Raw genomic sequence first — 115,343 nt, 5'->3', positions numbered from 1 at the left:
CACTCCAACTCCTAGCAATTCAAACAACCTGCTTATTTCGAATGAAGGAGACGCTGCTTGGAGCGCACTTTTACTATTGATAAATCGTGGTAGCTGAACTGCAGCGATTGGATTTCTGTATTGCAACAAAAGTGAGGTAACTTCCCGATCTTCATCTGTCTCCGGAAATCCTGTAATACTCACATCAGCCTCAAATTTATCATGATCATGACCTTCATCATGGGAATACCAAACAGATTCGATGCTAGTCAAAATCAGTTTATCTAAAACATTTCCTTTTTCTGATAATACACCTGTAATTTTATAAGGATGCTCGTCATGTTCATGACTACTGCTTCCTATGCCATGCGAACCGATAAAAGTATCACCAAGTCCCAATCCTAGTTTCTTCGCTACTTCAAAGCCAAGAACAACATCAAAAGGTTTACGCCAAGCTTCTCCACTTTCAAATCCTGCATCATAGAGGGCAAGATAATCGTGATTCGTTCCTACTATCCTGTAGCCTTGATAATTATCTCCCATTCCTAGAGGAATAATATTTTTAACAAGACGATTTTTGGATAAAGCCATTGCATCCTTCATATCGATATTACCCGTTGGATAATCAATATGATAAACACTGGAGAGAATCAATTGCAGTGGACTTCCTTTGGCTCCTACTACAAGATCGACACCTTCTGCATCTTTGGTCATTTTGTTTTCAAATTGATCTTGGATCAAAATCAAAACAGTAATTATTGCCAATCCCAATGCTAAAAGTAGGATATTCAGTCCTGTGTTAAGGGGTTTAGCTATTAAATACTTCCAACTTAATTTGATCATATTCATACTAGACCTCCCATGATTATATGTTTTGAAATATGGTCCTTCACACGCTGATCGTGTGTGACAATGATCAAGGCTGCATTGAACTTTTTAGCTTGATCTTGAAGGAGCTTCACTACAATGGCTGCATTTTCATCATCTAAACTCGCTGTTGGTTCATCTGCTAAAATTAATTTTGGATGATTTGCTAAAGCTCTTGCTATAGAAACTCTTTGAGCCTCCCCTTCACTCAAGGTTGTTACTTTTGATTTCCGCTTATCAAATATCCCAAGCTCTTTGAGCAAATCAAGATTTTGAGCACCTTTTTCTCCAACAAAGAAATTAGCCAATTTGAGGTTTTCCACTACTGTCAGCGGTGAAAGGATATGTGGTTTTTGGAAAACTATTCCAATGTTTTTTCCTCGAAACTTATCCAGTTTAGCACCTGTAAGAGAGCTAAGTATTGTATCACCAAGTTTCACTTCTCCTTGCTGTGGTTTGAGTAATCCACCCAAAATATTGAGGACTGTAGTTTTTCCACTGCCAGATTTCCCTATAATTAAAAGCTCCTCTCCTGCATCTAAATGGATATCAGGGATTTCGAACTTGGTGGATGAATCGTATTGAAATTTTAAATTTTTTACTGATAGCATAATTACTTCTTTATCGGAATAGTCACATGAAAAGTTGTGCCTTTTCCTGCATCACTGTCATATTCAATTTGGCCTTTGAGAACATCGATACATTTTTTGACTATGGAAAGTCCAAGACCAGAACCTTCGATAATCCCTACATTTTTTGCTCTGAAGAACCTGTCAAATAGTTGACTTTGCTCTTTTTTTGGAATACCGATTCCGCGATCGACTATCTTGGATTTGATCAACCCATCTTCTTCCCAAATAGAAAAATCAACTTCCTGACCATCTTTAGAGTATTTCACTGCGTTAGAAAGTAGATTTTCAAATACTTGATAAAGCAAGTCAACATCTGACAAGATCGTTTTAGGGATTTTACCAATATTCAAATTGATTTTAACATCATTTTCAGCACCAGCTTTTACCACATCTACTACTTCATTGATAAACGCGGCAGTAAACATCTTCTTGGGATTATAGTCTATTTTGTTTGCATCTGCTTTTCCAAAGAACAATACAGATGTCAATAAGCTATTCAAACTCCTAACAGAATTCTCAATTTTAGAAGCATGCTTGATGATTTTTGGTTTGAAAGGATGCTCTTTGTCAGCATACATCTGAAGGAGTTGCGCCGAACTTAGAATTGAAGTCAGAGGTGTCTTGAATCCATGAGAAACGTTTAAAACAATTCTAGATTTCAATTCTCCGATTTCTCTTTCCTTTTCCAAGGCTCTCGTGAGTTCTTTATTCGCTTCATGAAGATCGGCAGTTCTTTGTCTCACTTTTTCTTCAAGCTCATTATTGAGTTTTTGAAGTTCCTTTTCTTTCCTGTCTTTGAATATAGCTAACTCGATCACCATATTCAATTCCCGTATATTGAATGGTTTGATTACATATGCACTTGGGTTTGTACCGACTACTTTGGTAAGTGTCTCTGCATCAGAACTCGCACTCAAGTACACTACAGGAATGTCATATTTTTCATTGATGATCTCCGTAGTCTTGATCCCATCGAGTTCTCCGGCCAAATTGATATCCATCATCACGATATCAGCTTTATGCTCGGCGAGTATTTCGAGGGCTTTCTCTCCAGAATCCGAAATCCCTATGATTTCATGATTGTTTTTCTCAAGCGCTTTCTTCAATAGTAAAGCGGAGACATGGTCATCTTCAGTAATTAAAATCCTTAATGGAAACATAGGCGGTGGTTATTGTATGCGCAAATTACAAGATTAAATCATTTACTAAAATCAATTTTTCCCTAAAGGCAAAATGACTTGTACTTTGGTCCCTTTTCCCTTGACACTTTCGATATGAATCTCCCCTCCTAGGAGATCTATAAGATTTTTCGTAATGGTTAATCCCAAGCCAGAACCTTCATATCTTCTACCATAGCCTTCACTTTCTTGTTCGAAAGGGCGAAAAAGTTTTTTCATGAATTCTTCACTCATTCCGATACCATTATCTGAGACTTCGAAATTTATCGCTCCACTTTCTTCTTTTACTTTGATAAAAATCATTCCTTCATCAGAATATTTGATTGCATTACCAACCAAATTATTAATAATCATCTCTAAATAGCGCTGATCTATCTTTCCTGTAAATGACTTGGTATCGTACTTGGTAGAGAGTAGCAATCCCTTTTTGATAGCCATATTTTTGAGTGGGAGCAATATTTTACTAATAAAATCATTGACCTCAGTGTCTTTATAAATTAATTCGAATTTATTGGCTTCGATTTTGGCAAGATCCAAAATACTATTGATCGTACTCAACAGCCTTTCTCCCGATTCATGGATGATTTCCAGTTGAGAGACTAGTTTCGAATCAAATTCCCAATTCTCCATGATATTCTCTGTACTCCCCAAAATCCCATTTAGTGGGGTTCTAATTTCATGGCTCATGTTAGAGAGAATATTAGATTTGAGTCTGTTAGCTTCCTCTGCCTTTTCCTTCGCTAATTGAAGCCCTAGTTCATACTTTTTCTTATCAGTCACATCTCTAAATACTGAAAGGATAATTGGCTTATTATCGTATTCTGTATTCAACCTAGCGACGTATAATTCAATGAATTTATTACCGCTTTTTAGAGGCATATCCATTTCGAAGACAGATCCAATTTCTTTTGAATCCCCGAGTTTTTCCAAAATACGTTTTCTTTGTGTCGCATAAAAATCAGGGTCCGAATAAAGATCCTTGATATTCAAAGACTTTAATCTTTCTTCGCCGATCCCAACAAGCTTCGAAAAACTAGGGTTTACAGTTAAAATCTTCCCTCCTTCTGCAGATAGCATTAAGCCATCTACTGAACTATTCCAAACATTCCTGAATTGATTTTCACTAATGAAAGCCTCCTTGGTCTTTTCATCTATGGTTTGCTTAAGAATACTTTGTTTCCTCCACTGATTCATCAAGGCATTGAGTAAAAACCCAATTCCTAGAAAAATTAAAAGCAGCAACAAAACAAACCAAGTTTGTAAATAAATCGGCTTAAGAATGACAAAAGGCTTGCTGGAGATAATCTCTTCATCAAAAACGCCCCCTAAACTTGCTTGCATCTTAAAAGTATATTCTCCAGGAGGTAGATTATTAAATGTAAGTACGTTAGTCCTAGGGTTAACCAGTTCTTGCCAGCTGCTATGAAGTCCTTCAAGTTGATATCTTACCACCAAATTAGAAGTCTGAAGAAAGCTTACAGCCCTATAGGTGACCTCAATGGAATTATTCTCAAACTCTATACGACCAGAACTCGGAAAATCTTCATTTGCATTGAGTAGTGAGATTCTCAATATCTGCGTAACTGGCTTACTCTTCCTTTGGTCATCTTCATCGGGATAAAAAACAGAAAGCCCTCTTTGAGAACCAATCATCACTTGACCATCTTCTCCATCGATAAGCGCTCCTCTATTGATTTCAGAACCAGACAAGCCACTTTTTTCATCAAATTTACTAATCTGCGCCTCTCTTATTAAATATACTCCTTGATCTGTTCCGACCCAGATATCTCCAAATTGATCCTGATGTAGCGCATAGATAGGCCTATCTATCGACTGTCCATTGACCCTGTAAGTATTTACTTTCCCTTCTTGGAAAACCTTAAGACCTGTTTCTGTTGCAAGAAGTAGCTTATCCTCCAATTGCAAAAAATCAAATCCAATAAAATTTATGTACTCTGGAGTTTCTATAAAAATCTCTTGAATGTAAGGATTGCCTCCTTGCATAAAAATCAGTCTTCCATCTTTCAACCTATCGACTTTTCTTAAAAATATTTCTTCTTGCCGTAAATCCTTCAAAATGATTTCTGTGATATCATTTGCAAAGTGATTGTTCTTCTTGAATATTGATGAAAGATAGACCTTATCTCGACTGACTATAATCAAACTATCACCTATTGCCTTCACGGATGTGACAAATTTATCTAGTGGACTTTCTTCAAAACTTACAGATGATGTTTTGATGTCATATCTTCCTACTCCAGCTAGATTTGAAGAAAACCAAACAATGTCATTTTTGTCCTTTGAAAAATTGGTAATCCTGTTTCGTGGTTGACCTTGGAGGGATTCATCTTGAATAATTGAACTCATTTCCCCGTTGTCAAGCAGTTGAAGCCCATTATTATAACCGATTAAATACTTATTTCTATCAATTCTGATCAAGGCAGTTACTTCATCATCTAGCAGAACACTAGAGTTGAAATTCAAAAACCTTAGCGAATTGATATTTACCAAACCTCTATGGGTACCAATCCAAATGATCCCTTCAGAATCAACAAATGCGGTATAAATATTATAAGACTTGACAGCTTCTTGGGCACTGATTTCTTGTTTTTGCTTTGTCTTCGGATTGTATTTGTATAATTGCGAGTTGTAAAAATAATACACCTTCCCATTCTCTACCTGGAGAAAACTATAATCGACAGCGCTATAAATATTTTTTAAAAATCCCTCGTGGATAATTTCATCCACTTCCATAAAATTACTTCCTGAGGCCAAAAAATCTTTCCCTAAATAGTAAAAGGTTTTTTCATTAGTACAGTACGAGACATGTAACACGCCTGATTTCAAATCAATCCCTCTTGGTTTTATTTCGATTAAACTATTTTCTTCTAATAGAAAGGCGTTTTGTTCAAAAAATAAATAATTTTTACCCTCATTTTGATAAGTTGATTTTAACCAACCTTCTTTGTTGAAATCATATTTCACTGTACTCCATTGGTTCCAGTTTTCTAAAGAAAAATGAGTCTCATCAGGAAAAATTACAAATACTTTTTTATCCTTACCCTTTCCCATGACGGCAATATCCAAATACGATAATGCCTTTCTTTCAGATACTTTTTTTGGAAAAACCATCTGAGACCATACTCCTTTCTTGTAATAAAAAGCTTTGGCTTCCTTCAATTGATTTGCAACCCAAACGAATCCATCGTTATCAATAAATAGTCTAACTTTATTTGTAAGCTGTTTTGATATCTCTTCAGGAATTGCATAAGTGGAAAATCCATCCGAATAAAAAATTCCGTCCGCAGTATTGAACCACATCAACCCTTCGCTATCTTGAAGGATTCCGTTGACATTATCTGTGGGTAATTCTACCCCTTTGATCTGTCTGTTAAACTGAAAAGACTGCGAAAACGCCAAATCATAAAGCGTAAAAAAGAAAATAAGGACTATAAATTTTTTCATAATGGGTCGATAGCGCCGTCTAAAATAGAAAAAGATATGCAGAGTGTAAATTAAATGGATATTGTTTCCGATTTCTTTTTATCTAAGGTCTTATTCCTTTATTTTTGTGCAAACTTTAAAAATCGCAACATGAGTGTTTTAGTTAATAAGAATTCAAAAGTGATCGTGCAAGGGTTTACAGGATCTGAAGGATCTTTCCATGCACAGCAAATGATCGAGTACGGAACCAATGTAGTCGGTGGGGTAACTCCAGGTAAAGGTGGGTCATCACATCTAGAAAAACCTGTTTTCAACTCAGTTGAAGAAGCAGTTTCTAAAACTGGTGCTGATACATCTATCATCTTTGTTCCACCTGCTTTTGCTGCAGATGCAATTATGGAAGCTGCAGACGCTGGTATCAAAGTTATTATTGCAATCACAGAAGGTATTCCTGTTGCTGACATGATGAGAGCAAAACCATACATCAAGGAAAGAGGTGCTACCCTAATCGGTCCTAACTGTCCAGGTGTAATCACTCCGGGAGAGGCGAAAGTAGGTATCATGCCTGGATTTGTATTCAAACAAGGGAGAATTGGTATTGTGTCTAAGTCTGGTACATTAACTTATGAAGCAGCAGATCAAATAGTAAAAGCTGGTATGGGTGTATCTACTGCTATCGGTATTGGTGGTGATCCAATCATCGGAACATCTACAAAAGATGCAGTACAACTTTTAATGGAAGATCCTGAAACTGATGCGATCGTTATGATCGGTGAAATCGGAGGAAACTATGAAGCGGATGCCGCAAGATGGATCAGAGAAACTGGAAACAAAAAACCTGTTGTAGGGTTTATCGCTGGACAAACAGCACCTCCAGGAAGAAGAATGGGACATGCAGGAGCTATCGTAGGTGGAGCAGATGATACTGCAGAAGCAAAAATGAGAATTATGAGAGAAAATGGCATCCATGTAGCTGAATCACCAGCTGAAATCGGAGCTGTTATGGCAAAAGCATTGGGCGTAGAAGCTTAATCTAAAGCTAGATAAATTAAAAAACCGGTTTGATTAAGTTCAAACCGGTTTTTTTTCTGCTAAGAAGTTTTATTTCTATTCTTCTTCAATTTTATCTAAGCCATGTTTTTGCTCAAATTGATTTCTCTTGATTTCGAAGCGCTCAACCTCTGCATCGATCAAATCGAGAGATTCATTGTATCTGCTAAAAAGATCGCCCATATTTTTTTCCATTTCTGAAAAGTTGAATTCCATGGCATCCATTTGAAGCTTAGAAGATTTTTCGACCATGGCAACTTGGCTATGTCTTAGATCTTGCATCAATCTCAAAGCCCTGTCCATCTTCTCTAATTTTTCTCTGTTATCCATTTTTTTAAAATTTGATTATCAATAAGATATAAAGCAAAGACCATTCCGAAGACCATCTTTTGGTTTTTTAATCGAGCATTCAAGTCTAGAAAGGTTAAAATAATAAGATCCGTATCAATCATTGAGGAATTTTCAAATCTTCCAATTTTTCAATCATCTATTCCTTACATTTGCATCTTCAAATTTGAGATTATGATTTCTGTAGATAACATAGCGGTATTGCATGGGGGCTCGGCATTGTTTAGTGACGTCTCTTTTTCCATCAATGAAAATGACAAAATAGCCCTAATGGGGAAAAATGGAGCTGGAAAATCCACGATGCTTAAGATTATCGCGGGAGCTACCAAGCCAACCAAAGGTGGAGTTTCTGCTCCAAAAGATGCGGTAATTGCTTATTTGCCACAACATTTACTTACTGCGGATGATTGCACTGTGATGGAAGAAACTTCCAAAGCCTTCGCTTCCTACCTCAATATGAAAACAGAAATCGATAGGCTTAATGAAGAGCTGACCGTGAGGACTGATTATGATTCGGAAGAATATTATAAAATCATCGAGCAAGTATCCGAACTCAGCGAAAAATTCTACGCCATCGAAGAAGTAAATTATGAGGCCGAGGTTGAAAAAGTTCTTTTAGGATTAGGTTTCGAAAGGGCTGATTTCACAAGATCAACCTCAGAATTCTCCGGTGGATGGAGAATGCGAATAGAGCTGGCAAAAATCTTATTACAAAAACCAGACTTGATACTTTTGGATGAACCTACCAACCATTTGGATATCGAGTCCATCCAATGGCTGGAAGAATTTTTAACAGAAAAAGCCAAAGCTGTGGTAGTGATTTCCCACGATAGGGCTTTTGTGGATAATGTCACCAATAGAACCATTGAAGTGACGATGGGCCGTATTTATGATTACAAAGCCAAATACTCCCATTATCTCGAGTTGAGAAAAGAGCGAAGAGAGCAGCAGCAGAAGCAATTCGACGAGCAACAGAAATTTATTGCTGAGACAACTCAATTCATAGAAAGGTTTAAAGGAACTTACTCCAAGACTTTGCAAGTGCAGTCTCGTGTGAAGATGTTGGAGAAGTTGGATATCGTAGAAGTGGATGAAGTTGACTCATCTGCTTTGAAATTGCGCTTCCCTCCATCCCCGAGGTCTGGAAAATACCCTGTCATCGTAGAAGAGCTCACAAAAACCTATGGCGATCATGTAGTCTTCAAAGATGCAAGTATGACCATCGAACAAGGTCAGAAAGTTTCTTTCGTAGGAAAAAATGGGGAAGGAAAATCTACTATGATCAAAGCGATCATGGGAGAAATAGACTTTGAAGGAAAATGTGAATTGGGCCACAATGCCATGATCGGTTACTTTGCCCAAAACCAAGCTTCTCTTTTGGATGAAAGTTTGACGATTTTCGACACGATCGATCAAATCGCAGTTGGTGAGATCAGAGGAAAAATCAAAGATCTCTTGGGTGCATTTATGTTCAAAGGCGATGACATCAACAAAAAAGTCAAAGTACTCTCTGGTGGTGAGAAAACCAGATTAGCCATGATCAAACTTTTGCTAGAACCTGTCAATCTCCTGATTCTCGATGAACCTACCAATCATTTGGATATGAAAACCAAGGACATCATCAAGGATGCGCTAAAAGCTTTTGATGGAACTTTGATCGTTGTTTCCCACGACAGGGATTTCTTAGATGGATTGGTGACTAAAGTTTTCGAATTTGGCAACAAGCGTGTAAAAGAACACTTCGAAGATATCAATGGATTCCTGAGAAATAAGAAATTAGAGAATTTGAGAGAGGTGGAGAGGAAGTAAAATTGAAGTTAGTGTAGCGAAATAAAGTAGAAATATACTTCGTGAAATAAATGGAAATAAAAAGTCTTTAAAAACAGAAATCCCAAGCTTGATTAAGCTTGGGATTTCTGTTTTTTGATAAATACGTTTTTTAATATTCCCCTTGCATCAAAATCAATAATAAAGCATTCTGAAGACCGAGATAGCCATCTTTGTTGAGGAACCATTCATCAAGACTGTGCCCGCCTCCGGCCTGCCCGCCTCTTCCGATTGTCACTGCTGGAATTCCTAATGAAAATGCCACATTACTATTCGTAGAGCTAGAACTTAATCTTGGCTGCTTTCCTGTAAGGTAATTCGCAACTGCCATCGATTGTTGGACCAAAGGGTGTTCTGATTCAAGCAATCCACTAGGTCTATCTCCTACATTTTCGATATCTATTGTCAAAGAATCTCCACTGCGAATAATGCTGTTTTCCTTTGCTAAACCTTCTTCAATTGATTCTAAAAATAATTTTTTGATTCCTTGAAGTCTTTCTTGACTTTCTGACCTCATATCGACGAGCATCCAAGATTCATAAGGAATGGAATTCACTGAAGTCCCTCCTCCTAGGACTGACACGCTGTATGTTGTTCTGATTCCTTCTTTGGTAAACTGATCGGCCTTCGGAACAAAACTAGAAATCGCATTGGCTAAGGCATTGTGCGGATTCCCTATTCCAAAAGCGCCATAGGAATGTCCTCCTGAACCTTTGAAAGTAACTCTGTACCGAAGAGAGCCGATTCCTCCATTGACAATACCATCTATCCCTGCACCATCAATAGCGATAAATGCATCAATTTTATGGCCTCCTTCTCTAAAAAGGTGTTTCATCCCTTTTAAATCTCCAAGCCCTTCTTCTCCAACAGAACCTACAAACCATAAGTCATGTGTTGTCCTTATATTTTGATGTACAAGCGTCTTCATCAAGGCAATCGACATGGCCAAAGAACGGTTGGCATCAGCTATTCCAGGCGCATATAATGTATCACCTCTTTGTTTTACAGTGACATCAGTTTCTATCGGAAAAACAGTATCCAAATGCGCATCGATCACAATCGTTTTATCCGACTTCTTACCTTTTCTCAATGCGATGACATTGCCCACCTCATCGATCCAAACTGAATCAGCTCCAGCATTCCGAAGCATTTCTGCGAAAACCAGGCCTTTTGCTGTTTCTTCAAAAGATGGTGCAGGAATCTCTGTCAAAGTGATCATATCAGCTATCGTTTGCTCATCAATCTCAAAGATGTAAGCAAAAGCATCCTGAACTTCTTTTTTATTTGCGAGTTTTTCTACCGCTGCCTTGTAAGTTGATTTGATATCCTGAGCAGAAACTTGGACAAACAGAAACAATAGAGCGAGTGATAGTAAGCTTTTGATTGATTTCATAAAGGAAGAATTAATAACTCCAAAAGTCACAATAAATCAAAAAGATGGCAATACCGCTTGTAAACAATTTGCATTAAACCTCTCGAGCCAATACAATTGGATCTTGCTTCAGCAAGTAGACCAAAGATTGATAGAGTCTTTGATTATAGCTTTTGAGTTCGACTGACCTTTCGAAAAATACTTCCAAGGCAACTGCAAAAAACTCATGTTGATTGTTTGCTGCAGAGGAGCGGAAAATAGTCTCTTCTCCATTTAGGATTTTCTCTATTTCCAGAGATGCATTTTCAGCGTATCGTCCCCAAAGCGTTGGATTGAAGAAATTACTCTCACTGTTGTAATGAATTTGATTTTCGAGCTTCATCGCATGGGCGATTTCATGAATTCCTAGATTTATCCCATCCTGCAAATCAATGAATCCTCTTACAAAATTCTCCCAAGACAATACAATGATTCCCAGCTTTGGATTGACTTCTCCTTGATGAAATTGCTGATTGATCGTCGAATAATAGGAATCAGGATAAATCAGTATTTTTTTGAAATGTTTTAAAGTCACTCCTGGAAATCCAAAAGTAACCATCACTGCTGTGGCTGAGATCAAAAGTTTCATCTCTTGGGTAACCATCATCAACTCTCCTCGTGGCAAAAAATTCTTCTCTGCTATAAACCACTCTACCTTTTCTATAAACTCCTGTTTGTGGCTTGCATTCAATTTTGCATAGTAGGGAAAGAGATTTTTCAAGATATTTTTATCTTGTTCAGACAACTTTTTCTTAGCTATTCGAACCTTTAGATTTTTGTAAGAAGAATAAAAAACCTCTCCTATGCTAAAGAATAAATGCGTCAGTACAAACATCAAAAAGATGGGTTAATGGAATTGGAGACTATAAAATTATCTCTAAAATAGGAAAAGAATCTCAACTAAAAAAGGTGTAGAATCTTTCCTACACCTTTTACAATTATTAAAATATTAATATTTATTATTTCGCGTAACTCACAGATCTCATTTCTCTGATTACAGTGATTTTGATCTGACCTGGATACTGCATTTCTTTTTCGATTTTCTGAGAGATATCGAATGAAAGCTGACTTGCTGTCTGATCGCTTACATTATCAGCATCTACGATGACCCGAAGTTCACGTCCTGCTTGCATCGCAAAACACTTGTTTACTCCATCAAAGCTCAATGCTAGATCCTCAAGATCTTTCAATCTCTTAATGTAGCTATCCATGATTTCTCTTCGTGCTCCCGGTCTAGAGCCTGAGATCGCATCAGATGCCTGTACAATTGGAGAAATCATAGAAGTCATCTCGATCTCGTCATGGTGAGCTCCTATAGCATTACATACTTCTGGATGTTCCTTGTATTTTTTGGCAAGCTCCATCCCCAAAATTGCGTGAGGTAACTCAGCTTCCTCAGGATAAACTTTACCAATATCATGCAGCAAACCTGCTCTTTTGGCCATCTTAGCATTCAAGCCCATTTCAGCTGCCATGGTAGCACAAAGCTTGGCTACTTCTTTGGAATGTTGAAGTAAGTTTTGACCATAAGAAGAACGGAATCTCATTCTTCCCACCATTCTGATCAACTCAGGATGAAGGCCGTGAATTCCAAGTTCTATACAAGTACGTTCTCCTATTTCAACGATTTCCTCGTCTATGTTTTTTTCTGTCTTTGCAACTACCTCCTCGATTCTTGCTGGGTGGATTCTACCATCCTGTACCAATCTATGAAGTGATAATCTGGCAACTTCTCTTCTTACCGGATCAAATCCTGAGATAATAATCGCCTCAGGCGTATCATCTACTACAATTTCAACTCCAGTAGCAGCTTCTAGTGCTCTGATATTTCTACCTTCTCTACCGATGATTTTACCTTTAATATCATCACTTTCGATATTGAATACAGACACACAATTTTCAATGGCATGCTCTGTAGCTGTTCTCTGAATGGTATCCAAGACGATTTTTTTGGCCTGCTTAGTTGCGGACAATTTTGCTTGATCTAGGATATCTTTGATGTGTGAAGAAGCTTTTGTATTAGCTTCGTCTTTCAGCATTTCTACCAATTGCTCTCTAGCTTCTTCTTTGGTTAGATTTGCGATTTTTTCTAAATCAGCAATTCTCTGATTGGTCACCCTGTCGAGCTCATCTTTCTTCACTTGAACCGAGTGCATCTGAGCACTTAGATTTTCCTTTTTGCTATCGAGTTCAGCTTCTTTGCGCTTGATTTGCTCTAGCTCCTTGGAAAGCACTTGTTCTTTCTGCTTTAGCTTATTTTCATTGGTGATGATAATCGCTTTTTTCTTATTAGCCTCTTCTTCAAATTCAGATTTCAGCTTCAAGTACTTCTCTTTGGCTTCAAGAATTCTGTCTTTTTTCAAAGACTCAGCATTCATCTCCGCTTCACGCAAGATGATTTTAGCTTTTTCCTTAGCTTCTTCTTCGATTTTCTTATTATTTCCTTTCAGAAAAAAGCCCACAATTAAGGCTCCAATCCCAAGTCCTACTAGACCTGAAATGATGATGTATAATGATTCTCCCATAGGTTATTTTATATAATAATACCTCCTAGGAAAGCAAAAAGTGCCTTTTTGAGTTTTGGGTTTTAATTATAAAAGATCTGTTAACTGACGGTTTACTTTGGCTATTGTTGCCTTTATCATTTCGCTGTCATCTGAGTTGACTTTGTCTTGTTCCATTGATTCCACCATGCAGTCAAATGCTGCCATAGCCAATAAATCCTGTTTGTCATCCAAGCCAAATTCTTCTCTATATCTTTTGATTTTATCATTAATCAATTTCCCTGCATGTCTGATTTTCGCCTCATCCTCCACTTTTACCTTCATCGGGTATTCGCGATCTCCGATTTTTATTTTCACAGAAAGTGTTTCCATATCATTCAGACAAATAGGCAATTATATTATCGATTTCCTGTATATAATTATTGATCCTTTCTCTCAACTCGGCAGACTCAATGTTTTCCACTGGTATGCTGTTTACAAGTTTAGTAATTTTAATTTGATTTTTAAAATCCTCCAACGCAGCATCTTTCTCTTTGATGCTGGATCTCAAGAAATCTACTTCATGCTTGAGCATTAGATTCTGCTCTTCTATCTGCTCTAGCTTTTTGCTAACCTGAGTAGCTAGCTTCTCTAATCGTTGGAGTTCTTCGTGAATCATTTTTTATTTTCGGATAAAAGCACCGGTCTCATTCTCAAAGCTTTGAATCAATCGGCTCATGGTTTTATCAATAATTTTATCTGTCAATGTGTTTTCCAAATCCTGCAAATAAAAACTCAAAGCATAAGCTTTTTTGCCTGCTTCAATCTTATCTCCTTGATAAACATCAAACACACCAATGCGCTGCAATAACTTTCCACCAACCTTTAAAGCTACTTTTTTTACTTCATCAAATGTAACTTTTTTATCTATCACCAAAGATAAATCTCTTCTTACCTCCGGAAATTTTGAAATCTCTTGATATTTCTTCAAGCCTTTTGACTTTTTGCAAAGCAAATCCCAATTGAGTTCCGCAAATAAAACTGCCTGTTTCACTTCCGCTAACTTGCTGATTGATGTATCCAACATCCCAACAGTTCCTAAGATTTTGGTTCCTAAATTAAGCTGCAAAGCGTAATCAAACGGGGCACTATGAACAATTTCAACAGTGACATTATCAATACTTAGCTTTTCCAATATCAGCTCTACCACAGCATATAGATCTGGGAATTGAACGTCTTTGGACGGCTCTAACCAGCTCTCTGCTGTTTTCTCACCTGTCAAGAAAAGTGAAAGTCTCTTTTCTTCTCTATACCCTTCTGCTTCTTTGAAGTAAACGGATCCAAATTCGAATAATTTCAAATCCTTTTGTCTTCTGTTGATATTGTGCGCCAACACTTCCAAACCTGTGAAAAGAAGACTTTGCCTCATCACACCAAGGTCCTCACTCAGCTTATTGAGAATGACAACATTGTCCTCTAATTTGAGATGGGTAGATTTCTCTACATAAATAGGCTTGGTCAATGAATTGGTGATGATCTCAAAGTAACCAAGACCAGAAAGTACTTCACTCAGTCTGTATTGCAACTTATTCAAGTCTTTGACTGGATGCTCTGCCAGATAATCTGCATTAAGATTTTCTGATAAGGCTACATTTTCGAAACCATAGATCCTCAATATCTCCTCGATCACATCAGCCTCTCTAGTCACATCAACTCTGTAAGGCTTCACAATCGCTGTAAATCCATCTTCCTTTTCGTTGATCACATCTATCTCCAGCCCTTTTAAGATCGATTTTACCTGATCTTTTGGGATATGCTTTCCAATCAATCTATCCACATGTTTGTACAACACATCTATCTCAAAGTCTGCGACTGGATTCGGATAAATGTCAATGATCTCAGATGAAATTTCTCCTCCAGCTAATTCCTGAATCAAAAGCGCTGCCCTTTTTAATGCATAAATCGGCATATTTGGATCAGTCCCTCTTTCAAATCTGAAGGAAGCATCTGTTTTGAGCCCGTGGAATTGACTTCCTTTTCTGATGATATCTGGTGAGAAATATGCACTTTCTAAGAAAATTTTTGTCGTAGTATCTGAGACACCAGAGCCTTTTCCTCCAAAAATACCTGCTATACAAAGCCCTCCATTTTCATCACAAATCATCAATTCTTCGCCAGAAAGTTTTCTTTCCTTATCGTCAAGCGTGATGAATTTTGAGTCTTTGGCTAATTTTTTCACATGAATCTTTCCTCCACCGATCTGCTCTGCATCGAAAGCATGAAGCGGCTGACCCAAATCATGAAGAATAAAATTAGTGATGTCTACGATATTATTGATCGGTTCCAAATCCAAGGCTTTCAGATAGTTTTGAAGCCAAGCTGGAGATGGGCCAACTTTGATATTAGAAATTGTCAATCCTGCGTATCTAGGGCAATCTTCTGCACTTTCGACTGAAACAGGGATGGTCAAATTCGTGTGATCAACTTTAAACTTGTCTACGGGTGGTAGACAGATTTCTTTGTTCAAAAGTGCTCTCAGGTCGCGCGCTACACCCAGATGTGAGGCAGCGTCAGCTCTATTTGGCGTTAACCCAATTTCCAAAACATCACTATTTTCAACCTTGAAGTAATCCGCGGCGGAAGATCCATTTGGTAAGTCTGTGTCCAAAACCATGATTCCTGCATGACTTTCTCCAAAACCAATTTCATCTTCGGCACAAATCATTCCTTGAGATACCTCACCTCTGATTTTTGCTTTTTTAATTTGAAAAGGTTCTCCAGAACTTGGATACAGCATACAACCTTCGGTGGCTACTACCACTTTTTGTCCAGCCGCCACATTTGGCGCTCCGCAGACGATAGGCACCACTTCAGTTCCGATGTCTACTGTAGTGACACTCAACTTATCAGCATTTGGATGTCTTTCGCAGGTAAGAACTTCTCCGATGACAATCCCTTCCAAGCCCCCTTTGATCGATTCAAAACGCTCTATCCCCTCCACTTCAAGACCAGAACCGGTCAGCAACGAAGCGATTTCTTCAGAAGATTGATCAAGCAGTATAAAATCTTTCAGTCTATTTATAGAAATTTTCATGAATTCAAGTTATTTCAGAATAAGGCACAAATTTAAGAGAATTGGGATAGGCAGGAAGGCAATAGAAGCTATTTTTTTACTTTTCTTTCCATTTATAGGAAGGTTTGTAAAACTTACTCCTTTTTATAATCTTTTTCACCTGCAAGAATTCCTAGTTCCATCAAATTCTCTCTGGGAGGAAGAGGACATGCAAAATCAGGGTTGTAAGCGCAATAAGGGTTATAAGCCAGGTTGAAATCTATGGAAACACTATTTTTTCCGTCTTGTCTCAGGTTGAGGTAGCGACCTCCACCATAAGTATCTAATCCACTTGTGGAATCAGCAAAAGCCAAAAAGAAGTTACGCTTGTCGATTTCATTCATTCCTTGGAGTAAAAGTAACCTTTGAGGAGCGCCTTTCAGATCAAATTCAGCATAGGAGTGTTTGATATATTTCTCCTCAGATCCGTCAGTCATTGGAATGGTGATCACCTTTCGGTCTTCGGCCGGAACTAACCTCGCTCTGACTTTGAAGGCTGGATCAATGGGATAAAAACTCAAAGCTCCTAAGTTGTTTTTTTGTTCTGCATCCAAAGGTGACTCGGGATTGAACCTTAGGAATTTGAATTGCTTTTCTCGCTCTTTCTCAATCTTTTCGATATAAACCTCAGGATCATCTGCTTTGGTCAATGTATAAATGACGGCTGCCAATGCAATTACCGTTACGATAGTCAATAAAATATTTTTAGTACTCATCCTTTATAATATTCCTTCATCTGCGAAGCTAAAATAGCCACAATCTGCGAATATTACATGATCCATGACTATAACGTCCAAACTTTCCCCTGCACCAACCAATTTTTGAGTCAGCCTTTTGTCTTGTTCTGAGGGTTTGAGATTCCCTGAAGGATGATTATGAACCAGAATTATGGAGTTTGCCATCACTTCTAGCGCATACTTAAATATCACTTTTGGATCGACCACTGTGGCATTGGTCCCTCCCTTGCTGATCAGTTGCTTTTTGATCAATTGGTTATTGCGATTTAGCAGGATGATATAAAACGATTCTACAGATTCATCCATCAGATCAGGTTTCATCAGATCATAAGCTTCCTTAGAAGAACTGATTTTTTGTCGTTTCTGAGGAACTTCGTTTTTCCGCCTTCTGCCCAATTCTAATGCACTCACAATGGTAATCGCTTTTGCTTCACCAATCCCTTTGAATTGTTGTAAATCTTTAACAGACATTCTAGCCAAAGAGGCTAAGTCATAATTGACAGATGCAAGGATGTGCTTTGATAGATCTACTGCACTGAGCGATTTCGTCCCTGATCCGATAAGTATAGCAATCAGCTCTGCATCAGATAATGCTGACCTACCCTTTAAAAGTAACTTCTCTCTTGGCCTGTCCTCTTCTGCTAAAGCAGATATTTTGATCGATTGATAATCATCCATAAAAGTTAAAATATTAAAAGTGAGTAAATTGGATGAACTAAAAATAGGGATTTTTAGGTAACAAAAAAAGCCCTGATCGGAAGATCAGGGCTCTTATATATTTTTACAGCTTAGATTTTAAGCTATAGCATTGACTAATCTAGTCAATTTTGATTTTTTGTTTGAAGCATTGTTCTTATGAATGATATTCTTCTTAGCCAATTTATCAATCATAGAAGTTACTTTTTTCAAAAGTTCTTGAGCTTCTACTTTATCAGTAGTCAATTTCAATCTTTTGATAAAAGTCCTAGTTGTTTTGGCCTGATATCTGTTTCTCAGACGTTTGGCTTCGTTTGCACGAATTCTTTTAAGTGCCGATTTGTGATTTGCCATATCTTAATTTACTTAATTTCTTTTAACAATCCCCTTATTCCTAAATGGAGTGCAAAGTTAATGGATTAATTTTTAAACGCAATAGAATTTCTAAACTTAACCTTGGAAAGCAAAGAAATGGCGGGAATTTTTATTCTTATACCGCTATAGAAGCACAAATGTAGCATTAATTTTTATTATCTGAATTGTGAATTTTTTATTATTTTTATTCATGCAAAGATTTTTAGCGTTTTCAGTTATCTTTTTATTCTTAAGCACAGATATCGTGGCTTGGGGATTTTTTGCACACAAGAGAATCAATCGCTTAGCGATCTTCTCACTTCCACCGGAAATGATTGGTTTTTTTAAATCTAACATCCAATTTATCACCGAAAACGCGGTCAATCCTGACAGAAGGCGTTATGCTGTAAAGGGTGAAGCTGAAAAGCATTTTCTAGATGCTGATGTATATGGCGATAGTGCCGTTTATATTTTGCCAAGATATTGGAATAAGGCTGTGGAGAAATTTGGAGAAGAGGAATTAAGAAAACACGGCATCGGCCCTTGGAATGCCTACAATACCAAAAATCAATTGACAGAAGCTTTCAAAAAAAAGGACCAAAAAGCTATCCTAAGACTTGCTGCTGATTTGGGTCATTATATCGGCGATATCAATGTTCCCTTGCACACCACCAAGAATTATAACGGACAACTCACCAATCAATATGGCATCCACGCCTTTTGGGAAAGTCGAGTTCCAGAATTGCTTTCAGATGATTTTGACTTTTTTGTAGGACAAGCCGAATACATTCCCAACACCCAACTTGAAGCATGGGATGCGATTATCGGAGCACATTTAGCTTTGGATTCTGTATTAAATTTTGAAAAAATTCTTAGTCAGCGATTTCCTGAGGACAAGAAATTCAGTTTTGAAGAAAGAGGCGGTATCAATACAAAAGTGTATTCGAAGGAGTTTACAAAAGCCTATAATGATATGCTTGCTGGACAAGTAGAAAGGCAGATGAAACGCTCTATCAAGATGATTGCTGACTTTTGGTACAGTGCATGGATTGATGCTGGGCAACCTGACCTCAACTCACTTCTCAAAAACCCCGTAGAGGATTTGGAAGAGAAATTCACCCCTCCTGCTACTTCAATCGATGTCCGCGAACACGAAGGCCTCGCCCAAAGAGAATCTCCTGAGGAACTCAGAAAATTATTTTACAGAGCAATGTGGAGAACGGGGAATTAAAAAGTGCAAGGATTTAGCTTGCTCGCAAAGAAAGCCAAGGTGCAGAGGGCGCAGAAAAATATTCAAAATCAAAAAATTCGGTTCATTAATTTAAAATTAATAACCACGAAGTGGTTAAACCATAATTAACCCCGGATGCAAATCCGGTGGAAGGCAGATATTGATTCGATAACCAACGACCCCAAAGGGGTCGAACTATTTTTAGTTTAGATAATTTATAATGAAGCTTGATAATACAACTAACTTTTTTAACCCTACAACCCCAAATAGACCTTAATAGCATCTGCTAGTCTAGTAAATGTATCTTTAAAAGTTGCTTCATCATCTTCTAACAAGGTCACTCTAAACCCTCTCAAATCGGAGCAAAAAGAAGATACTGGGACTACGCAGATTCCTGTAGAAGCCAATAAATAATACACAAATCTTTTGTCCATCGGCATATTTTCTTCCTTCAGCCAATACTCCATTAAAGCTTTGATTTCTTTATTTTCAATTGGTAAAAACTGATTTGGACTGAGATAGATTTCTTCAAAAACAATAGTATTGTAAAATGCCCCTTGCGTAGGATTAAATTTGATGCCGGGAATACCAGAAAGCAACTCTTCCATCAGCTTACTTCTCTGGCCAATTTTAAAGTTTTCCGCTTGACGATATTCTGCATAATCGGGATGCGACATGATTTTTGGAATAGAAAGTTGTGGCAAAATCGTAGAGCAAACTTCTATCATTTTAGCATTTTCTAGTGTTTGCACATACTTACTAAATTCCTTGGAAGCCCCTCGATTATAAAATTCCATCCATCCACAGCGAGAACCTGGCCAAGGAAATTCTTTGGATATTCCTTTCATGGAAATTGCAGGCAAGTCGCCAACCACCTCAGATAATGCTACAGCTAGAATTCCATTATACGTGATGTTTTGATAAATTTCATCCGCAATCAGAAGGAGCTTGAATTCTCTAGCGATCCTCACAAAATCCTCCAAAACTTCTTTGGGATAAACCATCCCTGTTGGATTATCTGGATTGATGATTAGAATCCCGACAATGCTGGGATTGTATTTAACTTTGTTGTAGAGGTCTTCCATATCAGGAAGCCACTGATTATCTGGATCTAGCTTGTAGGTAATTGGTGCTGTATTGGCATGCGCTGCCTCAGCGGAACTATGCGTACTGTAAGCAGGAGAAGGACCTATAATTCTAGCCGTTGGGATTAAAAATTGATACAACTTGGCGATAGCATCTCCAAGACCATTAAAGAAAAGCACATCGTCTGCAGTGATTTGGACGCCTTTTTTCTGATTGTTCAAATTTGCCAAAAACTTCCTAGTCTCTAACACTCCCTTGGAATCTGCATAGCCGTAAGTATGGTCTTGACTAACCAATTCAGAGACAATCTCCTTCATCCAGGTTGGAATCTTATTATTCTTTTGAATTGGATCTCCAATGTTTTCCCAAGTGATTGTTTGCCCCAAAGCTTCGATTTGCCTTGCCTTTTTGACAATACCCCTGATCTCATAATTCAACTCTTCAGCTCCTGGCCTTAGCAAAATAGTTCTCATATATTTCCTGCTTGGATTTTCAGAGTAAAGAAACAAAAAAGAACTTGGTGATTTAAAAAAGTTTATAAATGATTTTTAAAACTGAACTAATGAAAAATATTCCACAGGTAAAACATCAATAAAGCTTATAATTTTTGTTTGGACTTGATCTCTTTTTGCTTTTTCCACTCAATCCAAAACATATGGAGAAAATTTACCAGTAATAGAAAGATCATGGAAACCCAAATCGCCCCTCTTATACTCCCTAGGTATTCAATACCCAAATAATGCGGTGCTAAAATAGCTGCATGGATAGCAATGGCGATATTTAGTATTTTTTTGTTCATTTCGAGACTAATTAAATTTGGCTTTATCAATTTGGCATGATGCTGAAGTTAAACACATCAAAATTGAGAATATCTTCATTGTCTGACTGAAATTTTTCGATGTATATATTTCCATTGTTATAGAATAAAGATGGAAGAAAATAAGATTTATCAAGATGAACTTCGCTAATCAGTTCAAAATCTTTGTTTATAAATTGTAAAGTAGATTCTCCAAATGAGATCTTGGATAGATCACCAGAATTCAAGTCTTCTTCAGAAATTTCTTTATTGATTATCCGGATATAAATTTCTAATTCATTTATAAATCTTATGAAATAATAAGTTTTTTGGGATTTTATAATTTTCAACTCTGACAATAAATCAATGGAAATTTTTTCTTGTGATTTTGACAGTGGATTTATTAACAGAGGAATATCATTTTTTACCTTTTCTGATTTTAATAATTTATTTTCAAAATCATAGATGTAAATTTTATCATCAATTGGAAAGTTTAAAATAAGTTCATTGTTCATCGTATTAAAATCATGATAGACTTGATAAAGTTGAGTTCCCCAGATACCCTCAGTATACTTTTTAGGATAAGTTACATCGTATGAAAGCTTATTGTTTTCTAAATCTAAAAATGTCAATATACTATTTGGAAAATCGTGATTTTTATAATATTCTCTTTGGGAACCCCAGCTATTTAAGATCAAAATATTATCAACCTTATGTATCTTTCGAAGTGAATTAACTTGTGGATTGACCTCCCTTTCATCACTAATAATAGAATATCTATTTATTACTTCAAGATTTTTATTTAATAGACTTATTCTACGCCCATTATAAGAATAAACAAATATTGAATCTTCACTTTGAATTAGAAAACCCGTTACCTCATTTACTCCATTTGGACCAGTTTTCTCAAAATAAATTTTCTTCTCTAGTTCTTGATTTTTAAGATTGTAAAAGTAAACAGAGTTATTAGTCTTATTCAAAAAAGCCAAAAAAACATCCTCTTCCATCTCCACTAAATCATAATAACTGCTTTTACCTGAAGTTTCATCGTCAAGCTTTAAGGAAATGGTACCAATTTTCTTAAATTTTAATGGTACTAACCTCTTGTCTTCATTATTGGAACATGAAGAAAAAAACAAAAAACAAACTAAAACAGAAAGAGATTCAAATTTCATAAGTAGTTTGATTAGCGATTTTGAAGAGGTTTTTTGTCTACTAAATATTTACAAACATAAGAAATATATGTAAACCAAAAATTTAATCGATATCGATTTACGGATGGAAAAAAGTATTATCTTGATAAAAATTAACCATAATAGTTCAAATTAAAACAAAGACAACCTGTCCAAACTAAAATTTTATGGAGCGAATATGTGAATTTTTAATTTGTTACGTAATACTTTTTGGATGTAGTAAAAGTGAGGAAAGTAATGAATTTATGAATACCAAATTAATTGACTTCAAAAATGTCAAAAACTTTGATTCTTTAATCTCCCCCCGAGATTTAATGAAAGATGTTGAGTATATTAAATTTAATACGCCAGATGAATTCAAACTTACATCCGTTTCCAAAATTCAAGAAATGGAAAATAAACTTATTGTCCTTGACGGTAAAAACAACATACTGATAGCCTTTGATTCTAATGGGAACTATATTGCTCAAGTTGGAAAAATAGGAGAAGGACCTGAAGAATATAAAGAAGCCTCAGATTTTGATATTGATCAAAATTCTAATATCATAAATATATTTTCAAGAGCAGACCATGCAATCTTGCAATTTGACAGTGATTTGAAATTTCTTAAGAAGATTAAATTAAAAAATTGGGCTTCTCAGTTCGGTGTCCTCGAGTCTGGCAATTTAGCACTCTATTCTTATTTAGGTGAAGAGAGTAATAAATTTAATATAAGCATATATAATCAATCAGGAGAAGTAATAGATCAAAAAATGATGGTAAATCCTAGCAAAAATTTTATCCCTTTAAATTATTCAGGATTTATTAACAAAGAATTTTACACTTACCCATTATCTTCCAAAATCTATAAAATCAAAGAGAATCAAAAGGAAGATTCCTTAGTTTACTTGATTGACTTTCCCAATAAATTTGAAGAAAAAAATATTTTTGACCACGGTTCTTACATAAATCCCGCAGATAAAATCAAAAAAAATATTCTTAGCAAATTTGAAATTGGTGATGATGGAGAGTTCTTGTGTTATTATGAATTTAGAGAAGGGTTAAGCAATGGGTATACGCTTGGAGTTAGATTGTCAAGCGGTGAGACATTTGGACATCAGAATATGCACCATGCCGCCAAAGGTAAAGGTGATGTTTTTGTATGGATGTTTTTTACAGGTCCTTACAGTATACTTTCCTATTCCAAAGAAAGTGAATTCTATTATGCAGCTTCAAATATTGATGTTGTGGCAGTTTACCAAGATTACATTACCCAAAGAATTAAAGAAAAAAATGTAAAGGATATAAAATTATTAAATCTCTTGGAAGATATGGACCTTGAAGAACCCGTTTTAATGAAGTTTAAACTCAAAAAATATATAAGAACCCATTAATCATCGGTTGAATTTAATGGGTTCTTATATGATTTAATTATTACCTCAAAGGCTTATATTTGATCCTTTTCGGAGTCAAATCGCCAAGACGTTTTTTCTTGTTCTCTTCATAATCGGAGAAGTTTCCTTCAAACCAATATACCTGAGAATCTCCCTCGAATGCCAAGATATGGGTACAAATCCTATCCAAGAACCATCTATCGTGGGAAATGATCACTGCACATCCACCGAAGTTTTCCAAGGCCTCTTCTAAAGCTCTCAGTGTGTTGACATCGAGATCGTTGGTAGGTTCATCGAGTAAGAGTAAGTTTCCGCCTTCCTTAAGTGTCATCGCCAAGTGAACTCTATTCCGCTCTCCACCTGAAAGTACGCCCACTTTTTTCTCCTGATCCGAACCTGTGAAATTGAATTTTCCGACATAGGCTCGGGAGTTCATTTCTTTGTTCCCCAGTTTAATGATTTCATTGCCTCCAGAAATCGATTCATAAACCGATTTATTTGGATCCAAAGTATCATGCTCTTGATCCACATAAGCGAGCTTCACCGTCTCACCTACTTCAAAGTTACCGGCATCCGCTTTTTCTCTCCCAGTGATCAATTTGAAGAGTGTAGATTTACCAGCACCATTTGGACCGATGATTCCTACAATCCCTCCTTGAGGCAGATTGAAAGACAAATCTTCAAACAATAATTTATCTCCAAAAGCTTTAGAAACCCCATTGACTTCAATCACTTTAGCCCCTAGTCTCGGCCCAGGTGGGATATAAAGTTCTAGCTTAGCTTCTCTTTCTTTTCCTTCTTCACTGATCAGTTTGTCATAAGCACTTAGACGTGCTTTTCCTTTGGCCTGACGGGCTTTCGGAGTCATTCTGATCCATTCCAATTCTCTTTCGAGCGTTTTCTGCCTTTTGGATTCGGTTTTTTCTTCTTGTTTCAACCTGTTTTGCTTTTGATCTAGCCAAGAAGAGTAGTTTCCTTTCCAAGGTATCCCTTCTCCCCTATCCAATTCTAAAATCCATCCTGCGACATTATCTAAGAAATACCTATCGTGAGTCACTGCGATAACAGTTCCTTTGTATTGTTTGAGATGTTGCTCAAGCCAAAGAACTGACTCAGCATCGAGGTGGTTGGTAGGTTCATCAAGAAGCAAAACATCTGGCTCTTGAAGCAAAAGTCGACAAAGGGCTACTCTCCTTTTTTCACCACCAGAAAGATTGCCGACAATAGCATCACTTGGAGGCAGTCTAAGCGCATCCATAGCTTTCTCCAACATCGTCTCCAACTCCCAAGCATTGGCAGCGTCAAGCTTCTGCTGCACATCTCCTTGCTTCTCGATCAACTTATCCATCGCATCAGGATCTTCCATCAAGGCTGGATCCATAAATTGCTCATTGATAGCTTCAAATTCTTTCAGCAAAGCGACTGTCTCGGAAACTGCTTCTTCCACGATATCTTTCACCGTCTTGGTAGGGTCAAGCTGAGGCTCTTGCTCTAGCATCCCGACAGAATAGCCGGGGGACCAAACTACCTCTCCCAAAAACTCTTTATCTATTCCTGCAATGATCTTTAACAAGGAACTTTTCCCGGATCCGTTGAGACCCAAAACACCGATTTTTGCTCCGTAAAAAAATGATAGGTAAATATCTTTCAGAACTTTCTTCTGAGGAGGATAAATCTTAGACACCCCCGCCATTGAAAATATGATTTTTTCTCCGCTCATTGTATAGTTTTTTTATTAAAATGAATAAACTGAAAGACAAAGATGCAAAAAAAGGGCTTTCTTAGGATAAATGGTTTTGAATTAATTAATTTGCAGAAAGCAAGAAAAAATCTACAACCTATTAAATCAAAATGGAACATCCATACGGATACATTAAGGACAATAAGGTATTTTTAAAGGGATTTTTGAATCAAGCTGATCGTGTGATTGGTGAGGTGAAAGAAGACGAAGCGTCAACCCTTAAGTACTTTGAAGATCGATTTGCTACTATCAAAGAGAAAGTAGAGAATCTAAAAAAAGATATTGAAGAAAATCAGAACAAAGGATCCTTCCTGATGAAGTTGATTCATTTGAGAGATTCACTGATGCAATATGATGCATTGGGTGATTTTGTTCCTTTGATCGAAGAGCTCAACAAGCTGGAAATCTATCTTGAAGAAATCATCCAAAAAAACAGGGAACGAAATCTAGAAATCAAGAGAGGTTTGATTTTGGAAGCTGAGGCTTTGAAAGACAACACGGACTGGAAAGAGACTACCGAAGAATACAAAAATCTAAAACTCAGATGGATCAAAACCGGTCCTGTTGAGAAAGAATTTGAAGAACAAATTGAGAACGCTTTCAATCAAGCGGTAGATACTTTCTTTGACAATAGAAAAGTATTCTTCGAAGAAATGGCTGTTCAGGCTGAGGAAAATATTAAGATCTACGAAGATTTGGTCAGACAAGCTCAGGAAGCTTTTAATAATCCTGATGCCAAAAAGGCTTTCGAGATCAGTAAAAAAATTCAAAAAGAATGGAAGACTTCTGGCAAAGTCCCAGCAGAAAAAAGACAACCACTTTGGGATGAATTTTCTAAGTTGAACAATCGAATCTTTAGCAGGTTTAAGCGAGAGATGCAATCCGGACCAAGGTTGAATCCTAGAGAAATACTTTCCAAAATGGAATCCCTTGCTGAGGATATGAAGAAATTGGCATATTTGGACACTTCTCCAATGACAGTCTCTCAAGCTCGGAAATTACAGAATGAGTGGAAACCTTTGAGTCAGACAAGACCTAGAGATGCGAATTTGATCACCAGGAATTTTATTTACTATTCTGAGATTGTGTTTGAGAAATCCTTTCTAAACAAACTCGCAATCACGAAAAACTCTGAATTACGTGACCTTCCAGAATCAGAGCAAAGTAAGATCAAAGCTTCAATTTTAAGGGACTTGATTCATAGGGACGAAAGTGAATTGAAAACTGTGAAAGAAAATGCTGAGAACTTCAAAAGCAATGAACCCGATTTTGAGATCATGTTGAGAAGAAAAATAAGTGCCTTCCGAAGAAAAATAGATGTGAAAAATTTTATATTGAAGGAACTTTCAAACAAATATTGAGTTTAAGATTGAAAATTTAAAACAATTTCTATTTTTGCAACCCGTTAAGGCGGTAAACATTAAAACATTGACACTATGTACTGGACATTAGAACTTGCATCATACTTAGAGGATGCTCCATGGCCTGCAACCAAAGACGAATTAATTGATTATGCGATTCGCTCGGGTGCGCCTTTGGAAGTCGTAGAGAACCTTCAAGAATTGGAGGATGACGGTGAGCCTTACGAGAATATCGAAGAGATTTGGCCTGATTATCCAACAAAAGATGATTTCTTCTTTAATGAAGATGAATACTAAAAAAATTAAGAGCCCTTGAGGCTCTTTTTTTATATCCCTAAGACTGATTTTAACTTTGGATAGCCAGACTTACTTACAGGGATTTTCTCTCCTGATTTGAGGATAAGCAAGAAGCTGTCTTTTTCATATCCTTCTATTTTTGTGATTTCTGTGACTTTGACAATATAAGAACGGTGCACTCTCACGAAAGCCTTGTCATCTAAAACTTGTTCAAAATACTTCATTGTCTTGTTTTTCAAAAACTTCCCCTCGCTTGTGTAAATATTCACGTAGTCATCATTCGCTTCCAAATATTGGATCGTTGAAAAAGGGATGATTTTGATTTCATTTTTATCCTTAAGAACAATTCGCTCTGAAACTCCAGGAGCTTCCATTTTAGTAAAATTATATTTACCAAGCTCCTTAAGATTATCTCCCATTACTAGAAACTTCTCAATGGCTTTACCAAAACGCTCTTTTGAAAATGGCTTGAGTAAATAGTCTATAGCCTGAGCATCAAAAGCCTTCACAGCATATTCATCATAAGCGGTTGTAAAAATTACAGCAGGAGGGTTTTCTAATAATTCTAGCATTTCCAAACCAGTAATCTTTGGCATTTGTATGTCCAAGAAAATCAAATCAGGTTGGAGTTCTTTGATCGTCTTAAGCCCATCAAATCCATCATGACAGACAGCTAAAACGCATGTCTGCTCATAATCCGATAAGTACTCTAAAATCAACTCTGCTGCTAACGGTTCATCATCAATGACTACTATATTGATCATAGTTTTGTGGTATTTTAAGTTCTACAACAAAAAGATTTTTACCTTCCTTTACTTGAAGTAAATCATGCCTCCCAAAAAGCAAAAACAATCTTCGCTTCACTGCTTTTAGACCAAACCCTTCGCCAGTGGCTTGCCCAGCTTCTGGATCATATGGATTTGAAATACTTATTTTCAAATACTGATCTTCTACTTCAAATCCAACGCTGATCAAAACATCTCCAAGTACACCATAAAGTCCATGTTTGACTGCATTTTCCAAAAGTGGCTGAACCATCAATTGAGGTAGAACAAGTTTATCGGTTGCAGCATCACTTATAAAATCAACAGATAAACGATGGCCGAACCGTAATTTCTCGATTCCAATAAACAACCTCAAATATTCTAATTCTTCAGCAACCTTGATCCATTTATTGTTCTCCTTCCTAATCGTTTTTCTCAAGAAATCAGACAGCTGCAACACCATCTCTCTAGCTTCAACAGGTTTTCTTTTGACTAACGAACTGATAGAATTCAAACTATTGAACAAGAAATGGGGCTGAAGTTGTTGTCTTAATTGATAAAGTTCGGCTTCCCTAGCCAAGCGCTCCATTTGATCCGCACGTTCCATTGCTTTGATCTGACTATCTAACTTTGAATGAAACAATAACAAAAGTGCATACCCTAGTATAATTAGAAAAATAACAAAGGCGTACAACAGATTGATTTCCTTGAAAAAGCTTAAATACTCCTTATTTTGATTAAGAACGAGTTCTACAGTGAATTTTCCCAAGAAAAAAACAAGGGTTGAAAGCAATAAGGGAAATGCTAAGAAAATTAAAAAATGCTTTTCCTGTGGAGTATAGAATCGAAAGATATTCTCTAAAAAGAAAAAAGCAATCAATAGAAATAACGTATGAACCCCAACATCAATCAAAGCATTGACAAACCCAGGCTCGTATTGATGGATCAGGTATGCCACTCCAATCACCCAAAGGAAGATGATCAGAATGGCTTTATACCAAGTTTTATCTTTGAAACTGAGTGCTGAGCTTATCACAATTACAAGTTGGATTAGAAAGATTTAATCTCCAAACCTCCAAGGATAACCGAACCATAAATTTTCAAAATTTTCTTCGGATCTGGAGTCACATGCGCGTAAAGACGCTTATCTTCCACGCCAGCAAGCACATTGGAAACATTCACCTGCACGCTCCAGTGAGGAGGTACAATCAACTTTACCCCACCTAAAGCAACTTCTATATTAAGCATCGCAGGTTCGGTCATGTCTGCCTGAGAAAGGTCAATCTCTGAACCACCCAGAATGGCTGAAATTTTTCCTCCTTTGAAATTTTTAGAAAGAATCCTGCGCTGATCGCCTGATAAAAATGCTTGAGATGTAAGAATCTCAGGTTGGTCAAAGCCACTGTTTGTACTACTTTCGGAAGTTGTTGAATTTTCATCTCCAATAACTTCAGCTTCTTGTGCATTGTATCCAAAAGGTTCATTCTTCATAGACTGATTGTAGTCAGGGATCTTGATGGATTTTTGATTTAGAATAAAATAAAGCCCTACTGCGATCAAACCTCCTGCAAGAAAATATCCCTCAAATCCATCTGGCAAATCAACATGTTTTTTTAACATAAAATATGAACCAAACAATAAGAAAAAATATCCTGAGCCACTTTTAAATTGCTGACTTACTAAGATCACCAACCCGATTGCAATGAAGACCATTGGCCAGCTCAAAAGCCATAAGGGTAAGAAAAACCCTAATTTCTTCAATAAAATGATACCACCTACCACAACCAAGATAATCCCTAAGGTGTAATTATTACTTTGTGTTGAAAATTTCTGATTTGCCATGATTTAAAGTGTTTTGATTGTTAATAATGACCAAAACTAAACGAGAAAACAAAAATCAGGAAGTCAAAATAGGTAAGGTAAGGTAAATATTCGGTAAACGAGGGTAACCGATCGGTAAATACCTAGTGAAGCTACATATTGAAGAGATAAGCTGCATAAGCCATATCTTCTGGAGTAGTGATTTTGATATTTTCCAAATTACCTGCAATCAAAGTCACTTGCCAACCTTGGTGCTCATAAACTGTAGCATCGTCAGTAAATGTATGCAACTCCGTCACATCAAAAGCCTTTTTAATCTTTTGGATTTGAAAAGTCTGTGGAGTCTGAACCAAGCGAAAATATTGTCTTTCTTGATAAACAGATTTTCCATCATCCGTCAATCTCCTTATAGAATCCTTTAAAGCCACCACAGCAATGGCACTCCCCTTCCTATTGGCTACCTCAAAGCTTTCTTGGATTACGTCCACGTTCACAAAAGGACGAACACCATCATGTATGGCCACAAGTCCATCCAAATCAGTAAGTGTATCCAAACCATTTCTCACAGATTGGAATCTACTATTTCCTCCTGAAACCAATCTATGGGGGACAGTAAAACTAAATTGAAGGCATAGATCTTTCCAAAGTTGAAAATCCTTTTCAGGAATTACAAGAATCAATTGAATGTCAGGTTCGGCTTCAAAAAATCGAAATATAGTATGCATCAAAATAGGCTTACCACCAATCTCCAAATATTGCTTTGGCATGGGTGCTCCCATTCTTGTGCCACTACCTCCCGCAACGATAATTGCATACTTTTTCATAGACTTTTTTTGGTACTTTTTCCGAGCAGCAAGTTGGGGAATTTATAAAAATAAAAAAAGGCTCTTGAGGAGCCTTTCTGTTATTATAAGATTAACATTGCATCTCCATAGGAGAAGAAACGATATTTCTCTTTGATTGCTTCTTTGTAAGCTTTCATGATCAAGTCATATCCTCCAAATGCAGACGCTGTCATCAACAAAGTCGATTCAGGCAAGTGAAAGTTGGTGATCAATGTGTTAGCGATTTTTACATCATAAGGAGGAATGATGAACTTATCTGTCCATCCACTGCTCACTTTCAATCTATTGTTAGCCGTCACTGAAGACTCTATAGTCTTCAAAACAGTAGTTCCAACTGCCACAACTCTTTTCTTATTATCTAAAGAACGATTTACTAAATCCACAGTCTTCTGCGGAATATCATAATTCTCAGAATCCATTTTATGCTTGGTCAGGTCCTCTACGTCCACCTGACGGAATGTTCCAAGGCCAACATGAAGAGTAATTGGAGAAACCTCAACACCTTTCAATTCCAATCTACGCAACAAATGAGGTGTGAAATGCAAACCTGCTGTTGGCGCAGCTACAGCACCTACATGCTCTGCAAAGATCGTCTGATACCTTTCTCTGTCTTCAGGCTCAACTTTCCTGTCTATAAACTCTTTCAGGAGAGGTGTTTCGCCTAACGTATCGATAGTCTTGTAAAACTCTTCTTCCGAACCATCAAATAAAAATCTGATTGTTCTACCTCTTGATGTAGTATTATCAATAACTTCAGCTACCAAGTCGCTATCTCCAAAGTAAAGCTTATTGCCAACTCGGATTTTTCTAGCAGGGTCAACCAACACATCCCAAAGCTTCAATTCTTGATTCAATTCTCTCAAAAGGAATACTTCGATTTTCGCACCTGTTTTTTCTTTATTTCCGTAAAGTCTAGCAGGAAAAACTTTGGTGTTGTTCATCACAAAAACATCACCTTCTCCAAAATAATCAGTAATATCCTTGAAAAGTCGGTGTTCGATTTCACCTGTTTTTCTATGGACTACCATAAGACGAGACTCGTCTCTATTATCGGTTGGATGTAAGGCGATTAATTTTTTTGGGACTTCGAATTTAAAATCGGATAACTTCATATGGAATGAATGTAATATGCTTAAGGTTAATTTTACAATAGATTGTAAAAAGTGCAAAGATAACAAGAAAAATCACGAAATCTACCTATATTGTCAATTAGTTTTTAACCCTCAAGCAATACCGTGAAAGTACTCAAACTAATTTGGGAAAGTGTGAGATTCGCTTTTCAAGCATTACAAGCAAATTTAACAAGAACAATTTTATCTCTTCTAGGCGTGACAGTAGGCATATTTGCTATCATAGCTGTATTCACTTTAGTGGATTCTTTAGAGAAAAATATCAAGTCAAGTTTAAGCTTTTTAGGCAGCAATGTCATGACAATTGACAAATTTGATTATTCCGCTGGAGGAGGACCTGATTTTCCTTGGTGGGTTTATTTCAGAAGACCAAATAATTCTTACAGCGAATTCACATTTCTGAGAGACAATCTCAGAAATTCAGCTGCTACAGCTCTTTTTGCGGATGCAAACACAACTGTACAATTTGGCAACAATAGTTTCAGTGGAAGTAATGTAAAAGGCGTAACCTTTACTTATAAAGATGTCTACGATGTTCCGATTGGAGCAGGCAGATTTTTTACAGAAATAGAAATATCAGGAGCGAGAAATGTCGTCGTAATTGGAACAAAAATAGCAAATACACTTTTTCCAAATCAAGATCCCTTAGGGAAAGAAATGAAAATCCGGGGTCAAAAATTCTTTGTTGTTGGGGTTTTTGAGGAAGAAGGAGAAGCCTTATTTGATACGCCATCCAAAGATGAGGCTTGCATGATTCCCTTCGGTGCGTTTTCTAAAATTTACAATGTAGGGAGATATGGACTAGGTCCGAGCATTGCGATGAAAGGCCTGGATGACGACACGGGGATGATCGCTTTAGAAAATGAGGTAACGGGACTGCTAAGAGCCAAAAGAGGACTAAAACCAACTCAAGACAGCAACTTTTCACTCAACAAGTCAGAGTTCATCATGAATACCATAGGTTCGATTTTTGATGTCATCAGCGGTGCAGGTTGGGTTATAGGTGGTTTTTCTATTTTGGTTGGAGGCTTCGGAATTGCAAATATTATGTTTGTCTCAGTAAAAGAAAGAACCAACATCATCGGAATCCAAAAATCTCTTGGAGCAAAAAATTACTTTATCTTATATCAATTCCTGTTTGAGGCCATGTTCCTAAGTTTGATCGGTGGTATCACGGGGATTATATTAGTGTATCTAATCACATTTGTACAGCTAGGATCTTTAGAGCTGACACTTTCGATTAAGAATATCATTTTAGGACTTGGAGTATCTTCGGTAATAGGAATCGTTTCTGGTATTGTCCCTGCCACTTTAGCTGCTAGACTTGACCCAGTAGAAGCGATTCGATCAGCATAGAAATAAAAAATCTATTCATGCAAAAAAGGAGGTTATTTTAACCTCCTTTTTTGCATTATTTAATATTCAATTTTTTTTCAAAAAAATTATTCTTTCTCTACTTCAGCCTTCAAGGCTTCGCCGTTTAACCCTGCTCTATCTTTAATTTTCTTTTCTAATTCTTCCATCAATTCAGGATTGTCCAAAAGTAGCGTTTTAACGGCATCTCTACCTTGCCCTAATTTATTTCCTTCATAAGAGAACCAAGACCCAGCCTTTTTGATAATTTCAAATTCAACACCAAGGTCAATGATCTCTCCGACTTTGGAGATACCTAGGCCATACATGATGTCAAATTCAACTACTTTGAATGGAGGTGCCACCTTATTCTTTACCACCTTCACCTTTGTTCTATTTCCAAGGATGTTGTCAGCTGATTCTTTGATCTGACCGATTCTTCTGATATCCAACCTTACCGAAGCATAGAATTTCAAAGCATTACCACCTGTAGTTGTCTCAGGGCTTCCGAACATCACCCCAATCTTATCTCTTAACTGATTGATAAATACACAAGCACAGCCCGTTTTATTAATAGCTCCAGTAAGCTTTCTGAGTGCTTGCGACATCAATCTGGCTTGCAAACCCATCTTACTATCACCCATATCGCCTTCTAGTTCACCTTTAGGGACTAAAGCAGCTACGGAGTCAATCACAATAATATCAATTGCGCCAGAACGAATCAAATGCTCAGCAATTTCCAAAGCTTGCTCACCATTGTCTGGTTGCGAAATCAATAAATTTTCTGTGTCAATGCCTAGTTTTTCTGCGTAAGCTTTGTCAAAAGCATGTTCTGCATCAATAAATGCTGCCAATCCACCAGCTTTTTGAGCTTCAGCGATACAATGCAGTGTCAAAGTTGTCTTACCAGAAGATTCAGGACCATAGATTTCAGTCACTCTACCTCGTGGAATACCACCAATCCCAAGAGCCATATCCAAGCCCAATGAACCAGTAGATATCGCTGGAATATCTTGTACCTTATTATCACTAAGCTTCATCACCGTACCTTTGCCATAGGTCTTTTCCAGTTTATCGATGGTCAACTGAAGTGCTTTGAGTTTTTCTGTATTTGCGCTCATATTTTTTATTAACAATTATCTAATTTGAATTTGTGAAAATAATGATTGATACTTGGAGATTCAAATGAACGAACACCATTTGCCGGTATTCCGTAAGTATTTATTGTTTAGAAAATCAACTTATATATCATTCCACGTAAATATTGGAATAAGATTTGAAAAGATTCAATCTGAAACCTTAAGTTAATGAAAAAACAGCTATTAAAGTCAGTAATTGTCGCAATTTTTTCTTTCTCCGCAATGCTAAGCAGTTTTGCTCAGCAAAAAAACACAGCATTCAAAAATGGCGAAGAGCTTACTTTTAAAGTAAGCTATGGATTTCTTGATGCTGCAGAGGCTAAAATGAAAATCAATCCTTATGTAAATACAATTAAAAGTAGACCAGTGTATCGAATCGATGTGACAGGTGAAACTTTGGGTTTATTTAAACTTTTTAAAGTGAATGATAACTGGGGTAGCTATTTAGATACAGTAAAAATCATTCCACATCAATCCTACAGATTTATCGAAGAAGGTAAATACAGAAAAAACGAAAGGGTTGTATTCGATCATGATCGAGGTACGGCTATGATGCGCCTCTATGATCGGGAAAATAAAAAAGTTGTCAGTGCCAAAACTTATGATGTGCCAAAAAATGTTCAAGATATTGTTAGTGGTTTTTATCTACTAAGAACCATGGACTTGAATAAATATAATAAAGGTGACATCATTACCTTGACTGGATTTTTTGATAAAGAAATATATAACCTAAAATTAATATACGACGGTAAAGAAAGGCTTTCTACCCAAGTAGGGGACTTTGATACATTCATGTTGACTCCAATTATGCCATCCAATAAACTTTTTAGCGGAGAATATCCGGTGACAATATGGGTCTCTGATGATCAGAACAAAATCCCACTAAAGATAAAAGCTAAGCTTATGGTAGGCTCGCTCAATATGGACATCACAAAAGCAACCGGATTACGTAATAATTAATTTATCTAGACTTAACATTCGCTTAATATTTACCTAGATTACAAAAACTTTATGTTGCTTTTCTGTTTCGTTGCTAATAAAAAGTGAATAATTCTAAGGTCTTTTTTTAAATTAGCATCGCAATAGATTATTTAACCTGTTGTCACAGATGAGCGAAAAACAAAAAATCAAAGTTTTAGTAGTAGACGATGAACCCGATATTGTAGAGATTCTTACCTACAATCTCAATAAAGAAGGGTATGAAGTCGCTTCTGCTGAAGATGGAATCAAAGGCGTAAAGTTAGCTGCCAAATTCCAACCAGACGTCATTCTTCTAGATATCATGATGCCAAATCAAGACGGTGTTGAGACATGTAGACAAATCAGAGAAAATCCAGAATTAAAAAATACTTTTATAATTTTTTTAACAGCTCGTTCTGAGGAATATTCTGAAGTTGCGGCTTTTGATGTGGGAGCAGATGATTATATCACCAAACCTATCAAACCTAGAGCTTTGATGAGCAGAATTGCAGCACTTTTCAGAAGAGAATCCAAAAAAGAACAAGAGCTCACGCAAATTAAAATCAAGGATTTGACCATAGATCGAACAAGTTACACCATTGATAAAAGTGGTAGAACAATCATCCTTCCAAAAAAAGAATTTGAACTGTTGTATTTCCTAGCAAAAAACCCTAATATGGTTTTTAGTAGAGATGAACTTTTACAAAATATTTGGGGAGCGGATGTTTTTGTCTTGGCAAGAACCGTAGATGTTCACATTAGAAAAGTAAGAGAAAAGATCGGTGACGATTACATCACTACTGTAAAAGGAGTGGGTTACAAATTCGAACTGAACTGATAAAATTTCATGCTTACCACATCAAGGGGTATTTCTCTAATTTTGGCTGTAGCCATTTCTGCCCTGACTGTGGCTTTTTTGTTTTTGATGGATGATGCTACAGCTACGCTTTTGGTTGTAGCAGGAGGTATTTCTTTCTCTGTGTCATACATCCTTATGAACATAACTTTGGAGTTTCTGATTTTTAAAGAAATCAGTAATATTTATGCGGTTTTAGAGAAAATACAAAAAAAAGACCTCTCTACTATCGCCGATAAATCTACTAAAACCTCCATATCGCCTCTAAGAAAAATTAATAAAACCATCAATTCATATGCACTTTCAAAAAATAAGGAAATAGAAACCTTACAGAAAAATGCAGAATTCAGAAGGGAGTTTATTGCTGATATTTCACACGAATTAAAGACACCTATTTTCGCAGCTCAGGGATTTATCCATACCCTACTAGATGGTGCAGTGGATGACGATGAAGTTCGATATAAATTCCTAAAGAGAGCCGCTAAAAGCTTGAATTCATTAGATAAGTTGGTCCAGGACCTTTTGACTTTGAATCAAATGGAGAGCGGCGTGATCAAATTTCATTTTGAGCAATTCGATCTCAAAGATGTATTGCTCGAAGTGATCGATGAGTTGGAACATAAAGCGGAAAAAAGAGATGTTTTGATTAGGTTTTATTATGATAAAGAGAAGACTTTCTTAACTAGTGCTGATAGAGATAAAATCTTTCGTGTTTGCCAAAATCTTATCTCCAACGCCATCAAATACAACCATGATGGAGGTGAAGTGGAAGTCCGCCTCAACTCAAATAAAAACCAACAAATTGTTGATGTAAAAGACAATGGCAAAGGAATACCTCCAGAAGATTTAAAACGAATTTTTGAACGATTCTACCGAGTGGACAAAAGCCGATCGAGAGAGAAAGGGGGTACAGGCCTTGGACTTGCCATCGTAAAACACATCTTAGAAGCACATAAAAGCAAAATATCTGTGAGCAGCACTTTGGGCAAAGGCTCCGTATTTAGCTTTTCTCTCGCTGCTGATAAATAGTTCTTAAATGTAGGTCTGCTTAAAACTGCTGAAATCTTAACCTTACCAGGTGGTATCTTTCAACTTTGGAAAAGCTCGAATCACGTCAGATAAACTTAGCTGTCCCACAAGCTTGCCATCTTTCATCACTGGAAATCTCCTAATCTTCTTATCCAAAAACAATTGAGCTGCATCGAACAAGCTTAGATCAGGCTTCAAAGTGATCACATTCTTCGTCATGTGTTCCCCTACTGTGCCTGGAAACGTTGGTGTATTGGAATATTTTCCTTTAATGATTTCTTTCAAACAATCGACCTCTGAAATAATACCAACAAGATTCCCACTTTGATCTACGACTGGTGCTCCTGATATTTTTCTCTTCGTAAGAAGATCCAACACATGATCAATGGTGTCATCAGGAAAAAAGGTTACTAAATTCGTCGACATGTGATCTTGAACCAAGATTGGTGCTGCTGTTTTTTTTGGTTCTACTACGCGTACTCCTTGAAAACTTTTTACCATACTGATTTTGAGTTTATTGTGAAGTTCAAAGTAACTAAAAAAAACCGCTACTCAAAATATTAAATTACAAAAGAGAAAAAAATCAATTTATACTATATTAATATACTTATTTATCAGAATTATAAAGATCTATTTTACCATTAGCACTTTATTAAATTCCGCTACTATATTTTCATCCAAAGTCAAGACCGTATTGAAAGCTTGTGGATCTTTAGATAAGGTGACTTTCTTAGATTGGTATGTCGATTTTGTATTTCTATAACCTTTACAGCTTGCATGGACTTCTAAGAGTTGATTTGATGATTTCAGCCTTTCAATATGGGAGGGCTGTAAACCACCACCTGGCATAATGATAATCCGGTCCTTTGCCCGATCTAGCAAATCAAGAATTATTGACAACCCTTCTGAAACAGAATTTCTTGTGCCTGAGGTTAAAATTCGCTTAAAACCGCAAGCAATAATTTTCTCCAAAGCAATACTTGGATCAGAACAGACATCAAAGGCACGATGAAAAGTACAAGGCTTATCTCCTGCTTCTTTGACTAAAACTTCACAAGCTTTTTGATCAACATTCCCTGATTCATCCAAAACCCCAAAAACGAATCCATCAGCACCGTAAGAATTTAAAATCTGAATATCTCTGCGCATAACTTCCACCTCTTCTTCTGAATACACAAAATCACCACCTCTGGGTCTTACCATTACAAAAATTGGAATTTTGATCATTGCCTTTAAGTAAGCCAAGGCTCCAACACTCGGGGTTTCTCCACCTTCTCCAAAATCAGAGCACAACTCAATCCGATCTACACCAAATCGATCAGCTAAAAGCGCAGCCTCAATCGTAAATACAGGTGCTTCTAAAAGAATTTTCTTCATTTGATTACAACTTGAACTTAGAATCTATCAAATCTCTACTTTCGGCATGATGTCTTGCAAAATTGAACCCTTCCCGAACAGAATAAGCCCCATATTCTCCGTCTTTATTGATCGCCAAAAATCCCGCTTGAATATCATCAATGTTTTTGTTTTTGGCAATCAATCTTCTTACTGCTTCTTCACATGCTTCCTGAGGAGTTCTTCCCTGACGCATTAGTTCGACTATCAAAAAACTCCCACAAATTCGAATAATTGACTCACCCAAGCCAGTTGCCGTCGCTGCTCCTACTTCATCATCCACAAACAACCCTGCACCAATAATAGGACTATCACCTACTCGACCATGCATCTTATAAGCCAGTCCGGATGTGGTGCAAGAACCCGCTAATTTTCCATCAGCTCCTAAAGCGATCATTCCTATCGTATCATGATTTTCAATATTGATTATTGGCTTGTATTCTGATGATTTTTTCCACTCATTAAATAACTCTTCAGCTTTTGGGCTCAAAGCTTCCTCTTCAATCGGAAAACCTTGCTCCATCGCAAACTGTAGCGCCCCTTGACCTGCAAGCATCACATGTGGAGTATTTTCCATTACCTTTCTAGCAAGCGAAATAGGGTGTTTGACCTTCCTAACAAATGCTACAGTACCACAGGAACCATCTCCTTTCATGATGGAAGCATCCAAAGTGACAAAACCTTCTCGATCAGGCAAACCTTGAAGTCCAACCGAAAGGTTAGTCAAATCTAGTTCCGTAACCTTTACACCTTGTTCAACTGCTTCGACCAAATCTCCTGTTTGAGATAAAATATCCCAAGCCATATCATTTGCAGCCATCCCATGTTCCCAGGTAGAAAGGATTAAAGGTTTGAAATGCACCCCTAACTTTTTCTCTTCATTACAAGAACTCCCCAAAACACCAGGTAAAAATAAGGTTGAGGATAAAAGGGTTTTTTTGAGAAATGATCTTCTGTTTGACATGTAGGAAATGTTAAAACTTGAAAAGAGTTTCGATTTTAATATTTTCTCTCAATATTCTAAAAAAAAACAAAAAGTTAATCCCCACTCAGCACTTTTTTGACGAAATAAAAAAAGCCACCCTTTCGAGTAGCTTTACATTTTACTTTTTAAGTCCTATCTATATACTTCCAGAAACTCAGGCTCCGATCTGTATTTTTTGAAAATCAAGTCTGTCATCGATCTCTCTCGTAGAAATTCGCTTCTTTCTACGGCTTTAGAAAGATTTTCAAAAAGCGCTTGTTTATCATCAGCGATAGATGCCACCATTGCTAGACCGTAAAAACCGTAACCATATTCACGATTATACTGAATACTTTCTTCGAATGCTTCCAAGGCATTCTGATAATCCTCTGCTAAAAAATACGCGAGCCCTTTATTAAATAAATTGCTTTCGCTTTCGGGCGCTCTATTCAATCTGATCGTTGCGAGCTTATAATCTCCATTGATGATATCGATAGCTCCACGAAGTCCTTCATTGAATCTCAAAAACTCGTTGGTTTCATCCCTTTCAAGTGAAGATGCTTCAGAAATAGCGACGTAAGCTTCAAAATAATCCCCCCTCAATAAATAGGCTTGCCCAAGATTGTGAAATGAATAGGAATTTGGATTCATTTTGTTTGCTTCTCTAAAAAGAGCAATCGCTTTGCTAATTAATTGATTTTTTTCTCTCAGATTCAATTCCCTTTGTGCTTGATTGAGGTAGACAACACCAAGGTTGTTTAAAGACAATTCAGATTTATCCATTTCATTTAGAAGCAAATAAATCTGTTCTTTCTCTTTTAATCTTTTTGCAACTTGCCCTGCATAAACCAACTGTTCTTTAGAAAACCCATCTAATGAACTCCCATCATTCAATAATTTGTAGACACTTGCTGAAACTTCTGGGTCTGAAAAACCAGTGTTTTCATAAACTGCTGAGATTTTTGCAGCCCTAAGTTTTGGAAATAGGTCTTTTGAAACTTTCGAATAGGTATTCAATCGCTGAATTTCTTTTAGCTGCGTTTCAAATGCTTTATCACTTAATATGATATCGTAATAATCTTCCTTTTGCACAGCAGTAATCCCATCATATTCCCCAAGCAAAACCCTGAAATCAAACCAATCTTGTCTTCTAGTTGTAGATAAAATTGGGATATTAGGATTATTAAGCATGGTTCTGATTTTTTGACCCACTATTTCGCTTCTACGCAATGCGATTCCAGTATCATTAAGCTCTTGTCCTTCCAATGAATGAATACCAGTTACTGTGATTTTCTTTAAAACCTTACCAGGGCTTGCCAAAGATATCATAGGTGACCCATCAGGATTATCCAAAGCATTATTTTTTAATAAGTTACTTGCCAAGGGAAAAGTAACCTTATACTCTTGAGAGACTTCTCTTTGAATTTGTGAAAAATCAGATTCCATATATACCCCAATAAAAGGAATCGGTTCATCCGGCGTCAACTGCCCAATTCGCGCTAAAAGTGGGGTTGTATAAAGTCCATCTGCAATTTTTTTGGAGGTAATATTTCTCGCTCTCCCTTTTTGCATTACAAGACCTTTTAGAATCAACTCACCCGGTTCCATACCCGGCAAATACGGGAAAATAAAATTGGATTCTACTTTTGCCTCGTTATTAACTTTGGTGTACATTCCGTCAAAAGCAACTATTTCAGAGAGTCGCAAAGCACCTTCTCCATAGCTATATTCTGGATAAAGAAGAATTCTCACATCACTTTTGAGGTATTGTAAAGGAATCGCTCCTTCTAATTTAAACCTGACAGAATCTCTATGCATGGTCAATGCTTCAGGTTTTGCATTAATTCCATCCAACAAATTATCAAATTTGCTTAGCTTTGGTGTGCAGTTCCCAAAAAGAATAATTAAGAATGCGATAGTTAGTATTCTTTGTGTGATTTTAAACATTTGGCATTAAAATAGATTATCGACTTATTGCAATTTATTTGTTACATTTAATTCAAACTAATTGAAAACCAATTATTATGAACAAACTTAGACTCTTTTTTGAAGACCGCGCTTTTGGTGTTTGCTCTAGATTAGGTGAGAAACTAAATTTCCCAATCGATAGCATTCGGCTATTCTTCATTTACAGCTCCTTCATTACACTTGGTTCACCTGTGATTCTCTATGTCAGCATGGCGATGATGATGAAAATCAGAAAGTACTTTAGAAAGATGAACAATCCTGTATTATTTGATTAAAATTCAGAAAACAACTTTTTGTTTTTGATGTAATATTGCCAAAGAATTGAATCAATATTATTAACCGATTTTGATGGCAAGTTTAGTGCCATAGAATTTAAATTTGCTATTTTTTTAGCCCGGTGAAAATCACGGTGTGCTTCGTAAACTGCTTTGCTTTCAGCACTTTTTCCTCTTAGCAGAAACACGAAAGCTGCAAGCGAATCAAGAAGCATTCGAATGACATATTTCTTTTTAAACTCTTTCTGACTAAGGTTTTTGAATAACATGAGTAGATTGTTTCTGAAATTCAAAAACGTTTTCTTCGGACTAGTTCTTGATAATGTTCCTCCTCCGAGATGCTTAACTTCTACCGCACCGCAATAAGCAATTTTATACCCTCCTGCTCTGATTCTCCAGCATAAATCAATTTCTTCCATGTGTGCAAAAAAACTAGCATCAAAGCCATGAAATTCATGAAAAATATCAGCCTTGATAGCCATACATGCGCCCGATGTCCAATCCACTTCAATGGTATCATCGTACTGACCAATATCTTTTTCTATTGTATCAAATATTCGTCCCCTGCAGTATGGATATCCAAGTTGATCGAGAAACCCTCCTCCGGCACCTGCATAATCAAAATATCCCTTATTATCTACAGACAAGATCTTGGGCTGAACGGACACATAAAATGGATTTTGTTCTAAAAAACCAATCAATTTCATGTCCCAAAAAGGGGTTACCTCCACATCTGAATTAAGCAATATATAGTATTCAAAAAGCCCTTGCAGCTGCTGCAGCGCTTCATTGTATCCCCCTGCGTAGCCTGTGTTTTCTTTTAAGGCTATAATTTGAAGTTCGGGAAAAAATCGCTCTAAAAAATCAAGAGAATTATCCGTACTTGCATTGTCTGCAATAATCACGGGAGAGTCACTATGAGCCAAAACAGAAGGAAGAAAACGCTTGAGCATTTCCTCCCCATTGTAATTCAATATAACTATTGCAGCTTTCTGCATTTAAAACATACTTCCTAAGTCCATTCCTGGAATGTTTGGCATCATTCCGTCGGTTGCTGACTTCATTTCTTCTTTGATCTTAATTTCTATAGCTTCCATAGCTTTATTGATCGCAGCGACAGTTAAGTCGCTCAACATTTCTTTGTCAGCAGGATTGATAAGTGAATCGTCCATCTCTATAGAAACCACTTTTCTGTTGCCATTGACGGTCACCTTGACCATTCCTGCTCCAGACTCTCCTTCAGCAGTAAGGTGTACGAGCTTTGCCTGAGTCTCTTTGATTTTGGCTTGAGCCTCCTTCACCTTACTCATGATATTCATTAAATCAAACATATTCTTATCCGTTAATTTTGATTGCAAATATAATCTTTTTACCAACAGTTCAAGAATATGAGGTTTTAAAATAAAAGTTTGTTAAATAATATATTTTGAAATATTATTTTTCTTATAAAATAAAATCGATATTCTCAAAACCTATATAATCGATTTGCAGTATATATGACTGTGTTTAACTTTGAATATGAAACTGGAATGAAAACTATAGAGAGAATTGAGAAAGAAGACATCAAAAATTTGAAATTCAACAAAAAGGAAGTTTTACTGACCGATATAGAAATCAAAAAAAGATGGAATGAACTTTTTAGGGCACAGGCTCTCGGCAACCTTCTACAGAGTAAAGTGCAAATTACTTTCGAAACTGCTGATGAGAAAACATATGTTGTCAATACTACAATTTGGGCAGTAGGACAAGAATTCATCACGCTCAAGGGCGGTATTCATATCCCTGTCAATGCAGTGCTAGAAGTCGATTGACCTCTAGCTTACTTTTTAACTTCTTCTATCGCTTTCTCCAAAGGCATGCTTAATTGATTCCCTGTGATTAGATTTTTTAAAGTCACTTCTTTCTTTTCGATTTCTTCAGAACCAATCACGATCACAAAAGGGATTTGCTTTTTATCCCCATAGGTAAATTGCTTTTTTATTTTAACCACATCAGGATAGAGCTCGGCCGGAATATCATTAATCCTCAATTGATTCAAAACTTTCAAACCATATCTCCTCCCTTCTTCTTCAAAGTACGTGATCAAGACCTGCGTACCTTTCAATTGATCCTTTGGAAATAAATCTAACTCTTCTAAAACATCATAAATCCTATCCACGCCAAAGGAAAAACCAACTCCTGAAACTCCATCAAGCCCAAAAACACCTGTTAAATTATCATATCTTCCACCTCCACTTACTGAACCTATGGATACATGATTGACTTTAACTTCGAATATCGCACCCGTGTAATAAGACAAGCCTCTGGCTAAGACCACATCAAAATCAATAAATTCTTCTGTGTCTCCGTATTGCGTGAGCAAATCAAAAACTTCTCTTAACTCTTCTACTCCTTTTAATCCTACCTCGGAACTTGCTAAAAAAGAAGCTAAAAAATCTAACTTCTCAGCATTCGATCCTTTCAAATCAATAATTGGATTTAAGTTACTGATAGCGTCAGAAGAAAATTCACGTTGAACAAGTTCCTCCTGTACTTTTTCCCAACCAATTTTATCCAGTTTATCAATAGCCACACACAAATCAGACTCTCGCCCTGCTGAACCAATTACTTCTGCTAAGCCTGTAAGAATTTTCCTATTATTGATTTTAATCGCATAATCTTTCAAATCTAACTGAGCAAATACCCGCTTGATCATCAATAAAATCTCCAACTCACAGACCAAACTATCCGTCCCAACTACATCTGCGTCACATTGATAAAACTCTCTATATCTACCTCTTTGCGGTCTATCTGCTCTCCAAACAGGCTGAATTTGGAATCGTTTGAATGGATAAGAAATCTCGTTCCGATTCATCACCACATAGCGGGCAAAGGGAACTGTAAGGTCATAGCGAAGTCCTTTTTCTGAAACTTTGGATAAAGTAGCGCTTGCACCTGCTTCCAAGTCAGCAGCAGAAACATCCTTCAAATAATCCCCACTATTCAGAATTTTAAAAAGCAACTGATCTCCTTCATCACCATATTTTCCAGTTAGTGTACTGAGGTTCTCCATAGATGGTGTCTCAAGCTGCTGATAGCCAAAAAGCTTGAAAGTATCTTTGATGATATCAAAAATATAATTTCTTCTTGCCATCTGAAGCGGACCAAAATCTCTCGTGCCTTTAGGTAAAGTAGGTTTCTGAATTGCCATGCTGATTTGTGAATTTTGGGCAAAGTTAACAGATCACACGAAACAATTGAATCTAATTCCACAATAACATTCCACTTCAGGCATAACTTTGAGAAAATGAATTACAAAATATTCGGGTGGTTGTAAGGTCATTTCAAAATAATCCATTAATTTTGCGCTTCATTTGAGATCATATAAACAGATAAGACAATGGCTGTTACTACATTAAAGAGAAAGTTAAAAAGAAAGAGACAAGCTCAGACTACTAGAGTTATAAAGATTAAGCAATTGAGTGCCAAGCCGGTAATCAAAAATGTGGACATCGAAGAGTTGAAGAAAAACTTCTAAGTTGAAATTCAACGTTTCTTTTTTCGAGAAATAAAAAGGGTTGCGATCAAATTGCTGCCCTTTTTATTTTGCTCTTTTGCCAAGTTCAACTACACGAAGATTTTGTAATTTTCCTTGATTGATTTCAAAAAGCAACATCGTACGAATCATATGAAATCCATGTCTTCCAATAGCTCCCGGATTCATATAAAGACAGTCTACTATTGGATCAAATTCCACTTTGCAAATATGAGAATGGCCGCAAACAAATAGTTTGGCACCATTTTTTAAAATTTTCTCTTTTACTCCTTTCGCGTATCTCGGCGGCTTCCCTCCAATATGAAGCATCCCTACTTTCAAGCCCTCCACTTCGAACCAAATTTCTTCAGGATAGCGCTCTTGAGCAACAAGATCATCAATATTTCCTGTAATGATTCTATGGGTTTTCTCTTTTGGTAAATAGTTCAGAATTTCCAAGTCGCCGATATCACCTGCATGCCAAATCTCATCTGCGCCATGCAAGTGACTCACAATCGCCTCGTCAATATATCCGTGCGAATCTGAAATTAAAGCAATTTTCTTCAAGGTTGATCTGTTATTAATTTGTAAATTTGATTCTATACTTTGCTAAAGTAAAGCAATTGAATCACCAATAAAAACGATCATGAAAAACATATTCAACAACTTCTCAAAAGTAATTCTGTTGGCTTTTGTCCTTACAATTTCTTTGCAGATCAACAAGGCTACTGCTCAGGAAGATGTGAAATCTTTAACTCCTGATAAATTCGAAAAAGCAGCCAAAAAGAGTAAAAAGGGAGTAATTCTTGACATTAGAACTCCTGAGGAAGTAGCTGAAGGTCATATTGAAGGTGCTGAGTTTGCAGACTTTTTGGGTGGTGATTTTGAAAATGAGATCGGGACTCTAGACAAGAAGAAAACATACTATGTCTATTGCAGATCTGCCAAACGAACGATTCCAGCCACAGAGAAAATGAAAGAGATGGGTTTCAAGAAAGTCTACATGTTAGAAGGCGGTCTTAACAACTGGATTGAATCTGGAAAGCATGTCGTAAAACCAGATTAAATCCGATTCTAAGGCCACAGCTATCGCAATTGAGTTGAAAATAAATCTCGAACTTCCTGATATGGTTTTGTAATTGAACGATTACTTTCTATTTTTACGCACGAAAATTTTGATACAAAAATGAGAGTTATACAATTCAGAGAAGCATTAAGAGAAGCTATGTCAGAAGAAATGAGACGCGACAAAAACGTGTTTCTCATGGGTGAAGAAGTAGCAGAATACAACGGAGCATACAAAGTATCCCAAGGAATGTTAGACGAGTTTGGGCCTGAAAGAGTTTATGATACTCCTATTGCTGAACTAGGATTTTCTGGTCTTGGAGTAGGTGCTGCTATGAATGGACTTAGACCAATCATTGAGTTTATGACTTTCAACTTTTCACTTGTAGCAATTGATCAAATCATCAACTCAGCTGCAAAGATGTACGCTATGTCTGGTGGTGCATACAATGTACCTATCGTCTTCCGTGGTGCTACTGGGAATGCAGGACAACTTGGTGCTACTCACTCTTCAAATTTCGAAAACTGGTTTGCAAACACGCCAGGATTGAAAGTAGTAGTCCCTTCTAATCCTTACGATGCAAAAGGTTTATTGAAAGCAGCAATCAGAGATGATGATCCAGTGATTTTCATGGAGTCAGAATTGATGTATGGTGATAAAGGTGAAGTTCCTGAAGGTGAATACCTATTGCCAATTGGTGTTGCAGATATCAAAAGAAAAGGTACTGATGTAACGATCATTTCTTTTGGTAAGATGATGAAAGTCGCTTTAGAAGCTGCTGAAGAACTTGCTAAAGACGGTATTGAAGCTGAGGTGATTGATTTGAGAACTGTGAGACCAATTGATTACGCTACATGTCTTGAGTCTGTTAAAAAGACAAACAGATGCGTTGTAGTAGAAGAAGCAAATCCAATAGCAGCAATTTCTTCTGAATTGACTTACAATATCCAAAGAAATGCTTTTGATTACCTCGATGCTCCCGTAGTAAGAGTAAACTCGATGGATGTGCCTTTGAGTTATGCACCAACTTACATTGATGTAACCATCCCGAACGTAAAAAGAACCATCGATGCTGTAAAGCAAGTGATGTATAAGAAGTGAGAATTATCTCAATAAATAGAATTAAAAAAGACCTGCTGAGAAGTAGGTCTTTTTTAATCCCAGATAATATATCGAATTAACCCAATTTTTCTTTCCACTTCTTTGGATTTTGATTTGTATTGGACACAGAAATCACATCTATATTAGAACCATTTATGATATAATATAAAGAATAAGGGAATCTTTGAATAATAAACACTCTGACTTTATTTTTGAAAACTACTCTGTATGTAAAAGGGCTAATCAAAATTGCCCTCTTAGCATATTCTAGTTCCACTAAAAAATTTTCTCCCAAGCCAAGCTTTTTACGTTCATAAAAAAGATATGAATCAAAAATATCTATTTCTGCTTACTCGGAATATCTGAAATTATAAGACATCTTTAGCTTTATCTTTGACTCTTTGCTTTACATCTTCCCAAGATGAAAACTTTGAATCCCCATTTTCATAATGCTGAATTCTTCTTTCTAATTCACTTTCCTGATCTGCACTCAGTAAAATTGAATTCTTATCTTGTTCTTTCAAACCTTGAAGTTGTTTCAAAATGGCTTTATCTTGTAAATTAGTTAGCCAATTAATCAAGTCTAATTTAAGCGATTGAATATCCATAGTTGATTATTTTAATAGATAAAGATACTGTTTTTAGAATTGAATGTACAGATAAAAAAAAGTCTACTGTTTCCAGCAGACCTTTTTTGATAAAATAAGAATTTAAAATTCTTATTAGTTATTATTCATTATCGCTCCAGCAGCACCTTCACCACCTTCTTTCATATCATCATTAGTAACTCCTCTTTTCTTTCTTCTGCTTCCTTCTACACTAAGTTTACCGATTCTGTAAGAGAAGTTGATTTTGAAGTTCATGTTTCTCAACCCAACAGTGCTTTCTTGCATGATCGTTGGAGTGATCAATTCATTTTTGATTCTAAATTCTTTGGTGAAGAAATTGTCCATTCCAAAACCGACACTACCACGTTTTTCATTGAACTGCTTGTTGATGCTCATTCCATAGACTCCAAATCCACCCGCTGAACCTTGCAATTGAACTGCTCTGCCTCTTGCAAAAGTGAAAGCCTGAAGCTGCCAGTTTTTCGGAAGTGTATAGTTACCAAATAATCTACCACTGACTACATAGCCTTCATTTGAAGCCGCAAACATTGGGTCATCTAAGCCATTGGTAAGCATTGCGTAATAGGTATCAATACTTCCGTTCAAAGAGAATTTTCCTGATATATTGATATTTGAAAACACACTAAAACCTACAGCTTTCTCACTACCAATATTTTCAAAACTCGTGAAAATCACATCATTATCACTGATCGTCCTTACCGGCTGAATAGATCCTGTTGTATTTCTAAAATATGAAGTAAAGTTTAAAGAACTCCCTCCTATGAATGTACTGTATGCCAATTCATAATTATCCGTCAATTCAGGGTCAAGCAATGGATTTCCTTGAGACTGTTGCTGTGGGTTTGCTTGATTAATGTTAGGATTCAAAAACTGCAAAGAAGGTCTTTGGATTCTTCTGTTATAAGCTGCCTTTAGCATATTCCCATTTGCTAATTTTCTACCAATGTTGAAACTTGGTACAAATACCCCATAAGAAGGGATATCAGCTGGCAATTCAGAATTTTTAAAATCTGCATTGATATTGGTGTATTCATATCTCAAACCACCTTTTACAGTATAATTTTCTAAGAACCCAAGTGTATATGAAGCATATGCTGCGGAGACATTTTGATCATAATTGAATTCGTTAGAGAAAGCAATATCATCTATCTGCTGAAATTCCCCATCAGAACCTTCTGCTGTGAAGTAAGCAAAATCACTGATTGCTTTCCTTAAGATATTTTTAGCACCATATTCCAAGATTTGAGTCCCTGTATTTCCTACAGGAGTTACATAATCCAACTGAATTGTAAATTCTTCATTTACGCCAAGGTTTTCATTCTTTACTCGACTCGCAATATCTGTAAATGTGCCATTGTAGAGGCTATTGACGAAATCATTGTTATTGTTGCTTCTGCTATACAAACCAGACACACTGAATTCTTTTTGCGGCGTCTCAAATGATTTCGTGTAGTTGAAATTAAAATCAATATTATTTGATAGGTTGTCTACATTGACATCTCTCAATAATGAGTTTGCCAGAACATCTTCAATAAAAGTATTGGTCAAAAGACCTTCTTGTCTATTTCTCATATTTCTAACACCAACACTCACCGAAGCTGTTAAGAAATTAAATTTATTCAGTTCATAGTCCCAGCCTAGATTATATCTGCCAAAAAGCATGTTATTTCTAGTTTCTGCCTGTTGTTGAATCTGTATATCACTACCATTAGGATTAAGAAGCGTTTGGGTATTTTCAAAAGATCCCAAAATATTATAACCACTTCTTCCGTAGCCGCCGAGCGTCCATCCCATTTTCCCTCTTTTCAAACTAGCATTCAACCCAAGGTTTGATCCTCTTAATCCTGCACTGCTATTGATATTTAATGAAGCTCCCTGAAGATTATTTTTCTTAGTAATGATATTCAAAACTCCACCTGTCCCTTCCGCATCATATTTAGCAGATGGCGAAGTGATTACTTCTACTGATTTGATTTCTTCCGCTGGTATCTGCTTGAGTGCATCTGCAAGATTGTTTGCAACGATTGCTGATTGCTTTCCATCGATCAAAACAAGAATGTTTGAACTACCTCGCATAGAAACATTTCCATCCAAATCAACTGAAAGCATTGGAACTCTTCTCAATACATCACTTGCATCACCACCAATAGTGGTTTTGTCATTTTCCGCATTATAAATTGTTCTATCTACTTTCTCTTCGATCAATGCTCTTTGGCCTTGAACAGTCACTTCCTGAAGTCCAATTGCCTCTCCCTTTAACTTAATCTCACCAAGATTCACATTGGTATTTCCTGTGGTAATTTCGATAACCTGAGTTTTGAAAGGCTCAAAACCTAAATTACTCAACTGAAGAATATATTTTCCGTTTTTGAATCCTGTAATTACAAATTCTCCATCTAAGTCTGCTACTGCGCCGGTGGTGTTTTGCATACTTTCAGCGTCCAAAAGTGCGGCTGCTGCATAAGGAATCGGCTCGCCCGTTTCTCCATCTAAGATTTTACCAGTGATTTTATAAACCGGCTTTTCTCCTGTAGTAGTTTGTGCCTGCAGACCTTCAAAAGGTGCTAGGAAAACTAAAAGTGCTAAAATTAAGAGTTGGTATTTCATTTTCTTGTTATAAATTGAACTTCAGATTCTTACTTATGAAAAAAGAGATTTGATTTTTGAATTATTTATAAAGTCCAAATGACTTTACAATGTTCAAATTATTTTCTCCGCTGTAGTAAATACAGTTTCCGACAACAAAGGAACATGGACTTCAAATCATAAAAAAATCAAATAGACTGAAAGGTATAATTCATCGACCAATATCGATTTTGACCTGACGAAGTCATTTAAGAAGAGTCAAAAAAGTTTAATCTTCTGTTTTTGTCATTTCGACGTGAAAATCAAGAAGCTGGTAGATCTTATTAGGTTAGAATCAATATTTTATTTTAGTTTACAAGACTTAAGCCTAATTTAAGCATGAACACAAACAACAACTACAAACGAAAACTATCTATAATCATCCACATCCTTGGTTGGGCTTTGTTTGGATTGGTCATCTTCGTCTTATCTCCTCTCTCCGCTGGTGTGGAGCGCCCAATTGAATTTTGGTTGAAGCAGTCACTCAACTTCTCTTTATTGATCAGTATTTTTTACATCAACTTTTTCTATATCATTCCTAAAGTCCTTTTCAAGAACAAAATCCTTATTTTCTTATTAATCAATTTCTTGATTGGCATAGCATGCATCGCAATCCTTATTATTTATGATGATTGGGTAAATATGCAAGAATTGATGCATAGAGCTTATAGACCTGATGTCCCTTATACGCCTAGGCCAAGGAATTACTATTGGGATATCTCTTCTCTATTGATATTTTTTATGGCCGTCGGGATCAGTACGAGTATAGCTTCAGTACAAAAATGGCAATCTGAAGAAGAATTGAGAGTGGAGCAAAAGCAGCAACAAATCAATTCCGAATTGACATATTTGAAAGCGCAGATCAATCCACACTTTTTCTTTAATACGCTAAACAACATCTATTCTTTGACCAATATTGACGTAGAAAAAGCCAAAACAGCTTTGTTGAAACTTAGTAGAATGATGCGCTATGTGCTGTACGAAACAGAAAAAACACACACGCTACTTTCCAAAGAGATTGATTTTGTCAAAGATTTTATCGAACTGATGCGCTTGAGGCTCTCTTCTAAAGTCAATCTCGAAATCGAAATTCCAGAAAAGTTTGAAGACGCTTCAATAGCACCCATGTTGATTTTACCATTTATCGAAAATTGCTTCAAGCACGGAATCAGTTCACAACAAGTAAGTAAAATTACGATTTCACTAAAAGTGGATAAAAAGCAATTGATCTTGATTACCAAAAATGGTATTTTTAAATCAAATGAAAATACACCTGAAGGAAATGCGAGTGGAATAGGACTTCAGAATACAAAAAGAAGACTTGACTTACTTTATGACAATAATCACGAACTTGTTATAAATGATAAAAATCCTGAAAACGAATATCACGTGCATCTTATAATCAATCTCTAATGAACATCAAATGCATAGCCATCGATGATGAACCTTTAGCACTAGAATTGGTAGCTAAATTCATCAAGCAAACCTCTTTTCTTGATCTTTGCGAAACCTTCGACAATGCAATTGAGGCTCTAGGTTACGTAAATGCGCATGAAATTGATTTGATATTTTTAGATATTCAGATGCCTGATTTGTCGGGGATGGAGTTTGCTAGAATTATAGAAGGAAAAAAAGGCGATACCAAACCAAGAATCATTTTCACTACGGCATACAACCAATTTGCCATTGAGGGGTACAAAGTTGATGCATTAGACTATTTATTGAAGCCATTCAGCTATGAAGAATTTCTAAAATCTACTACAAAAGCTTATCAATATTTTGAAGAGAAAAATGTGAAACCACTCTCTCCAGCAAGTGCAGACTATATATTTCTAAAAGTCGAATATCAACTGGTGAAAATCATGCTTAAAGAAATCACCTACGTGGAAGCATATAAGGATTATGTAAAAGTGTATCTGACTGACAAGCCCAACCCTATCCTATCACTTACGAGTTTAAAAAGTATGGAAGAAATGCTCCCATCTGAAAAATTCATGAGGATTCACCGTTCATTTATCATTGCATTGGATCATATTGATTCTGTCTCAAGAAATGCAGTCAATATCGGGAACACCACTATAACAGTGAGTGAAAATTATAAAGACAATTTTCTACAATTTTTGAATAAGTGGATTGCATAATAACTAAAACAATGTGAATCGTCTATTTTTTTAAGTTTAACAAACACTATTTCTTTCTCAATATTCGGAATCAAGGGAAATTTTTTCAGAATATTATTCTATTTTTCTTAATTTTTCATGCTATTTCGGTGAAATAAAGTAACAAGTTGATCAAAACCCCGTAAAATAGTGTGATTGTTGGAAGAAATAGAACTTACAATTCAATAAAGAAAAAAATGACGGAACAACAGAAGATTTTTATGAAAATGGCCATTGAATTGTCTCAAGAAGGGATGGATTCGGGTAAGGGTGGCCCTTTTGGCTGCATTATTGTGCGAAATGGAGAGGTAGTAGGGAAAGGATGTAATTCTGTCTCTTCCTCCAAAGATCCCACTGCACATGCAGAAGTGATGGCAATCAGGGATGCATGTCAAAATTTGAATGATTTTCAGCTTGAAGGTTGTGATATTTATACTTCCTGTGAGCCCTGCCCTATGTGTCTAGGTGCAATCTATTGGGCCAGACCTGCACGCGTCTTTTATGCTAATTCTAAAAAAGATGCAGCAGAAGCAGGGTTTGATGATCAGTTTATCTACGATGAATTAGATTTACCATACCAAGAAAGAAAAATTCCATTCAATCAAATAATGCCCAAAGAGGCAAAAACAGTTTTTGAAAACTGGCAAAAAAAAGAAAACAAAACATTGTACTAAGAAAATAAATTTAAAAAATGAAAAAGTTACTAATTGCGCTATTAAGTTCATCTATGTTGTTTGCTTGTAACCAAGAGAAATCTGTAGAAGAGCGTTACATCTATGAAGAAAATAAAATTGTTGATGTAGATACAGGAGATGAGTACGTACTTGAAGAAAGTGATCAAGAATTTGTAGTCATTCACAAGGATGGATCCCAAGAAATCATCCCAATCGATGAAACACCATTTTTTGGAACAACACTCTCGGATGAATACATCACTGAGTGGAAAGACAATATGGCTGCAAGAGAAGAGAAACTTCTTGAAGAGAAAAAAGAGAAATTGAAGCAAGCTAGAAGAGATCGATATGCTGATCTTACTGACGAGGAGTTAATGAAGAAATTCCAAAAAAGTCATGATGAAGGAATAGACATGTCTTTCCAAATGGACATGATCGCAGAACTTGTAGAAAGAGGAACTATTTCAAACGAAGATGCACCTGACCTTTTAGAGATCGAGCCAGAGTTGATCAATTTTGACATTGAAATTGAAGCTCCAGTAGAAAACATTTAATTTGAAAAATTAAATAATACATGTTTAAAACCTAACCGACTTTGGTTAGGTTTTTTTATTTTTTTAATGTGACTATCATCACCTTTTTTTACTTGAGAGAGTCATAATTTGTGGTCAATATCAAAGGAAAAATAGCCATGAACCATACCCAAATTTTGATCATCGGAGGCGGTACAGCAGGTATCACTGTAGCTGCCCAGCTTCGCAAAAAAGATAAAAATCTTCAAATTGCCATTCTTGAACCATCAGAAAAACACTATTACCAACCTGCTTGGACCCTTGTAGGAGCTGGTAATTTTAAGTTTGAAGATACAGAAAGAGAAGAAGCGAAATACATTCCATCAGGTGTGAAATGGATCAAAGACAAAGCTACTGATGTGGTTCCTGAGAATAATTTAGTAAAAACAGAGCTATCAGGAGACTTCACTTACGACTATTTAGTGCTTGCTCCAGGCTTAGTTATGGCTCCTGAATTACTACCAGGACTGACCGAAGCGTTGAAAAAAGACAATGTATGTAGCAATTACATCGATCCAAAAAAAACATGGAAAGTCCTTCAGAACTTCAAAGGAGGTAATGCCATATTTACCCAGCCAACTACACCTATCAAATGTGGTGGCGCTCCACAAAAAATCATGTATATGGCAGAGGAGCATTTCAGAAATATAAAGGTGAGAGAAAAAACCAATGTGATTTTTGCTACTCCAGGTACGGTTATTTTTGGCGTTCCAGAGTTCGCTAAAACATTGAATAAAATAATAATTGATAGAGACATTATTTTAAAAACGTATTATGCTCCAATTAAAATTGATAGCGAAAAACAAGAAATCACATTCAAATATATAAATAGTGATGTGCAAGAATGCGCAAAAAATTTAAAACCTTCTATTGGTGAGGAATTGCATGGGGAGACCGAAATCAAACTTAAATATGACATGCTCCATCTCGCACCTCCACAGCAAGCGCCTGATTTTGTAAGAAACTCAGTAGTGTCACTTCAAGACGGCCCTAACAAAGGATGGGTAGATGTTGATATCAATACCTTAAGGCACAAAAGATTTCCAAATATCTTCTCTTTGGGTGATGTAGCCGCACTCCCAACTGCCAAAACTGGAGCAGCAATTAGAAAACAAGCACCTGTGGTCAGTGGGAACCTTTATCACTTGATAAAAAAAGGAACCTTGAATGGCGAAATTTATGAAGGCTACTCTTCTTGTCCATTGGTAACGGGGTATAGCAAGATGGTCTTGGCTGAATTCAAATACAACAATGTCCGAGATAGCGATCCACTTATCAGTAAATTTGTAGATACTACAAAAGAACAATATAGCATGTGGCTATTGAAAAGATATGGACTCCCTTTCATGTATTGGGACTTAATGCTCAAAGGAAGAGCATAATTAAATAAGCAAAAAAGCTAGATCTTGTCTAGCTTTTTTGCTTATTAAGTCAAAATTCTCCCGCTCGTATGAAAGGACTAAAATAAATCGCTGCTTTCCTGTATTTTTAATTCTTGAAAGCAGCCAACATGAAAAAATTAAGCTTAATCCTAGTTTTTTCCTCCATATTCTTCACCACTTTTGCCCAAACTTTAACTGTAAAAGATAAAGAATCGGGTGAAGGCTTAGATTTCGTTTCTATTTTTAGCCAAAATTTAAAAATATTAATCAACACAACTACAAATGGCACTGCAGATATCTCCAAGCTACGGGGTGAAGAAAAAATTCAAATCAGACTTTTTGGTTATAGTAGCCAAACTATTTCTTTCAACAAATTAGAGAATCAAGGCTTCGTCGTACTTTTACAACCCACATCTATTACGCTACAACAATCCGTTGTATCAGCCTCTCGATGGAGTCAATCTAGACAGGAAATTCCTGCAAAAATCAGTAGTATCAGCCAAGAAAGCGTGTCATTACTCAATCCGCAAACTTCAGCAGATTTATTGGGGATTTCAGGGGAAGTTTTTATTCAAAAAAGTCAACAAGGAGGTGGAAGCCCGATGATTCGTGGTTTTTCGGCAAATAGATTACTCTACACTGTTGACGGAGTGCGAATGAATACTGCAATTTTTAGAAGTGGTAATTTGCAGAATGTAATTTCACTCGATGCTTTTGCAACAGAAAATACTGAAGTCTTATTTGGTCCAGGCTCGATTATCTATGGCAGTGATGCCATAGGAGCAGTCATGAGCTTTCAAACCCTAACTCCAAAACTTACCAATAAAGATACTCTTGAAATCACTGGGAGCGGCACCTTACGAACCTCCACAGCAAATCAAGAGCAAACCGGCCATCTTCACATAGGACTAAACGGTAAAAAATGGGGATCAATCACTAGCTTTACAAGAAGTAATTTTGGCGATTTGAAAATGGGAAAGAATGGTCCAGATGAATACCTCAAACCCACTTATGTCATCAGAACTAACAATCAGGATCAAGTCGTAACAAACCCAGACCCACGAATTCAAAATCCAAGTGGTTTTTCTCAAACTAACTTGATGCAAAAAATACGATTCAAACCGAATCAAAAGTGGGATTTTAAATATGGGTTTCATTATTCAGAAACTTCTGACTACGCTCGATTTGATCGACATATCCGCTATAGACCTGATGGTCAACCAAGAAGTGGTCAGTGGGATTATGGCCCTCAGGTTTGGATGATGAATAACCTACAAGCCACCTATATTGACGAGAACAAATTCTTCGATGAAGCTTCCATCCGTATCGCTTTACAAAATTTCGAAGAAAGTAGAATAGACAGAAACTTCAACAATCCTATCCAAAGAACAAGAACAGAAAAAGTAGCTGCATGGTCGGCAAACATGGATTTTTACAAAAATCTAAGCACTTCTTCTAAGCTTTTTTATGGAATAGAATGGATTCTGAATGAAGTAAATTCAACAGGAATCAATACAAACATAGATTCAGAAGAAACCTTTATCGGGCCTGTTAGGTATCCTATTTCTACTTGGACTTCTGCGGCCGCCTATCTAAGTTTTCAAAACAAAATAAGCAAAAACCTCTTGTTTCAATCTGGAGTGAGGCTAAACACTTTCTTATTAGATGCAGATTTTACTAATAATTTGGTTTTTTACCCGCTCCCGTTTGAAGACACTTCTTTAAGGAATTCTGCATTGACAGGAAATGTCGGTCTAGTACTCACACCCTCCGACAATTATGCAATTCACGTCAACGCTTCCACAGGATTCAGAGCCCCGAATGTAGATGATATCGGAAAAATTTATGACTCTGAGCCCGGGACAGTTTTGATACCCAACCCAAATCTTGATGCAGAATATGCTTATAATGTTGAGATTGGCTTGAGTAAAGTTGTAGGAGAAAACATCATGTTCGACTTTACCACCTATTATACTTTACTTGAAAATGCAATGGTAAGAAGGGATTTCACCCTGAATGGTCGAGATAGTATTGTGTACGACGGTCAACTCAGCCGAGTTTATGCTTTGCAAAATGCTGCAAAAGCAACAATTTTAGGACTACAAGCTTCTTTAGAAATAAAACTTCCTCATAATTTCACGCTTTCTTCTCGCTACAATGTCCAAAAAGGCCAGGAAGAAACAGATGATGGTCAGGTAAGCCCATCGAGACATGCTCCGCCTTCATTTGGTATCACAAGACTTAGCTTCAAGAAGAATAAATGGTCTGGACAACTTTATTCAGAATATGCCAGAGAAATGAAATTTGAAAATCTACCTTTGGAAGAACTTGGAAAACCAGAACTTTATGCCCGAGATGAAAATGGTAATTCTTATTCACCATCGTGGATCACATTTAACATCAAAGGCCGATATAATTTGTCAAATATATTTTTCCTTAATCTAGGCGTAGAAAATATTACCAATGTGCGATACAGAACTTACAGCTCTGGATTATCTGCTCCGGGTACAAATTTCGTTTTTTCAATAACAGGGACTTTTTAAATCAGAAAAGACTAATTTTCAAAGTCTACGGTAGCACTTAATGGAATACATCCTACTTTTGATTCAAAAATTAGATACTTTTGTAAAAACCTATACCTATGTTAGAATCACTAGAAATTTTTGCAAAGGAAATTGGACCAGTTAAATCTGCTTTTTTAGCGACGACATTTACATGGATTGTCACCGCACTTGGTGCTTCGCTTGTTTTCTTTTTCAAAGAAATAAGGAGATCTGTTTTTGACACCTTGCTTGGATTTACAGGCGGAGTTATGATTGCAGCAAGTTTTTGGTCGTTGTTGGCACCGAGCATCAAGCATTCCGAGGCACAATTTCCCTCAGCTCCTTGGATTCCTGCAGCTATAGGATTTCTTGCAGGTGGGCTATTTATTTTTGCTCTAGACAAATTCATGCCACACCTCCATATCAATTTCAACAAAGATGAAACAGAAGGTGTCGCAACCAAATGGCACAAATCCACACTTTTACTTTTAGCTATCACTCTACACAATATCCCTGAAGGTTTAGCTGTTGGCATCCTATTTGGAGCCGCATCGTTGGGTATGGAGGGAGCGAGCATTTCAGCAGCTATAGCACTAGCTATAGGGATTGGTATCCAAAATTTCCCTGAAGGTATGGCTGTTGCAATGCCACTAAGAAGGCATGGTGTGAGCAGAAGGAAAAGTTTTTGGTACGGTCAGCTATCTGCTATCGTGGAGCCCGTTGCTGGCGTGATTGGAGCCGTAGCAGTAATTTACATGCAAGACATTCTTCCCTATGCCCTTTCATTCGCAGCCGGTGCTATGATTTTCGTAGTAGTAGAGGAAGTAATCCCCGAAACACAAAGAGATAAATATACCGATTTGGCTGTTTTAGGTTTTATGGGCGGATTTACGATCATGATGATTTTGGATGTAGCGCTAGGTTAATGATTTTGAATTTGGGAATACCCCATATTCTTTTTAACTAGAGTAAATTCAAAAAACCAACATGCAAGAATTAATTGTTTTCGGAGTACTAGCCTTCGCCTTGATATTTTTCGTATGGGGGAAATTCAGATATGATATCGTTGCAATCACTTGTTTGTTGATATTGGTAATCACTGGAATTACTCCTGTTGATGAAGCATTTTTCGGTTTTGCACACCCCGCTGTTGTCACTGTTGCTGTAATTCTAGTGGTAAGTGCAGGATTACAAAATTCAGGTTTGGTAGAGTTAATCGGAAAGTGGATAATCAAACTCGGAGATAATCCAACCATTCAGATTGCTGTCCTTTGCGTGACAGTAAGTGTAGCATCTGCATTTATGAATAATGTAGGTGCATTGGCGGTAATGATGCCTGTAGCACTTCATTTGGCAAAAAAGAGCGGGAACTCACCCTCATCTTTATTGATGCCGTTGGCATTTGCATCCCTTCTGGGTGGCATGATTACCCTTATTGGGACACCTCCGAATATTATCATTGCGAGTTTCAGACAAAAAGAAATGGGAGTTCCATTTTCCATGTTTGACTTTGCCCCCGTCGGAATAGGAGTGACGGTGATAGGTCTTATTTTTATCATTTTATTGGGTTGGAGACTGATTCCCAAAAGAATCAGTGGCAATAAAAAAGATGAAAATTACTTCAATATCGAAGATTACATCACAGAAATCATAGTCGAAGAAGATTCGAAATTAGAAGGGGAACCATTGTTGAAAGTGCAGGTAATCAGTGAGGGTGACATTCAAGTTCTACATGTAGTGCGCAACAATTACCTGATCCATGCACCTGACATGAATATGGTCATGCGAAATGGAGATATCATTTCTATTGAAAGTGATGGCGACGATTTGAAGAAGTTCTTAGAAAAAAGCAACTGTACATTAGTTGCAAATAAAAAAAATAAAGAAGGCGAAAAAGCCATAGGCAGTGAAGAAATCTCTATAGTAGAAGCCGTTGTGATGGCAGATGCTGCGATTTCTAATCAAACTGCCGTAAGTCTCAGCATGCGCAACCGGTTTGGCGTGAATCTGTTGGCAATCTCAAGGCAAGATAAAAAAATCAAAAAACGCCTTGATCACATTAAATTTAAAGTGGGCGATGTTTTACTTCTTCAAGGCAATCCAGAGAAAATCAACGAAAGTCTACAAATTATGGGTTGTCTCCCCTTGGCCGATCGCGGTTTCACTATTGGTAAACCAAAGAGAATCGTAGTAGCTTTAGGTATTTTTGTGGTTTCGATTGCACTTATTATCACTAATCTTTTGCCTGTTCAGATCAGCTTTACCTTGGCTGCACTTGCAATGGTAGTGACCAAAACACTAGATTTAAAAGAACTCTATCAAAAAATTGACTGGCCTGTGATTGTTCTCTTAGGCGCGATGTTACCGATTGGAACTGCTTTGGAAAGTACCGGTGGAGCAAACACAATTGCAAATCTTTTATTAAAAGTAGGCTCTGACCTCCCGGCTGAATTAAGTTTGGTATTGTTTTTTGTCACCACCATGTTACTGTCTAATGTAATCAACAATGCTGCTACTGCCGTACTCATGGCTCCGATAGCCGTCAATATCGCACATGGGCTGGAAGTTTCTTCAGACCCATTCTTAATGGCTATAGCTGTAGCAGCCTCTTCGGCTTTTCTTACACCTATCGGTCACCAATCAAATACATTAGTAATGGGACCTGGAGGATATGCTTTCAAAGATTATTTCAAAATGGGTCTTCCTATATCTATTTTAATAACAATTGGTGCTATCCCTCTAATTCTATTCTTTTGGCCTTTGTGAAAAACAGGGTTAATTTTAAGTTAATTTTCAGGAAAACATTGGAATTAACGCAAAAAACGCACGTTTTACACCTGAGAATTGGTAATAATTCATTTTTCGGTAAAATAGGGTAAAAAATCAACCCCTTTTTTACTTTTTTATGCAAAATTCATCAAAATAGGTTTAATTATTAACCATAAAAAAAGGAGTCTCTGTAAAAGACTCCTTGAGTGGGTTTATTTGTAACTGACCTCAGCCATATTTCATTTGGCAAAACTTCAACATTTATTGTTTTTTCTCTACCAAACTTTCCTAAACATAACAAAAACATAATAAACGGCAATAAAACTTCTAAAATATTTTTTTGAAAAGATATCATAAGCGACAAATATTTGGTTACTGCAAAGAGTTTTGAAAAACCTTTGGTGTCATTCCAAATTCTGCTTTGAAGGCACGAATAAAATAAGTATTATTATTAAACCCCGCCATAAAGCACACTTCTTGGATTTGATAGTTGGCCATTCTCAAATAATTTTTAGCCAAATTGAGTCGCTCTTTTAAAATGAACTCCATTGGAGATAGTCCCAGCTCGTTTTTAAATGATCTTGAAAAGTGTGGTTTACTCATACAAGCCTTAGAGCTGAGCTGATCCAAAGTAAGATTTTCTCTGATATTCACCTTGATAAAATCAACAACGTGTGCAAGTCTATTATTTGAAGAAAGTTGCTTGTAGGTCTTCTCTAACATCTCTCTTGCCTGTGTCTGTGTTAATCTGATTAGCAACTCCTTCAAGGCCAAGGTCGCTATCACATCCTTTTCTTTTGATCTTTCTTTGACACCTATCCTTATAAATCTATTAATGATTTCCGATAAATCTTGTGTATTAATCAGATGAAAATTAGATAAATCCAGACCCCACTCTTGGCTAAGCATTTTATCTGGAAACCTTTCATTCAGCAAATTAAAAGTGTTTTCGATCATTTCCTTCGAAATAGACAAAGCAATGCATTGCGTAGGATTATCAAAATTAGCTTCTGGGAAATCGATTTTCATCAATTCATTGGGTGGAACGATCACAGATTCCCCTGGTAAATAATCAAATCCAGGTTTGTCAAAAAGATGCATGACCTTTTTACCCTTCAGCATGGTGGTCAAAACTAAATCTCCAAAGACTAAATTAACATCTTTAGCCTCCTGATGCGTCTCAAAAATATTCAACTCGCACTCGTCTAAAGTATAAGTAGTTCTATTCTCTACCAGTGTCTTAAGATCTCTTTCTGCCCTCCATGGAACACCCGCTATGAAGTTATTTTGCATGCTAATTATTTTGGGTTTTTCTTAAAGTTATTAAGAAAGAATCATTTATAGAAATTTATTGAATTAAAACTCAAAATCAGATTTAAAATCAGGTATTCCATACTTCATATACATATTGTTATCTGAGGTGGATTGTATGATAGGATAAGTTGGTTTTTAGAAGAATTTAATAAAGACATTTGAAAAAAACCCAAAATAAAAAAATATGTCAACTTTAACATTATCCCAATCAAAGCCTGTTGATAGGCCAAAAATTAAAGAAAAGTACGACCATTTCATAGGAGGTAAGTTTGTAGCTCCTTCCTCTGGAGAATATTTTGACAATATTTCCCCAATCGACGGAAAGGCTTTTTCAAAAGCTGCAAGAGGAAACAAGGCAGATATAGAACTGGCTCTTGATGCCGCACATGAGGCTTTCCCAACTTGGTCCAAAACTACTCCTGCTCTAAGAAGCAAACTCCTCAATAAAATTGCTGATATCATTGAAGAGAATCTGGAAATGCTCGCAAGGGTTGAAACAATAGACAATGGAAAAGCACTTAGAGAAACTAGAGCAGCTGATTTACCCTTAGTAATCGACCATTTCAGGTATTTTGCTGGTGTGATCCGAGCTGATGAAAGCACCATTTCAGAGCATGACGAGCATACTGTGAGTATTGCGCTTCACGAGCCGCTAGGCGTAGTTGGGCAGATCATTCCTTGGAACTTCCCTTTATTAATGGCGACATGGAAAATCGCTCCAGCACTTGCTGCCGGCTGTTGTACTGTAGTAAAACCTGCTGAGCAGACTCCTACTAGCATCATGGTGCTAATGGAATTGATCGCTGACGTTCTTCCTCCTGGCGTTCTGAATGTGGTTACAGGATTTGGTCCAGAAGCAGGCAAGCCACTAGCTTCTTCTCCTCGAATCGCTAAAGTATCTTTTACAGGAGAGACCACCACTGGTCGATTGATTATGCAATATGCATCTGAAAATCTTATCCCGGTCACCATGGAACTTGGTGGTAAATCTCCAAATATCTTTATGAAATCAGTGGCTGATGCCGATGACGAGTTTTTTGACAAAGCGGTAGAAGGCGCAGTAATGTTTGCACTCAATCAAGGTGAAATCTGTACTTGCCCCTCAAGAATCTTGGTTCATGAAGATATCTATGATGTATTTATGGAAAAAGTCGTAGAAAGAACCAAAGCAATCAAAATGGGTCACCCACTAGCGGAAGACACGATGATGGGAGCACAGGCTTCAAATGATCAGTATGAAAAAATCCTTTCTTACATGGATATCGGAAAGCAAGAAGGAGCAGAAGTTCTTTGCGGTGGAGATAAAGCCAGTCTCAATTCTGGCCTAGAAACAGGTTACTACATTCAACCAACAATTTTTAAAGGGCATAACAAAATGAGGATTTTCCAAGAAGAAATCTTTGGTCCTGTAGTGTCTGTAACTACATTCAAAACTACTGAAGAAGCGATCGCTATCGCAAATGACACAATGTACGGTCTCGGTGCAGGACTTTGGTCTAGAGATGCACATGAACTTTATCAAGTGCCAAGAGCAATCCAAGCAGGACGTGTTTGGGTGAATTGCTACCATAATTACCCTGCGCATGCACCATTCGGTGGATACAAAAAGTCTGGATTTGGTAGAGAAAACCACTTGATGATGCTTGACCATTACCGTCAAACCAAGAATATGTTGATTTCTTATGATAAAAATAAACTTGGATTCTTTTAGTAGAAAGATATAAGACTTGAAACTTAAGAATCAAGACATAAGATGCAAGAAGCACGGTAGAAATATCTTGCTTCTTGTTTTTCCATTAAGCTTTAAAAGTTTAAAATGAAAGGTATTAGAAATATTGTTGAAATAGGTTGATAATTTACATAAGCTATTGGCTAGCAGCATACTCTTAGAAAACTCTAGTTTTTAACAAAAGGTCTCACTCCCTCAAAAACTTTACAACCTTCCAACTTTACAACATGTTAACCCTTTTGAAAACCCTCAATCAACATGACTGATCAAAAATATACCCCAAGAGTAATTCTATCAGAAGTTGCCATAGAAACAATCGATATTCTTCGAAAGCGCTTTGGCAACGACTTAATGTTTCATCAAAGCGGAGGCTGCTGTGATGGTTCTTCTCCAATGTGTTTTGAAAAAGGAGATTTTAAAGTCGGTACTAGTGATATCTGGCTAGGTGATGTGTATGGTTGTGATTTTTTCATGAATCAAGATCAATTTGAATATTGGAAACATACACAACTCACCCTGGACGTGACGCCAGGAAGAGGAAGTAGCTTTTCAATTGAAATCCCGATGGGAATCCGGTTTATGATTCGCTCACGCTTGTTTACAACGGAGGAATTGGAAAACCTTATTCCTACAAAAACAGGCGAGGAGGTTTTAGAGGAAAATCAATTAAAATAAGCTTTAATCTGCTTTTTGAATTTCTTCTCTTTTTTTCATTCTGAAAACATTATAAAAAGCTAGCGCAATAGAAATCAGCAATCTTGTCAACCAAACTCTCAAGTCAATGATGTATGCTAGCCAAATTTGAAAATCTGTTCCACGATACAAGACTTCTATTAAAAAATCGACCAATACAATCCCAAAGAATATCAAGAGTGTGTTGATGATTATATTTTTTATTTTTATCATTTATCCTCAAATTAAGGTGTTATTAGACTAAGACGTATTCCAAATTACGGTATTTTTAGAGTCATATAGCAGGGACATCTCTTTTTTACTTAAATTAAAAGTATGAAAGCAAATCTAATTCTTTTTATCATTTCAATCTTCGCCGTGCAGGCTTTTGCACAAACTACTTCCGAAGAGCAAGAGATTACCAAAACGATCAACCTGTATTTTGATGGGATGATGGAGCGTAATCGCACCAAGTTAGATCAAGCTTTTGACCCAGCGGCACGATTAATTGGTTATCGAGGAGAAAATTTTACGGTAACACCTTATGAAGATTGGGCATCAGGAACGGCTAAAGGAGAACCAAGAAATTCAGACTTATTTACCAACAAAATTTTAGAAATTGAACGTAAAGGCTATACCGCCATAGCGAAGACGGAGCTCTTTTGGCCGGGCATCTATTATTTCGATTACTTGACTTTAATCAAAATCGATGGTCAATGGAAAATCGTCCATAAAACTTGGTATGAAGAAAAAAGAGAGGATTGATAAATGAAAACTCATGATTTTTAAAACTTAAAATTAAAATGAAAGAAGATAAACTACACCAAGAAATTGCGATTGCTGGAGGGTTACAAAATTACCTCAGAGAATTTGTTTATGGTGGAATAGATGGAGCAGTAACGACTTTCGCAGTGGTTGCAGGAGCTGTTGGAGCTAATCTAGACCCTGCGATTATCATCATTTTGGGCTTTGCAAATTTACTTGCTGATGGCTTTTCCATGTCTGTTGGGGCCTATCTTTCTTCCAAGTCCGATCAAGAAAATTACGACAAACACAAAGCTGTGGAATATTGGGAAGTAGATAATTTGCCGGAAAAAGAACGCCATGAAATCGAAGAAATCTACCGAGAAAAAGGCTTCGAAGGCGAATTACTTCAGCAAGTAGTCAATGTCATCACAGCAGATAAGGATCGTTGGGTAAACGAAATGATGAAAGACGAACTCAATATGATGGAAGAAACCAAAAGTCCATTTAAAATTGGTTTGGCTACTTTGATATCATTCATAGTAATTGGATTTATCCCACTGATGATCTATGTCTATGATTTCTTTCAAGAGACCACTTTCAATGTGTTTTTATGGACAAGCATTTTCACAGGAATTGCCTTTGCAGTAGTTGGATGGCTCAAAAGCTTTGTCAATCAAACGAATATCTTCAAGAGCATCGGTGAGACTTTGGCCTTAGGTTTCCTTGCTGCTTTGGTTGCTTATTTTGTAGGGGACTTTTTAGAAACTCTAATTAGATAAACAAATGAAAACCATAGATGAAGTGATCTTCAGAATGGATCTTATTGTAGCCGAATGTACTTCAAGGGAGTCCAGAATGGGATATTTTGCAATTCTTTACCGTCAGGTTACAATTCGTATCAAGGAAGGTATTTTGAGGAATGAATTTGAGGACAATCCTCGGATGGAGAAACTCGATGTGATTTTTGCCAAAAGGTTTATAGATGCTTATGAAGCTTATCAAAATGACGAAAATCTTACCCTCAGCTGGGAAATTGCCTTTGACGCCTGCTCTCGAAATTCACATATCGTCCTGCAGCATCTCCTTTTAGGAATTAATGCACATATCAATCTTGACCTAGGAATCGCAGCGGTAGAAACAGTAGAAGAAAAAAATCTTGATACCATTCAAAATGACTTTGAAAAAATCAATCAGGTGTTGTCAGAGTTAGTTGATAGTGTCAAAAACAACATTGGAAAAATTTCGCCGTTATTTAGGTTTCTAATTCAGTTTGCAAAAGGCAGAGATGAAATTCTTGTCAATTTCAGCATCAAACTAGCAAGAGATGGTGCTTGGAAATTCGCAAACGAATATATGCTACACGCCAATAAAAAAGAATGTATCCATCTTCGAGATCAAGTAATTGCAGGCCTTGCTGAAGGCTTGATCAATCCTGGAAAAAGGCTAAATAGATTGATTGGTTTGATCAGTTTTACAGAATGGAGATCTGTCAGCAACACGATGAACCAACTCAATCAAATCACCAAACATACCTAGAAAATACTAAGGCCTTAATCGATGACATCTTATTTCTTAGCTCTTGTTTCTTGATTCTCAAATTTCAAATCTCAACTCCCCCTCTTTTAATCTTTCCTCACTTTCCCTCACCAACTTCACCGTTTTTTCATTGGAATAGACTTCTATTGATTTTTCTGCAAGATCGAGCAATTCATCATAAGGACCTCTTGGAGAAATGATTTTGACAAAAATCGGGGCCGTCTCAATAGCAACGAAAAGTAAAACTATCATCAAATTGGCCATTTTAAGAGCACGACTTTCTGAAGTCAAAACTGCCAATGCATCTATTCTAGCCGCCAAACCATCAAATTCATCAATGTTAGGCTGGATTTTCTCAAACTCGGCCTCCCTCAGAGAAGCCAGTCTTAAGATTTCTTTATCCAGTACATCCATTTTCTCTTTTGTGCTGAGCTCCAACTCTGTTAAGCTTTGTTGTGCCGCATCAAGTTGTTGTTCCTTCTTCTTTGCATTAGAACCCAATCCAACAATTCCACTTGTCCCATCTGTTTTTGTTCCGAAGCGCTCAAAATCATACTCTTGCTGAAGCTTGTCTCTATAAGCGCGCGCCGCTTTTACTTCAGATTTCAAACTGTCTTTCTGGATTTCCAAATCATCGATTTCTGTGAAACCCGTTTTGAGAGCTTCTTTACTTTCTGCTATCATCAACGTTTTTTGTTCATCCAATTTTCGATTGATTTCTCGTTCAAATATTTTCAATTCCAAAGGCTTCGAAATCACCAAAGCTAAAATCACAGCCATGACTAATCTTGGAAGTGCCATTTTCCACTCAGTCCAGGCGTGATTTCTCTTTCGCATACTGGAAACGATAAATCGGTCAAGATTAAAAATCATCAAACCCCAAACTAATCCAAAAGCCAAAGCATACCAGACGGATTGAAAAATTGTAAATAGAGCATAGCCTGCCGAGATAGTCGCCAACAATCCTGTGAAGAAAATAGTCCCTCCAATCCCTACATACTTGTTGCTTTCCGTGGGTGCTCTTTTCAAAAGATTAAAATTGGCTCCGCTACAGAACCAGAAAAACTGATTAACATTCTTCATTATTTTTTACAATATATCTTATGCGTAAATCTCATCTCAAAAAACGATCTAAATCATTCAATAATATGTGAGTATATCGTACTTTTAAAAAGTAAGTGACCAAAGTCCATCAATAAGTGATGGAGAAGGCGATTCTTGGTTTGAAACATTCTAAAGTTAATTCTCATTCTTAATTCAAATTTGAAGAGCAAAATCTTCTATTGATCAAAAATGAACAATTAGCGACCGCAATCGATCAGTATTATTTAAAAAAAATCATAAAACTAATCCTAAAATGGAGCATAAGCACATCATCAACATGGGTATTCAAATTGTCCCAAAAAGCAAAACACTAGACAGCTACTTTCTAGTAGATAAAGCGATAGAAGTTATCCAAAAATCTGGTGTAAAATACGTGGTAACTCCCTTTGAAACGGTAATGGAAGGTGAACAAAAAGAGTTGATGGAGATAGCCCAAAGAGCACAAGAAGCTGTTTTGGATGCTGGTGCCGATGAGGTACTGATATATTACCGCATGCAAATCCGCAAAGCAAAAGATGTTTGGATTATGGACAAAATCGGAAAATACAACCCATAAACGTTTTGTTTGGCTATTTACCAATATAAAATAGTGAAAACAGATCCCCATATTTAAAGGATTTGAGTGAAATTATATAAGATATAAATGGCCTAAATCTGAACAGAAAAGGCCAAAATTGGGTTATATTCAGTATATTGAAGGGAATAACCCTTAATATTTTCTAGTTTTTATAATTCGTAAATTTTCTAATAAACCAGTTTTATGAAAAAAATACTATTTATCACCCTAGCCCTTATTATTTCAAATCATGTTCTCGGGCAGATCAAATCTGTAAATTTTGATGTAGTCACCAATCAAATTAATTCAGGCGTTCCACTTCCATCTGAAGAGCCTTTTTACATCAAGGGAACACTCCCTACCAATATCAAATTTGTCAAAGTAAAAGTAAATCGGCCTGGCAAAAGCGATAAACAAGCAGAAGAATATGTTTGGAAAACAGCCTTTGACTTTCAAGTCAGTCAATACGAGCTGTTTGTCGCTACTCCGCTGAAAAGCAATACAGAGTACAATCTTGAGTTTTCTTATTACGAAAACGCAAACGAAGAGCAGATGGATGAAGTGAAGTCTGCTTTGAACAAAAATCTTGAATCCTACATCAATGCCAATCTTGAAGTCGCTTCTGGAGGAATAAAATCTTATAGCAATGATCAGGTGATGATCGCACAGATGAATCAGATTGTTGAGAATGGTTTATTGGATTACAGACATTTTTTGGGGAGAGATTTTCCAGGATTTAGTGATTTAGTCAAGCAAAAACTGGATCAAAAAGACAAGCTTAAACTCAGAAGAGCTAGGTTCAATATTCTTGGAAGAAATGAAGAGGATAATGAAAAAGCAGTCTATGCCAACGCATACATTGATGAATTAGTAGGGACAGTTCAAAATGAGGTTGATCAATTTTTAGCACGAAGCTTAATAGCTTTGGTTGATGAAAGAATTGTCAATGCATATCCAACAGAAAAGAAACCACATACGCTGCCATTGAATTTTGGATATGGTGCATTTGCTGTGAAGCGCACACTTTCCTCCACAGAATATTTCAACGGTCCTTATGTGGGACTTTCATTTCCCTTGGGAAATAAAACTTTCCAGAAATTCTTAGGAAATGCCTCTATTTCAACTGGGGTATTTTTGCAGAATTTCGAGTCAAAATCAGGAAATCAAATTTCAGGTCCTTTAGTAAATCTTCCTATTTATGCTGGATTGGGCTATAAAATATTCAATGTGATGCGATTCAATGCAGGTGCAGTGATGATCAATATGGAAGAAGTCAATTCAGGTAGCAACACAAATTACATCCAGCCCTATGTCGGGTTAAGCTTAGAATTCAACTTGTGGGTTGGGCTAAACAACAGGAGGTAATTTGATGAAAAAGCTAATACTAATATTATTCGTAAGTTTCCTTTCCATCCCTATCCTTTTTGCCCAGCAAAAGGAATATGATTGGAGACTGGGAGTCAGCGGTGGCTATTCTAATTACTATGGTGACCTCACTCCCTACAGACTTCGTGGATTGTCAAATTTTGATGCAATCCATCATCTATTTTATTTCAACGAAAATTACTTTGACCAGTATTCCTTCAAAATTTCTCTTGAGAGAAAGTTAAGTCCTACCGTGGGAATTCAGTTTAGCTATGGTCAATATCAATTCTCGATGAGCGATCGGTACATTAGAAGAAATGGAGAATTGCTTACTTCAGGAAGAAATTTTGATCGCGCCTTGAATTTTCAGAATAACACCAGAGATATGGGAGTTTCTTTTGTATTCAAAGCAGATAACGACAAATTATTATCATCCAAATCATTACTCGCTCCCTACTTCACTTTAGGGTTTGGTCTTTTAGATTTTGATATCAGTGGTGATTTATTGGATGATAATGGAAACAGATACGATTACACCAATCCTGCAACAGTTGGGAATGGACGCTACGAAACAGAGTTACCTCCACTGAGAACAGAACTTTCTGATGGATATAATCTAGGTGCTTTTTATGCCAATCTTGGTCTCGGAATAAGATTAAGACTAGGGCAAAGATTGGAAATATTCGCTCAGAGTGACTTTATTCACAGTTTTACAGGATACCTCGATGATGTGGATGGCACGTACAGAGAAAGTTATGACAATGATTTTCAAACTTACGCAGCAAAACCAGGACCCAACACAATTGATCCTGCTACACGAAATAGAGGTGAGAATAGTGGCAACAACGATTGGGTAATCTATCATGGTGTTGGCTTGAAATTCAACTTTGGCGCAAGTAAAAAATCCTTCCAAGCTCCAACATTGAGTACCTACTATCCTGACTATGGAACCAAGGTTATTGAAGAAAAAACGTTAGCCCAAGAAAAGACGGTCTCGGAATCTGATTCTTTGAAAGTGGTAAAGGCAGGAGACACTTATAACTATTACACCAATATTCAACTTGTCGATCAACTTAGACTGGATAGTTTGAGTTACCGAACTCAAATCTTGACTTGGGAACAACAAATCGCTGATCGTAGAGAGCGGGTTTTGCAAAGTAGAATTGACGAGCGAAACCTTCTTGACATCCAAAATCAAGTCAATGATCAGTTTTCAAACCTGAAAGCAGATACTGTACTGATGGCGGCCAAGAAAGATTCTCTATTAAAGGTCACTGAAAGCTCTGTCACCAAAGTGAAATCTAATCTTGACAGCATCCAAAACAGGAAAGTGCAATTCGAAGCTGAAATAGACAGCATTTCCAAACTTAGGAATAATTACAAAATCCAACCGAGGACTGAGAATACTTCCTTAGACAGCCTATTGAGTCCCATGAATATCTCAAGATCAATGGCTTCTATCTCACGGATTACTGCTGAAGGTGATGTTGTCATCGAAACACAAGCCCTGTCTAAAGTGAATTCTACCGGCAAGGAGCTCCCACAACAGCAGTTGATTGAAAGAAGAGTTGTCGATGGAAAGGTTATGGAAAGAAGAGTTGACGAATCGCAAAAGCCAACTTCAGGGACAGAACAAGGAAATCTCAATAAGATAAAAGAACAAGAAGATAGAATTAGCCGCCTGGAAACTGAATCAAGAAGATTACAATCTGAAAGAGATAGCTTAAGCAGGCTGCCAAGAGAAGTTATCTACATGCAAAGCAGAAGTATGGCACCTTCCCTACCCGATAGAAGTAAGGGCACTACAGCTAGTGAAGGAAATGGTTCAGTTGAAAAAGAAACTATCATACGAGAAAGAGAAAAAGTAATAGAAACTGAAATCAAGGAAGTTAGCCCAGAGAAGGACCGAAATCTATTCCGATCAATCGGCGCCTTCTTTGGTGGTGCAGCAGTATCAAGATCAATTCAACCCGACCTTCCTAAAGAAACGACAACAATTGAACTAGACACTGTCAGGACCGCGCTTGAAGACCCGATTATTGCTCCAGATAGCCTTACTTCCATCGATAGTCTTGCTAATTTACGATTGGAAGAAAGCATCGTCAATGAAGATACGCTTAAGATGAGAATAAGCAATCAGTCACGAGAACTAGAAAGAAGATCACAGCAAGAATTATCTGAGAAAATTACCAAAATAGACAGCTTACCGAGAGAGATATTGAGAGATACAGTTTTTTTAGAAAGTGATCCTTTAGTGAGATTGCTCAGGTATAAAGAAATTATCTATTTCGATATCAACCAAAGGGCTCCAGCAGACGAGGAACTCAAAAAATTGGCAAACTTGGTAGATTTTATAAAAGAAAATGCCGGCTACCAGCTAACACTGACAGGTTATGCTGATAATACCGGGAATATCAATTACAACCTGAAACTTGCAGAAGAAAGAACAAAAGCAATTAGTGAAGCACTGATTCAGCAATTTGGAATTTCACAAGATAAAATCACCCTTGAATCAGGCGGTCAGGTTATAAGAGGTTCCCAAAAGTCTAGCAATGACCAAGATCGAAAAGTAGAAGTAAGGATTGAGAGAAAGAATTGATGGATTTTGAATATTAAGCACAAATAAGGCTTTGGAAGATTGAATTCCAAAGCCTTTATTTTTTTTAAAAAAGAGAAAAAGACAATTTATCAGTCAAAAGCTCCAATGCTTTGATGGCTTTAACTGAGTTCCCTTTTTCATTGAGTTCAGGACTCCAGACAGCGATACTAAATTTGTGAGGCATTACTGCAGCTACACCACCACCTACGCCACTTTTCCCTGGCAGTCCAACTCGAAATGCAAATTCTCCTGCTTCATCATAAAATCCACAGGTTAACATCAGTGCATTCACCCTTCTAGCATGACTTTCCGATAAGATTTCCCTGTTCGCAAAGATAGAGAACCCGTCATTTGCCAAATAAGAGAAAGATTTTGCCAAGTCTACACAATTCATCTCAATGGCACATTGAGAAAAATAGACATCCAATACCTCGTCAATATTGTTGTTGAAATTCTTGTAGGACTTTAGAAAATAGGCCAAAGCAGTATTTCGCTCCCCATGATTTTGCTCTGATTTTTTAACACTATCATTGATACTCACACAATTTTTCCCTGAGATTTCATTGATAAAATCAGAAATCTGCTCTATCGGTTTTTCAAACTTGCTGCAAAGTGCATCTGTAATCACTAAAGCACCGGCATTGATAAAAGGATTTCTGGGGACTCCCTTTTCAAATTCCAGCTGCGCAATCGAATTAAACGGATTACCACTCGGCTCGACATTTACTCGTGAGAAAAGCTTGGAGTTGAACACATGAAAGACCATCGTCAAGGTATGGACTTTACTGATACTTTGGATAGAAAAAGGCACCTGATAATCCCCAACACCAAACACATTTCCTTTCAAATCAACCAGTGCAATCCCAAATTGATCTGGGTTCACCCTCGCCAATTCAGGAATATAATCTGCTACTTTTCCTCTCAGGTTCTCTTCCTGAACTTCTTGATATACTTCCTCTATGATTTGCTGATAATCCATTAGCTCAAAATGATAATTATATCAGTCAGATCAAAATTTTATGAAAGTTTATCAGTTTCATTACCATTCACTTTTATCGAAAGGTTAAAATGTGCAACAATTAAAAATCATCCTTTTTCTTATCACTCACATATAAAATTATATACCCAATTTTCTTATGTATATAATTTTTTTATATATTTGACTTACTGATGCATCAAAAACGCTATGTCAAACAATAACTTAATCAAAGGAAGCCTGCAGACCATTATCCTCAAGTTGCTCGAGGAAAATGAAAGAATGTATGGCTATGAGATCACGCAAAGAGTGAAAGAACTCACAGCCGGTGAGATCAAAATCACCGAAGGTGCCCTCTACCCTGCCCTTCACAAGCTCGAAGCAGAAGGAATGCTCACCACAGAAATCCAACAAGTAGATAACAGAGTCAGAAAATACTACAGCCTAACCAAGAACGGTCAAAAGGAAGTCAGCGCAAAAATGACAGAACTGCAAAGCTTCGTGGGCAATCTCCAAAGAATACTAGACCCAGAATGGAAACCGGGCTTGGCTTAAGAGACCTCTCGCGAAGTTAACAAAGGAGAAAAAGTCGTTAAGATGACTTATATGCACTTTAAAAAATGATAGAAAGGGGAAAGCTATAAAATTGATCAATTATAAAACATAAAACTTAACCATGGAAAATTTATTGAAAAGAATAACAATCAACCCTGAAATAGCACATGGTAAACCAACCATCAGGAATACAAGATACGCAGTTAGTTTTATACTTGAATACTTAGCTGGGGGTGATACTATAGAGGATATAATAGAGGAGTTTAAAGATTTGGAAAAGGATGATATACTAGCTTGTCTAGCCTACGCAGCGCAAACTGTCAATCTCAAAGATTTTAAGATATCAGCCGCATGATATTTCTTCTAGACGCAAATATACCTCCCTCATTAGCAGAAGACATCTCAGGTCACGAGGTTATCCATGTTAGCACTTTCCCCAAAGGAACGTCTACAAGTGATCGAGAAATAATTGATTTTAGCCACCAAAATAATTGCATCTTAATATCCAAGGATTCTGACTTTTGTGATTCATTTTTAATATCAAAAAAACCCAAAATTAATTCTTGTGAAACTAGGAAATATTCGATTAAGAGAAATAAGGAACTATTTCAGGAAAAACTTCAACCTCATTGAACAGTTGTTAAATCAATATTCAATAATAATTCTAACACCTGAAAGTATTAAAACTTTATGATGCGTCAACTTACAGAAATAGAACTACAGGAAATCAGGAGAAGCACTATGAGGAAAGAAATTTTCTCAGCTGAGATTCTCATGGAAATCTATGACCATTATATCAGTCATTTGCAGGAGTTCTCAGAATCCCAGTTTCACGAACAACTTTTTGAACTGGATCAGAAATTCACTTATGGATACTGCCATGCTTTGCAGGCTAAATTCAATAAAGAAGCAAAGGAAGATATCTACCAAACACAGTGGATGGTGATTAGAAAATACTTTTGTACATCAAGATGGTTGTATTTAGCAGGAATAATGGCTTTAGCGTTTTATGTAGCTACTCAAGCAAGAACTGAAGAAGAATTGCGAGTTCTTTTGTTATCACCTATGATTCTTTTGCTGATAGCTAACATTGGCTTCGGATATCAAAATTTTAAAAAGCTCAGACCAGTCAAAAAAGCATTCAAAGATAATGGAATCCCAATCCGGTCTTCACTTGCTTTACCGATTTCAGAGCGAATGTACTTCCCTATTTTAATGGTTCAATTTTTCGTTTATATACCCAAATTGATTTTTACTAATTTAGATATCTCACCTTATCTCGCAGCAGGTGCTGGAATATTTACAGTCTTATTAACTCTTTATGTGATTTCCATGATAGAAGTCTGGAAAATCAAATCTAAAACTGCATTGGTATGAGAAAACTAACTGACATAGAAATCCAAACCATCAAAGACCGGCTTGATCGATGCTTGATTGCTTATGCAGAAATATATGATGAGCTCTTGGATCATTATATCACAGCTTTGGAGCGAACAACTGAGGAAGAGTTTGATCGTAAAAAAGAAGCTTTGGATGACGAATTCTCTTGGTCAATCATCAAACAGATGGAGAAAGATCTCCAAAAAAATGCTTGGAAAGAACTCATGTCAGCTTCAAAGTCAAGTTATAAAATTTGGACTTTGGGATGGGAGAAAGTTGGAGTTCTCATTTTGATGGCAGTAATTCTGGTTCCAGCATTTCATTTCGTTGGAGAAGAATACTTTTACCTTGTAGCGTTGATGTTTTTTGTGATATTGATGGGGTCCTCTGTCTATTTCAATCGAAAAAAATACGGATTCACTTGGTCCCTTGCTCCAGGGAAACATCAACCAAAACACGTTATGGCAGCCATGTTCTTCGGTTCTCAAGGATTAATTTTTGGTATAATCCATCTGTCTGCACAATTACTTCCAAAGCTTTTGTTAAACACTCCTTACGAACATTTGACTCCTTTTATATTTCTCAGCCTAGGCATAATGATTCTTGCCTATTCTTGGCTAGTATTCACCACCATCAATCTCAAAACCTTCAAACTGATCAAGTCATGAAAACCTATGATTTACAGTTTTTGGAAATAAAACTCGCTGAGCGACCATTTCGCTTAGAGGAGATGTATTTCGAGATCCTTGACCATGTACTTTGTAAATATGAATCATTAGGAATAAATGATGTCGAGGCATTTTGGGAAGTGGAAAAGCTTAATTGGAGTAATTGGACGATCTATAAAATGAGGTTCAAATACCAGAATCTTATTATTTGGCAGTTTATTAAGACCTATTTAAAATCAATCATTTCTCTAAATTCAAAAGATCTAATAACTAATCTTTTATTCTTCATTATTGCATTGATTACCACATTAGTGTTTGATCAAAATCAACCTGTAATGGTTGGGATAACAATCTTTTTATGGGCTATAATCCCATTGTCTTGGCAAGCTTGGCTTTATCATACCAAAGACACAATGGGTGAGAAATCCAAAATACTAACTAATCACAGCTATCGAAGTGCAAAACGAGCAGCACTTTCGCAAATCATAGTTATTAATTTATTCTTTTGGCACCTAGTTTTTTCATTAACGCGAAACCACCTTCTTTTTGGTGAATATTTTGGTTTAATTTTCCAAAATCAATTTACCTGTATTTTAGTCCTATTCTTTCTTTTTGTAACACTTAAGTCACTTTATAAAGTTAATCAATCACAACTCAAACCTTTTTTATATGAAGCTAACTAAAGACCAAATTGAGCAACTCAAAAAACTGATTTCTTACAAAGGCTACACAGAAATCGATGTTCAATATGAAATCTTAGATCATGTAGCCTGCAGAGTTGAAGAATTGATGGAAGAAAATCCGACACTCAGCTTGTCAGATGCTTTTAGAAAAGTCCATGCTTCTTTCGGGATTTTTGGTTTTGCGGGATTAGAGGAATCTTACAAAGGTATGATTGAAAAGAGACTGAGAGGATATTATTGGACAGCTCTAAAAGATTTGTTTTTAAGTTATAGGGTAATTTTCCCAATTGGCCTACTCTATCTTTTTATTCAATCTTCAATCCTGCTTCAAGATTCAAGATCTTGGTTTTTAATGCTTATTATCTTCTTATTATTTTCATTTTTTTGGGTAGTCTTTCGGTATTGGGGAAAACATAAAAAATATAAGAAATACGCATCTTATATGGCTTCAAATAGTGTTTTTCAAATCATCAATTTTGGGGTAATTGTTTGTATGCAGGGTCATTCTTTTATTTACAGACAAGAAGGTTCTCAAGAGAGTCTTTTTTCACAAATCTTAATCGGTTCTATCTTGATTGCAATTACAATTTTATATATCAGTATATTCATACTTCCAAAGGTTTTGGATCGAAGTATTGCAGACACTGAAGAATTGATTAAAGTTTATGGAGAAGGTTGAAACATACCTACAATAGTGTCGGCCGTACCTACGGCACTTCCTAACAGCTCTTAACATTCCTATCCACGGCTTAAAAGCCGTGGTTAATAAGTCTACCACTCCTAGGGAGCTGTTTTTGGCCTGACCTCTCAAACAGAATCTCAATAAAAAATTATCACTACTTACCGATCGAAACTTATTTTCTTCTAGAAAAAAAGTAATAGAGGAACGACCGACATTTTACCCGTGGGTTTAAACTCATCTAAAATAAGCTACTACCATCCCAAAAGTCTCAAAGGGGTGGACAAGAATGACTTCTCCTAAAAAGCATCTCACAATAATAAAAAAATGTATGTTTAAATAGGCATAAACCTTCATTTCTCCCCAATTTATATTGCCCTCACAAATCCTCAAGATGAATAAATCTTTAAATCTCTGAGACTTTCATCGTTCATCGGATTTTAACCAAATATTATTCTTACATTTGCACCCTAATTCAAATTTACAATGCAAAGTATTCGGAATATCGCGATTATCGCACACGTTGACCACGGCAAGACCACACTCGTGGATAAAATCATTCACCTCTCTAAAATCTTCCGTGAGAACCAACAGTTTGACGATCTTATCCTCGACAACAATGACTTGGAAAGAGAAAGGGGGATCACAATTCTTTCTAAGAACGTATCCGTAAGATATAAAGACACCAAAATCAATATTATTGATACTCCAGGTCACGCAGACTTTGGTGGTGAGGTAGAAAGAGTTTTGAAAATGGCTGATGGGGTAATCCTATTGGTTGATGCCTTTGAAGGCCCTATGCCACAGACGAGATTCGTTTTGGGCAAAGCCTTGGCACTTGGATTGACTCCTATCGTAGTAGTCAACAAAGTGGATAAAGAAAACTGTCGTCCTGACGAAGTTCAAGAATCTGTTTTCGAATTGATGTTCAACTTGGACGCTACAGAAGAGCAATTGAACTTCCAGACACTTTATGGCTCTGCCAAAAACAATTGGATGGGTCCAGATTGGAAAAACCCTACTGACACAATCATCCCACTTTTAGACGCAATCATTGAGCATATCCCTGCGCCAAAAATTGACGAAGGAACGCTTCAAATGCAAATCACTTCTCTTGATTACTCTAACTTCGTTGGCCGTATCGCTATCGGTAGAGTAAAAAGAGGTACCGTCAAAGAAGGTTCACAATTGACATTGTGCAAAGCCGATGGTGTTTTCAAAAAAGTAAAAGTAAAAGAACTTCATGTATTTGAAGGTCTTGGAAAAAATAAAGTAACTGAAGTAGTTGCAGGCGATATCTGTGCGGTAACAGGAATTGAAGATTTCGAAATCGGTGATACACTCGCTGATCTTGAAAATCCAGAAGCACTTCCAAGAATCTCTATCGATGAGCCAACAATGAACATGCTCTTCACGATCAACAACTCTCCTTTCTTCGGTAAAGAAGGTAAATTTGTGACTTCACGTCACTTGAGAGATAGATTGATGAAAGAAATGGAGAAAAACTTGGCCTTGAGAGTTGAGTCTACAGATTCTGAAGACAAATTCTTGGTGTACGGACGTGGAATCCTTCACTTGTCAGTCTTGATCGAGACAATGAGAAGAGAAGGTTACGAATTGCAAGTTGGACAGCCTCAGGTAATCTACAAAGAAGTGGACGGTGTGAAATGCGAACCAATTGAAATTTTGGTAGTAGATGTTCCTGAAACGACTGCAGGAAAAGTAATCGAATTGGCTACGCAAAGAAAAGGTGAACTTTTAGTAATGGAGCCAAAAGGCGATTTACAACACCTAGAATTCAGAATTCCTTCAAGAGGTTTGATCGGATTGAGAAACAATGTATTGACTGCTACACAAGGTGAAGCAATCATGAACCACAGGTTCTCAGCTTACGAACCATTCAAAGGATCTATCCCTGAAAGAAACAACGGTTCATTGATCTCTATGGAAGGTGGACAGTGTACTGCTTATGCAATTGACAAATTGCAGGACAGAGGTACATTCTTCGTAGAGCCAGGAGAAGAACTATATACAGGTCAAGTTATCGGTGAAAATTCCCGTGACAATGACATCGTGGTAAACGTTCAGAAAGGTAAAAAACTAACCAACATGAGAGCTTCAGGTTCTGATGACAACGTTAGGATTCAGCCTGCAAAAAAATTCTCTTTGGAAGAAGCTATGGAATACATCCAAAAGGATGAATACTTAGAAATCACTCCAAAATCTATCCGAATGAGAAAAATCTATTTGGATGAAGGTGAGAGAACAAGAATGTCGAAGAAAGAAGCTTAATCTAAGATTCAAGATATAAGACGCAAGAAGTAAGACAGGCCCCGAAGGAAACTTTGGGGCTTTTTTTAGAAATGAGATTTGAGACACAAGACGCAAGATGTAAGACTTAGGGATTTCGGACAGGGTGTATCTTAAATCCTAACAAAAGCTTATTCAAGGTCATTTCGACCAAAGGGAGAAATCTTGAGCTGTAATTCTAAATAATACCACTCTCTTTCTCCTCAAATTATATTATTGTTTAGTAAACAACACTTTTATAGTTTACTAAACAACATTAATAATGAAATCACTTAAATTCATAAACATCAAAAACAACCTCATCTTCATTGAGTCCCTCGTAAAAAGGATTGGTTCGGGATAAGTAAAGCCCTTTTTCAGAGCATGCGATTACAATTAACAAAGTGATAAGTATTAGAAAATTTCTCCTAACAAAGATGATCAAGGTTGAAGATCAACTTAGTTACTAAGATTAAGAACTAAGCAATTATTGTTTAACTGATTTTATAGCAAGAAATACTAATTCTGTCTTTTCCCTCTTTTTGAAATTTACAAAAATTGTCTCTTGATCTTTGGTGCTGATCTTTACAAAAGGACCTTGGAAACTATGCAGAAATAGTCGACATTTCCCTTCATCTTCTATCCTAAAAAATCCTTTCCGGATTGGTCCCATACCTAAACCATTTGTTCTGGCTTTGATAGGAGGCATTTTGTCAATTAGAGATATCGACGCTATATCGGAAACCTTGATTTCAGTTCCATAATCTCCTGTAAACTTCACGCGATCATTATTGATTTCGTATCCTGTTGGTATCAAAGCATTGCCAATCATCACTAAAACGAAAACCAAAACCACTATCATGAATACACCTTTCAACTTGGATTTTACAAGTCCTCCTTCATTTTGATCAAATCTTTTTGCTTTGAAAAATAAAAACAACACGCCAATCACGATCACGCTCGGAATAAAGACATCCAAGAAAGCATGCTGACCTAAGGATGTCAAAGCACTGTATCCGATAATTACAATCAGTCCAATTACTATCAATCCATCCCGCATAAACGTAGATAAGCCCTCGATATCTACCTTTTCCTTTTGCTTTTCAGACATCGTATTGTAACCTGCTATTAGATTTGGAAAAGCTTTTACCAAAAAGCCAAGCCCAATTAAAAATAATCCTGTATAAACTGCTGCCATAATATGAGTTGATTTCGGCTAAAAATAGTGAATATCATTGGTGTAGCTCTTATACTTTTATGAAAAAATTAGAATTAGTCGATAATTATAAAGTAATCTATAATTTTGTTTATTTATGGAAATGAAATTAATCTGTCAGAGCTACTCCCCTTTTGATTTTGTGATCTTTGCTTCTTTCTACAAAGATGGTAGGGCTAAGGCTTCCGATCGCAGATTTTAAATAGCATTGATAATTTTAAGTTAAAACAACTATTTACAGCACTTTCCAATTTCCATCACAATTCAAGACATATCAAATTTACACTTCATTTCCATCAATATTTCTCCTACTTTTGCGACCATCATAGACAGGTCACTTTCATTTAAGATATATATTTTTATACATGTTAGAAACACTACAAACAAAGCTACAAGAGATTCCGAGCAGAAAAGATCGTGAGGTAGTCATTATATATCCTTTCAATACTGAAACGAAAGAGATTTTTTTAATTCAAGAATATATCCACAGCTACGCAAGAAAATTCTGGAAATTTGTCAGCGGTGGTGTGGACAAATTGGATAAAGATATCCTGACTCACGCAATTGAGGAACTCGCTGAAGAAGTATCAATGGAGTCTAGCAATTTTTATCACTTGTACTCATCGGAACGCGTTTTTGGCAACAGACCAATCCATTATTTCATTGCAGAGAATCCAGTGATCATGGAAAACCCACCAGAAAATCCCGACGAGGATTATATTACCGATGCCAAATGGGTAAACGAAACCGAGTTTCAAAAAATGCTTGACGCCAAAGAGTTACAATGGGATCAAGGAACAATGTGTGCCTTGCAGGTTTTTAGAAGATATCGGTAAAAAAAAAACAATTCTGATGAATGCTATCTGAATTAATGTTTTTTGTGAGATTTTAAAAGGATACATTCATTGGCTTTTTTATAGGTATTCTTCTACCTTTTTCCAATTCCTGAACTGATGATATGTGCTATAAGTGCATTTTCTAAGTCTTTACTTTTTTTCCAGAAAATTTCTTCCATCTCTGCAATGTGCTGCTCCAACTTCTCTTCAGGGAATTTATCTAATTCTTTCTGCCTTGCATCTGGCCCCTTAGGTACGCCTTTAGGAAAGAACGTTTGGTTAAAATTGCGTAATTGATCGGCAATAGAATTAAAATTGAGATATTCCAGATCTATGATAGTATCTGAATTCTTATCGGCTCCATGATTCATATAATGATCCCAAAGTCCACCAGTTGTAAGCGGTTCTATATTAAACCAAATTCGCTGTTCTCGGGTCAATCGGTCATAATCTGCAAAACCTAAATCGACAATTTTCTCCCATGCTGATTGTGCTTCTTCTCTTGTCATTCGTTTTGTCTTTTTAAATTACTTAACCTTTGAATCAGCATGGCTGCTTCAAAGGTTTATAAACCTCCTTTTCAAATACATTAAACTCTTGTTTTTATATCCTTAGATATGATTTAGCATAATCGATTTCAATAAAATAAATTTACAAAATTGGTTAAACTATTAAAAGAAGAGTAGACTAAAATACCAAGAGTACATTTCGAGATATACTCTTGGTAAGATTATTAGTTTTTATTTAGAATACACTTTTGATAAAAATGTACTCATAGATGTTGGCTTACGACCCAATAAGAACTCTAAGTCTGAACTAACTGCGTCAAGTTCATCTTTTGCTTGTGCTATTGCAAAACTAGAAAACAACCCAATTAAATCGCTCGGTACTCCGTATTCCCCCAAAATCCGTGCGTATTCTTCCGCTGTTGGAGAGATATAGTCGATCGATTTACCAGAAATTTCAGCAATTGTATTAGCCACCTCTTGATATGAAAAAGCCTCTGAGTTGGTAAAATTGTATACTTTACCTTGAAGTTTACTGCTTCCCAATATTCTAGCTGTAGCTTCTGCCATTTCGCTCCGCAATACCGCTCCTACTTTCCCATCTCCAGCAGGTAAAAAAACGAGTCCCGTTTCTAGTACTTGGTCACCAACAAAGGCTGGCACAAAGTCCATGTAGAGATTGTTTTTCAAAATGGTGTAATTAATACCGCTATCCTTTAACCAGTTTTCAGTTTGCAAATGCGATTGAGACACAAGCCATAGCGGTGAAGACTCTGTTTCATTCTTACTTAGAAAACTTGTGTAGATGATATGTTCAACTCCTGATTCTTTAGCAGCTTTAAGCACATTTTCATGCTGTTTATTTCTATTTTGAATATCACTACTTGAAATGAACAAGAGATGCTTTACTCCAGAAAAAGCCGAAACCAATGAAGAATAATCATTATAATCACCTTTCCTTATTTGAACACCTTTCTCTTTTAGTTCTTTAGCAGATTCCGTATTCCTGACCATAGCAATAATCTCTTCAGCTCTTGCATCTTGGTCTAATAGATGGTTGATGGTAGCATTTCCATATTGTCCGTTTGCTCCAGTTACTAATATCATTTTTTTACTGTTTAAATTTAATAATTACTTTTGTTACACAAAGTAACTAATATTAGTAATCTAAAGTAACTGGTTACCAAAAGGTAACTGTAAATTAAGTGGTAACAAAATGGTAACAAAAGAGACAATTAATGAATTAAAATGTCCGGTTTCAATATTATTGCAGTTGATAGGTGGAAAATGGAAACCTATAATTCTATACGTTCTCCGATCAAATAAAAGACGTTTTGGGGAAATCTCTGCAAGAATACCAACTATCTCTAGAAAAGTATTAACCGAGCAATTAAAAGAACTAGAAAGGGATGGTTTAATTGAACGAAAACAGTTTAAGGAGATACCACCACGAGTTGAATATAGTTTAACTGAATTTGGAAAAAGTCTTGCTCCCGTTCTTAATGAAATGGAAAAATGGGGAAATGAAAACTTCTTAAAAAATCAGTGATGCATATAATAAATATTTCATCAAGATACAGTGCAACACACTCAACATATAAAGTACAAAAAAAAACCGAGCATCTCTACCCGGTTTTTAATTTTATTTGAAATTCATCCTTCAGAATTCCTCCTTCATCCTTTCATTTTATTCACCTTGAGCCAAGCTATACGCTCTGACACCATCGAAGGAATAAAGATTTTCGGTTTTGATAAAGTCGAAACCTAATTTGGCCACTTGATCCATCAAGTCCAAAATTTGTGCATGGCTGATTGGGGATTGATCTGACTTTTGGAATCTACATCTCCAATGATCAGTACAGAATGTTTCTCTCATTCCGTCAGGATATACTTTAATTCCACGATTCGTGATCAATTGTAGCACTAGCCCATTGGCATCTGCCTTTCTCAAAGTTTCACCGATAGAATTTGGATCTCTTCCGTCTTTGTCCCAATCGATAAATACATCCACACCTATCAATTTCTTGTCAGACTTAGTCACTGGAGCAAGCTTGATATTGATAGGATCTGTACTAGATTTATCAAATACGGCTGGAACCATATTCACCGGTAACTGACCTAATCTTTCGATAACTGCCTGTGCAAATTCTTGTGTACCCACTTTCTTAGAGGACAAACCTTCTTGATAGATATCTCCAGTATGGATTCCATCTTCTAATGTCTTCATCCAAGCATTGGCTATTTTTTCCGCAATCTCAGGCTGTCCGATATGTACTAACATCATCACGGCGCCATTGAGCAAGCCTGATGGATTTGCCATATCTTTTCCTGCAATATCAGGTGCAGAACCATGGATAGCTTCAAACATAGCTACTTCAGCACCTACGTTCGCAGAACCTCCAAGACCTACAGATCCTGTTACCTGGGCTGCAATATCAGAAATGATATCTCCATAAAGATTTAACGTCACAATCACATCAAAAATCTCCGGTCTCTCAGCGATCAATGCTGATCCGATATCGATGATTTTGTGATCTGTTTCGATTTCTGGATATTCTTTAGCGATCTCATCAAAAGTTTTGTGGAAAAGACCATCAGCCAATTTCATGATATTGTCTTTGGTCATACAGGTCACTTTTTTCCTGTTATATTTCTTCGCATACTCAAATGCATAACGAATAATCTTCTCAGAACCTGGTTGTGAGATCAATTTTAGACACTGATAGACTTCCTGAGTCTGTCTGTGTTCAATACCTGCGTAAAGATCCTCTTCATTTTCACGGATGATCACCATATCCGTCTTAGGGAAATGTGTTTTAACAAAAGGAGAGTAAGCCTTGCAAGGTCTTACATTGGCAAAAAGTCCAAATGATTTTCTTGTGGTCACATTCAAACTCTTGAATCCACCACCCTGAGGAGTAGTAATGGGAGACTTCAAAAATACTTTGGTCTCTCTCAAAGAGTCAAAAGCTTTAGGTTCCATTCCTGAACTGATACCTTTCAAATATACCTGTTCGCCGATTTCGATGACATCGTACTCGAGTTGTGCGCCAGCAGCTTCAAGGATGTTCAGCGTGGCTTTCATGATTTCTGGTCCGATTCCATCGCCATGGGCAACGGTAATTTTGGTTTTTGATGACATATATAGAGTTTATTTAGTTTTATATTCCAATAGCTACAAAAATAGGAAAAAAAGGCTGAAGCGGGAGGGTAAAACTATTATAAATTAGCATAATCCAAGGGTATTTTGAAGAGTGGTTTAAATTTGAAAAAGTTTAGAATTCCCAAAAATTGTATTTTCCCTATAAATCCTTGGGGAATGCTAGCACTCCTTGTATATTTGATGCTCAACATTCACCAAAACAAATGGCTGAAACACTTAATATTCTTTCTGAAGAAAAGGAAGGTCTTCTTTACCTTACAGTTAATAGAGAATCCAAGCTTAATGCCTTGAATTTTGCCACTCTTGAGGAAATCAGGAATATTTTTAACGAAGTCGTTGACAACAAAGAAATCAAAGGCGTTATCATCACAGGATCAGGAGAGAAGGCTTTTATCGCTGGTGCAGATATCAGTGAAATCGCTGAATTGAACGAGCTTAATGCTCGGAAATTTGCTGAAAACGGACAAGATGTATTTGGGCTTATAGAAAATTGCCACAAGCCAGTCATCGCTGTGGTCAATGGGTTTGCTCTCGGTGGTGGATGTGAATTGGCAATGGCCTGTCACATGCGTGTCGCTGCAGCAAATGCTAAATTCGGTCAACCTGAAGTCAATCTTGGAATTATCCCTGGCTACGGTGGTACTCAAAGACTCACTTATCTCATCGGTAGAGGAAAAGCTAACGAGTTGATGATGACCGGTGATATGATCGGTGCCGAAGAAGCTAAAAATCTTGGACTTGTCAATCATGTTCTTGCTACAAAAGACGAAGCAATGAACAAAGCAGAAGAAATTTTGAAAAAAATCATGACCAAAGCACCATTGGCTATTGGGATGATTGTAGATTGTGTGAACTCTGTTTTTATTCCTGAGGAAAACGGCTATCAAACAGAAGCAAACAGCTTTGCGAGATGCGTCAAGTCAGGTGATTACAAAGAAGGAACTTCTGCATTCCTAGAAAAGAGAAAACCAATATTCAAAGGGGAGTAATTCCCCTTTCCTTTTTTCTATAATGGGTCAACTGAAAAAACTTGCTGGACAAACAGCCATCTACGGAATCAGTAGTATCCTAGGGAGGACAATCAATTTTTTACTCTTACCTCTTTATATTGTTTACTTGGATAAAGAAGCATTAGGCTCTTTCACTAGCATCTATGCCTTGATGGCATTTTTAAATGTAATATTTACCTATGGAATGGAGACTACCTTTTTCAGATACTACACTGGTAAAGGTTTAGATAAGAAAACCGTCTACGCCCAAGTTCAGACTTTGCTAATTATCACCTCTTTGATCATGGGAGGTATTATTTTTCTTTCGGCAACACAGTTAAGTATTTGGCTCGACTACGAAAACAAAGCTTATTTATTCCAATGGGTCGCAGGTATACTGACCATTGACGCTCTTCTCGCTATCCCCTACGCCAAACTCAGAGTAGAAAATAAGCCTTTGAAATTCGCCTTATCAAAATTGACTAATATTCTATTGAATATAGGTTTCAATATCTTATTGATCGCAGTCAGTTACCATATTTGGAATGGAGATTATTTGAATGGACTTCAAGATTTTGTCAATAGCTACTATCATCCAGAATGGGGTGTGGAGTATATTCTGCTTTCAAACTTGCTTGCCAACGCCTTAATGATCCCTTTACTTTTCTATTTTGCTGGATCCTTCAAACTTCAACTGGACTTAAAATTCTTGGCGCCTTTGTGGAAATACTCTATCCCTTTGCTGTTTATGGGCTTAGCTGGGGTAACAAACGAAGTGTTTTCAAGGTGGCTTTTTGAATATATTATTCCCGAAAACTTCTATAATGGACTTACTTCAAGAGAAGCTGCGGGTATTTTTGGTGCTAATTTCAGATTAGCAATTTTTATGAATCTGATCATTCAAGCATTCAAATTTGCAGCAGAACCTTTTTTCTTCAATCAAGCAGCAGATAAAAATAGCCCAGAGTTATTCGCAAAAGTGATGCATGCGTTTATCATCTTTTGTGCAGCATTGATGATCTTAGTGTCAGTGAACCTAGATATTATTGGAAAGGTTATTTTGGTCAAGTCAGAATACATTGAAGTCATGTACATCGTCCCTGTTTTATTATTAGGGTACTTATTTCTTGGTGTATATTTCAACTTGAGTATTTGGTTCAAATTAACCGACAAGACCAAATACAGTTTCTATTTCACACTCCTAGGAGCGATAGTTACTATTATCACGATCATTACTCTAGTACCTGAAATTGGATATATGGGAGCTGCTTTGAGTACACTTTTTTGTTATCTGATCATGTCAGCTGTTTGCTATTTTTTCGGCCAAAAGTTTTTCCCAATCCCATATCAAACACGTAAAGCCATTTTATATATCCTAATGGCTACTGCTTTGAGCTACGCAGGCTTTTTTATAGAATCAGACAGTGCTGTATTACAATTTATCTTTAGAAACTTGATGGTCATTCCTTTTCTTATTCTAATTTTACTTTTGGAAAAAGAGCAAATCAAGCGTTTTTTGAAAAGAAGTTAGATACTTTGAAAAAAGTAACGACTTCAGCATTCCTACTAAATAGTATCCAAATCTCATATAAGCTTCTAACAGCATGAAAGTTAAAGTCATCAATAATTCCAAGCATCCTTTACCTGAATACCAAACTCCACAATCCGCAGGACTTGATCTTAGAGCAAATATCGACGAACCTATTACTTTGGGTTCATTGGAAAGAAAATTGATCGGCACAGGTTTGTTTATTGAATTACCTGAAGGATTTGAAGCACAGATTCGACCACGTTCAGGATTAGCATTCAAATACGGATTGACAGTACTCAACAGTCCCGGAACAGTAGACGCAGATTATAGAGGAGAAATCAAAGTCTTATTGGTGAATCTATCTACAGAGCCATTTACCATAGAAGATGGAGAGAGAATCGCCCAAATGATCGTGGCCAAACACGAACAGATTTCTTGGGACCTTGCCGAAAGCCTTTCAGATACTGAAAGAGGAGCGGGTGGTTATGGCAGTACGGGGAAATCATAAATCGTTTTTATTCAAAATGCACCAATTTTAAGACTTTCCCGTTAAACAATTTGACTTATTGTGGAAGTAAATAAAAGGCATTATGTTTGTGAGTTACAGGCATTGCAACCACAAGCAAAAACCAGTCATCAACACAAAGTCCCACAAATGAGATTTCATCTGATAAACAGTTGTAATTTCGCCACATATTAAATCATACCGCGTGAATCTATCAAAGTCAATATTTCTTCTTCTTATATCCTGCTTTATCCTGAGCTCCGCAGTGACTGCTCAGGAGAAATTATCAAAAAAAGAAAGGAAACAAAAAATTGAAGAGACAAAAACCACTAGACTATTCATAGAGGGTCAGAAGTTTTTGATGTTGGAAGATTACGATAAAGCTTATTTTTACTTTCAAAAAGCCAAAGAATTATCTCCCGACGAACCTGCTATCAATTTCAAAATAGCTGAAATTTTACTCAAAGCAAACCAAGTAGACTCGGCATTGGATTATGGAATGCAGGCAGTTGAAGCTGAGCCAGACAACAAATACTATAATTTGATGATGGCCGAGGTATTTAGCAAACAAAATGAACCCCTCAAAGCCGCCGAGATCATAGAAAGCTTGATGGAGAGTTCTGGTGAAAACCAAAATTACATCTTAGAATTGGCTTCCCTTTATTTGAGTTCAGGGGAGCTTGACAAGGCATTAGATGCTTTGGATCGTGCTGAGGAATATTATGGCGTAGTCGAGCAACTTGTAGTTCAAAAACAAAGAATCTATCTTAGAAAAAACAATCTCCCAAAAGCCATTGAGGAAGGGGAAAAACTAATATCAGCAAATCCTGGCAATTCTAATTATGTATTGGCCTTAGTTGAAATACTTTTCAACAATGGTAGAACAAAAGATGCTATTGCGATCATTGAGTCATCCTTAGAAACATTTCCAAATCAGCCTGATTTGGAAATGGGAGCGTATGCTCTCTACAAAGATTTGGGCGAATTTCAGATTGCAGAAGGTTTAATTTTAGAAGCTTTCGCAAACCCTGACTTAGATGGGATGGTCAAAGCACAATCATTCTCTGACATCCTTCAAGAAATCAAAACTGAAAAAAGAGAGCAGCTTTTAGATCAATTGGAAACTCGAATGCTTGAGAATAATCCAAATGATCCCAATGTTTTGACGGTAATCGGAGATAGAAGACTCTTTAACGACAAGAAAGAATCTGCTCTTGAATTTTACAAAAAATCTGCTGCAATCAGTCCTAATAATGCACAAGTACTTCAAGGAATCATCACCATCATGTTTGAAACAGGAGGAGACTTTGAAGAAATAGAAAAGTACACCATTACAGCTGTAGATGAGTTTCCTGAAAGACCTGAGTTTTGGTATTTTGACGGAACAGCAAAGTCTGCTTTAAAAAAGTGGGAAGAAGGTGCTGAATCCTTGAATCAATCTTTAAAACTCAACAAAAGCAAAAATAAGCAATTAGACTTATTGATTTACGGACAATTAGGAGATATTTTTCATAGTTTGGGTAAAAAAGAAGAAGCTTACGAATCCTACGAAAAAGTCCTGAAAGAAAGACCAAACGACGAGCATGTACTGAATAATTATGCATATTTCTTGTCGCTTTCTAAAAAAGACCTTGATAAAGCAAAATCAATGTCGGAAAAACTTGTAAAAATATTCCCTGAAAATGCCACGTATCTTGATACGCATGCCTGGGTTCTTTTCCAATTGCAGGATTATGAAAACGCTAAATTTTACATGGAAAAAGCCCTTCAATATGAGAGTTCACCGAGTGGAATTATGTTAGAGCATTATGGAGATATTTTGTATCATTTAGGAAATAGAAATGAGGCAATTAGTTTTTGGAAAAAAGCAGAAGGTGGAGAAGAAACTACTGATTTATTAATCAAAAAAATAAAGGATCAAAGATATTATGACTAGGATATTTTTAGGAAGTTTTATCCTCCTTTTATTGCTTACAGTGGGTTGTGCCAAGAAGCCTAACCTCTATATTTCTGATGAAGTCATGCAGGAATTTGAGCCCTCATATTTTGACTTTGATTATTTAAGTGCCCGCGCAAGAATCGTTATCGAAGAACCGAATGGAAAAACCACAAGAGGGACATTAAACCTGCGTGCAAAAAAAGACAGTGTGATCTGGTTCAGTGTAACACCGGGTCTCGGGATAGAGGCTCTCAGAGGAATCATCACCAAAGACAAAATTCGCATCAAAGATAGAATTAACGGGCAGGATATCAATATGAGTTATATCGAGTTCGAAGATAGATTTGGCTTAAACCTTTCCTTAACACTATTTCAAAATTTGCTATACGCAAATATTCCAGAAGAATTTAGCTACCGAGATCGTTTGATCAGGATCGGTCAGTATTTTGAACTGACACAGACACGATCAAATATTCGCTATCATTCGAGAATAAGTACAAAACATGGCAAAGTAGAAGAGTTAACGAGTAATTCTATGCAGGATAAGGGGGCATTATTAGCAAGTTACCCAAGCTTCCAAGATGTTAATAATCAACCATTCCCGAATGCTTCTCTATTCAAAATATCATTTTCAATAGATGGAGAAATGCAAAATTCAATCATTCACATCGACCTGTCTAATGTGAACGTTACAGATACGCCTATCACCTTCCCTTTTCAGTTTTAAGTAGATGAAAAAAACTGCAATACTTCTTTTTTTGATTCTTGGGATTTTCTATTCCTTTCTTCTGAGTGATTCTTATGCTCAGACGGCAAAATCAAGGGAACAACTCGAAAAGGAAAGAGCTGATGTGCAAAAAAAACTATTGGAATTTGATAAAATTCTCAAGCAAACTGCTGCCTCAAAGAAAACATCACTTGGTCAGTTGAGCGTGGTGAACAAACAACTTGAGACGCGCGTGACCTACATCAGGACATTAAGTAAAGAGGTAACACTTATTGACAAGGAAATAGCTGAAACAGAAAAAAGAATAGAATCACTCGAAAATGATTTGAGTAATTTGAAAGTAGAATACGCTCAAATGATCTATACATCATCCAAACTCAATCAAGGGATGACGATCACTACATTTATTTTTAGCTCAAGCACTTTCAAGCAGTTTTACATGCGCCTGAAGTATCTCAAACAATACACAGATGCACGAAAAAAACAGGTAGAACAAATAAAAATTGTCTCAGAAGATTTAGCAGGTCAAAGAATTCGCTTGGAAGAGAAAAGATTAGAGAAGCAACAAGTCATTAATAAAGAAGAACAACAAAGAAGACAACTTGCTCAAGCAAGGTCAGAACAACAGACCATTGTTAGTTCTCTTAACCGTCAGGAAATAGATCTTAGAAAGAAAATAGTCCAAGCAAAAAAACAGCAGGAAAACCTTAATAATCTAATCAAAAGAGCCATTGAGGATGAAATAAGAAGAGCTGAGGCTGAGGCAAAAAAATCAAATTCGACAGCTACCAAAGCATCGGGAAGTAGTATTCCACTTACACCTGAAGCAGCTGCTCTTTCTAATTCTTTTGCAGGAAACAAAGGTAAGCTGCCATGGCCGGTAGAAACTGGTTTTATATCAAAAAAATACGGTACCCATCCTCACCCTACTCTAAAAGGAATAGTGGAAGACAATGATGGTGTAGATATTCAAACTACTCCAAACTCAGATGTCAGATCTGTCTTCGATGGTGAAGTCATCAAAGTCGGAACTATCCCAGGCTATGGTGGAACTATCGTGGTCAAACATGGTGAATATTATACCATGTATAGTAAGCTGAAGGTAATTTCAGTGAAAACAGGAGATAAAATCAAGGCAAAACAGGTCCTTGGTCAAGTCTATACCAACAAAGAAGGAGTGGCAGAAGTGCATTTCGAGACATGGAAAGGTCTACAACCTATGAATCCGTCCACCTGGCTCGCTGGGCAATAGACAGTAATTATTCGTATATTTATAAAAAAAGAAGAATAACAGGACAGTAATACTTTGTGTTAGCGTAGTACTGTTATATCTTTGTATCAAATTCAAAATCTAAATAATAAGATCATGATAGCATTAGGTTTTATCGGAGGAATGAGTCCAGGATCTATGATTCTAATCATCTTGGTAATTGTATTATTCTTCGGAGCCAAAAGGATCCCTGAATTAGCGAGAGGATTGGGTAGAGGCATCAGAGAATTCAAGGACGCTACAAAAGAAATCCAAAACGACCTAGAAGATGGGTTGAAGGATGACAAAAAGAAGAAAGACTAAAAAAATCAAACATTGGAAAAATTCCTTTCATTTGACGAAATAAAAAAGTCGCTGGCAAACAGGGAAACCGACTGTAAAGCGATAGTTAATTATTATCTCAACAACATTCAGACGAAGGCGCACTTAAACGCCTTCGTTGAAGTTTATACGGATTCTGCTTTGGCTCAAGCTGCTAAGGTTGATGAAAAAATCTCTTCTGGAAATGCAGGAAGATTAGCTGGAATGGTCATTGGTATCAAAGATGTTCTTTGTTACAAAGGTCATACTGTCAATGCTTCAAGCAAAATCCTAGAAGGATTTGAATCACAATTCACAGCCACGGCGGTCCAAAGATTAATTGATGAAGATGCAATTATTATCGGAAGATTGAATTGTGATGAATTCGGGATGGGTAGCTCCAATGAAAACTCAGTCCACGGAAAAGTACTCAATGCAGCTGACGAAAGTCGCGTTCCTGGAGGTTCTTCTGGAGGTTCTGCTGTAGCCGTTCAGGCGAACTTGTGTACAGTTTCCCTTGGTACTGACACGGGTGGGTCGGTAAGACAGCCAGCTGCTTTCACTGGCTTGGTTGGTATCAAACCAACTTATTCCAGAGTATCAAGATGGGGATTGATTGCTTATGCTTCGTCGTTTGACACCATTGGTGTTTTCTCTAAAAATGTACCTGACAACGCTTTGGTGATGGAAATTATGGCTGGATCAGATGACTATGACAGTACTGTTTCAAAGAAGCCAGTTCCACACTACAGCGAATTACTCCATTTTGACAAAAGAGTAAAAGTCGCTTATCTGAAAGAATCAATTGAATCTCCTGCTTTGCAAGCCGAGATCAAAGAAAATACACTTGCTGTCTTGGACAGGTTGAAGGTTGAAGGTCATCAAGTGGATGAAGTGAATTTTCCTTTGCTGAAATATATTCTTCCGACTTACTACATTTTGACAACAGCAGAAGCAAGCTCAAACTTGTCTCGCTTTGATGGTGTGAAATATGGATATCGAACTCCAAATGCACATAATCTTGAAAGCATGTACAAAATGACCCGTTCTGAAGGATTTGGCGATGAGGTGAAAAGAAGAATCATGCTTGGTACTTTTGTATTGAGTGCAAGCTACTATGATGCTTATTTCACCAAAGCACAAAAAGTAAGAAGGCTAATCAAAGAATTCACTGAGGATTTATTAAATAAATATGACTACATTATTATGCCGACTACGCCGTCTACAGCGTTTAAGTTTGGAGAGCATAGTAATGATCCAGTAGCCATGTACCTTGAAGATCTTTTCACAGTACAAGCATCAGTATCAGGTGTGCCTGCATTATCCATCCCAAATGGCGTTGATAAACAAGGTTTACCGATCGGATTACAAATAATGGCAAATTCATTTAAAGAGGCAGAACTATATGCCTTCGCAAATTATTTAAACACGACAAACACCCAATAAATAACTTGACTATGAAGAACACAATCGCATACATCTCCCTTACCTTTTTAATGGTTTTGTTTGGTAGTTCTGTTCTTCATGGTCAAGAACTTTTTGGCTTAAGTGAACAAGGAATCCAAGAGGAAACCATATCAGCAAATTACCAATTTGACTATATCCCTGATTTCACTTACGATCAAGTCGCTCAAAGAATCAAGGAAATGGAAACCGAGATGCCTTTTGAGCTAAACGATCGGATCTTTTCCTTCATCAACTATTTTGTTGTAAGAAATCGAGATTATGCAAGGATGGTTATGGAACGTGAAGCAACTTATTTTCCGCTTTTTGAAAAAGTCTTAGCTGATCATAACATGCCAGACGACATTAAATATTTGGCAATCATCGAATCAGGTCTTAATCCTAGAGCAAAATCAAGAGTGGGTGCGATGGGACTTTGGCAGTTTATGCCGGCGACAGGCAGGATGTATAACCTCCAAGCTAATATCGATATAGATGACCGCATGGATCCTGAATTGTCGACAGACGCAGCTGCGAAATACTTAAAATCCCTATACAATATGTTTGGGAATTGGGAATTGGCACTAGCCGCATACAATTGTGGACCAGGAAATGTCAGAAAAGCAATTAGAAGGTCTGGTGGAAAAAAAACATTCTGGGGAGTTTATGATTATCTGCCACGTGAGACAAGGAGCTATGTCCCACAATTCCAAGCCATGATGTATATCCTTCGAAATACACATGAGCATAACTTATTTTTAGAAGAGCCAACTTATGCTATGAGCTATGAAAAAATCAAATTTAATCAAGAATTAGATTTAGAGCAATTGGCACAAGTCACGGGAGTGTGTGTAGAAGATTTAGAGCTACTTAATCCTTCAATAAAAAACAGACTGATTCCTTCTTCGCATAAACATATTGCTTTAAATGTTCCTGCGGCAAAAGCAGCATTAATTTCAGAAAATTACCAAATTTTCAAAGATGATGTCACTTTGACAGATGAGAGAATCGTTGCGCTTAGAACGGCAAAACTTATTGAACCTGCCATTTCCGCCGGCGAAGCTACGGGTACATTGATTACTTATAAAGTCAGATCAGGTGATGTTTTGGGTAGTATTGCGCAAAGGCATGGTACCTCAGTCACGAATATTAAGAACTTAAATAATCTGCAGTCCAATACAATAAGAGTAGGACAATCCCTTCAGATTTATTCTAATAATACAAGTGCATCAACACCAACAGTCACTAAAGCCATTGCTACAACTGAGACCGGTTCCAAAGTGTATACAGTGCAGCCAGGAGATTCCTTATGGCTTATTTCTAAGAAATTGAGTGGAGTTACAATTGATGAAATCAAGAAATTGAACAACCTAAACTCAAATCAGATCAAACCAGGTCAAAAATTAATCATAGGATAAAACTAATTAAATAGTAAAAATCTTTTTCATTATTTAACTAATTACTTAAATTAGCCCTACACAACACTGAAAAATTATGAAATCATTCCAAAAACTATTGTCAGTAATAGTCATTCTTATATCTGTGGCTACAATATGGTCATGTGATGATTATGGCAAAGACTCGAACTCCACCAAACCAAAAGCTAGAGGAGCGATTGGTGAAATTGTACTCGCAATTGATTCCACCAAATGGCAAGGTCCAGTAGGTGAAGCACTCCAAGAGGTATTCTTAGCAGATGTAAAAGGTTTAATCAGAGATGAGAGCATGTTTTCAATCAGACGTGTGGATCCTCGTGCGATGACAAGAATTCTTAAAATGGCCACAAACATAATCTATGTCACCACTTTTGATGATAAGAAAGCAGGTAGTCAAAACATCAATAAACTATTTAGTAAAGAGGCCAAAGAAAAAGCAGCGGAAGATCCAAATCTTTACATGCTCAGAAGTGAAGATGAATTTGCCGTTGGTCAAGAGTTGATTTATCTTTTTGGAAACAATGAAGAAGAATTAATCAAAAATTTAAAACAGAATAAAAATAAGCTTCAAAATCTTTTTCAAGTTAGAGAAAGAGGTCGACTTGAAAAGAATATCTTAAATAGAAAAAGCTCAGTTGCTAGAGTTGCTGGAGAAAAATTGGGACTAGCGATCAATGTTCCTGCATCTTATCAAATTGCAAAAGCTGAGGATGATTTTTTATGGTTAAGACAGCCAACACCAAGGACAGATCGAGCAGATATTAGCCTTTTCTTCTACGAGACGGACTATACTTCTGAGGAACAGGTATTTCCAGAAAATGTCATTAAACTTAGAGATCAAATTACCCGACAACATTTATTCGGTGACCCAGACAACAAAGAGTCTTATTTGGTAATCGAAAAAGTTGATCCTACACCAGTATTCAATAACTTCAATATAAATGATAACTTTGCGGTAGAAATACGAGGAGGATGGAAAACTGCCAACATTTCAATGGGAGGTTCATTTCTTGCCTATGTGATTGTAGATTCAAAAAGAGGGAAACTTTACTACATGGAAGGATTTGTTTACTTCCCGAATCAAGGTCACCGAGAAGCAATCAGAGAAATAGAGACCCTGCTTTTGGCAACGGACATTCTACCCGAGCAAGCTTTGTAAGTTAATTAAGACAAAACATAAACCTATGCCGATTAAGATTAGAAAAGAAGACGCTTTAAATTACCACACACAGGGAAAACCGGGGAAAATTGAGGTCATTCCGACCAAACCACTTTCTAGTCAATTGGATCTGGCACTTGCTTACTCACCAGGAGTGGCGGAGCCATGTAAGGAAATCGAAGCTGATAAAGAAAACGTCTACAAATACACCGCAAAAGGAAACTTGGTGGCCGTAATCTCTAATGGAACAGCAGTCTTGGGTTTAGGTGACATTGGACCTGAGGCTTCAAAGCCTGTCATGGAGGGTAAAGGTGTGCTTTTCAAAAAATTTGCAGGTATCGATGTGTTCGATATTGAAATTGATGAAAAAGATCCGAAAAAACTGATTCAAATTATAAAATCTCTCGAGCCTACTTTTGGAGGAATCAACCTCGAGGACATCAAAGCACCAGAGTGTTTTGAAATAGAGACGACATTAAAGAAAGAAATGAAGATTCCTGTCATGCATGATGATCAGCATGGTACAGCAATCATTTCTGGCGCAGCCTTATTGAATGCACTTGAAGTTGTAGGGAAAAATATTGAAGAGATCAAGCTAGTAGTCAATGGTGCTGGAGCATCTGCTGTCTCATGCACAAGATTCTACATGATACTTGGAGTCAAAAGAGAGAATATTGTCATGTGTGATAAAGAAGGTGCCATCCGGATGGATCGACCTGACTTGGATGATATCAAGAGTGAATTTGCTACACACAGAGATCTTCGTACTTTGACAGATGCCCTTTCTGGCGCAGATGTATTTTTAGGATTGTCTGCTGGAAATATTGTATCAGGAGAACAAATCAAGGTAATGGCGCCAAATCCAATTGTATTTGCACTCGCAAATCCTGACCCTGAGATTCCTTACGAAATGGCGAAAGCAGCTAGAGAGGATGTAATCATGGCAACAGGAAGATCTGATTATCCTAATCAAGTCAATAATGTACTTGGATTCCCATACATTTTCAGAGGAGCATTAGACGTAAGAGCTACTGCAATCAACGAGGCGATGAAATTAGCTGCGGCAAAAGCAATTGCCAAGTTAGCAAAAGAACCAGTTCCTGAAATCGTCAATAAGGCATATGGAGATAATAAATTAGCTTTTGGGCCAACTTATTTGATCCCAAAACCTTTCGATCCAAGATTGATCACAACCATTGCTCCGGCAGTTGCTAAAGCAGCAATGGAGTCAGGTGTTGCTAAGATCATGATCACCGATTGGGATGCTTACGAGCTTGAGCTTCAGGAAAGAATTGGCATAGATCAAAGATTGATGTCAAGAGTGATCTCTAGAGCTAAAAAAGATCCTAAGCGTGTCGTGTTTGCAGAAGCGGATAATGTGAAAATATTAAAAGCTGCACAAATGATCCGCGATGAAAAAATCGCTATCCCTATCCTTTTGGGTAATGAAGAAAAGATCATGGCATTGATTGAGGAAAATAAACTTGATCTCAATGGAGCCACTATAATCGATACTTATAAAAGCTTAGATAAGTTACAAGAATACGGTGCTGTCCTTTATCAAAAAAGACAAAGAAAAGGTATCACTCCGAAAGAGGCTGTTCGACTAATGAGAGACAGAAACTATTTTGGAGCTATGATGGTAGAGCTTGGAGAGGCTGATGCTTTGATTTCGGGATTGACCAAAGATTATCCAAAAACCATCTTACCATCCTTGCATGTCATTGGCGTAAAACCAGGAATAGACAGGGTGGCAGGCATGTACATCATGAACACAGACAAAGGGCCTTATTTCTTCGCTGATACAACAGTAAATCTAAATCCTTCTGCGGAAGAGTTGGTAGAAATCATAGGCTTAACTGCTAACGGAGTAAAATTCTTTGATATTGAACCTAGGGTAGCAGTACTTTCCTACTCTAACTTTGGGTCTGCTAAAGGAGAAACAGCAACCAAAACTGCGAAAGCAGCAATGTTAGCGAAGAAAAAATACCCAGAGTTGATTATCGAAGGAGAAATGCAAGCGAATGTTGCCTTGAATGAAGAAATTCAAAAAGAAAACTATCCATTCAGCTCTTTAATAGGAAAAAAAGCAAATACGTTAATCTTCCCAGACTTAAGTTCAGGAAATATTGCCTATAAATTGCTTTCTGAAATAGGAAATGCAGAAGCAATAGGACCAGTTCTCTTGGGAATGAATAAACCTGTTCATATATTACAGCTTGGTAGCTCAATCAGAGAAATTGTCAATATGGTGGCAATTGCTGTCGTTGATGCACAAACAGAAAGCTAAAATATGATCTCATATCTAAAAGGCAAATTGGTCTTCAAAGACCCAACATTTGTGATTATTGATATATCAGGAATAGGATATCACGTAAAGATTTCTTTGCAGACCTATTCTAAAATCAAAGATGAGGAGCAAGTTATGCTCCTCACTTTTTTGCACATCAAAGAAGACGCGCATACCCTATATGGTTTCAAAGAAGAAGCTGAAAAGAAACTTTTCCTGAATTTAATATCCATTAGCGGAGTAGGACCAAATACAGGGTTAATGATTCTTTCCTCTCTAAGTTCTGAAGAATTGGAAACAGCCATAATCCAAGAAGACTTCAAAACTATCCAAAATGTCAAGGGAGTGGGTGTTAAAACGGCGCAAAGAATTGTTCTAGAATTGAAGGATAAAGTTAAAAAAGACTCAATTTTGGATTTATCTACCAGTTCTACCGGATTTCTTCACCAAAACAATAAAGTAAAGGAAGAGGCGTTACAGGCATTGATTACACTTGGGTTTCCAAAAGCAACTGCGGAAAAAAATATCGCGGCTATCTTAAAAAAAACAGGTTCAGAAATTTCATTAGAAGATTTAATTAAAGCATCTTTAAAGTCAACATAATTCCTTAATTGATAATCAATTGAACTTTTGCTTTAGCCACTTTTTACACAACGCTCGTGTCCGTTTCTTTGCCCCAACAATACTCCTGTTTTTGTTGGGAATAATTGTACTGCCTAATGCAAACGCGCAGCAAGTCCAGCAAGACACTACTAAAACTAAAATAGATTCACTAAGTCAGAGAAGAATCCTTCCATCTTTTCTTCTTTGGCCAAGTTTAAGGACCAGTCCTCTTTACCCAAATCAATATCCATACAACCGTATTCAATCTCCTTTTTATCCTAGCCCTCCAAGGCAAGAACGTATCCACGTTGAATTAGATTCTACATTAAAATACAGAATACAGGAGCAATTGGATTCCACAGATGTTAACTCAGGCTTTGTCTATGATTTTGATGAATATTCAAAATTAGAAGAGTACCGAATGAGGCAGCAATACTGGAGAGATCGATCTCGGGGGTCGGATGGAGAAAGTGCTGTTAGTGGAAGAGGGCTTATTCCACCAATGACTACAAGTCCAAGCTTTGATAGGATTTTTGGTGGAAATGAAATCAATATTACTCCAACTGGATATGTTAATTTGGATCTCGGGGCAATATTCCGAAGAGTCGATAACCCTTCTATTCCAATCCGACAACAGCAAAATGGTGGTTTCAATTTCAACCAACAAATCCAAATGAGTGTCAATGGTTCCTTAGGACAAAAAATGAAACTTGGAGCCAATTTCGATTCCAATAATTCATTTGATTTCCAAAATCAGCTCAAAGTAGAGTATGCGGGCTTTGAAGAAGATATCATCAAATCTATTGAAATCGGGAATGTTAGCATGCCGGTACAAAATAGTTTGATCCAAGGAGCGCAAAATCTCTTTGGTGTAAAAACACAACTTCAATTCGGGAAACTTTTCGTTACTGGAGTAGCCTCGACGCAAAGAGGACGAAGAGATGAGCTTGTCATCGAGGGTGGTGGACAAGGCCGTGCTTTTGAAATTCAAGGCTCAGATTATGATGAAAACAGACATTTTTTCTTAGCGCATTTCTTTAGAGACAATTACGAAAGATGGCTCAGAGGACTTCCTCAAATTTTATCGGGTGTGAATATCACTCGGGTAGAAGTGTACATCATGAATCGCGCAAACAACACAGAAACTTTAAGAAATTTCGCCGCATTCATGGACTTAGGAGAAGGTCAAAGGTTATTCAAACCAGGTAATCCAAATATTGGAACTGGTACGCCTGGTGCTCCAGCGGCAAACGGATCAAACTTACTTTTCAGCAATCTTTCTAGCAACCCTGCCTTTAGACCATTTGATACAGGTTCTGGTGCAATAGAAGCCAACCTCAACCTTACAAGGGGGGCAGATTTTGAACAAATTAATGGTGCAAGAAAATTATCACCAACAGAATTTATCTTCAATAGAGAATTGGGGTATATCTCTTTGTCAAGAAAGCTGCAGAATGATGAAGTATTAGCTGTTTCTTATGAATATACCTTCAATGGGAATGTTTATAAGGTGGGAGAGCTTTCCGAAGATTATCAAAATAGACCAGAAGACGAGATTATCTTCATGAAAATGTTGAGACCAGCTCGAATCAATACAAGAATCCCCACTTGGGATTTGATGATGAAAAACGTCTATAACCTCAATGCAAACCAAATTCAAAAAGACGGATTTCAGCTTCAAGTAATTTATAGAGATGATCGGACAGGCCTAGACAATCCTAGCTTACTAGAAGGTGAAAACCTTAAAAATAGACCTTTGATTAGACTTACTGGACTGGACAATTTGAATCCTCAAAATGACCCTTCTCCAGATGGTAATTTTGATTTTATTCCAGGTATTACAATTTTCCCAGATCGGGGGATGATCGTTTTTCCTGTTCTGGAGCCCTTTGGAAAAACGCTTAAAAATCTCTTTTTACCCAATGAAGCTGCTTTGGTAGATAAGTTTGTTTATGACACACTTTACAGGACAACTCAAGCAGATGCAGAGCTAGTCACGAGACTAAACAAATATTTTATTCGTGGTAGATTGACAGCTGGATCCGCGTCAGAAATCATGTTGCCTGGTTTGAATATCTCACCAGGTTCAGTTATTGTCATGGCTGGAAATATCCCTTTGACCGAAGGTGTAGACTTCACAATTGACTATAATATTGGGCGCTTAAATATCATCAATGAAGGGATTCTTCAATCGGGAAAAAGGATTAATATCAGTTTTGAAAAAGCTGATTTAGTGTCTTTCCAGACAAGAAGTTTGTTAGGAACGAGGCTCGATTATATCTTCAGTGACAAGTTTAATTTAGGTGCTACTTATTTATACCTCAATGAAAGGCCGAACATCACCAGAATTGCAGCCGGTAGTGAAACTTTGAGAAATAGCATGTGGGGACTAGATGCAAACTTCAGTGATGAATCTAGATTTCTTACAAAACTTGCTGATGCATTACCCTTCACAAATACAAAGGAAACTTCCTTGGTGCAGTTTAGTGGTGAATTTGCCCAACTTATCCCCGGTACTTCAAACAGAGTAAATGGAGAACAAGCCGCATACATTGATGATTTCGAGTCAGCAATAACTCCTTTTAATCTTGGAGGTGCAGCAGCACAAAATTGGCACCTTGCTTCTACTCCAAAAACCGAAGACGATGCTTTCGATCAAAGCAATATGACCGAAGATCGCTTAGGTAATGCTTACCGAAGAGCAAAAGTCGCTTGGTATAATATAGATAATATTTTCTATAGAGAATCAGGGCCTGGAGTACCTTCAAACATCACACGAGAAGACCGTCAAAACCACTACGTAAGAAGAGTTATTCCGCAAGAAATCTTCCCTAGAAGAGATCGTGATGTGATTATTGTCCCTGAACCTCTATTCGAAATGGCCTATTTCCCGAGTGAAAGAGGGATGTATAACTACAATCCAAACCTTACTAATGAAGGATTGCTACCCAATCCAAGAAACAACTATGGAGGTGTAACTCGAGCAATTACGACAGAGGTGGATTTTGACCGAACAAATATCGAATACATTGAATTTTGGCTTCTCGATCCATTTATCCAAGGAGAAAATGGGCGAGTGTTAGACGGAATCTTTAATGAAAATAATACAACAGGTGGTAAATTAAGAATTAACCTTGGAGATGTTTCTGAAGATTTACTCAAAGACGGAAGGCATGGTTTTGAAAATGGGCTTCCATCAGATGGTGATCCATCAGCAACTGCAACCACAGAATGGGGAAGAATTACAAGAGAGCAATTCTTAATTCCGGCATTTGATAATTCTGCAGAAGCTAGAGTCAATCAAGATGTAGGCTTAGATGGACTAAAAAGTGAAGAGGAAGCAGATTACTTTCGAGATAGATTTATTAACAGACTTAATGTAAACCCAACTGCTCTAAACAGAATATTACAAGATCCTTCTGAAGATAATTTTCAATACTATCTTAATGAGAATTTTGATCAAAATAACGTAAAAATTCTTGAACGATATAAAAAGTTCAACGGTATGGAGGGCAATACGCCTATCACTGCAAATCAAAACCTACCCTACACTCCATCTGGCTCAAATTTGCCTAATAATGAAGATTTGAATAATGACAACACCATCAATGAATTGGAGAGTTATTATGAATATGAATTGGACTTAAGACCTGGACAATTAGAGGTTGGTCGCAATTATATTGTTGATAAAGTCACTAGCACCCAAAGTGGAGATGAGGTAGATTGGTATCTTTTTAGAATTCCTGTAAGAACACCAGATCGAGTTGAAGGTGATATTTCAGGCTTCAAATCCATTAGGTTTATGAGAACCTACTTGACAGATTTTGAGCAGCCAGTGGTTATGAGAATGGCTAACTTCAGGTTAGTTGGCTCTCAATGGAGGGTTTTTCAAGAGTCTTTGTTTGAAAGAGGATTCTTTGAAATTCCAGAGCCTGACAATTCAAACCTTACGGTGGGTGTAGTCAACATCGAAGAAAATAGTCAAGGAAGTCCAACTCAGAGTCCTTATGTCCTTCCTCCAGGAATCACAAGAGATAGAGATAATTTATCGACAGTGGAGCGACAACTAAACGAACAGTCACTTCGCCTTTGTGTTGATGACCTTCAAGCAAGAGATGCCAGAGCCGTTTTCAAAAACACCAGGCAAGATTTAGTGCAATTTGGAAGATTAAAAATGTTCTTCCATGCGGATAGTGAAGATGCACAAGATGGCGAGTTGACAGCATTCCTAAGGTTGGGAACAGACTATACAGATAATTACTATGAAATTGAAGTGCCACTATTGATTACGCCTAAAGGTACAAGAGACCCAAGGCAAATTTGGCCCTTAGAAAACGAAATTGATATCTCTATCGCTGAAATAGTTGGGGTAAAAGTAGCTAGAGACAATCAACAAGTCCCTTTGAATCTTGCATTCACTCAAGATGTCAGACAGTACAAAGTCACTGTAGTCGGAAGACCTGAACTCAGCATGGTTCAAGGAATGATGCTTGGTGTAAGAAACCCTGGGGAAACAGGTTCAGCATCAAAATCAGTCTGTGTATGGGCCAACGAGCTCCGCGCAACAGGCTTTAATGAATCAGCAGGTTGGGCTGCCAATGCGATCTTAAATATGAAAATTGCTGATTTAGCTACGATTTCAACTTCAATCAGACACAACACCATAGGTTTTGGAGGACTAGAGACACGTCTTACCCAAAGAGCTAGACAATCTACCACTCAATATGACATCTCAGCAAACGTAGCTGTAGAGAAAATACTTCCGGAGGCATTAAATGTGAGTATTCCAATGTATGTAAGTTTGGAAAATTCGAGTACACGGCCTGAATTCGACCCGCTCAATCCCGATGTACCTTTCGAAATTGCTCTTGGTAAATTCAACACGGATGCAGAACGAGATCTTTATAGATCACAAGTTTTAGATCAAATCAAAAGAAGAAATATTGGCTTCACCAATGTCCGGAAAAACAAAAATCCAAATAAAGAGACATCTAGAGTATACGATATAAGTAATTTCTCTCTCTCTTACGCTTACGGATCAGTTCAGCAAAGTAATATCAACACTGAATCCTACAATTTCGAAACTTATGTAGGGAATATTGCATACAACTATTCGCCAAAACCAGTGGTTTTTGAACCCTTCAAATCTTCAGAATTTTTAAGCGGATCCTATGGGAAATTATTAAAAGATTTCAATATCAACTTTGTACCTACTTCTGTATCAGCAAGGATTGATATGGATAGGAGATTTATGCGTACACAATATAGAAATGATCAGCTTACCACGGATGGAGTTGATCCTTTCTACCAAAAGAGCTTCTTCATAAATAGATTTTACAATGTAAATTGGGATTTGACAAAAAACCTACGTGTTGATTTTACGAGTAGAATCTTAGCTGTTGTCGATGAACCTGAAGGTGAAATCGATACAGATGCGAAATTAGATTCGATCAGAAATAACATCAGAAACTTAGGTAGAACGACCAATTACAATCACCGTGTGGATGTGAATTACAAAATTCCTTTTAGCAAAATTCCAATGTTAGATTGGGTCAGTACGGATATAAGATATGCTGCCGATTATACTTGGATGACAGGAGCTATAGGTCAGCGAGATACCTTAGGGAATGTAATTCAAAACACTAGAGACAGGACTTTTACTGGTAAATTTGATTTTGTAAAACTTTACAACAAAAGTGCAAAATACAAAGCCCTGACAGCCCCAAAAAGACCATCAATTCCTGGAAGACCTTCTGTGAATGCAGAAGACACTATTGGAACCCCATTTACCAATAAACTCTTGAAATTTGCAACAATGATCAAGGATATCAATTTCAGATACTCGATTATTGAAGGAACATATTTACCTGGATATATGGAAAATACAGGACTTTTGGGTCTTGATAGAAGCTTTTTAAATCCTGGCTTCGGGTTTATTCTTGGTAGTCAAAATCCAGATGTCAGATTTAATCTAGCGAATAATGGGTTGATGGCACCAAGTGCAGAGCTTACTCAGCAGTTTAGTCAGAACCAAACCAAAAATCTACAAGTCTCGGGTATTGCTGAGCCGTTTAGAGATTTCCGAATCACTTTTGAAGCTAGGAAACGAGAGACTGGGCAGTATAGTGAAATATTTAGAAACTCTGCCGACATTCCTGGTCAGTATAGCCCAATTAGCCCCAATAGAATGGGTGGTTATAGCATTACATATTCAATGATCAGAACTACTTTTGCCAGGGATGATCAAAACAACAACTCTCCCCTATTTAATAATTTTGAGAGCTATAGGGGAATTATACAATCTAGGCTAAATGCAGCTAATCCTGGAGGAGAATATTCACAAAATGGTCAAGATGTGCTAGGTTTAGCATTTTTAGCAGCTTATGGAGGTAAAGATCCAGCCACTATGGATTTGAATCCATTCCCTAGATTCCCCCTACCGAATTGGAGACTAGACTTCAAAGGACTTACACAAATCCCTGCATTAAAAGAATATTTCTCAAGTATCAATATTACCCATGGGTACTCGTCTACCTACGAAGTAAGCAATTTCTCAAATTCACTTCTATATCAAGATGGGCTAGAACTATTTAATACTATCCAAGATATTCCTGGGGCAAGTCTAACGAATGAGTTTGGCCAATACATCCCAATCTTCATCTTGAATCAAGTTATTCTTACAGAGAGATTCTCTCCTTTAGTTGGTGTGAATTTCTTGACCAAAGACAGGCTAAATATCTCTATGGAGTACAATACAGAAAGGAACCTAGGATTGAATTTTTCGAATGCACAGGTAACCGAGCAAAGAAGCAGAGATTTTGGGTTTGACCTCGGCTACACAAAATCAGGAGTAAAAATCCCTTTTAAAATTCAAGGAAGACAAGAGGTTTTGAATAATGATTTGCAAATAAGAGTAAATACCCGAGTAGTAGATACAAGACAAGTTCAACGAAAAATTGAAGAGGGAAGCACTGTGACCAATGGAAATTTAAATATTCAGATTCGACCTACTGTCGGCTACGTCATCAATCAAAATCTAAATATCACCATCTATTTTGACAGAACGATCAATGACCCAAGAGTGACGACTGCTTTTAGACGAAGCTCAACAGCCTTTGGAGGACAATTAAGATTTAATTTAGCGCAATAGATTTTATCATTTGAGTATTCCTTGTATTTTTGACTATCAAAAAAAAATTATATGAATTTCCCTAAAGAACTCAAGTACACGAATGACCACGAGTGGGTTAAAATCGATGGAGACATCGCAACAATTGGAATTACTGAATTTGCCCAAAGAGAGCTTGGAGACATTGTTTATGTTGAAGTCGAGACAGTTGGTGAAACGATCGCATTTGGTGATGTTTTTGGGACTGTGGAAGCTGTAAAAACAGTATCAGACTTATTTATGCCATTAGAAGGTGAAATCATAGAGTTTAACGAAGAGCTTGAATCAGCCCCTGAAGTTGTCAATGAAGACCCATACGGTGCAGGTTGGATGATCAAAATAAAATTCTCAGGCAATCTTCCTGCTGAATTACTTTCAGCAGATGCTTACGCTGAATTAGTAGGTGCTTGATAAAATTTTAAAATTCAGATTAATTCCTGCCTTAATATGGCTTCTGCTTTTGCTAATAGCCATGTTAAGTCCAGGAGATAATTTTCCTTCAACACCACCTTTCCCATTTAAGGACAAAATAATACACTTTGGTCTGTTTTTTGTCCTAATATTATTATGGCTAAGAGTAGCAAATGTGTCTCAAAATAAAATAAAAGAAAAAATAATTACTATTTATTTAGTTTTTGGGATATTTATTGCTACATTAGTTGAGTATTTGCAGCGACACGTTCCTAATCGTTCATTTGACTATTATGACATTGCCGCAAATACACTTGGAGGAGCCGTTGGAATAATTTGTTTTTATATTTTATACAAGAGGAAATCTAAACTTGTATAAGTAAAAATAAATAGCTAGAATTGTTATCTCCAAACTGGAATAAATTATAACCTTTATAAAATTAAACAACCATGGAAGCTAAAAAAACGCCAGAAGCTGACTTGACAAAGAGATCAGGCATGTTCCTGAATTTGGGTCTGCTTGTAAGTGTTGGTCTAGTTCTATTTGCTTTCGAATACAAGTCATTTGATGACAGAAATTTGAAGGACTTAGGACAGGTGTCCGATGATTTCGAAGAACTATTGGATATTCCCATCACTGAACAACCACCACCACCACCACCACCAGTGGAGCAACCAATTATTCAGGAAATACCTGATGAAATTGAAATTGAAGAAAAAATTGAAGTTAACTTTGATGTAGATGTAAAAGAAGAAACGGTCATCAAAGAGATCGTAATTTCAGATGCACCAGTTGAGGAAAAAGCGGAAACGATTTTTGACGTTGTTGAAAATGCTCCAAATCCTCCAGGAGGAATGGAAGGTTGGAATAAATATTTAAGTAACAATCTTAAATATCCAACTCAAGCAAGAAGAATGGGGATTGAAGGTACTGTATATGTAGTCTTTGTAGTAAATACAGATGGAAGTATACAAGATGTTGACGTTCTAAGAGGAATTGGCGGAGGTTGTGATGAAGAAGCCCTTCGTGTAGTAAAAGCTGCTCCTAAATGGGAACCTGGAAAGCAAAGAGGTAGACCTGTAAGAGTAAGAATGAGACTACCAATTCGATTTAAATTAGGTTAATATAGAACTACAATTCTATAATTAAATATAAAAAAGCCTGCTAACGAAAATTAGCAGGCTTTTTTTGTTTCAAATTGTAAATGTTAAAAATTAGATAATATTCAGAGCCTGTTCTTTTATTTTCTCTAGCTCATCTTTCATGATGATTACATGCTTTTGGATACTAGCATCATTTGCTTTAGAACCAATTGTGTTAATCTCTCTTCCAATTTCTTGACTGATGAAGCCAAGTTTTTTTCCTTGATTGGTACCTTCTCTTAGATTCTTTTCAAAATAATCTAAATGCGTTTTTAACCTTACAATTTCTTCTGTGATATCAACCTTTTCAAAGTAGTAAATTAACTCTTGCTCAAAGCGATTTTTATCGAAATCATTCTCTTCTAACCAATCTTTGAAATTGTTTCTGATGCGTTGTCTGATTCTATCTTTTCGAATCGGATCTTCTTTGGTAATACTTGTAAGACCAGATCTTAAGATAGTCAGGTTTTCATTGAATTTCTCTTCAAGCACGTTCCCTTCATCGGATCTGAAAGCATCACAATTGACCAATGCTTCTTGTACGTACTTCTTTACTACTTCCCATTCATCAGAAGCAGATGATTTCTCTGTTGCTTGAGTCATGACACTTGGAGATTGAAGTGCTACCTTAAATAAATCCTTAGTGTCAGCTCCAACCAATTCGGCCATTTCCAAATATTTATGATAATAGCTAGAAAAGAGAGTCACATTAAAACCAACAGGAAGTTCTTCTCCAGACTTCCCTGAAAAATCTATAGAAATGTTTACTTTACCTCTTTCAAGTACAGCATTTACCATGTTTCGGATTTCTGACTCTTTATCTGAAAATTGTTTTGGACTTCTAATGGAAAGGTCGAGAAATTTAGAATTGAGCGTTTTTACTTCTACACTTATTATAAAAGCATCATCTTCAAAACTGGCTAAACCATAGCCTGTCATTGATTTAATCATAGGAATTGATATTGATTAGAAATTGTACCCTAAGGTAACATAAAATTTAAGATCATCTGCCTCATAATTCCTTATAGGACGAGCCAAATCGAACTTTACATAATAATTCAATAGAACTGTTCTAACCCCCGCACCATAACTTTGTAGCCATGGGTTATTGAAATTATTAAGCGTAATCAAGAAAGGAGAACCTTCAGTATCTATCACCTCAGTGTTCTGATCGTTCACACGTTCCCATGGCGGAGATTCATTCCAAGATGTCCCTATATCATAGAAAGCTACCAATTGGAAGTTCTTGATGAAATTGGAGGTGATATTTCCTCTTGACAAATAAGAGAAAAGTGGTATTCTTAATTCAGAAGAAAAGGTAATTACATTCCTTCCTCGAATCTCGTCATAGTTATATCCTCTTAGGTCTACAAATTCGGCGAAAAGTATGTTTGAATTTTCAACTCCTCCTGCATTTCTCACTGGTGATGCTTCTGGCCTATTGGTTGGAGGTCTATAAAACTGATTGAACAGCCAGTTGTCCATTCCTCCAACAAGATAAGATTGAGGGTTTTTACCAAAGAACGTCCCTGCAAATAACCTCGTGGCAAAAGTGATATTCTTATGAATTTTCTGATAATTTCTTAAATCCAAATATGCGTTAGTAAAGGATCTTTCACCATTATTCATTCCTTGGTAATGAACAGCACCTAATTTACCTTTCAATCCTTCTTGCATATAAAGTCCAAGCTGCTGGGTCTTGTCCACAACAAACTCAACTTTTGCACCTGCATAGTTGACGTCAAATCTATTCTGATCTGGAACAACACCTCTTAGGATTGAGTCAGGATTAAGATTGAAATATTGACTTTTGGCAAAGAATGGAGCCGCCATTACTCGGCTATGCACATTGAAAGGATATGAAAAACCTAACTCAGCTTTTGTTAAAACATATTTTTGGAAAGTTAAATCTCCTTCAGACACTTGAATTGATCTCCTATCAAACCTACCTCTTAGATCCACTCTTTGCTTGAGGTATTGATAGTCAAAGAATATATCACTACCTGATCTAAAATCAAGAGTCGTCATAACTCCCCCTTCAAACAAATGATTTTCTAGCAAATCGGACATTTTACCATTCAGACTAACACCAAATCCTCGAAGCGGATCTACAACAAATGTTGTCTTTAAGCTGCTTGTAATAAATTGAGGCGTCATCCTTTGTGGTCCTGTCACGAGTCTTTTCATACTTTGACTCCTGAACTTATCCAAAATATTATTTCTCGATTGTATCTGTGATAGCGCATTGCTTTGTTGGGTAACAATTGGAATGGTATCAAAAGTATAATTTTCAGTATCTAAACCTCCCCTTCTTTGGAATCTAAGTCTATCTGTATTGATACTTCCTGTTAAATTTCCAACAGGAGGAATTGTATCGCTAGAATTTTGCTGAGGAATAGCTGCATTAGACCTTACTGGGCTATTACTTGTTTGGGATTGATTGCCTCCAATAAGAAGATTTTCAATATTGACATTTAGAGTGGTGTCTCTTTTAACCTCCTCCACTTTTGGAACAGCTGTAGATCTTGCTTCCCGAGGTTCGACTCTCGTTTCTTGTTGCTCTAATCTTCGATTAGTAATCCGTTCATTTAGCACCTTAGCCTGCTGCAGCTGAATCCTCGGAATACTTGGTGTAAACTGATCTGTATTAGAATAAGGTTCGACTACAAGATAACTTTGATTACCATCTCGGTAAGAATAGGCAATTCTATTTAGCCTTGAAGAATAATCAAATGCCTCAATGCTCTTGCTAAACGAGGATACCTGACTAGAAATGGCTCCATTAACACTCATGCGCATCAAGTTCATGATCCCACTTTGATCACTCAGATGAAGTATGAAATTAGAATTAAGAACTGTGGGTTTGATATTAATAAAGCTACTATTAGTCAATTTAGAAATGATCTCCGAAGAATCCGTAATATCGATTTTATATAAATTAAAATAATCAGGAAGCTTTCTTACATCAGGATATCTTGTTAATACAGAGTCCGGTAATTCTGTGAAATTCGAAGAATAAATAATAGTAGAATCATTCAAGAATATCGGGTCGACATTATCAAAAACATTATTGGTCAATCTTTTTCCAACACCTCTAACATTCAATGAAAAAACATCGGTCTTACCATTCGATATGGCTGATACCACCATATTTCTACCAGTAGAATTATAGTCTAGACTCAAAATCTGTGTAATATTCCTTAAGAAAATTTTATCCTGATTAGAGCCATCAATTGCTCTTAAAATCAAGGAAGTCGTCCCCCGTTTATAAGTTGCAATAGCCAAATTTAACGTGTCTCTCCAAGCAATTATAGGACTTGTAAGATTAGCAGGTTGATCCGCAGAACGTATTCCTCCTGATAGAATCGTCCGCTCTCTTTTCGTCGCCAATTCTTGAACCTGAACTTTATATTTCCCTCCATTATTAATGACGTAGGCTAAGTGCTTACCATCAGGGCTAAATTTAATATCATTGATTATGCCTAGTTCCCTCGATTTGGTACTATTGATTATATTGCTCTCGTTGAAATCTTTAAAAGTCGCTAATACAGACTTATTATTTTCGACATAAAATTGCTGCCATTGTTCTGTGAAAATCTTGTAATTCAATCCAATAGTATTCGCAATGCTATTTTCTTCATTTCTATTGATCCTACTCAGGTTCAAAACACTTGAAATATATCTCCTCCCGTATTTTTCGGCGATAAAATTCCAGATTGATTGCCCTACAAGTGCAGCTTCTTTTTCTTGAAGTCTGTGAACTTTTTGTTTTTTATCATCTTCAAAATAGTGTCTGATAAAATCATCCATTTCCCTACTCCATCCATGTGCTAAATACATCGCTGCTCCCTCAATATACCATTCGGGGAAACTATTGATTAAATTTGCCTGAAATGCATCCGCAATTGTGGCTCCGTAAAGCATTTCTTCAATAATGACTTTTGAAGTGCTGTAAATTAAATCCTTTTTAAATGCTTCCCACGTCCCAGGATAAGCCACCTCTCCAAGAAGTCGGCTAAAAAAAGTCTGACCATCTACAGTATATTCATCCTTATTGAGGTCTAAGTTGCTTTGTAGTCTCTCTTCTGGTGAATTGTAAATAAAAATTTTAGGCTTGGTGTAGGCAACATAACCAATTAGCTGAGTCAATCTATCAAACTCATTTTCTAAATAATCAATTGCCATTCTAGCGTTATTCAGTCCACCGTCATAATAATAGACTTCAAAATTATTTGAACTGAAATAATACCATTCTATATCTTTATGCTGAACTCTATTTTTACCAAATCGCTCCTGATCAAACTGAGCAGTAGCAATAAGTACAGGCATAAACAACCCAAAAAGCAATGTGAAATAGAAAATTTTATTTTTCATTAGTCAAAGGCAACTTAGAATTTAAATATACTTAAAAAAACGACTTATGTTAACATCATTATGAGGTTGATTGTTATTTATCAATAAATCAACCATCATTTTACTATAATATGGTACCAATGAAACTCCTTTAGCACCAAAACCATTAAAAACATAAACGCTTTCATGGTCAGGATGTTTTCCCAACATTGGTCTTCTATCTTTTGTAGCAGGTCTAATTCCTGTTTTATGATTTACGAGTTTTTTCGCTTTAATTTTAACTAAATGATCTAGCCTTTCGAAAAGCTCGTTTTTTGCTCTTTCGGTAGGGCCTTGATCCAAGTCATGCCAAGAATATGTCGAGCCCACACGAACCAATCCATTGGGTAAAGAAATTCTAAAAACTCCTCGATTGATAATTTCTTTTGGATGAAAATCCTGCTCTAAGTCTAAGATTTCACCCTTAACTGGAGCAAAAGGTAAAAATTTGAAGAATTCACTTTTCATTGTTCCTAAACCATTACAATAAATAACACCCCTTGCAGTGAGTTCTTTGTAATGAATTCGATCCTCCTGTATAATCAATTGATTTTCATCAAAATAATCTTCAAGCAAAGAGTTTTTTTCAATGAGAAATTTTGAATAGCAGTCTAACAGCGTGTTAATATCCAAATAACCAGAGTTGGCTAAAACCACCCCACCAAAATCGTTCTCTACTTTCTTATGAAGAGGCGTGATTTGTATTTGCTTGAGATATATTTTGAATTTTTCATCTTCACTATTCCCCATCCATTCATTTTGCTCTTCAATATTTAAAAACGGTCTGTAAATTGGCATTTTATGCAAAAAAGAAGCCCCAAGCTCTTTTTCTAATTCTTCATAAAGAGGCTCTATTTCAGGAAATAGCAAATCAGCATTCCATGTTTTGACCATTTTTCGGCCTGTGACTGGATTGTACAATCCTGCGGCAACTCTACTGCTGTTGTTTGCTTTTGGCTCGTCAATAACCATTACCGAATGACCATCTTTGATCAATCTATATGACAGTACTGTGCCCGCCAAGCCTTGTCCAATTAGTAAAAAATCTACATCCATGCCCAAAATTAAATTCTTTCTTTGTTATTTTGATCCTTTCAAGAAAATGTTTCTACTTATGCTACAAATAAAATCTTTTACTTTCAATCCTTTTATGGAAAACACTTTCCTCCTCTTTGATGAAACCAAAGAAGCGGTAATATTTGATCCAGGTTGTTACGAAAAAGCGGAGAAAGAAACGTTACAAAATTTTATATCCAAGGAAGGATTAAATATCAAATACCTAATCAATACGCATTGTCATATTGACCACGTCTTAGGTAATGCATTTGTAAAAAGACAGTTCAATGTCCCCCTTCTGATGCACAAAAATGAAGTGGTGGTCTTGAAATCAGTTTCTTCCTATGCCTCCAATTATGGCTTTCCCGCTTACGAAGAAACCGAAGCAGATAAATTTATCGATGAAAATGATCAGATTGAATTTGGTAATACCATCTTGAAAATCAAATTTGTACCTGGACATGCTCCGGGGCATCTGGTTTTTTACAATTTGGATGCAAATATTTGTATAGCTGGAGATACTTTATTTCAAGGAAGTATTGGGAGAACAGACCTTCCAAGTGGTGACCACCTGACTTTATTAAATGCGATCAAAAATGAAATGTTTACCTTGCCAGAAACGATGACGATCTATCCTGGCCATGGACCAGAAACAAACATTGGCTTCGAGCAAATCAACAATCCCTTTGTAGGAAAAAGAGCTAAATTTTGATGATCAAAAAACACATTCCCAACGCAATTACCAGTTTGAATCTCCTTGCAGGGATGATGGGGATTTATTTTGTCCTTTCAGGAAAAATCGGATATGGTGCTTACTTTATATTTTTGGCAGCCATTTTTGACTTCTTGGACGGATTTGTTGCTAGAATCCTGAAGGTTCACAGTGAAATCGGTAAGCAACTAGATTCATTAGCAGATTTGGTGACCTTTGGAGTACTGCCATCGTTCATTGTTTTTCAATGGGTCAAAGAACTTACGAATGACGAATTTCTCCCTTTTTTAGCTTTGATCATTGGAGTATTCTCAGCCCTCCGATTGGCAAAGTTCAACGTAGACACACGACAAACTGATCGCTTTATTGGCGTCCCTACTCCTGCCAATGCTCTACTGATCAGCACGCTCCCATTTTTTGTAAATAAATTCCCAGCCACTGAAAATATCATTGCAAACCCATACACACTGATCGGAATAGCAATATTTATGTCTATTCTCTTGGTAGCTGAATTACCACTAATTGCACTAAAATTCAAAAATTATAAATTTCAACCTAACCTCTTTAGGTACTTCACTTTAGCCATAGGTGTCATTTGTATAATAACTTTAGGTTTAGCAGGAATTCCCATTATAATTATTTCTTATATTGCACTTTCTGTTTTGGAGGGAGCGATCTATCGTAATGAAAGTAAAGTATAACATATTTTTAAAAGCAGTTCTATTAAGCTCTTTCATTGCTTTCATTTTCATATATGATTTGGCTGCCCAAGAGCAGTATTTCAAATTCCCCGTAACCGAATCAGGAGTTTACAAAATCACAACAAGTCAAGTCAGTAACATCGGGGCAAGCTCTCTGTCAGAAATTAGTGTTTTCGGAAATGCTGGTTTGCTTCCACAGAAATTAGATAGCATTGACCTTACTTTAAGAGAAATTCCAAGCAAAATAATTGGGGATGAATTGTTCT

At 36.8% G+C, this 115,343-nt stretch carries 105 protein-coding genes (2 of these 105 running past the window's edge); 60 read left to right on the top strand and 45 right to left on the bottom strand.

The features are described 5' to 3' along the window. The 4 genes in view from IEV57_RS05695 to IEV57_RS05680 are tightly spaced (at most 51 nt apart) and all read right to left on the bottom strand, a layout consistent with a single transcriptional unit that may run on beyond the window. Nucleotides 1-828, bottom strand: the 5' portion of a protein-coding gene (locus IEV57_RS05695; RefSeq protein ID WP_188440540.1) for an ABC transporter permease. It extends 396 nt beyond the left edge of the window; only the first 828 of its 1,224 coding nucleotides appear in the window; its start codon is at nt 826-828; its stop codon lies off the left edge, out of view. Next, complete coding sequence (locus IEV57_RS05690) at nt 825-1,457, bottom strand: ABC transporter ATP-binding protein (RefSeq protein ID WP_188440538.1); 633 nt, start codon at nt 1,455-1,457, stop codon at nt 825-827. The genes IEV57_RS05695 and IEV57_RS05690 overlap by 4 nt, the downstream gene beginning before the upstream one ends. A gap of 2 nt (nt 1,458-1,459) precedes the next feature. Continuing rightward, complete coding sequence (locus tag IEV57_RS05685) at nt 1,460-2,638, bottom strand: hybrid sensor histidine kinase/response regulator (protein WP_188440536.1); 1,179 nt, start codon at nt 2,636-2,638, stop codon at nt 1,460-1,462. 51 nt (nt 2,639-2,689) lie between these two features. Beyond that, the gene (locus IEV57_RS05680; RefSeq protein WP_188440534.1) at nt 2,690-6,121 is read right to left on the bottom strand and encodes an ATP-binding protein; all 3,432 of its coding nucleotides are present in this window, start codon (nt 6,119-6,121) and stop codon (nt 2,690-2,692) included. Nucleotides 6,122-6,250: 129 nt separating this feature from the next. Here IEV57_RS05680 and sucD point away from each other — a divergent pair, with 129 nt between their 5' ends. Next, complete coding sequence (gene sucD / locus IEV57_RS05675) at nt 6,251-7,132, top strand: succinate--CoA ligase subunit alpha (RefSeq protein ID WP_188440533.1); 882 nt, start codon at nt 6,251-6,253, stop codon at nt 7,130-7,132. Nucleotides 7,133-7,207: 75 nt separating this feature from the next. Here the strand turns inward: sucD and IEV57_RS05670 are convergent, their stop codons facing one another. Next, entirely contained in the window at nt 7,208-7,480 is a 273-nt protein-coding gene (locus tag IEV57_RS05670; RefSeq protein ID WP_188440531.1) for a hypothetical protein, read from the bottom strand. A gap of 192 nt (nt 7,481-7,672) precedes the next feature. Between IEV57_RS05670 and IEV57_RS05665 the strand changes: the two genes are divergently transcribed. Continuing rightward, a complete protein-coding gene (locus tag IEV57_RS05665) occupies nt 7,673-9,307 on the top strand; it encodes an ABC-F family ATP-binding cassette domain-containing protein (RefSeq protein ID WP_188440529.1) in 1,635 nt (544 codons plus the stop codon). A gap of 130 nt (nt 9,308-9,437) precedes the next feature. On the opposite strand, the gene IEV57_RS05660 is transcribed toward IEV57_RS05665, so the two are convergent. The 9 genes from IEV57_RS05660 to rpsT all read right to left on the bottom strand — a co-directional run bounded on the left by IEV57_RS05660 (nt 9,438) and on the right by rpsT (nt 18,118). After that, the gene (locus IEV57_RS05660; protein ID WP_188440527.1) at nt 9,438-10,718 is read right to left on the bottom strand and encodes a M20/M25/M40 family metallo-hydrolase; all 1,281 of its coding nucleotides are present in this window, start codon (nt 10,716-10,718) and stop codon (nt 9,438-9,440) included. Nucleotides 10,719-10,791: 73 nt separating this feature from the next. Beyond that, the gene (locus IEV57_RS05655; protein ID WP_188440511.1) at nt 10,792-11,571 is read right to left on the bottom strand and encodes a zinc-dependent peptidase; all 780 of its coding nucleotides are present in this window, start codon (nt 11,569-11,571) and stop codon (nt 10,792-10,794) included. A gap of 124 nt (nt 11,572-11,695) precedes the next feature. After that, complete coding sequence (gene rny / locus IEV57_RS05650; protein ID WP_188440509.1) at nt 11,696-13,261, bottom strand: ribonuclease Y; 1,566 nt, start codon at nt 13,259-13,261, stop codon at nt 11,696-11,698. A gap of 66 nt (nt 13,262-13,327) precedes the next feature. Beyond that, nucleotides 13,328-13,612, bottom strand: coding sequence for a cell division protein ZapA (locus IEV57_RS05645; protein WP_014770712.1), 285 nt, complete (start codon nt 13,610-13,612; stop codon nt 13,328-13,330). Nucleotide 13,613: 1 nt separating this feature from the next. Further along, on the bottom strand, nt 13,614-13,898 hold the full coding sequence (locus tag IEV57_RS05640) for a hypothetical protein (protein ID WP_188440507.1): 285 nt from the start codon (nt 13,896-13,898) through the stop codon (nt 13,614-13,616). 3 nt (nt 13,899-13,901) lie between these two features. Beyond that, nucleotides 13,902-16,313 (bottom strand): phenylalanine--tRNA ligase subunit beta, encoded by a 2,412-nt coding sequence (pheT, locus tag IEV57_RS05635; protein ID WP_188440505.1) that lies wholly within the window; start codon nt 16,311-16,313, stop codon nt 13,902-13,904. A gap of 113 nt (nt 16,314-16,426) precedes the next feature. After that, complete coding sequence (locus tag IEV57_RS05630) at nt 16,427-17,047, bottom strand: DUF1684 domain-containing protein (RefSeq protein ID WP_188440503.1); 621 nt, start codon at nt 17,045-17,047, stop codon at nt 16,427-16,429. A gap of 3 nt (nt 17,048-17,050) precedes the next feature. Continuing rightward, nucleotides 17,051-17,746: a RadC family protein gene (gene radC, locus IEV57_RS05625; protein WP_188440501.1), complete on the bottom strand. Its 696-nt coding sequence runs from the start codon at nt 17,744-17,746 to the stop codon at nt 17,051-17,053. Between the two features lie 117 nt (nt 17,747-17,863). Further along, the gene (gene rpsT / locus IEV57_RS05620) at nt 17,864-18,118 is read right to left on the bottom strand and encodes a 30S ribosomal protein S20 (RefSeq protein WP_188440500.1); all 255 of its coding nucleotides are present in this window, start codon (nt 18,116-18,118) and stop codon (nt 17,864-17,866) included. A 211-nt stretch (nt 18,119-18,329) separates the two neighbouring features. Here rpsT and IEV57_RS05615 point away from each other — a divergent pair, with 211 nt between their 5' ends. Continuing rightward, a complete protein-coding gene (locus IEV57_RS05615) occupies nt 18,330-19,349 on the top strand; it encodes a zinc dependent phospholipase C family protein (protein ID WP_188440499.1) in 1,020 nt (339 codons plus the stop codon). 254 nt (nt 19,350-19,603) lie between these two features. Here IEV57_RS05615 and IEV57_RS05610 read toward each other — a convergent pair whose 3' ends face one another. From IEV57_RS05610 to IEV57_RS05600, 3 genes are all read right to left on the bottom strand, one after another. Next, nucleotides 19,604-20,908, bottom strand: a complete 1,305-nt coding sequence (locus IEV57_RS05610) for a pyridoxal phosphate-dependent aminotransferase (RefSeq protein WP_188440498.1) — start codon at nt 20,906-20,908, stop codon at nt 19,604-19,606. Nucleotides 20,909-21,033: 125 nt separating this feature from the next. Further along, a complete protein-coding gene (locus IEV57_RS05605) occupies nt 21,034-21,234 on the bottom strand; it encodes a hypothetical protein (RefSeq protein ID WP_188440497.1) in 201 nt (66 codons plus the stop codon). Between the two features lie 26 nt (nt 21,235-21,260). Beyond that, nucleotides 21,261-22,406, bottom strand: coding sequence for a DUF4221 family protein (locus IEV57_RS05600; RefSeq protein WP_188440496.1), 1,146 nt, complete (start codon nt 22,404-22,406; stop codon nt 21,261-21,263). Nucleotides 22,407-22,591: 185 nt separating this feature from the next. On the opposite strand from IEV57_RS05600, the gene IEV57_RS05595 reads away from it, so the two are divergent. Beyond that, nucleotides 22,592-23,797 carry a DUF4934 domain-containing protein gene (locus IEV57_RS05595; RefSeq protein ID WP_188440495.1) on the top strand — a complete coding sequence of 402 codons (1,206 nt, stop codon included), beginning with the start codon at nt 22,592-22,594 and terminating at the stop codon, nt 23,795-23,797. Nucleotides 23,798-23,837: 40 nt separating this feature from the next. On the opposite strand, the gene ettA is transcribed toward IEV57_RS05595, so the two are convergent. After that, complete coding sequence (gene ettA / locus IEV57_RS05590; protein WP_188440494.1) at nt 23,838-25,517, bottom strand: energy-dependent translational throttle protein EttA; 1,680 nt, start codon at nt 25,515-25,517, stop codon at nt 23,838-23,840. Between the two features lie 131 nt (nt 25,518-25,648). Here ettA and IEV57_RS05585 point away from each other — a divergent pair, with 131 nt between their 5' ends. Beyond that, nucleotides 25,649-26,899, top strand: a complete 1,251-nt coding sequence (locus IEV57_RS05585) for a DUF349 domain-containing protein (protein ID WP_188440493.1) — start codon at nt 25,649-25,651, stop codon at nt 26,897-26,899. Nucleotides 26,900-26,974: 75 nt separating this feature from the next. Further along, a complete protein-coding gene (locus IEV57_RS05580; protein WP_008625540.1) occupies nt 26,975-27,196 on the top strand; it encodes a DUF2795 domain-containing protein in 222 nt (73 codons plus the stop codon). Nucleotides 27,197-27,225: 29 nt separating this feature from the next. On the opposite strand, the gene IEV57_RS05575 is transcribed toward IEV57_RS05580, so the two are convergent. From IEV57_RS05575 to queA, 5 genes are all read right to left on the bottom strand, one after another. Further along, nucleotides 27,226-27,960 (bottom strand): LytR/AlgR family response regulator transcription factor, encoded by a 735-nt coding sequence (locus IEV57_RS05575; protein WP_188440492.1) that lies wholly within the window; start codon nt 27,958-27,960, stop codon nt 27,226-27,228. Beyond that, nucleotides 27,938-28,996: a sensor histidine kinase gene (locus tag IEV57_RS05570; RefSeq protein WP_188440491.1), complete on the bottom strand. Its 1,059-nt coding sequence runs from the start codon at nt 28,994-28,996 to the stop codon at nt 27,938-27,940. Before IEV57_RS05570 ends, IEV57_RS05575 begins: the two co-directional genes overlap by 23 nt. 14 nt (nt 28,997-29,010) lie before the next feature. Beyond that, the gene (locus IEV57_RS05565) at nt 29,011-29,802 is read right to left on the bottom strand and encodes a LiaF transmembrane domain-containing protein (protein ID WP_188440490.1); all 792 of its coding nucleotides are present in this window, start codon (nt 29,800-29,802) and stop codon (nt 29,011-29,013) included. A gap of 131 nt (nt 29,803-29,933) precedes the next feature. Next, a complete protein-coding gene (locus IEV57_RS05560) occupies nt 29,934-30,605 on the bottom strand; it encodes a 2-C-methyl-D-erythritol 4-phosphate cytidylyltransferase (protein ID WP_188440489.1) in 672 nt (223 codons plus the stop codon). Nucleotides 30,606-30,688: 83 nt separating this feature from the next. Next, nucleotides 30,689-31,738: a tRNA preQ1(34) S-adenosylmethionine ribosyltransferase-isomerase QueA gene (gene queA / locus IEV57_RS05555; RefSeq protein WP_188440488.1), complete on the bottom strand. Its 1,050-nt coding sequence runs from the start codon at nt 31,736-31,738 to the stop codon at nt 30,689-30,691. 123 nt (nt 31,739-31,861) lie between these two features. Between queA and IEV57_RS05550 the strand changes: the two genes are divergently transcribed. Further along, a complete protein-coding gene (locus IEV57_RS05550; protein ID WP_188440487.1) occupies nt 31,862-33,112 on the top strand; it encodes an ABC transporter permease in 1,251 nt (416 codons plus the stop codon). An 86-nt stretch (nt 33,113-33,198) separates the two neighbouring features. On the opposite strand, the gene recA is transcribed toward IEV57_RS05550, so the two are convergent. Then, nucleotides 33,199-34,230, bottom strand: a complete 1,032-nt coding sequence (gene recA / locus IEV57_RS05545) for a recombinase RecA (protein WP_188440486.1) — start codon at nt 34,228-34,230, stop codon at nt 33,199-33,201. Nucleotides 34,231-34,416: 186 nt separating this feature from the next. On the opposite strand from recA, the gene IEV57_RS05540 reads away from it, so the two are divergent. The 3 genes from IEV57_RS05540 (at nt 34,417) to IEV57_RS05530 (ending at nt 37,093) form a co-directional block, all read left to right on the top strand. Further along, a complete protein-coding gene (locus tag IEV57_RS05540) occupies nt 34,417-35,208 on the top strand; it encodes a DUF3108 domain-containing protein (protein ID WP_188440484.1) in 792 nt (263 codons plus the stop codon). Nucleotides 35,209-35,356: 148 nt separating this feature from the next. Next, the gene (locus IEV57_RS05535) at nt 35,357-36,046 is read left to right on the top strand and encodes a response regulator transcription factor (RefSeq protein WP_188440482.1); all 690 of its coding nucleotides are present in this window, start codon (nt 35,357-35,359) and stop codon (nt 36,044-36,046) included. Between the two features lie 9 nt (nt 36,047-36,055). Beyond that, the gene (locus tag IEV57_RS05530) at nt 36,056-37,093 is read left to right on the top strand and encodes a sensor histidine kinase (RefSeq protein WP_188440480.1); all 1,038 of its coding nucleotides are present in this window, start codon (nt 36,056-36,058) and stop codon (nt 37,091-37,093) included. Between the two features lie 42 nt (nt 37,094-37,135). Here the strand turns inward: IEV57_RS05530 and IEV57_RS05525 are convergent, their stop codons facing one another. The 4 genes from IEV57_RS05525 to IEV57_RS05510 form a co-directional block, all read right to left on the bottom strand. Beyond that, the gene (locus IEV57_RS05525) at nt 37,136-37,594 is read right to left on the bottom strand and encodes a CBS domain-containing protein (protein WP_188440478.1); all 459 of its coding nucleotides are present in this window, start codon (nt 37,592-37,594) and stop codon (nt 37,136-37,138) included. Nucleotides 37,595-37,723: 129 nt separating this feature from the next. Beyond that, complete coding sequence (locus IEV57_RS05520) at nt 37,724-38,470, bottom strand: copper homeostasis protein CutC (protein WP_188440476.1); 747 nt, start codon at nt 38,468-38,470, stop codon at nt 37,724-37,726. 4 nt (nt 38,471-38,474) lie between these two features. Next, nucleotides 38,475-39,452: an isoaspartyl peptidase/L-asparaginase family protein gene (locus tag IEV57_RS05515; protein ID WP_188440474.1), complete on the bottom strand. Its 978-nt coding sequence runs from the start codon at nt 39,450-39,452 to the stop codon at nt 38,475-38,477. A 153-nt stretch (nt 39,453-39,605) separates the two neighbouring features. Further along, a complete protein-coding gene (locus IEV57_RS05510) occupies nt 39,606-41,399 on the bottom strand; it encodes a tetratricopeptide repeat protein (RefSeq protein WP_188440472.1) in 1,794 nt (597 codons plus the stop codon). A 77-nt stretch (nt 41,400-41,476) separates the two neighbouring features. On the opposite strand from IEV57_RS05510, the gene IEV57_RS05505 reads away from it, so the two are divergent. Further along, nucleotides 41,477-41,695: a PspC domain-containing protein gene (locus IEV57_RS05505; protein ID WP_188440470.1), complete on the top strand. Its 219-nt coding sequence runs from the start codon at nt 41,477-41,479 to the stop codon at nt 41,693-41,695. Here the strand turns inward: IEV57_RS05505 and IEV57_RS05500 are convergent. Both IEV57_RS05500 and IEV57_RS05495 read right to left on the bottom strand, forming a co-directional pair. After that, nucleotides 41,692-42,693 (bottom strand): glycosyltransferase family 2 protein, encoded by a 1,002-nt coding sequence (locus tag IEV57_RS05500; protein ID WP_188440467.1) that lies wholly within the window; start codon nt 42,691-42,693, stop codon nt 41,692-41,694. The two genes, IEV57_RS05505 and IEV57_RS05500, sit on opposite strands and share 4 nt — an antisense overlap. After that, the gene (locus tag IEV57_RS05495) at nt 42,694-43,026 is read right to left on the bottom strand and encodes a YbaB/EbfC family nucleoid-associated protein (protein ID WP_188440908.1); all 333 of its coding nucleotides are present in this window, start codon (nt 43,024-43,026) and stop codon (nt 42,694-42,696) included. It lies immediately after the preceding gene. 198 nt (nt 43,027-43,224) lie between these two features. On the opposite strand from IEV57_RS05495, the gene IEV57_RS05490 reads away from it, so the two are divergent. Further along, a complete protein-coding gene (locus IEV57_RS05490) occupies nt 43,225-43,506 on the top strand; it encodes a hypothetical protein (protein WP_188440465.1) in 282 nt (93 codons plus the stop codon). A gap of 8 nt (nt 43,507-43,514) precedes the next feature. Here IEV57_RS05490 and hisS read toward each other — a convergent pair whose 3' ends face one another. Then, on the bottom strand, nt 43,515-44,885 hold the full coding sequence (gene hisS, locus IEV57_RS05485; RefSeq protein WP_188440463.1) for a histidine--tRNA ligase: 1,371 nt from the start codon (nt 44,883-44,885) through the stop codon (nt 43,515-43,517). 189 nt (nt 44,886-45,074) lie between these two features. Between hisS and IEV57_RS05480 the strand changes: the two genes are divergently transcribed. Next, nucleotides 45,075-45,212, top strand: a complete 138-nt coding sequence (locus IEV57_RS05480) for a hypothetical protein (protein ID WP_014770744.1) — start codon at nt 45,075-45,077, stop codon at nt 45,210-45,212. 63 nt (nt 45,213-45,275) lie between these two features. On the opposite strand, the gene IEV57_RS05475 is transcribed toward IEV57_RS05480, so the two are convergent. Beyond that, nucleotides 45,276-45,776: a metallophosphoesterase family protein gene (locus IEV57_RS05475; protein WP_188440461.1), complete on the bottom strand. Its 501-nt coding sequence runs from the start codon at nt 45,774-45,776 to the stop codon at nt 45,276-45,278. Between the two features lie 79 nt (nt 45,777-45,855). Between IEV57_RS05475 and IEV57_RS05470 the strand changes: the two genes are divergently transcribed. Together IEV57_RS05470 and IEV57_RS05465 are read left to right on the top strand one after the other, a co-directional pair. Beyond that, nucleotides 45,856-46,275, top strand: a complete 420-nt coding sequence (locus IEV57_RS05470; protein ID WP_188440459.1) for a rhodanese-like domain-containing protein — start codon at nt 45,856-45,858, stop codon at nt 46,273-46,275. Nucleotides 46,276-46,395: 120 nt separating this feature from the next. After that, the gene (locus tag IEV57_RS05465; RefSeq protein WP_188440457.1) at nt 46,396-47,376 is read left to right on the top strand and encodes a pyruvate dehydrogenase complex E1 component subunit beta; all 981 of its coding nucleotides are present in this window, start codon (nt 46,396-46,398) and stop codon (nt 47,374-47,376) included. 368 nt (nt 47,377-47,744) lie between these two features. Here the strand turns inward: IEV57_RS05465 and IEV57_RS05460 are convergent, their stop codons facing one another. Then, complete coding sequence (locus IEV57_RS05460; RefSeq protein WP_188440455.1) at nt 47,745-47,984, bottom strand: addiction module protein; 240 nt, start codon at nt 47,982-47,984, stop codon at nt 47,745-47,747. Between the two features lie 114 nt (nt 47,985-48,098). Beyond that, a complete protein-coding gene (locus IEV57_RS05455) occupies nt 48,099-50,612 on the bottom strand; it encodes a TonB-dependent receptor (protein WP_188440453.1) in 2,514 nt (837 codons plus the stop codon). 357 nt (nt 50,613-50,969) lie between these two features. Here IEV57_RS05455 and IEV57_RS05450 point away from each other — a divergent pair, with 357 nt between their 5' ends. The 8 genes from IEV57_RS05450 to IEV57_RS05415 all read left to right on the top strand — a co-directional run bounded on the left by IEV57_RS05450 (nt 50,970) and on the right by IEV57_RS05415 (nt 60,726). Continuing rightward, nucleotides 50,970-52,043 carry a sensor histidine kinase gene (locus IEV57_RS05450; protein WP_188440451.1) on the top strand — a complete coding sequence of 358 codons (1,074 nt, stop codon included), beginning with the start codon at nt 50,970-50,972 and terminating at the stop codon, nt 52,041-52,043. After that, the gene (locus tag IEV57_RS05445) at nt 52,043-52,771 is read left to right on the top strand and encodes a LytR/AlgR family response regulator transcription factor (protein WP_188440449.1); all 729 of its coding nucleotides are present in this window, start codon (nt 52,043-52,045) and stop codon (nt 52,769-52,771) included. Before IEV57_RS05450 ends, IEV57_RS05445 begins: the two co-directional genes overlap by 1 nt. A gap of 215 nt (nt 52,772-52,986) precedes the next feature. Further along, complete coding sequence (locus IEV57_RS05440; RefSeq protein WP_188440447.1) at nt 52,987-53,463, top strand: nucleoside deaminase; 477 nt, start codon at nt 52,987-52,989, stop codon at nt 53,461-53,463. A gap of 17 nt (nt 53,464-53,480) precedes the next feature. Beyond that, nucleotides 53,481-54,017 carry a hypothetical protein gene (locus tag IEV57_RS05435; RefSeq protein ID WP_188440445.1) on the top strand — a complete coding sequence of 179 codons (537 nt, stop codon included), beginning with the start codon at nt 53,481-53,483 and terminating at the stop codon, nt 54,015-54,017. A gap of 137 nt (nt 54,018-54,154) precedes the next feature. Further along, on the top strand, nt 54,155-55,417 hold the full coding sequence (locus IEV57_RS05430) for an NAD(P)/FAD-dependent oxidoreductase (protein WP_188440443.1): 1,263 nt from the start codon (nt 54,155-54,157) through the stop codon (nt 55,415-55,417). Between the two features lie 128 nt (nt 55,418-55,545). After that, nucleotides 55,546-57,960 (top strand): TonB-dependent receptor, encoded by a 2,415-nt coding sequence (locus IEV57_RS05425; protein ID WP_188440441.1) that lies wholly within the window; start codon nt 55,546-55,548, stop codon nt 57,958-57,960. A 98-nt stretch (nt 57,961-58,058) separates the two neighbouring features. After that, the gene (locus IEV57_RS05420) at nt 58,059-58,886 is read left to right on the top strand and encodes a ZIP family metal transporter (RefSeq protein ID WP_188440439.1); all 828 of its coding nucleotides are present in this window, start codon (nt 58,059-58,061) and stop codon (nt 58,884-58,886) included. A gap of 61 nt (nt 58,887-58,947) precedes the next feature. Then, the gene (locus IEV57_RS05415) at nt 58,948-60,726 is read left to right on the top strand and encodes an SLC13 family permease (RefSeq protein WP_188440436.1); all 1,779 of its coding nucleotides are present in this window, start codon (nt 58,948-58,950) and stop codon (nt 60,724-60,726) included. Nucleotides 60,727-61,101: 375 nt separating this feature from the next. Here the strand turns inward: IEV57_RS05415 and IEV57_RS05410 are convergent, their stop codons facing one another. Beyond that, nucleotides 61,102-62,022: an AraC family transcriptional regulator gene (locus tag IEV57_RS05410; RefSeq protein WP_188440434.1), complete on the bottom strand. Its 921-nt coding sequence runs from the start codon at nt 62,020-62,022 to the stop codon at nt 61,102-61,104. Between the two features lie 205 nt (nt 62,023-62,227). Between IEV57_RS05410 and IEV57_RS05405 the strand changes: the two genes are divergently transcribed. Further along, on the top strand, nt 62,228-63,754 hold the full coding sequence (locus IEV57_RS05405) for an aldehyde dehydrogenase family protein (RefSeq protein WP_188440432.1): 1,527 nt from the start codon (nt 62,228-62,230) through the stop codon (nt 63,752-63,754). 276 nt (nt 63,755-64,030) lie between these two features. Continuing rightward, on the top strand, nt 64,031-64,447 hold the full coding sequence (locus IEV57_RS05400) for a DUF779 domain-containing protein (RefSeq protein WP_188440430.1): 417 nt from the start codon (nt 64,031-64,033) through the stop codon (nt 64,445-64,447). A gap of 3 nt (nt 64,448-64,450) precedes the next feature. On the opposite strand, the gene IEV57_RS05395 is transcribed toward IEV57_RS05400, so the two are convergent. After that, on the bottom strand, nt 64,451-64,678 hold the full coding sequence (locus IEV57_RS05395) for a hypothetical protein (protein WP_188440428.1): 228 nt from the start codon (nt 64,676-64,678) through the stop codon (nt 64,451-64,453). 102 nt (nt 64,679-64,780) lie between these two features. Here IEV57_RS05395 and IEV57_RS05390 point away from each other — a divergent pair, with 102 nt between their 5' ends. The 3 genes from IEV57_RS05390 to IEV57_RS05380 are packed head-to-tail and all read left to right on the top strand — an operon-like array spanning nt 64,781 to nt 66,727. After that, nucleotides 64,781-65,209 (top strand): nuclear transport factor 2 family protein, encoded by a 429-nt coding sequence (locus IEV57_RS05390; RefSeq protein ID WP_188440426.1) that lies wholly within the window; start codon nt 64,781-64,783, stop codon nt 65,207-65,209. Nucleotides 65,210-65,247: 38 nt separating this feature from the next. After that, entirely contained in the window at nt 65,248-65,970 is a 723-nt protein-coding gene (locus IEV57_RS05385) for a VIT1/CCC1 transporter family protein (RefSeq protein ID WP_188440425.1), read from the top strand. A 4-nt stretch (nt 65,971-65,974) separates the two neighbouring features. Further along, nucleotides 65,975-66,727: a DUF5995 family protein gene (locus tag IEV57_RS05380; protein WP_188440423.1), complete on the top strand. Its 753-nt coding sequence runs from the start codon at nt 65,975-65,977 to the stop codon at nt 66,725-66,727. Nucleotides 66,728-66,784: 57 nt separating this feature from the next. Here the strand turns inward: IEV57_RS05380 and IEV57_RS05375 are convergent, their stop codons facing one another. Next, the gene (locus IEV57_RS05375; RefSeq protein ID WP_188440421.1) at nt 66,785-67,810 is read right to left on the bottom strand and encodes a DUF4407 domain-containing protein; all 1,026 of its coding nucleotides are present in this window, start codon (nt 67,808-67,810) and stop codon (nt 66,785-66,787) included. Between the two features lie 274 nt (nt 67,811-68,084). Here IEV57_RS05375 and IEV57_RS05370 point away from each other — a divergent pair, with 274 nt between their 5' ends. The 3 genes from IEV57_RS05370 to IEV57_RS05360 all read left to right on the top strand — a co-directional run bounded on the left by IEV57_RS05370 (nt 68,085) and on the right by IEV57_RS05360 (nt 72,351). Continuing rightward, nucleotides 68,085-68,387, top strand: a complete 303-nt coding sequence (locus IEV57_RS05370) for a thiamine-binding protein (RefSeq protein WP_188440420.1) — start codon at nt 68,085-68,087, stop codon at nt 68,385-68,387. A gap of 204 nt (nt 68,388-68,591) precedes the next feature. Then, a complete protein-coding gene (locus IEV57_RS05365) occupies nt 68,592-69,752 on the top strand; it encodes a hypothetical protein (protein ID WP_188440418.1) in 1,161 nt (386 codons plus the stop codon). Between the two features lie 4 nt (nt 69,753-69,756). Then, the gene (locus IEV57_RS05360) at nt 69,757-72,351 is read left to right on the top strand and encodes an OmpA family protein (RefSeq protein WP_188440416.1); all 2,595 of its coding nucleotides are present in this window, start codon (nt 69,757-69,759) and stop codon (nt 72,349-72,351) included. Between the two features lie 64 nt (nt 72,352-72,415). On the opposite strand, the gene IEV57_RS05355 is transcribed toward IEV57_RS05360, so the two are convergent. Continuing rightward, nucleotides 72,416-73,330 carry a glutaminase gene (locus IEV57_RS05355; protein ID WP_188440414.1) on the bottom strand — a complete coding sequence of 305 codons (915 nt, stop codon included), beginning with the start codon at nt 73,328-73,330 and terminating at the stop codon, nt 72,416-72,418. A gap of 207 nt (nt 73,331-73,537) precedes the next feature. Here IEV57_RS05355 and IEV57_RS05350 point away from each other — a divergent pair, with 207 nt between their 5' ends. The 8 genes from IEV57_RS05350 to typA all read left to right on the top strand — a co-directional run bounded on the left by IEV57_RS05350 (nt 73,538) and on the right by typA (nt 79,584). Next, a complete protein-coding gene (locus IEV57_RS05350; RefSeq protein ID WP_188440411.1) occupies nt 73,538-73,882 on the top strand; it encodes a PadR family transcriptional regulator in 345 nt (114 codons plus the stop codon). Between the two features lie 133 nt (nt 73,883-74,015). After that, entirely contained in the window at nt 74,016-74,237 is a 222-nt protein-coding gene (locus IEV57_RS05345; RefSeq protein ID WP_373282213.1) for a DUF433 domain-containing protein, read from the top strand. Beyond that, nucleotides 74,234-74,515 (top strand): DUF5615 family PIN-like protein, encoded by a 282-nt coding sequence (locus tag IEV57_RS19500; RefSeq protein WP_188440407.1) that lies wholly within the window; start codon nt 74,234-74,236, stop codon nt 74,513-74,515. The genes IEV57_RS05345 and IEV57_RS19500 overlap by 4 nt, the downstream gene beginning before the upstream one ends. Before the next feature lie 57 nt (nt 74,516-74,572). Next, complete coding sequence (locus IEV57_RS05335; RefSeq protein ID WP_229744240.1) at nt 74,573-75,259, top strand: hypothetical protein; 687 nt, start codon at nt 74,573-74,575, stop codon at nt 75,257-75,259. Next, nucleotides 75,256-75,930: a hypothetical protein gene (locus IEV57_RS05330; RefSeq protein WP_188440405.1), complete on the top strand. Its 675-nt coding sequence runs from the start codon at nt 75,256-75,258 to the stop codon at nt 75,928-75,930. Before IEV57_RS05335 ends, IEV57_RS05330 begins: the two co-directional genes overlap by 4 nt. Continuing rightward, entirely contained in the window at nt 75,927-76,613 is a 687-nt protein-coding gene (locus IEV57_RS05325) for a hypothetical protein (RefSeq protein WP_188440403.1), read from the top strand. The genes IEV57_RS05330 and IEV57_RS05325 overlap by 4 nt, the downstream gene beginning before the upstream one ends. Continuing rightward, nucleotides 76,600-77,292, top strand: coding sequence for a hypothetical protein (locus tag IEV57_RS05320; RefSeq protein ID WP_188440401.1), 693 nt, complete (start codon nt 76,600-76,602; stop codon nt 77,290-77,292). Before IEV57_RS05325 ends, IEV57_RS05320 begins: the two co-directional genes overlap by 14 nt. Before the next feature lie 486 nt (nt 77,293-77,778). Next, nucleotides 77,779-79,584, top strand: a complete 1,806-nt coding sequence (typA, locus tag IEV57_RS05315; RefSeq protein WP_188440399.1) for a translational GTPase TypA — start codon at nt 77,779-77,781, stop codon at nt 79,582-79,584. A 484-nt stretch (nt 79,585-80,068) separates the two neighbouring features. Here typA and IEV57_RS05310 read toward each other — a convergent pair whose 3' ends face one another. Next, complete coding sequence (locus tag IEV57_RS05310) at nt 80,069-80,779, bottom strand: DUF3784 domain-containing protein (protein WP_188440397.1); 711 nt, start codon at nt 80,777-80,779, stop codon at nt 80,069-80,071. Between the two features lie 383 nt (nt 80,780-81,162). Here IEV57_RS05310 and IEV57_RS05305 point away from each other — a divergent pair, with 383 nt between their 5' ends. Then, nucleotides 81,163-81,633: an NUDIX domain-containing protein gene (locus tag IEV57_RS05305; protein WP_188440395.1), complete on the top strand. Its 471-nt coding sequence runs from the start codon at nt 81,163-81,165 to the stop codon at nt 81,631-81,633. Between the two features lie 92 nt (nt 81,634-81,725). Here the strand turns inward: IEV57_RS05305 and IEV57_RS05300 are convergent, their stop codons facing one another. After that, nucleotides 81,726-82,142, bottom strand: a complete 417-nt coding sequence (locus IEV57_RS05300) for a DMP19 family protein (protein ID WP_188440393.1) — start codon at nt 82,140-82,142, stop codon at nt 81,726-81,728. 231 nt (nt 82,143-82,373) lie between these two features. Then, nucleotides 82,374-83,246, bottom strand: coding sequence for an SDR family oxidoreductase (locus tag IEV57_RS05295; protein ID WP_188440391.1), 873 nt, complete (start codon nt 83,244-83,246; stop codon nt 82,374-82,376). Between the two features lie 109 nt (nt 83,247-83,355). On the opposite strand from IEV57_RS05295, the gene IEV57_RS05290 reads away from it, so the two are divergent. Next, entirely contained in the window at nt 83,356-83,688 is a 333-nt protein-coding gene (locus tag IEV57_RS05290; protein WP_188440389.1) for a winged helix-turn-helix transcriptional regulator, read from the top strand. Nucleotides 83,689-83,826: 138 nt separating this feature from the next. Here the strand turns inward: IEV57_RS05290 and IEV57_RS05285 are convergent, their stop codons facing one another. Beyond that, the gene (locus IEV57_RS05285) at nt 83,827-85,281 is read right to left on the bottom strand and encodes an NADP-dependent isocitrate dehydrogenase (protein WP_188440388.1); all 1,455 of its coding nucleotides are present in this window, start codon (nt 85,279-85,281) and stop codon (nt 83,827-83,829) included. 224 nt (nt 85,282-85,505) lie between these two features. Here IEV57_RS05285 and IEV57_RS05280 point away from each other — a divergent pair, with 224 nt between their 5' ends. From IEV57_RS05280 to IEV57_RS05205, 16 genes are all read left to right on the top strand, one after another. Then, nucleotides 85,506-86,291, top strand: coding sequence for an enoyl-CoA hydratase/isomerase family protein (locus IEV57_RS05280; RefSeq protein WP_188440385.1), 786 nt, complete (start codon nt 85,506-85,508; stop codon nt 86,289-86,291). Between the two features lie 22 nt (nt 86,292-86,313). Beyond that, entirely contained in the window at nt 86,314-87,822 is a 1,509-nt protein-coding gene (locus IEV57_RS05275; RefSeq protein WP_188440383.1) for a lipopolysaccharide biosynthesis protein, read from the top strand. A gap of 73 nt (nt 87,823-87,895) precedes the next feature. Further along, nucleotides 87,896-88,330: a dUTP diphosphatase gene (gene dut / locus IEV57_RS05270; protein WP_188440381.1), complete on the top strand. Its 435-nt coding sequence runs from the start codon at nt 87,896-87,898 to the stop codon at nt 88,328-88,330. 202 nt (nt 88,331-88,532) lie between these two features. After that, entirely contained in the window at nt 88,533-90,263 is a 1,731-nt protein-coding gene (locus IEV57_RS05265; protein WP_188440379.1) for a tetratricopeptide repeat protein, read from the top strand. Next, complete coding sequence (lolB1, locus tag IEV57_RS05260) at nt 90,256-90,993, top strand: lipoprotein insertase outer membrane protein LolB1 (RefSeq protein ID WP_188440377.1); 738 nt, start codon at nt 90,256-90,258, stop codon at nt 90,991-90,993. The genes IEV57_RS05265 and lolB1 overlap by 8 nt, the downstream gene beginning before the upstream one ends. 4 nt (nt 90,994-90,997) lie before the next feature. Continuing rightward, nucleotides 90,998-92,245: a murein hydrolase activator EnvC family protein gene (locus IEV57_RS05255; RefSeq protein ID WP_188440375.1), complete on the top strand. Its 1,248-nt coding sequence runs from the start codon at nt 90,998-91,000 to the stop codon at nt 92,243-92,245. 114 nt (nt 92,246-92,359) lie between these two features. Beyond that, on the top strand, nt 92,360-92,566 hold the full coding sequence (gene tatA, locus IEV57_RS05250) for a twin-arginine translocase TatA/TatE family subunit (RefSeq protein WP_188440373.1): 207 nt from the start codon (nt 92,360-92,362) through the stop codon (nt 92,564-92,566). A 12-nt stretch (nt 92,567-92,578) separates the two neighbouring features. Further along, nucleotides 92,579-94,009: an Asp-tRNA(Asn)/Glu-tRNA(Gln) amidotransferase subunit GatA gene (gene gatA, locus IEV57_RS05245; protein ID WP_188440371.1), complete on the top strand. Its 1,431-nt coding sequence runs from the start codon at nt 92,579-92,581 to the stop codon at nt 94,007-94,009. An 11-nt stretch (nt 94,010-94,020) separates the two neighbouring features. Then, on the top strand, nt 94,021-95,424 hold the full coding sequence (locus IEV57_RS05240) for a lytic transglycosylase domain-containing protein (RefSeq protein ID WP_188440369.1): 1,404 nt from the start codon (nt 94,021-94,023) through the stop codon (nt 95,422-95,424). Between the two features lie 76 nt (nt 95,425-95,500). Further along, nucleotides 95,501-96,601 (top strand): DUF4837 family protein, encoded by a 1,101-nt coding sequence (locus IEV57_RS05235; RefSeq protein ID WP_188440367.1) that lies wholly within the window; start codon nt 95,501-95,503, stop codon nt 96,599-96,601. A gap of 25 nt (nt 96,602-96,626) precedes the next feature. Then, the gene (locus tag IEV57_RS05230) at nt 96,627-98,891 is read left to right on the top strand and encodes an NADP-dependent malic enzyme (protein ID WP_188440365.1); all 2,265 of its coding nucleotides are present in this window, start codon (nt 96,627-96,629) and stop codon (nt 98,889-98,891) included. Between the two features lie 3 nt (nt 98,892-98,894). Next, on the top strand, nt 98,895-99,494 hold the full coding sequence (gene ruvA / locus IEV57_RS05225; RefSeq protein ID WP_188440363.1) for a Holliday junction branch migration protein RuvA: 600 nt from the start codon (nt 98,895-98,897) through the stop codon (nt 99,492-99,494). Nucleotides 99,495-99,585: 91 nt separating this feature from the next. Next, nucleotides 99,586-106,644 carry a T9SS outer membrane translocon Sov/SprA gene (gene sov, locus IEV57_RS05220; protein ID WP_188440361.1) on the top strand — a complete coding sequence of 2,353 codons (7,059 nt, stop codon included), beginning with the start codon at nt 99,586-99,588 and terminating at the stop codon, nt 106,642-106,644. Nucleotides 106,645-106,695: 51 nt separating this feature from the next. Then, nucleotides 106,696-107,073, top strand: coding sequence for a glycine cleavage system protein GcvH (gene gcvH, locus IEV57_RS05215; protein WP_188440359.1), 378 nt, complete (start codon nt 106,696-106,698; stop codon nt 107,071-107,073). Next, nucleotides 107,066-107,452, top strand: a complete 387-nt coding sequence (locus tag IEV57_RS05210) for a VanZ family protein (RefSeq protein WP_229744239.1) — start codon at nt 107,066-107,068, stop codon at nt 107,450-107,452. Before gcvH ends, IEV57_RS05210 begins: the two co-directional genes overlap by 8 nt. A gap of 71 nt (nt 107,453-107,523) precedes the next feature. Continuing rightward, on the top strand, nt 107,524-108,198 hold the full coding sequence (locus IEV57_RS05205; protein ID WP_188440357.1) for an energy transducer TonB: 675 nt from the start codon (nt 107,524-107,526) through the stop codon (nt 108,196-108,198). Between the two features lie 90 nt (nt 108,199-108,288). On the opposite strand, the gene IEV57_RS05200 is transcribed toward IEV57_RS05205, so the two are convergent. From IEV57_RS05200 to IEV57_RS05190, 3 genes are read right to left on the bottom strand one after another with little or no spacing between them, the layout of a single operon-like run. After that, nucleotides 108,289-109,167 (bottom strand): YicC/YloC family endoribonuclease, encoded by an 879-nt coding sequence (locus IEV57_RS05200; protein ID WP_188440356.1) that lies wholly within the window; start codon nt 109,165-109,167, stop codon nt 108,289-108,291. Between the two features lie 15 nt (nt 109,168-109,182). Further along, a complete protein-coding gene (locus tag IEV57_RS05195; RefSeq protein WP_188440354.1) occupies nt 109,183-112,590 on the bottom strand; it encodes a biopolymer transporter Tol in 3,408 nt (1,135 codons plus the stop codon). A gap of 21 nt (nt 112,591-112,611) precedes the next feature. Beyond that, nucleotides 112,612-113,664 carry an NAD(P)/FAD-dependent oxidoreductase gene (locus tag IEV57_RS05190; protein ID WP_188440352.1) on the bottom strand — a complete coding sequence of 351 codons (1,053 nt, stop codon included), beginning with the start codon at nt 113,662-113,664 and terminating at the stop codon, nt 112,612-112,614. 58 nt (nt 113,665-113,722) lie between these two features. Here IEV57_RS05190 and IEV57_RS05185 point away from each other — a divergent pair, with 58 nt between their 5' ends. The 3 genes in view from IEV57_RS05185 to porU are tightly spaced (each overlapping or abutting the next) and all read left to right on the top strand, a layout consistent with a single transcriptional unit that may run on beyond the window. After that, the gene (locus tag IEV57_RS05185; protein WP_188440350.1) at nt 113,723-114,376 is read left to right on the top strand and encodes an MBL fold metallo-hydrolase; all 654 of its coding nucleotides are present in this window, start codon (nt 113,723-113,725) and stop codon (nt 114,374-114,376) included. Next, nucleotides 114,373-115,077 carry a CDP-diacylglycerol--serine O-phosphatidyltransferase gene (gene pssA, locus IEV57_RS05180; protein ID WP_229744238.1) on the top strand — a complete coding sequence of 235 codons (705 nt, stop codon included), beginning with the start codon at nt 114,373-114,375 and terminating at the stop codon, nt 115,075-115,077. Before IEV57_RS05185 ends, pssA begins: the two co-directional genes overlap by 4 nt. After that, a protein-coding gene (porU, locus tag IEV57_RS05175; protein ID WP_188440346.1) for a type IX secretion system sortase PorU crosses the window boundary here: on the top strand, nt 115,061-115,343 show its beginning. Its footprint extends 2,984 nt past the window's final position; only the first 283 of its 3,267 coding nucleotides appear in the window; its start codon is at nt 115,061-115,063; its stop codon lies beyond the right edge, outside the window. The genes pssA and porU overlap by 17 nt, the downstream gene beginning before the upstream one ends.

The organism is Belliella aquatica, assembly GCF_014637795.1.
GTDB classification, from domain to species: domain Bacteria; phylum Bacteroidota; class Bacteroidia; order Cytophagales; family Cyclobacteriaceae; genus Belliella; species Belliella aquatica.
This window is presented reverse-complemented; position numbering and strand designations above follow the sequence as displayed.

Excerpts from the sequence above, each read along its gene's own strand:
- IEV57_RS05690 (WP_188440538.1), bottom strand. The coding sequence starts at position 1,457 with ATGCTATCAGTAAAAAATTTAAAATTTCAATACGATTCATCCACCAAG.
- IEV57_RS05685 (WP_188440536.1), bottom strand. The coding sequence starts at position 2,638 with ATGTTTCCATTAAGGATTTTAATTACTGAAGATGACCATGTCTCCGCT.
- IEV57_RS05680 (WP_188440534.1), bottom strand. The coding sequence starts at position 6,121 with ATGAAAAAATTTATAGTCCTTATTTTCTTTTTTACGCTTTATGATTTG.
- sucD (WP_188440533.1), top strand. The coding sequence starts at position 6,251 with ATGAGTGTTTTAGTTAATAAGAATTCAAAAGTGATCGTGCAAGGGTTT.
- IEV57_RS05670 (WP_188440531.1), bottom strand. The coding sequence starts at position 7,480 with ATGGATAACAGAGAAAAATTAGAGAAGATGGACAGGGCTTTGAGATTG.
- IEV57_RS05665 (WP_188440529.1), top strand. The coding sequence starts at position 7,673 with ATGATTTCTGTAGATAACATAGCGGTATTGCATGGGGGCTCGGCATTG.
- IEV57_RS05660 (WP_188440527.1), bottom strand. The coding sequence starts at position 10,718 with ATGAAATCAATCAAAAGCTTACTATCACTCGCTCTATTGTTTCTGTTT.
- IEV57_RS05655 (WP_188440511.1), bottom strand. The coding sequence starts at position 11,571 with ATGTTTGTACTGACGCATTTATTCTTTAGCATAGGAGAGGTTTTTTAT.
- rny (WP_188440509.1), bottom strand. The coding sequence starts at position 13,261 with ATGGGAGAATCATTATACATCATCATTTCAGGTCTAGTAGGACTTGGG.
- IEV57_RS05645 (WP_014770712.1), bottom strand. The coding sequence starts at position 13,612 with ATGGAAACACTTTCTGTGAAAATAAAAATCGGAGATCGCGAATACCCG.
- IEV57_RS05640 (WP_188440507.1), bottom strand. The coding sequence starts at position 13,898 with ATGATTCACGAAGAACTCCAACGATTAGAGAAGCTAGCTACTCAGGTT.
- pheT (WP_188440505.1), bottom strand. The coding sequence starts at position 16,313 with ATGAAAATTTCTATAAATAGACTGAAAGATTTTATACTGCTTGATCAA.
- IEV57_RS05630 (WP_188440503.1), bottom strand. The coding sequence starts at position 17,047 with ATGAGTACTAAAAATATTTTATTGACTATCGTAACGGTAATTGCATTG.
- radC (WP_188440501.1), bottom strand. The coding sequence starts at position 17,746 with ATGGATGATTATCAATCGATCAAAATATCTGCTTTAGCAGAAGAGGAC.
- rpsT (WP_188440500.1), bottom strand. The coding sequence starts at position 18,118 with ATGGCAAATCACAAATCGGCACTTAAAAGAATTCGTGCAAACGAAGCC.
- IEV57_RS05615 (WP_188440499.1), top strand. The coding sequence starts at position 18,330 with ATGCAAAGATTTTTAGCGTTTTCAGTTATCTTTTTATTCTTAAGCACA.
- IEV57_RS05610 (WP_188440498.1), bottom strand. The coding sequence starts at position 20,908 with ATGAGAACTATTTTGCTAAGGCCAGGAGCTGAAGAGTTGAATTATGAG.
- IEV57_RS05605 (WP_188440497.1), bottom strand. The coding sequence starts at position 21,234 with ATGAACAAAAAAATACTAAATATCGCCATTGCTATCCATGCAGCTATT.
- IEV57_RS05600 (WP_188440496.1), bottom strand. The coding sequence starts at position 22,406 with ATGAAATTTGAATCTCTTTCTGTTTTAGTTTGTTTTTTGTTTTTTTCT.
- IEV57_RS05595 (WP_188440495.1), top strand. The coding sequence starts at position 22,592 with ATGGAGCGAATATGTGAATTTTTAATTTGTTACGTAATACTTTTTGGA.
- ettA (WP_188440494.1), bottom strand. The coding sequence starts at position 25,517 with ATGAGCGGAGAAAAAATCATATTTTCAATGGCGGGGGTGTCTAAGATT.
- IEV57_RS05585 (WP_188440493.1), top strand. The coding sequence starts at position 25,649 with ATGGAACATCCATACGGATACATTAAGGACAATAAGGTATTTTTAAAG.
- IEV57_RS05580 (WP_008625540.1), top strand. The coding sequence starts at position 26,975 with ATGTACTGGACATTAGAACTTGCATCATACTTAGAGGATGCTCCATGG.
- IEV57_RS05575 (WP_188440492.1), bottom strand. The coding sequence starts at position 27,960 with ATGATCAATATAGTAGTCATTGATGATGAACCGTTAGCAGCAGAGTTG.
- IEV57_RS05565 (WP_188440490.1), bottom strand. The coding sequence starts at position 29,802 with ATGGCAAATCAGAAATTTTCAACACAAAGTAATAATTACACCTTAGGG.
- IEV57_RS05560 (WP_188440489.1), bottom strand. The coding sequence starts at position 30,605 with ATGAAAAAGTATGCAATTATCGTTGCGGGAGGTAGTGGCACAAGAATG.
- queA (WP_188440488.1), bottom strand. The coding sequence starts at position 31,738 with ATGAAGTTATCCGATTTTAAATTCGAAGTCCCAAAAAAATTAATCGCC.
- recA (WP_188440486.1), bottom strand. The coding sequence starts at position 34,230 with ATGAGCGCAAATACAGAAAAACTCAAAGCACTTCAGTTGACCATCGAT.
- IEV57_RS05540 (WP_188440484.1), top strand. The coding sequence starts at position 34,417 with ATGAAAAAACAGCTATTAAAGTCAGTAATTGTCGCAATTTTTTCTTTC.
- IEV57_RS05535 (WP_188440482.1), top strand. The coding sequence starts at position 35,357 with ATGAGCGAAAAACAAAAAATCAAAGTTTTAGTAGTAGACGATGAACCC.
- IEV57_RS05530 (WP_188440480.1), top strand. The coding sequence starts at position 36,056 with ATGCTTACCACATCAAGGGGTATTTCTCTAATTTTGGCTGTAGCCATT.
- IEV57_RS05525 (WP_188440478.1), bottom strand. The coding sequence starts at position 37,594 with ATGGTAAAAAGTTTTCAAGGAGTACGCGTAGTAGAACCAAAAAAAACA.
- IEV57_RS05520 (WP_188440476.1), bottom strand. The coding sequence starts at position 38,470 with ATGAAGAAAATTCTTTTAGAAGCACCTGTATTTACGATTGAGGCTGCG.
- IEV57_RS05515 (WP_188440474.1), bottom strand. The coding sequence starts at position 39,452 with ATGTCAAACAGAAGATCATTTCTCAAAAAAACCCTTTTATCCTCAACC.
- IEV57_RS05510 (WP_188440472.1), bottom strand. The coding sequence starts at position 41,399 with ATGTTTAAAATCACACAAAGAATACTAACTATCGCATTCTTAATTATT.
- IEV57_RS05505 (WP_188440470.1), top strand. The coding sequence starts at position 41,477 with ATGAACAAACTTAGACTCTTTTTTGAAGACCGCGCTTTTGGTGTTTGC.
- IEV57_RS05500 (WP_188440467.1), bottom strand. The coding sequence starts at position 42,693 with ATGCAGAAAGCTGCAATAGTTATATTGAATTACAATGGGGAGGAAATG.
- IEV57_RS05495 (WP_188440908.1), bottom strand. The coding sequence starts at position 43,026 with ATGTTTGATTTAATGAATATCATGAGTAAGGTGAAGGAGGCTCAAGCC.
- IEV57_RS05490 (WP_188440465.1), top strand. The coding sequence starts at position 43,225 with ATGAAAACTATAGAGAGAATTGAGAAAGAAGACATCAAAAATTTGAAA.
- hisS (WP_188440463.1), bottom strand. The coding sequence starts at position 44,885 with ATGGCAATTCAGAAACCTACTTTACCTAAAGGCACGAGAGATTTTGGT.
- IEV57_RS05480 (WP_014770744.1), top strand. The coding sequence starts at position 45,075 with ATGGCTGTTACTACATTAAAGAGAAAGTTAAAAAGAAAGAGACAAGCT.
- IEV57_RS05470 (WP_188440459.1), top strand. The coding sequence starts at position 45,856 with ATGAAAAACATATTCAACAACTTCTCAAAAGTAATTCTGTTGGCTTTT.
- IEV57_RS05465 (WP_188440457.1), top strand. The coding sequence starts at position 46,396 with ATGAGAGTTATACAATTCAGAGAAGCATTAAGAGAAGCTATGTCAGAA.
- IEV57_RS05460 (WP_188440455.1), bottom strand. The coding sequence starts at position 47,984 with ATGGATATTCAATCGCTTAAATTAGACTTGATTAATTGGCTAACTAAT.
- IEV57_RS05455 (WP_188440453.1), bottom strand. The coding sequence starts at position 50,612 with ATGAAATACCAACTCTTAATTTTAGCACTTTTAGTTTTCCTAGCACCT.
- IEV57_RS05450 (WP_188440451.1), top strand. The coding sequence starts at position 50,970 with ATGAACACAAACAACAACTACAAACGAAAACTATCTATAATCATCCAC.
- IEV57_RS05445 (WP_188440449.1), top strand. The coding sequence starts at position 52,043 with ATGAACATCAAATGCATAGCCATCGATGATGAACCTTTAGCACTAGAA.
- IEV57_RS05440 (WP_188440447.1), top strand. The coding sequence starts at position 52,987 with ATGACGGAACAACAGAAGATTTTTATGAAAATGGCCATTGAATTGTCT.
- IEV57_RS05435 (WP_188440445.1), top strand. The coding sequence starts at position 53,481 with ATGAAAAAGTTACTAATTGCGCTATTAAGTTCATCTATGTTGTTTGCT.
- IEV57_RS05430 (WP_188440443.1), top strand. The coding sequence starts at position 54,155 with ATGAACCATACCCAAATTTTGATCATCGGAGGCGGTACAGCAGGTATC.
- IEV57_RS05425 (WP_188440441.1), top strand. The coding sequence starts at position 55,546 with ATGAAAAAATTAAGCTTAATCCTAGTTTTTTCCTCCATATTCTTCACC.
- IEV57_RS05420 (WP_188440439.1), top strand. The coding sequence starts at position 58,059 with ATGTTAGAATCACTAGAAATTTTTGCAAAGGAAATTGGACCAGTTAAA.
- IEV57_RS05415 (WP_188440436.1), top strand. The coding sequence starts at position 58,948 with ATGCAAGAATTAATTGTTTTCGGAGTACTAGCCTTCGCCTTGATATTT.
- IEV57_RS05410 (WP_188440434.1), bottom strand. The coding sequence starts at position 62,022 with ATGCAAAATAACTTCATAGCGGGTGTTCCATGGAGGGCAGAAAGAGAT.
- IEV57_RS05405 (WP_188440432.1), top strand. The coding sequence starts at position 62,228 with ATGTCAACTTTAACATTATCCCAATCAAAGCCTGTTGATAGGCCAAAA.
- IEV57_RS05400 (WP_188440430.1), top strand. The coding sequence starts at position 64,031 with ATGACTGATCAAAAATATACCCCAAGAGTAATTCTATCAGAAGTTGCC.
- IEV57_RS05395 (WP_188440428.1), bottom strand. The coding sequence starts at position 64,678 with ATGATAAAAATAAAAAATATAATCATCAACACACTCTTGATATTCTTT.
- IEV57_RS05390 (WP_188440426.1), top strand. The coding sequence starts at position 64,781 with ATGAAAGCAAATCTAATTCTTTTTATCATTTCAATCTTCGCCGTGCAG.
- IEV57_RS05385 (WP_188440425.1), top strand. The coding sequence starts at position 65,248 with ATGAAAGAAGATAAACTACACCAAGAAATTGCGATTGCTGGAGGGTTA.
- IEV57_RS05380 (WP_188440423.1), top strand. The coding sequence starts at position 65,975 with ATGAAAACCATAGATGAAGTGATCTTCAGAATGGATCTTATTGTAGCC.
- IEV57_RS05375 (WP_188440421.1), bottom strand. The coding sequence starts at position 67,810 with ATGAAGAATGTTAATCAGTTTTTCTGGTTCTGTAGCGGAGCCAATTTT.
- IEV57_RS05370 (WP_188440420.1), top strand. The coding sequence starts at position 68,085 with ATGGAGCATAAGCACATCATCAACATGGGTATTCAAATTGTCCCAAAA.
- IEV57_RS05365 (WP_188440418.1), top strand. The coding sequence starts at position 68,592 with ATGAAAAAAATACTATTTATCACCCTAGCCCTTATTATTTCAAATCAT.
- IEV57_RS05360 (WP_188440416.1), top strand. The coding sequence starts at position 69,757 with ATGAAAAAGCTAATACTAATATTATTCGTAAGTTTCCTTTCCATCCCT.
- IEV57_RS05355 (WP_188440414.1), bottom strand. The coding sequence starts at position 73,330 with ATGGATTATCAGCAAATCATAGAGGAAGTATATCAAGAAGTTCAGGAA.
- IEV57_RS05350 (WP_188440411.1), top strand. The coding sequence starts at position 73,538 with ATGTCAAACAATAACTTAATCAAAGGAAGCCTGCAGACCATTATCCTC.
- IEV57_RS19500 (WP_188440407.1), top strand. The coding sequence starts at position 74,234 with ATGATATTTCTTCTAGACGCAAATATACCTCCCTCATTAGCAGAAGAC.
- IEV57_RS05335 (WP_229744240.1), top strand. The coding sequence starts at position 74,573 with ATGATGCGTCAACTTACAGAAATAGAACTACAGGAAATCAGGAGAAGC.
- IEV57_RS05330 (WP_188440405.1), top strand. The coding sequence starts at position 75,256 with ATGAGAAAACTAACTGACATAGAAATCCAAACCATCAAAGACCGGCTT.
- IEV57_RS05325 (WP_188440403.1), top strand. The coding sequence starts at position 75,927 with ATGAAAACCTATGATTTACAGTTTTTGGAAATAAAACTCGCTGAGCGA.
- IEV57_RS05320 (WP_188440401.1), top strand. The coding sequence starts at position 76,600 with ATGAAGCTAACTAAAGACCAAATTGAGCAACTCAAAAAACTGATTTCT.
- typA (WP_188440399.1), top strand. The coding sequence starts at position 77,779 with ATGCAAAGTATTCGGAATATCGCGATTATCGCACACGTTGACCACGGC.
- IEV57_RS05310 (WP_188440397.1), bottom strand. The coding sequence starts at position 80,779 with ATGGCAGCAGTTTATACAGGATTATTTTTAATTGGGCTTGGCTTTTTG.
- IEV57_RS05305 (WP_188440395.1), top strand. The coding sequence starts at position 81,163 with ATGTTAGAAACACTACAAACAAAGCTACAAGAGATTCCGAGCAGAAAA.
- IEV57_RS05300 (WP_188440393.1), bottom strand. The coding sequence starts at position 82,142 with ATGACAAGAGAAGAAGCACAATCAGCATGGGAGAAAATTGTCGATTTA.
- IEV57_RS05295 (WP_188440391.1), bottom strand. The coding sequence starts at position 83,246 with ATGATATTAGTAACTGGAGCAAACGGACAATATGGAAATGCTACCATC.
- IEV57_RS05290 (WP_188440389.1), top strand. The coding sequence starts at position 83,356 with ATGGTAACAAAAGAGACAATTAATGAATTAAAATGTCCGGTTTCAATA.
- IEV57_RS05285 (WP_188440388.1), bottom strand. The coding sequence starts at position 85,281 with ATGTCATCAAAAACCAAAATTACCGTTGCCCATGGCGATGGAATCGGA.
- IEV57_RS05280 (WP_188440385.1), top strand. The coding sequence starts at position 85,506 with ATGGCTGAAACACTTAATATTCTTTCTGAAGAAAAGGAAGGTCTTCTT.
- IEV57_RS05275 (WP_188440383.1), top strand. The coding sequence starts at position 86,314 with ATGGGTCAACTGAAAAAACTTGCTGGACAAACAGCCATCTACGGAATC.
- dut (WP_188440381.1), top strand. The coding sequence starts at position 87,896 with ATGAAAGTTAAAGTCATCAATAATTCCAAGCATCCTTTACCTGAATAC.
- lolB1 (WP_188440377.1), top strand. The coding sequence starts at position 90,256 with ATGACTAGGATATTTTTAGGAAGTTTTATCCTCCTTTTATTGCTTACA.
- IEV57_RS05255 (WP_188440375.1), top strand. The coding sequence starts at position 90,998 with ATGAAAAAAACTGCAATACTTCTTTTTTTGATTCTTGGGATTTTCTAT.
- tatA (WP_188440373.1), top strand. The coding sequence starts at position 92,360 with ATGATAGCATTAGGTTTTATCGGAGGAATGAGTCCAGGATCTATGATT.
- IEV57_RS05240 (WP_188440369.1), top strand. The coding sequence starts at position 94,021 with ATGAAGAACACAATCGCATACATCTCCCTTACCTTTTTAATGGTTTTG.
- IEV57_RS05235 (WP_188440367.1), top strand. The coding sequence starts at position 95,501 with ATGAAATCATTCCAAAAACTATTGTCAGTAATAGTCATTCTTATATCT.
- IEV57_RS05230 (WP_188440365.1), top strand. The coding sequence starts at position 96,627 with ATGCCGATTAAGATTAGAAAAGAAGACGCTTTAAATTACCACACACAG.
- ruvA (WP_188440363.1), top strand. The coding sequence starts at position 98,895 with ATGATCTCATATCTAAAAGGCAAATTGGTCTTCAAAGACCCAACATTT.
- gcvH (WP_188440359.1), top strand. The coding sequence starts at position 106,696 with ATGAATTTCCCTAAAGAACTCAAGTACACGAATGACCACGAGTGGGTT.
- IEV57_RS05205 (WP_188440357.1), top strand. The coding sequence starts at position 107,524 with ATGGAAGCTAAAAAAACGCCAGAAGCTGACTTGACAAAGAGATCAGGC.
- IEV57_RS05200 (WP_188440356.1), bottom strand. The coding sequence starts at position 109,167 with ATGATTAAATCAATGACAGGCTATGGTTTAGCCAGTTTTGAAGATGAT.
- IEV57_RS05195 (WP_188440354.1), bottom strand. The coding sequence starts at position 112,590 with ATGAAAAATAAAATTTTCTATTTCACATTGCTTTTTGGGTTGTTTATG.
- IEV57_RS05190 (WP_188440352.1), bottom strand. The coding sequence starts at position 113,664 with ATGGATGTAGATTTTTTACTAATTGGACAAGGCTTGGCGGGCACAGTA.
- IEV57_RS05185 (WP_188440350.1), top strand. The coding sequence starts at position 113,723 with ATGCTACAAATAAAATCTTTTACTTTCAATCCTTTTATGGAAAACACT.